Raw genomic sequence first — 92,232 nt, 5'->3', positions numbered from 1 at the left:
CCCCCGAGATCCTGCAGCGGTCGTTGACCTGGGATCAAGGTACGGAGATGGCGTTACACACCGCGATCACCGCAGCCACCGGGCTGCCGATCTACTTCGCCGACCCGCACAGCCCCTGGCAGCGCGGCAGCAACGAGAACACCAACGGCCTGCTGCGCCAGTACTTCCCCAAAGGAACCGACCTGTCATTCCACGGGCCCGGCATCCTGGCTAACGTGGCCGCCGAACTCAACGGCCGACCCCGCAAACGACACGGCTTCCGCAGCCCCGCCTACAAGCTCGACGAACTACTACGCTCAGAACCAACCGATCCCGCTGTTGCAGCCACCGGTTGAATCCGCCTCGTCGGCGGAGCTGCTGAGGGTTCTTTTCAGGGGCGGTTTTCGACGCTGGGCGGAAACGGGGCGCGCTTTTCAGGGGCGGTTTTCGACGCCGGGCAGAATTCAGGGGCCCTTTTCAGCGGCACCCGCCCGGGTGTCAGAACTGCAGGGCGATGGCCCGGACGATGGTGAACCCGAGTAACCCTAGGCTGAGGAGCATTCCCAGGACGCACAGGGTCCGGGCCAGTCGTGCCGCCGGGGAGGCGCGGCCGCGTCCGGCGAGGTACCAACCGGCAACACCGACGGGCAGGCCGAAGCCTCCGACGACGCTGAGCGGCACCGCCGCGATTCCGCAGGCCAGTGATGCCGTCGTGTAGCGCGTCGGGTCGGTTTCGGGCGGAGGGGGCTCGATCACGTGCAGGTCGCCGGAGGCCCGGATCATCGTCGACTCAAGGGCGGGGCCGGGGACCGTGTGCCCGGGGAGTTCCGAGTACGCCGTCGCCACGGGGAACCCGTGACCGTGTGAGGACGCCGGCGGAACGTGGCCCGTGTCGGCGGGCCGGGGTCGGGGTGGTGCCGGTGCGGTGCTCAGGCCGCCGGCCTCGGTCGGTGGCAAGGCCCCGCGGATACGCATCGTCCGGGTCTGCGTTGGGATCGGAGTACTCGCTCCCATCCGGGCTCGGGGCGGGGGAGCGGTACCGGCAAGCGGGGCGGGGAAGAAGCCGGTGGTGTCGACCGCATGCCGGAACTCGGCGGCGAACGCGCCGGCCGAGGGCGGTCGGTCCGCGGGGTTCTTGGCCAGCCCGTGGCGCACCGCCTCCGACACGGCCGGCGGGAGGCCGCGGCGCAGGGACGACACGTCGGGCGGGGGTGTCGTGAGGTGGTGATGGATCATCATCATCGGTGTGCGGGCGGTGAACGGTACTGTGCCCGTGAGCAATTCGAAAGTCGAACAGGCCAGCGAGTAGACATCGCTGCGTGCGTCGAGGGTTTCTGCCGAGAGCTGTTCGGGTGACGAGTAGGGGAAGGAACCGAGTACCAGGTTGGCCGAGGTCAGCGATGTACCCCCGTCGGTCTGGCGGGCGATCCCGAAGTCCGCCAATCGGATACGACGCTCCTCCGCGCCGCCGGGGTCGGATTCGGTTGCGCTGATGAGGATGTTCGCGGGTTTGACGTCGCGGTGCAGCAGCCCGTGGCGATGGGCATGGTCGAGGGCGGCGCCGATCGAGTCACTCACCGCCGCGACGTCGTCGAGCGGAAGACCTCCCGGGGACGCCTTGACGAGGGCCGCCGCATCGGTGCCGGCCACGTACTGCATCGAGATCCACAGCCGGCCGTCGACCTCGCCGCGGTCGTAGACGCTGACGATGCACGGATGGTCGAGCTGGGCGGCCAGGTCGGCCTCGCGGGTGAAGCGCGCCCGGAACGTCGGATCGTTCGACACGTGCTCGACGAGCACCTTGATGACATCGAGGCGGGGGAGCCGGGGGTGTTTCGCGAGGTAGACCTCCCCCATGCCGCCGGCGCCGATCTTGCGCACGATCGTGTACCCGGCGAATTCGGTACCCGCTGGCAGGCTCATCTGCGGACCCCCTGAGGTCTGGCGATGGAGCGATGAACGCCTCGGACGGCCTCAGCGTACGCCGGTTCGGCGCAGGTCACAGCCTCGTCTGTCGTCCCGCGGACCGCCGCGGCCGGAGGGGTCGGCCGGGACTGACGGGTGACACCTGTCACACAGTTGGCTCGGACCGCCGAGAGAGTCCTACCCTTGCTCTGCAACGTCTGGTACCCGTGCCGAGGCCGCCGTGGAGAGAACTCCGTCCACGCGGAATCCGGCGAAGGCGGGACTGGAACGAACCATGGAGGACAGCGGTGACCTCACCGACCGGTGATCCCGGCGTGCCGTTCGCACGGCCGACCGGAGGCGACGACGCCCACGGCAGCACTGCCGCGGACGCGTTCGGTGACCGCCCGTATCCGGTCCGGTCCGATCCCTTTCCCGGCACCTCCAATCTGCCTGCCCCCGCCCGCCTCACGGTCGGCATCGTGTCCGCCGGACGCGTGGGGACCGCACTCGGCGAGGCCCTCGAGAAGGCCGGCCACGTCGTCGGCGCGGTCGTCGCCCGGTCGCCTCAATCGCGGGCCCGAGCCGCCGCGCGCCTTCCCGATTCCGAGATCCTCGACCTCGACGCCGTCGTCGCCCGTTCGGAACTGCTGCTGGTCAGCGTCCCGGATGCCCAGCTGAGCGCGGTGGTCGACGAGATCGCGGCGTCGGGTGCGCTGCGTCCCGGCACGATCGTCGCCCACACGGCCGGCGCCCAGGGCGTGGACATCCTCGCGCCGGTCACCGCCCGCGGGGCCCTCGGACTGGCCCTGCATCCCGCGATGACGTTCGTCGGTTCCGCGGAGGACACCGCGCGGCTGACCAACTCCTGCTTCGCCATCACCGCCGCCGACCCGGTCGGCGAGGCCATCGCCTCGTCGCTCGTGCTGGAGATGGGCGGCGAACCGGTACGGATCGCCGAAACCGATCGCACCCTCTACCACGCGGCACTCGCCCACGGCGCCAACCACCTGATCGCGTTGATCGCCGACGCCGTGGCCGCGCTGAACGCCGCGATCGACCACTCCGGACGCGACGCCGCGACCGTCGACGGCAGTGGTGCGCGGCTCGCCGAACGGATCCTCACCCCGCTCGTGACCGCGTCGTTGAACAACGTGCTCGAACTCGGCCCGGCGGCGCTCACCGGCCCGGTGGCGCGCGGCGACGCCGAGGCCGTCCGACGACACCTCGCCGCACTCCGCGCCGTGCCCGGCGGGTCCGGCGATCACGGGATCGCCGAGGCATACCGGACCCTCGCCCGTCGCGCCGCCGAGCGCACCGACGCCCCGGCCGCGCTCCTCGACCTCCTGGAGGGTCGATGAGCACCGCCGAGCTCCAGACCACCGATCAGACACCACCGATCAAAGGAGATGCCGTGAGTGTCCCGTCCGACGAGAAGACGCCGACCTACAAGGCCGGTCAGATGACCGTGCACCGGGAACCGGCCACCCTGACCCGGGTGACCCGGGCGCTGCGCGCGGCGGGCAAGCGCGTGGTGCTGGTCCCGACGATGGGCGCCCTGCACGCCGGCCATCTGCAATTGGTGCGTGCGGCGAAGGCCAAGGGCAACACGGTGGTCGTCGTCTCGATCTTCGTCAACCCGCTGCAGTTCGGCGCCAACGAGGACCTCGACGCGTATCCGCGCACCCTCGACGCCGACCTCGCGCTGCTCGAGCCGCTCGGCGTCGAACTCGTCTTCGCACCCAACGCCGCGTCGATGTACCCCAACGGACAGCGGACGATGGTGCACCCCGGCGCAGCCGGCGGAATCCTCGACGGCATCTCGCGCCCGACGCATTTCGCCGGGATGCTGACGGTGGTCCTCAAACTGCTCAACATCGTCGGACCCAACGCCGCCTTCTTCGGTGAGAAGGATTATCAGCAGCTCGTGCTGATCAAGCAGATGGTCACCGACCTCGATCTCGACGTCGAGATCGTCGGCGTCCCGACCGTCCGCGAATCCGACGGGCTGGCGATGTCGTCGCGCAACCGCTACCTGACCCCCGAGCAGCGCGAGCTGGCCACGACGCTGTCGGCGGCGTTGGTCGCCGGTGCCCATTCCGCCGAGGGTGGACCGGATGCGATCGTCGCGGCGGCACAGGCCGTGCTCGACACCGTTCCCGAGATCGACGTCGAGTACCTCGCACTTCGCGGCCGCCAGCTGGAGGAGGCACCGGAGAAGGGCGCCGCCCGGCTGCTCGTCGCCGCACGCCTCGGAACGGCGCGTCTCATCGACAACGTCGGCGTGAACGTCGGCGGTCTCGCCGCACTCGAAGAAGAAATCGCCTGGAACAACGCCACCACCACGACAGAGGGACGATGACCATGCTGCGCACCATGATGACCTCGAAGATCCACCGCGCCACTGTGACCCAGGCGGATCTGCACTACGTCGGTTCGGTCACGATCGACCAGGATCTGCTCGATGCCGCGGGGCTGCTCGAGGGCGAACAGGTAACGATCGTCGACATCGACAACGGCGCCCGTCTGGTGACCTATGCGATCGCCGGTGAGCGGGGCAGCGGTGTCATCGGGATCAACGGCGCCGCAGCGCATCTCGTGCACCCCGGCGACCTCGTCATCATCATCGCCTACGGCATGCTGAACGAGGCCGAGTTGAAGGAGTACTCGCCGAACGTCGTCTTCGTCGACGACCACAACCGCATCCTCGAATCCGGCGACGACCCGGCCCACGCACCCGAGGGCTCGGGTCTGCTCGACCCGCGGCAGCTCGACGGCCCGGTCTTCGCCGACGCGACGGTCTGACGCCGGCGAACGACACGGAGCCCATCGATGCTGCTCACCGTCGACGTCGGCAACACCAACATCCACATCGGCGCGTATGCCGGGACGGGGGATCACGCACGGCTGGTGCGTGATTGGCGAATCCACACCGACCCGCACTACACCGCCGACGAACTCGCCTGGGTCTTCCGCGGCATGCTCGGCTCCGACATCGAGCAGGTCACCGGGGTCAGTGCCCTGTCGACGGTGCCGTCCTTGCTGCGCGAGCTGCGCGTCATGCTGCCCCGTTATTTCGGCGACGGACCGCACGTCCTGCTCGAACCCGGTGTGCGGACCGGTGTCCCGCTGTTGGTGGACAACCCCAAGGAGGTCGGCACCGACCGCGTCTCCAACTGCCTTGCCGCACATCACGAATACGGCGGACCCTGCATCGTCGTGGCCTTCGGTACCGCGACCGTCGTCGACGCCGTGTCGGCGAAGGGGGAATTCCTCGGCGGCGCCATCGCCCCCGGCGTGAACCTTGCGGTCGAGGCGCTCTCCGAGCACACCGTGACCGTGCGCAAGGTCGAGTTGATGCCGCCGCGCAGCGTGCTCGGCAAGAACACGGTCGAGGCCCTGCAGTCGGGCATCCTGTACGGGTTCGCCGGCCAGGTCGACGCCCTCGTCGACCGCGTCTGCGACACCGTGCCCGGCTTCGACGGCGACGACGTCACCGTGGTCGCCACCGGCTACCTCGCCCCGCTCATGTTCGACGAGTGCCGGTCCCTCACCGACCACCACCCGCACCTGACTCTAGAAGGACTGCGCCTCGTCCACGAGCGCTCGAAGGCGAGTCCACGGCGGGGCAAGTAGACCCCGGACCGCGCTGCCTCATACGTGGGTGCGCGGAGCGCAAGCGACGTGCTGCGTGATCCGAAAGGGCGCGACGCACCTAGCTCCGATGCCTGAGGTGCGAGGAGCGCAAGCGTCGTGCTGCGTGATCCGAAAGGGCGCGACGCACCTAGCTCCGATGCCTGAGGTGCGAGGAGCGCAAGCGACGAGCCACGAAGGCCTGGTGAGACGACGTCGCCGACCACTCAGCGCGGACCCCGCAACGCCCCTTTCGGTGTACGCCGCGATCCGTGCGATGAGTTCGTCGTCGTCCAGCCCGCTCCCGGCGAACTGATGGATCTGCGCGTCCAACGCGGGGAACATGGGGCGTAGGTCGGCTTCCGCCTCGTCGGGCATCCAACCGTCGGCGACGAGATACGCGACCAGCCTGGCGATCAGCCGGTCCGCCAATCCGGCATAGAGATCCCCGACGACGCCGGGGCTCGCCAGTTCGCGCAGTCGCCCGTGTGCCCGACCGTGACTCGAGTTCTCCGGCACGGCAACCGCGATCACCGCGCGCAGCACGACCGGCCAGTCGGTCGCCTCGACTGGATGCGCGTCGAGGACGGCGACCATCTGCGCCTCCGCCGCGGCGAGATGCCGGGCGGCGAGCTCGTCGAAGATCGCTTGCTTGTCGCCGAAGTACTGATAGATCGAACCGACCGAGACGCCCGCGGTCTCGGCGATCCCGTTGGTCGTCAGCGCTGCCCCCTCGGTGCCCAGAAGCTGAGTCGTCGCCTCCAGGATGACCTCGACGGTGAACGAAGAGCGTTGCTGCCGTGGTCTTTTCCGCATGTCCGAGGTCTCCGGTGAATGCGAGTTGTGCCGGGTTCGCGGGCGCTCGACGATGGATGTGTGACTTACGGATCGTACCTACGCTTCCTGCCCGAGCCATGGCGTTCTGCCGCCGCGGACATCGAGGCCACTTCGTCGTGGTGGAGGTGGCCGGCGAGCGACACGCGACCGTCGGGTCCGGTGGACGTCCACATCCTGCGCGCGATGCGGCCTGACGCGCCGCTGCGGGTGCTGCTGCTCCACGGCGGTGGTGGGCACGGCGAACTCGTGTGGCCACTGGGGGCCGTGCTCGCGGGGGAGGGGTACGACGTGCTGGCGCCGGACCTCCCGCAATACGGGCGGACGCGCGTCGCCGATCCTGGTCGCGTGCGATACCAGGACTGGATCGACCTGGTCGGTGATCTGATCGCGGCGGAGACCGAACGGGACCCGAGGCCGATCGTCGTGTTCGGTGCGAGCCTCGGCGGCATGCTCGGCTACGACGTCGCGGCCGGGGGTGCGCGCGTCGCCGCGGTCGTGGCCACCTGCCTTCTCGACCTCGCCGGTGATTCGGCTGCCCGACGAGCCGCATCCCACACGCCCGCGCTGATCCGCCTCCTCCCGCTCATGACGGCCGCATCGCGGATCGGGGTCTTCGCTCGACTGCGGTTCCCGATCAGGTGGGTCGCGCCGATGGCGCGGATCAGCAACGACCCTGCGGTCTCGCACGCCTGCATCGACGATCCGCGTGGGGCGGGTTCGAGTGTCTCGCTGGGGTTCCTGGCGGACCTGATGACCCACGAGGTGCCCGCGCCGGAGAACTACCGGGGTCCACGGGTGGTGCTGGTCCATCCGGCGGCCGATACCTGGACGCCGCCGGAGATCAGCATCCGCTTCGCACGACGGATCGCCGCGCGAACCGACATCCACCTGCTCACCGGTTGCGGGCACTTCCCGGTCGAACAGCCGGGCGTCGACGAGCTCGCCGGTCACCTGCGCGCCCTCGCGATCGACTTGGTGTCCGGGTCGGATTCACCGGAACGCGCGCAGTAGCCGCGTCGGATCGTGGTCGGCGTCGGTGCCGTCGGAGTCACGCAGCAGCGCGTCGAGCACCAGCCCGTCCAGTGCTGCGACGAGCTGCCGGGCGGCGACGAGCGGCATCCCGCGCCCGACGAGGCGCTCGACGAACCGGTCGCGACCGGCAACCATGCGTTCGCGCATGACCTCGTCGCGGGTGGCCAGCAGCATCAGCTCGTAGCGGGCACGAGTGCGGACACGGTCGACGCCCAGCCAGCGGGCGATCACCTCGAGGGTCGACTCGCCGTCGACCGGGACGTCGCGGGTGTAGACATGCTCGACGAGAGCGGCGAGAAAACCGTCCTGACCACCGAAATGGTGACGGATACTGCCGTGGGGGACTCCGGATGCGTCCTCGACCGCGCGCGCCGACGCCTGCCTGATCCCGATCGTCCCGATCAGCTCGAGCCCGGTGTCGAGCAGGGTCTCGCGCGTCGATCGTCCGGCTGATTTCTCCACGCGGAGAAGTCTATCTGCTAGCGTTCTTCTCCATGTGGAGAAGAACGTCATGAAGGCGGTTGTCGTCGGCGCCGGGATCGGGGGACTCTGCACTGCCGCCGGGCTGTCGTCGTCGGGCGCGGACGTCACGCTTCTCGAGCGGGCGTCCGAGGTCCGTGGGGGCGGGTCGGGGCTCAGTCTGTTCGGTAACGGACTCCGGGCGCTCGAATCGCTCGGACTCCGATCCGTGGTTCCCGACGCCCGAGAGGTTTCGCCCACGTTGAACGGAACCCGTCGTCCCGACGGTCGATGGCTGACCCGCTTCGACCCGGCGGCGATCGCCGACCTCCGCGTGGTGCGGCGCAGTGACCTCCACGAGGCGCTCCTCGGCCGGCTCGGATCGGGCGTCGAGGTCCGGACCGGAACCGGCGTGCGCGAGGTGCACGACAGGACCGTCCGACTCGACGACGACACCACGATCGACGGCTGCGACCTGATCGTCGGAGCCGACGGTCTGCGGAGTCGGGTGCGTCCCGCGGTCACCCTCGACCCCGGCGCGGCCTACGCCGGTTACGTCGCCTGGCGGGCCATCACGGCGCGGCCCGTCGACCTCGATGCGGCGGGCGAGACGATGGGCCGCGGCCAACGGTTCGGGATCGCGCCGTTGCCGGACGGACACGTCTACTGGTTCGCCGCGGTCAACTATGACAAGGGTGCTGATACGGGTGGTTTCGACGAAGTGCGACAACGCTTTTCGTCGTGGCATGCGCCCATCGGGGAGGTCCTCGACGCGACCGATCCGGCCGACGTCGGGGTGCTGCCCATCGAGCAACTCGCGCGCCCGCTGGCCGCCTTCGTGCGGGGGCGATGTGTCCTCGTCGGCGACGCCGCTCATGCGATGACCCCCAACCTCGGGCAGGGGGCGAACCAGGCGATGGAGGACGCGGCGACCCTCACCGCGCTGCTGCGTGGCGCAGGGCAGGACGTCGACGATGCTCTGCGCACCTACGACCGTCTGCGTCGGCGTCGTACTCAACGCATCGCGCGCCAGGCGTCGGCCGTCGGCAGAGTCGGTCAGTGGCAGTCGGCGCCCGCGGTCCGGTTGCGCGATCTGGCGATGCGGGCCGCCCCCGACGCGGTGCTCAACGGCCAGTTGCGACGCATTCAGGATTGGCAACCGCCCGTGCGGTGATCGCCACTCGAGTCTGGTCCGGCGCGCTGGGCTGTGGCATACTCGTCGCCGTGATCAAGAGCTGTCAGGAGTGTTGTCAGGGCTAGTACCGCATCTGCGGCTGCCCTACTTCGCGCTCCCCGCTCGTTTTCGATCACCTGAGGACTCCCTCTCATGACCGCTTCGGTTGCCACCCCTGTTCTGTCCAGCACCGTCTTCGCCGCGACCGCGCCGACCGTCGCCCCGACCCCGGCTGCGCCGCTGTCGCTGCAGGTCAGCGACTACAAGAAAGCCGTCGCCGAGGGCGCCACCCCGGTGGACGTCCGCTCCCATCGCCGCCGCCAGATCGACGGCGCTCTGTTCGGCGCACTGGCCATCGACGCCGTCGAGGTCCTCGACCGTCTCACCCCCGGCACCTCCGAGTCGCTGACCGCGGCTCGCACCGACTCCCGCTGGATTCTCGTCAGCGAGGACGGCCACGAGGCCGAGTGGCTGGCCTGGCATCTGCAGGCGCGGGGCGTCCATGGTGCGGTGTTCGTCGTCGGTGGGCACCGCCGGATGCGCCAGGCCAAGGTCAACGGCCGCATCCATCCGGACGAGCTCGCGATGATCTCCGCACACGAGAGCTGAGCCGGCCCGTGCGTCCCGGGCCGCCGTCCCTGTCATCGCTGTCACAGCAGGTGCGGCGAGTTGGGAGTCGGTGACCGGCCCCGATAGTGTGCGTGGGGTGAGTGACAGCCCGACCAGTGCCGCCTCCACCGCGGCCGAGAAGACCACGGACGCCGACGACCAGACTCCCGAACAGCTGCGAATCCGCCGCGAGAAGCGCGAGCGCATTCTGTCCGAGGGTCGCGAGGCGTACCCGGTCTCGATTCCGCGCACCCACTCTCTCGGCGAGATCCGCGCCGCCTACCCCGACCTCGAGGCCGGCACCGAGACCGGTCAGCACGTCGGTGTCTCCGGACGCGTGATCTTCCTGCGGAACAAGGGCAAGCTGTGCTTCGCGACCCTCCAGGAGGGCGACGGCACACAGCTCCAGGCGATGGTCAGCTTCAACGGCGTCGGCGAGGAAGCGCTGGGCCGCTGGAAGTCCGACGTCGACCTCGGTGACATCGTCTTCATCTCCGGTGAGGTCATCAGCTCCCGCACCGGCGAGCTGTCGGTGATGGCCGACGATTGGCAGATGGCGTCGAAGTCGTTGCGGCCGTTGCCGGTTGCCCACAAGGACATGAACGAGGAAACCCGGGTTCGCCAGCGCTACGTCGACCTCATCATGCGTCCGGAGGCCCGCGAGACCGCCCGCACCCGCATCAAGGTGATGGCCGAACTCCGTGCGGCACTGAGCCGTCGGGGATTCCTCGAGGTCGAGACCCCGATGCTCCAGACGCTGCACGGCGGCGCCGCGGCTCGTCCGTTCGTCACGCACTCCAACGCCTTCGACATGGATCTGTACCTGCGGATCGCGCCGGAGTTGTTCCTCAAGCGCTGCGTCGTCGGTGGCATCGAGCGTGTCTTCGAGATCAACCGCAACTTCCGCAACGAGGGCGCCGACTCCACTCACTCGCCCGAGTTCGCGATGCTGGAGACCTATCAGGCCTACGGCACCTACGACGACTCGGCGAAGATGATCCGCGAACTCGTGCAAGAGGTTTCGCAGGCCGCGCTGGGAACCCAGACCCCGACCATGCCCGACGGTTCGACCTACGACCTGTCCGGCGAGTGGACCTCCCTGGAGATGTACCCGTCGCTGTCGGAGGCGCTCGGCGAGGAGATCGTGCCCGCCGGCAATCCGAACGAGACCACCGTCGAGCAGCTGCTGGCGATCGCCGAGCGCGTCGGCCTGGAGATCCCCAAGGACAAGGGCTACGGGCATGGCAAGCTCGTCGAGGAGCTGTGGGAGCACATGGTCGGCGAGAAGCTGAACCAGCCAGTGTTCGTCCGCGACTTCCCGGTCGAGACCTCGCCGCTCGTGCGCTCGCACCGCTCGGTGACCGGCGTCGTCGAGAAGTGGGACCTCTACGTCCGCGGCTTCGAGCTGGCCACCGGGTACTCCGAGCTCGTCGACCCCGTCATCCAGCGCGAACGCTTCGTCGACCAGGCCCGCCTGGCCGCCGCCGGCGACGACGAGGCGATGGTCCTCGACGAGGAGTTCCTCGCCGCGATGGAGTACGGCATGCCGCCGACCACCGGTACCGGCATGGGCATCGACCGCCTCCTGATGGCCCTCACCGGCCTCGGTATCCGCGAGACCATCCTCTTCCCGCTGGTGAAGCCCCGCACCTAGCCGTTTTGGATTTCGTAGAAGTTATGGACGCTATATCCATGTAGCTTCTACGGATTGCGGGGTGGGGAACCGCGCAGGGTCGGCGTGCGTCTGATGATGCATGCCTCAGGACCTGCGCGCGATGATCGCGGCACATGACGGAGTCTTCGGTACGACGCACCTGCGCGAGTGTGGGATCACAGCGGATGGGGTGCGTCATCGGGTCGCGACGGGGGAGTGGGTTCGCGAGGCGCGTGGCGTGTTCCGCGTTGCCGACCGACTCGTCGACGACCGGATGACCGCGCGACTCGCCGTCCTACGGGCCGGGCCAGGCGCGGCACTCGCCAGCGGATCTGCGGCCTGGTGGCATGGCCTCATCGACGCGGCGCCCGAGTCGGTGACAGTGATCGCGCCCCGTGGACGCCATGGCGATCCCATCGAGGGAGCGAACGTCTGGCACCGGACGCTCGACACCCGAGACCTCACCGAGGTCGACGGCCTCACCGTGACGAGCTGCGAGCTCACGGTCCTCGACGCCGCGGTGGATGTGGGAGTCAAGGTGATGGACTCGGCACTGCTGAAGAAGCGGGTCAAGCTGGCCGACCTCGACGCCGTTCAGCGGCGCAACGCGGGGCGTCGTGGTTCACCGCGTGCCCGCGCCATGCTCGAGGCGATGTCGTCGGGTGCACGGTCGGAGGCCGAGCGCATCACCGTCCGCCTCCTCCGGTCGTCGGGCCTCTGCGGGTGGAAGACCAACGTGCCCGCTTGCGGGTACGTACTCGACATCGCTTTCGAGGCCGAACGTGTCGACATCGAGATCGACGGAATGGCCTTCCATAGCGATGCGAAGGCGTTCCAGCACGACCGGACCCGTCAGAACGTGCTCGTTGCCAACGGTTGGACCGTTCTGCGGTTCACGTGGCGCGACGTCACCACTCGGCCGAACTGGGTGCTCGCGCAGATCCGCACCGCCGTCCGCCTGCGATCGGTAGAAAACACAGGCGCATAGCGCGCATTATTTCTACGAAATCCGTCTAGGGGAGATTGCGCTTGAGGATCTTGCCCGAGGCGTTGCGCGGGAACTCGTCGACGAACACCACCGAGCGGGGCACCTTGAAATTGGCGAGGTGCTGCTTGGCGAAGGCGATGACCTTCTCCTCGTCGAGTTCGGCGTCCTTGCGGACGGTCAGGTAGGCGCGGCCGACCTCGCCGAGCCGATCATCGGGAACGCCGACCACGGCCGACTCGGTGACACCGTCGAGACGCGCGAGGGTCTGCTCGATCTCGGCGGGATAGACGTTGAATCCGCCGCAGATGTACATGTCCTTGAGGCGGTCGGTGATCTTGAGATTGCCGCGCTCGTCGATGGTCCCGATGTCGCCGGTGTGGAGCCAGCCGTCGGCGTCGATGGTCTCTGCGGTGGCCTCCGGGTTGTCGAGGTATCCGAGCATCACCATGTCGCCGCGGGCGAGGACCTCGCCGTTGTCGCCGAGCTTGATCTCCATGCCCTCGAACGCGCGCCCACACGTGTTGGCGACGGTCTCGTCGTCGTCATCGGGGGTGCACGTCGAGACGAAACCGCTGGCCTCGGTCAGTCCGTAGGCCGTGATCACGGTCTCGATGCCGAGTTCTGTCTGGAGTCGTTCGATGAGCACCACCGGAACGATCGACGCCCCGGTGACCACGAGTCGCAGGCTGGAGAGGTCGTAGTCGGAGCGCTTCGGGTCGTCGAGGATGGTCTGGAAGATGGTCGGGGCGCCGGGGAAGACCGTGGCGTGCTGGTCGGAGACGAGCTCCATCGCCTGCTGCGGCGAATACACCGCCAGCGGCAGCATGGTCACGCCGAACAGCACGCTCGGCAGGATGCCTGCCTTGTGTCCGAAGGTGTGGAAGTACGGGTTGACCATCAGATAGCGGTCGTCCGGGTTCAGGCCGCCGTTGGAACCCCAGGCGTGCGCGCCGGAAAGCGTCTGCCGGTGGGTGGCCATGACGCCTTTGGACTTTCCGGTGGTGCCGGAGGTGAACAGGATGTCGGAGAGATCATCGGGGGAGATCGCCTCGGCTCGACGATCCGCCTCTGTCAGCGCGTCAGCGGTCTCGCGCGTCAGGAAGTCGTCCCAGTCCACCGCGCCGTCGGGGGTCGGCGACCCGCCGGACAGCGGCACCCGGATCACCAGATCCGGCAGCTGGTCGCGATGGTCGCGCAGCAGCTCGGCCGCATGGTCGGCGCCCAGGAACTCACCCGACACGACGAGCCCGCGTGCGCCGGAGCGTTCGACGATCTCGATGGCCTCGCCCGCGGTGTAGCGGGTGTTCAGGGGGACCAGCGTCGCGCCGGCGTAGTGGACGCCGAGGGCGGCGATCGGCCAGTGGTAGCTGTTCGGCGACCAGATCGCCACGCGGTCGCCCGCCTCGATGCCGGAGGCGATGAGCGATGCGGCGAAGGTGCGCACCGCGTCGTGGATCTGCGACCACGTCAGTTCGAGCTGCCGATCTGTCGAAGGGGCCCACTGCCCGTCGACGATGGCGATACCGTCAGGCCAGCTGCGTGCTGCACGCTGCAACGCGGCCGGCGTCGTCGTCACGGAGAGAGTCCCTGTCCGGGAGGTCTGCGCCATGCGGCCCAACCTAGCACTTGCTTGGTGGGTTATGCTAGCGCCATGACCTCGATCAACCTTGCGGATCGTGGTGTCGACCTGGGTGAATGGGCCAAGTCGACGCCGAACGCCGCCGACGAGTTCGCCGCCGCGGTGCGGTCCTGGCTCGACGAGAACCTCGCGGGCGACTTCGCTCATCTGAAAGGGCGCGGCGGACCGGGTAGCGAGCACGAGTTCTTCGCCGCGCGGCTCGAATGGGATCGGCACCTCGCGAGTGCCGGCTGGACCTGCATCGGCTGGCCCACCGAATACGGCGGCCGAGGTGCGACGCTCGAACAGCGCATCATCTTCCACCGCGAGTACGCCCGCGCGAACGCGCCCGCCCGCGTGAACCACCTGGGCGAGGAGCTGCTCGGGCCGACGCTCATCGAGTACGGCACCGAGGAGCAGAAGAAGCGCTTCCTGCCGGGGATCGTCGACGTCACCGAACTGTGGTCGCAGGGCTACTCCGAGCCCGGCGCCGGCTCCGACCTCGCGGGCGTCTCGACCAGCGCCCGCATGGACGAGGGCAAGTGGATCATCAACGGGCAGAAGATCTGGACCTCGCTCGCCCACGTGGCGCAGTGGGTGTTCGTGATCGCGCGTACCGAGAAGGGGTCGGCGCGGCATGCCGGCCTCAGCTTCCTGCTGGTCCCGCTCGACCAGCCCGGCGTCACCGTGCGTCCCATCCAACAGCTCACCGGCACATCGGAATTCAACGAGGTCTTCTTCGACGACGCGGTGACCGACGCCGACCTGATAGTCGGCGAACCCGGCGACGGTTGGAAGGTCGCCATGGGTCTGCTGCAGTTCGAGCGCGGTGTGTCGACGCTGGGCCAGCAGGTCGGTTTCGCCCGCGAGCTCGAGAACCTGACCGAGGTGGCCCGCACAAACGGCGCGGTCGACGACCCCGAACTCGCCTCGCGTCTCGCGCGCGCCGACATCGGGCTGAAAGTGATGCGCGCACATGCACAGCGCACACTCGACGGCGACGTGACGAGTCAGGCAGGCGCCGCATCGGTGTCGAAGTTGTTGTGGGCCAACTGGCATCGCGACCTCGGTGAACTGGCGATGGACGTCGTCGGTGCGCCGACCCTGATCGGACCCGACGCGACCGCGGAGGGGCAGCCCAACGACATCGCCGACCCTGAACGCGTCGAACTCGACGAATGGCAACGGCTCTACCTCTTCACCCGCGCCGACACCATTTACGGCGGCTCGAACGAGGTGCAGCGCAACATCATCGCCGAGCGGGTGCTCGGCCTTCCCCGAGAGGCACGCTGAATGACCGCAACGGATGCAGGTACCCAAGTGATCTCACCGCTCGCCACCCCGCCCGCCGAAACCCCCGGCCACAACCTGTTGTTGGGCAAGAAGGTCGTGGTCACCGCGGCCGCCGGTACCGGTATCGGATTCGCCTCCGCGCGTCGTGCGCTCCTCGAAGGCGCCGACGTCCTCATCAGTGACTGGCACGAACGCCGTCTCGGTGAGGCGGCGGAGAAGCTGTCCGCGGAGTTCCCCGAGCGCACCGTCACCCAGCGCACCTGCAACGTGCAGGAGACCGCCGAGGTCGACGCCCTGATCGCCGACGCCGCAACCCAACTGGGCCGCATCGACGTCCTGGTCAACAACGCCGGGCTCGGCGGCGAGACCCCGGTCGCGGAGATGACCGACGAGGAGTGGGACCGCGTCCTCGACATCACGCTGACCGGCACCTTCCGCGCCACCCGCGCCGCGCTGCGGTACTTCGGCTCGGTCGAGCACGGCGGCGTGATCGTCAACAACGCCTCGGTTCTCGGCTGGCGCGCCCAGCGCGGACAGGCCCACTACGCCGCCGCGAAGGCCGGCGTCATGGCGCTGACCCGCTGCTCCGCACTCGAAGCCGCCGACGTGGGCGTGCGCATCAACGCGATCGCGCCGTCCATCGCCAAGCACCCCTTCCTCGCCAAGGTCACCAGCGACGATCTGCTCGACGAACTCGCCTCCCGCGAGGCGTACGGCCGCGCCGCCGAGGTGTGGGAGGTCGCCGCGACCGTCGCCATGCTCGCCAGCGACTACACCACCTACCTCACCGGCGAGGTCGTCTCGATCTCCAGCCAAAGGGCCTGAGTCCAGTCCCTGGACGGCGCCCGACCACGACTCACCCGAAACACCAAGGAGTACCGCTCATGTCCACACCGCAGGCCTACATCGTCGACGCGATCCGCACCCCGGTCGGCAAGCGCAACGGCTCGCTCGCCAAGACCCACCCCGCCGACCTCGGCGCCCACATCATCTCCGCGCTCGTCGAGCGCACCGGCATCGACCCGGCCGCCGTCGACGACGTCGTCTTCGGCTGCCTGGACACCATCGGCGGCCAGGCCGGAAACGTCGCGCGCACCGCATGGCTCGCCGCCGGTCTCCCGCTCGAGGTGCCGGGCACCACCGTCGACCGTCAGTGCGGGTCGAGCCAGCAGGCCATCCACTTCGCCGCACAGGGCGTCATGAGCGGCACGCAGGACATCGTCGTCGCCGGCGGTCTGCAGAACATGAGCGCCATCCCGATCTCGCAGGCCATGATCGCCGGCAAGGAATTCGGGTTCACCACCCCCACAGCCGAATCCAAGGGCTGGCAGGAGCGCTTCGGTGACGCGCAGGTCTCCCAGTTCATCGGCGCCGACATGATGGCCGAGAAGTGGGACATCAGCCGCGAGGACATGGAGCGCTGGGCGCTGCAGTCGCATGAGCGCGCCCGTGCCGCGATCGCCGCCGGCAAGTTCGACAAGGAGAACGTCGCATACGGCGACTGCGTCGTCGACGAATGCCCGCGCGAGACGTCGCTGGAGAAGATGGCCGGACTGCAGGTGCTCGCCGAGGGTTCGCGCCTCACCGCCGCGGTCGCCTCGCAGATCGCCGACGGCTCGTCCGCCACGCTCGTCGTCTCCGAGCGTGCACTCAAGGAACACAACCTCACCCCGCGCGCCCGCATCCACCACATGTCCGTCCGCGGCGACGACCCGGTGATGATGCTGTCCGCACCGATCCCGGCCACCAAGTACGCACTCGAGAAGACCGGCCTGTCCATCGACGACATCGACGTCGTCGAGATCAACGAGGCCTTCGCGCCGGTCGTGCTCGCCTGGCTCAAGGAGACCGGCGCCGACCCGGCCAAGGTCAACCCCAACGGCGGCGCCATCGCCCTCGGCCACCCGCTCGGAGCCACCGGCGCCAAGCTGTTCGCGACCCTGCTCAACGAACTCGAACGCACCGGCGGCCGCTACGGCCTCCAGACGATGTGTGAAGGCGGCGGGACCGCCAACGTCACGATCATCGAACGGCTCAGCTGACACACGCGTAAAACGTCGAGACCTCGCCCGAAGATCCCCCGGGCGAGGTCTCGACCTTTTGGCGTACCGGTCGTACCCTTCTGGCAACCGACGTGCCCACATGTACTTGTGATCTGGCGCATACTATGGTGTGGGACAAGCGGACGTTTTTGTTTCAATGTCCACCGTGCCGCAAGTCCGACCTGCAGCAAGAACTACCTGAGGGGATCTCGATGACCAAGCCTGCTGAGCACACCAGCACCGGGGCGCCGATCGCGAAGCGCGGCGTCTCGTCGGAAGACCACACACTGACCGAGTTGGTCGAGATCCAGCGAGCCGCGTTCCTCCGTGACGGCATTCCCGACGCCGACACCCGCATCGACCGGATCACCCGTCTGGCTGCGCTGCTGCTCGACCACTCCGACGAGATCGCCGCTGCGCTGACCGAGGACTACGGCTCACGTCCGCGCGAACTGTCGCTGGCCGCCGACGTCGCCGGCTGCATGATCGACCTCACGCACCAGCGTCGTGGCGTCAAGGAGTGGATGGGCGAGACCAAGTACGCCAAGGTCCAGGGACTCCTGGGCTACAAGCAGAGTGTCCGCCACGACCCGCTCGGCGTCGTCGGCATCATGGGCCCCTGGAACTTCCCGCTGCAGCTGACGATCGTCCCCGCCGGATCGGCCTTCGCCGCGGGTAACCGCGTGATCATGCGCCCGTCGTCGATCACCGCGAAGACCACCGACGTCATCGCCAAGTACGCGCCGGACTACTTCTCCATCGAGGAACTGGCCGTCGCCACCTCGAAGCACGGTTCGGGCTCGGACTTCGCGAAGCTGAAGGTCGACCACATGTTCTTCACCGGTTCGCCCGAGGTCGGTGCCTCGGTGGCCCAGGAGGCCGCCAAGAACCTGATCCCGGTCACCCTGGAGCTGGGTGGCAAGAACCCGGCGGTCGTCGACCTCGACGCCGACATCGACAAGGCCGCGAAGATGCTCGCCGACGCGCGCCTGGTCAACGGCGGCCAGGTGTGCCTGTGCCCCGACTACGTCTTCGTCCCGGAGGCCAAGCTCGGTGAGTTCACCGACAAGGTCATCGCACGCTGGACCGAGCACTTCCCGACGATCTACGACAACGACCAGTACACGGCGACGATCAACCAGAAGAACTTCGACCGCATCGTCGGCCTGATCGACGACGCCGTCGAGCTGGGTGCCGAGAAGCGTCAGGTCATCCCCGGCGGCGAGCCGCTGCCGAACGCCGAGCGTCGCAAGATCCCGCCGACGCTGCTCACCGGCGTCCAGGCCGGCATGAAGATCGAGGAGGACGAGGTCTTCGGTCCGGTGCTGACCGTGTACCCGTACCGCGAGCTGTCCGAGGTCATCAGCCACATCGCGTCGCACCCGCATCCGCTGACCATGTACTGGTGCGGCGATCGCAACGACCGCTTCGAGAAGCTGGCCGACAACACCCGCAGTGGTTCGATCAACGGCAACGACTTCGCCATCCACCTGTTCAGCGGCGACCTGCCGTTCGGCGGTGTCGGACGTTCCGGCATGGGCGGCTACCACGGCAAGACCGGCTTCGAGACCTTCAGCCACGCCCGCGCGGTCGCGTTCTCGACGCTGCCGATGACGGTCGCCGAGATGATGTCCCCGCCGTTCCTGGCCAAGGACTCGAAGATGACCGATCAGCAGCTCAAGCTGTTCAAGTTCTTCAACTCCCGCGCGATCAAGAAGGTGCGCAAGCGCCTGGGCGCGTGACACCGCCGCGCATGAGAAGCGCGTAGCATCTCCGCTTGGCCGGGTTCGTCTCACACGTTCCCGGCCAAGCGCTTGCTAGGGTGATGGGCAGACTCTCCAGGAGGATGCGTGTCCCCACGAGGCCAGACCAAAACCGAGGCGAAGACCGGCACCGACACCGCCGTTCGTTCGTCGCGCCGCGACGAGTTGCTCGCCACCGCCGGGCGGATGTTCGCCGAGAACGGCCTGCGTTCGACGACGGTCCGCGACATCGCCGACGCCGCGGGAATCCTGTCGGGCAGCCTCTATCACCACTTCGACTCGAAGGAGTCGATGGTCGACGAGATCCTGCGCCGCTTCCTCGACGACCTCTTCGCCCGCTACCGCGAGATCGCCGGCGCGGGGCTCTCCGCGAGCGAGACGCTCCGCGGGCTCGTCGTCGCGTCGTTCGAGTCCATCGACGCCGAACGCAATGCGGTCGCGATCTACCAGGACGAGGCCAAGCGGCTGTCGGGGCAGGAACGTTTCGATTACATCGGCGAGCTGAACGTCGAGTTCCGCCAGCTGTGGCATGCGGTCTTGCAGCGCGGTGTCGACGACGGTGAGTTCCGTCCGGATCTCGACGTCGAACTGGTCTATCGCTTCATGCGTGACACGGTGTGGGTGGCCGTGCGCTGGTACCGGCCGGGAGGTCCGATGACCGTGGACTCGATTGCCGACCAGTACCTGTCGATCGTCCTGGACGGCATCCTGCCCCGCTGACGGCAGAGAGTTAGGGTACCTTTCCCTACATCGGTCGGCGGCCGATAAGGTGCGGTCATGACAATTGGCGGAACACAAGTGGCCGCGCCTGCGCCGGCTCCGGAGTCCGGGGACGCACCCGACGATCCGAAGGCCGCGCGGATCAAGGCCCGCGCGGAAGCCAAGGCCAAGTCAACGGCTCTCGCGGATGTCCTGGCGCCGGTGAAGACGCGTACCGTTCTCGCCCAGTTCGTCCAGATCTTCGCCTCGGCCGCCACGGTGGTGCCCTTCATCGGCATCGTCGAACTCGGTCGCACGTTGCTGGCGCCTGGACCGACCGACACCGGCCGCGTGTGGCTGATCGTGTGGCTCGTCGTCGGCGGGCTCGCAGCGCGGGCCCTCTTCGCGTTCCTCGCGCTGGCGATCACCCACTTCGCGGACCTCGACCTCCAGGCGCAACTCCGAATCCGCATTGCCGACAAGCTCGGTCGGCTCCCGCTCGGATGGTTCAGCCGCACCAGCTCCGGCGCGGTGCGCAAATCGGTACAGAATGACGTCGCCGACCTGCACTATCTGGTCGCGCACGCCCAGGTCGAGGCGACCGCGGCGGTCCTGTCGCCGATCTTCGCGCTGATCTACTGCTTCATCCTCGACTGGCGCCTCGGTCTGCTGGCCATCGCGACGGTGCCGCTGTATGCCCTGACCTACTCCTACATGGCGCGAGATCTGACCGCCGAGATGGAGAAGATGGACTCCGGTGTGGCCCGGATCAGCGCCACCATCGTCGAGTTCATCGCCGGTGTCGCGGTGGTCAAGACGTTCGGGCAGACGGGAAAGGCGCACCGCCGCTTCATCGATGCCGCCGACGAGTTCAACGACGACTTCGCCGGATACATGGGTCCGATGTTGCGCGTGCAGGCGATCACCACGGTCCTCATCTCCGCCCCGCTGATCCTGCTGGTCAACCTCGGCGTCGGCTACTGGTTCGTCGACAAGGGCTGGGTCACCCCGATCGAACTGGTCGGTTCGACGCTGATCGCGATGATCCTGCCGACCGCGCTGCTCACCGTCTCGACGGCGGTCCACACCCGTCAGCAGGCCTCGGCCGCGGCATTGCGCATCGCCGACCTGCTCGCCGAACCCGAGCTGACCATCCCGGAGAACCCCCAGGTTCCCGCCGGTCACGACGTGCGAATCGAGAACGTGCACTTCACCTATCCGCCGCGTCTCGGAGTGCCGTCCGGGGTGAAGGCGCTCGACGGCGTCAGCGTCGAACTCGCCGAAGGCACCGTGACCGCGCTCGTCGGGCCGTCGGGCAGCGGCAAGTCGACGCTTGCGACCCTGCTGCCGCGTTTCGGCGATCCCGACTCCGGATCGGTGCGCATCGGCGGCGTCGACGTCCGCGACATCGCTCCCACCGAGCTCTACCGACACGTCGGCTTCGTGTTGCAGGACGTGCAGCTGCTGACGATGACGGTCCGCGACAACATCCGACTCGGCCGTCCCGAGGCCACCGAGGAACAGGTCCACGACGCCGCTCGTGCGGCCCAGATCCACGAGCGGATCCTGGAGCTGCCCGACGGTTACGACACCGTGGTCGGCGACGGTGCGCACTTCTCCGGCGGTGAGGCGCAGCGCGTCTCGATCGCCCGCGCCCTGCTCGCGGACACCCCGATCCTGGTTCTCGACGAGGCGACCGCCTTCGCCGACCCGGAGTCGGAGGCGCAGATCCAGCAGGCCATCGGTGCGCTGATGGTCGGGCGGACGGTCCTGGTCATCGCACACCGGCTCGGTTCGATCACCCACGCCGACAACATCGTCGTGCTCGATCGCGGGCACGTCGACGAACAGGGACGTCAGGAGGATCTGGTGGCCAACGGCGGTCTGTACGCGTCGATGTGGGCCAGTTACGAGGCCGGCACCTCCAGGCAGGACGAGAAGATCGCGCTCGGCGTGGTCGGAAGTGACGAGGTGGCGCGATGATCCGCGGTTTCTACACGATCCTGGGTTCCGAGCGCGCTCGGATGGTCGTCTTCCTGAGCTGGGTCGTCCTCTATGGCGTCGCCCAGGGTCTCGCGATGCTCACGCTCGTCCCGATCACCGAGAACCTCCTCGACGGTGACCTCTCGGCCGCCGCGAAGTGGTTGTGGCCCTTGGCCGTTCTGGTGCTGATCTGTGCGGTCAGCGCGTACATCCAGTCCCTCAAGGGCATGACGATGGCCCTGTACGCGATGCGCATGCTCCATCACCGGCTCGGCGACCACATGGTCACGCTGCCGCTCGGTTGGTTCACGCGCGAGCGTATCGGCGACGTCTCGCAGATCGCCGTCAAGGGAACGATGTTCGTCGGCAGCACCGGCGCGCACTACATCACGCCGGTCGTGGTGAACACGGTCAGCTCCGTGGTCGTCGTGCTGGGGATCTGCTTCTTCGACTGGCGGATCGGGTTGCTGATGGTCGCCGGGACACTGGTCCTGATGTATGTCGGCAAGCTGTCCAGTCAGTTCTTGTCGAAGGCGGAGCGCCGCAAGCGGGCCGAGGCCGTGAAGGTCAACAACCGGGTGCTGGAGTATGCGCGGTGCCAGGCGGTGCTGCGCGCCTTCGGTGCCGCCGACTCCGCGCACGTCCCGCTGGCCGAGGCGCTCGGTCAGCAAGCGCGCGTGGGCAAGTCGATGCTGTGGCGCTCCATCCTCGGCATCCTGCTCAACGGCCTGACGGTGCAGGTCGTGTTCAGCGCCGTCCTCGCCCTCGGTGCCTGGCTCGCGGTGGCCGGCCACATCGAGCCGGCCCTGCTGGTCGCCGTGTTCGGACTCGCCGCACGCTTCTTCGGACCGATCGGCGAACTCGCCGAACTCGGTTCGACGCTGCGCATGTCGACCGACGAGATCAACCGCATCACCGGTGTCCTCGACACCGACCGCATGCCCGTCCCGGATCAGCCGAAACCGATCACCGAGCCGGGCGCGGTCGAACTGTCGAAGGTCGCCTTCGGTTACGACAACGGCACCCCGGTGCTGCGGGACGTGTCCCTGCGGGCGCAGCCCGGAACGATGACCGCGCTCGTCGGGCCATCGGGTTCGGGCAAGTCGACCATCTTCCGTCTGATCGCCCGCTTCTACGACGTCGACGGCGGGTCGGTGAAGGTCGGCGGCACCGATGTCCGCGACCAGGAGACCGGTGCCCTGATGGGGCAGCTGTCGCAGGTCTTCCAGGACGTCTATCTCTTCGACGACACCCTGTGGGAGAACATCAAACTCGGCCGTCCCGACGCCACCGACGACGAGATCCGCGCGGCCGCCGAGACCGCCGGCGTCACCTCCATCGTCGACCGCCTGCCCGATGGCTGGCAGACCGTCGTCGGCGAGGGCGGCTCGGCACTGTCCGGCGGTGAGCGTCAACGGGTCTCGATCGCGCGTGCCCTGCTCAAGGACGCCCCGATCGTGCTCTTCGACGAGGCGACGTCCGCCCTCGACCCGGAGAACGAGTCGCACGTCGCCGAATCCATCCGGCGCCTCGCCGACCGCAGCACCGTGATCGTCATCGCGCACAAGCTGTCCACGGTCATCGCCGCCGACCAGATCGTCGTCCTCGACGACGAGGGCGGGGTCGACGACATCGGCACGCACGACGAACTCCTCGGCCGCGGCGGCCGGTACACCGAGTTCTGGAATCAGCGCACCGCCGCCGCAGGCTGGACGCTCACGCCGTCGTCATAACCCCTGCTTCCTGAAATCGAAGGAGCGGGTCCCACTGCTGGTGAAATCGAAGGAGTTGGTCCCACTGCTGCGTGAAATCGAAGGAGTGGGCCCCACTGCTGCGTGAAATCGAAGGAGCGGGTCCCACTGCTGCCTGAGGTGCGAGGAGCGTTAGCGACGAGCCACGAAGGCCTGGGTGAGATGACGTCGGCAGCCCTTCGTGGCTCGCTGCGCTCGCACCTCAGGGAGCGAGGGGGCCGCTGCGCTCGCACCTCAGGGAGCAAGGGGGGCGCTTCGCTCGCACCTCAGGGAGCAAGGGGGGCGCTTCGCTCGCACCTCAGGGAGCAAGGGGGCCGCTGCGCTCGCACCTCAGGGAGCAAGGGGCCTCGAAGGAGCGACCTTCACGACGCGCCGCCCCCACCCCGCGCCGACCACCGCCCGTCCTGGTGCGTGATCTCGATGGGGTAGTCGAAGCACTCGGTCACCAGTTCGGTGGTGAGGATGTCGTGGACCGGGCCCGCGGCGAGGATGCGGCCGCCGGTCACCAGCACGGCGTGCGTCGTCGTCTCGGGGAGTTCTTCGAGGTGATGGGTGACGAGGACGGTCGCGAGTTCGGGGTGTGTCCGGTGGAGTCGGTCTACGGTCTGCAGAAGGCGTTCTCGGGCGGCCACATCGAGGCCGGTCGACGGCTCGTCGAGCAACAGCAGCTGCGGGTCGGACAGCAGTGCGCGGGCGATCAGGGTCCGGCCGCGTTCGCCCTGCGACAGGTTCGTCCACGATGCCGACGCGAGTGCGCTCAGGCCGAGCATCTCGATCAGTTCGTCGGCGCGGGCGAGCGTCTCCGGCGCGGGCGTCCGATGATCCATCAGTTCGGTGGTGCCGGTCGCGCCCGTCAGCACGACCTCGCGGATCGACAGCGGCGACCGCAGCGGATGCCGTGGATTGACGTGACCGATGGACTCGCGCAACTTCCGGATCTCGACGCGGCCCAGCTGGTGGCCGAGGACGTGCACGGTGCCGTGAGTCGGGTGTTGTTCCGCGCCGCACAGACTCAGGATCGTCGATTTGCCCGCACCGTTCGGACCGATGAGCGCCCAGCGCTCGCCGGCCCGGATGGTGAGGCTGATGTCGCTGAGGATTGCGCGGGACTGCCGCACGAAGTCGACGGAGTCCAGGCGCAGCACATCGGGAGTCGTCACGGTCCGACGCTACCGAACCGCTCACGACTCCCTGAACGCAGAATGCGGGACGGGTGCCGCGATCCGGCACCCATCCCGCACTCTGTCGGGGGCGTGTCAGCCCAACGACCCGAGCGTCTTCAACCGCTCGTGGGCCTGCGTCATGATCGACTGGATCAGCTCGTCGCAGCTGGGCAGATCCTCGATCATGCCGACGACCTGACCCGAGGCGAGGACACCCGCGCGGGTGTCGCCCTCGACGAGACCGGCCTTCAGCAGCATCGGGGTGTTGCCGGCCATGATGACCTGCTGCCAGGTCCGTTCGCCCGACTTCTTCATCGTGCGACCGTCTTTGAGCATGGTCGTCCAACGCATGCCGGTCATCTGCTTGAACTCGTTGGCGTTTCGCGCCGCGGCGAACAGTGCCTTGACCGGGCTGCCGCTCTCGAGTGCCTCGACGAGCGGGGTGCGCAGCACGCGGTGGGGCATGCCGTCGACCTTCACCGAGACGACGGTGTCGTTCAGTCCGCGCTGCAGGTACTCCTGCTTGACCGAGTCGGGAACTGCGCTGTCGGACGTCAGCAGGAAGCGGGTTCCCATCGCGACGCCCTGGGCGCCGTAGGCGAGCGCCGCGGCCAGGCCGCGGCCGTCGAAGAAGCCGCCGGCTGCGACCACCGGCATGTCGATGTTCTTCGCTGCCAGCGCATCCAGCACCGAAGGCAGCAGCAGGGTGGTTGCGACCGGACCGGTGTGTCCGCCGCCCTCGCCGCCCTGCACGATGACGGCGTCGGCGCCCCACGAGGCGACCTTCACCGCATGCTTGGCCGCACCGATCGACGGGATCACGACGATCCCGTGGTCCTTGAGCTTCGCGATCAGCTCGGGCTTCGGGGCGAGCGCGAACGACGCGACCTTGACGCCCTCACGGATCAGTAGATCGATCCGCTCAGGAGCGTCGGTGGCATCGGCACGCATGTTGACGCCGAAGGGCTTGCTGGTCAGCGATTTCGTCTTGGCGATGGCCGCCTCGAGTTCGCCGTAGGTCATCGTCGCCGACGCCAGGATGCCGAGGCCGCCGGCGTTCGACGTCGCGGAGGTCAGCGATGGCCCGGACACCCAGCCCATGCCGGTCTGCACGATCGGGTACTCGATCCCGACGAGCTCGGTGAACGAGGTGGACAGACCGGCGGCCCTGGCCGCACTCATCGAACTTCCTTGTTGCGAACACCCTTGGGATCGAGCACGTCTCGGATGAGGCTCAGTTCCTCTGCGGTGGGTTGCCGCGTCTCCGGGGCGTCGGCGAGGCCTTCGATCTCGAAGCCGGTGTTCTCGGCGACCTCGTCGGCGGTGACCCCCGGATGCAGCGACAGCGCCCGCATCGTGTGATCCGCCCCGCCGAAGTCGAAGACGCCGAGGTTGGTGACCACCCGATGGATGTTGAGGTCGTCGAACGCGGGGTTGGCCGGGTCGACCTTGTCGAAACCGACGCCGGACACGATGTCGACCGACTCGCCGAAGACGCGGGCGGAGTGCCGTGCGACCCAGTAGCTGGTCGGATGGTTGATCGTGTTGCCGGGAGCCCCACGTACACCGAACATCTGGCGTGTCGGGTGCTGAAGCGGTCCGAACGCCGACAGGTTCTGATTGCCGTGACGGTCGATCTGGTTGGCGCCCATCACCACATGGCGACGACCCGACGCCACGACGTCGAACACCTTGCGGAACGGCATCCAACCCTCGATGGGGCCGGTCTTGCCGATCGGCGGGGTGTCGGCGAGGATCAGCGCCTCGCCGTCGGTGATCAGCAGGTCGGGCTCGGTCGTCAGACGTGCCAGGCGGGCGCCGAGCAGGGGGACGGGAGCCATCGGCGACGCCATGATCTCGCCAGCGCCGGCGAAGATGTCGGCGCACGAGATCACGCAGTACTCGGCCCTCGTGGCTTCGGCAGGGGCCTGGGTCTCGGCGGTGCTCATTGTCCGTCCTCCTTCTGCTCGTCCTGCCAGGCACTGACCTCGCGCTGGTAGGTCTCCTCGTCGACCTGGAGGAATCGGCGGGAGAACGTCTCCCACGTGTCGGGTTCCTTGGCACTGGCGACATAGAACTGCTGGAACTTCTCGTCGCGCCCGTACTCACCGGCAAAAGTGAAGTGAGCGCCGTTCGGTGTGTGCACCACCCGGTCGACGTTCATACGGTTCAGCAGAAGTCGCTGATGCGGAACGGTTTTCACCAGGACCTCGGTGGAGACGATCTGATCGGCCTCCAGGTAGCGGCGTTCGGCTGCCCCACAGTAGAGATCGTCGAAGTACGGGTCGACGCCGGTGTAGGCGGCGTTGCCGTGCGCGTCGGCCAGGTCGAGATGGACGAACGCGGCGTCGAGCTTCAATGCCGGCATCGCGACCAGCGTCTGGGTCCGCCCGTCGGCGTCCGGGTAGGGGGACTCGACGGTCTTGAGCTCGCCCTCCCAGAAGTTCAGGACATCGGAACCGAGCCCGGCCCGGATCGGGAGGAACGGCACACGGGCCGCGGCGGCCTCGAGGCCGCACTTGACCATGCCTTCGTCCATCTCACGCACCTCGATCTCGCCGTTGGTGCGCGCCTTGGCGAACCACGGGTCGTAGAAGGGGGCGGAATCCAGCGAGACGAAACCGTAGTAGGCACGGCGCACCTTGCCTGCGGCGCAGAGCAATCCGAGGTCGGGGCCGCCGTAGGTCACGACCGTGAGGTCCTTGACGTCCGAGCGGGCGATCGCGCGGACCAGTGCCATCGGCTTGCGGCGCGAACCCCAGCCGCCGATGCCGATGGTCATGCCGTCGCGGAGTTCCGCGACGACGTCATCGAGAGTGCTTGTCTTGTCGGTCGGCATCTCAGGCGTGTCCTCCGTTGTGAGAAGCGTTCGAGGTGAGTGGCTTTCCGGTCGAGACGAACGCGTCGCGATGCTCGTCGGCGACGCCGGCCAGGTTCAGCTCGAAGGTGAAGCCCTGTTCGAGGCGGTAGCTGGCCTTCACGTCGACCGGGTCGATGTGGTTGATGGCCTCCTTGGCCGCCCGGATGACCCGGGTGTCCTTGGCCGCGATGGCCTCGGCGACCTCGAGCGCGGCGTCGAGGAGCTCTTCGCGGGGCACGACGCGGTACACCGAACCGAAGTGCTCGAGCTGCTGGGCCGTCACGTTCTTCGCGGTGAAGTAGAGGGTGCGCATCATGTGTTGCGGCACCAGGCGCGCGAGATGTGTTGCTGCACCGAGTGCTCCGCGATCGACCTCCGGAAGGCCGAAGACCGCGTCGTCGGAGGCCACGATGACGTCGGCGTTGCCGACCAGGCCGATACCGCCGCCGACGCAGAAGCCGTTGACCGCGACGATCACCGGGACCGCACAGTCGTAGACGGCACCGAAGGCCGCCGCGCATCCGCGGTTGGCGCCGATCAGGGCGTCGAAGCCCTCGGTGGCCTGCATCTCCTTGATGTCGACGCCGGCGTTGAAGCCGCGTCCTTCGGCGCGCAACACCACGACATGCGTGGCCGGGTCGACGCCGGCTGCGGTGACCGCATCGGCGAGTTCGAACCACGCGGCCGATGGCAGCGCGTTGACCGGCGGGTAGTCGACCGTGATGGTCACGATGCCGGATTCGGTACGTGTCGTGGTGATCGGCACGCGTGCTCCTCTCGTGGCTGCGGTGTCAGCCTCGTGGGCTGCGCAAGCATTGAACCAAGCAAGTGCTTGGTTGTTTGGTAGGGTAGCACCCATGCAGACGCAGTCACAGGTCGAGCTGGGCCTGGTCGGGAAGGTTGTCCTGGTCACCGGTGGTGCACGAGGGGTCGGCGCGGGTATCACCCGGGTGCTGTCGGCGCTCGGCGCCCGGCCGGTGATCTGCGGTAGGAACGCGGACAACCTCGCCGACGACCTCCGCGACATCGACTTCTTCTCCTGCGACGTCCGCGACGCCGCCGCCGTCGAGACGATGATCGACGACATCGTCGGCCGCGCCGGCCGCATCGACGGGGTGGTCAACAACGCCGGTGGATCGCCCTTCGCGCTGGCCGCCGACGCCTCGGTCCGTTTCGCGAGCAAGATCGTCGACCTCAACCTCCTGGCGCCCCTCGCTGTGGCCAAGGCCGCGAACGCGGTCATGCAGTCGCAGCCGGACGGCGGCGCGATCGTCAATGTCTCGAGCGTCAGCGGGCACCGGCCGTCGCCGGGCACTTCGGCCTACGGTGCGGCGAAGGCCGGCCTCGACAACCTGATGACCTCGCTGGCCGTCGAATGGGCCCCGAAGGTGCGGGTCAACTCGGTCGTCGCCGGTCCCGTCGAGACCGAACAGTCGCACCTCCATTACGGAGATGACGCCGGGGTGGCGGCCGTCGGCGCCACCATTCCGCTCGGCCGGATGGCGACACCCGTCGACGTCGGGAACGCCGTCGCCTTCCTGCTCTCGCCGCTGGCCGGTTACATCAGCGGTTCGACGCTCACCGTGCACGGCGGTGGCGAGAAGCCGGCCTTCCTCGACGCCGCGACCGCCGGCAATGCCGTCTGATCCACCCGATCCACAAGTCTTTGCAGTTCAGAAAGGAAACACCTTGAGTAGCAAGCTGAATGAGGGCCGCGTCGTCATCGTGACCGGCGCCGGACAGGGTATCGGACGAGCCCACGCTCTCGCCTTCGCCGCCGACGGCGCCAAGGTCGTGGTCAACGACTATGCGGAGAACCTCGCTACCGAGGTCGTCGACGAGATCACCACGGCCGGTGGCGAGGCCGTCGCATCGGTGGGCGACGTGGCCGACTGGCAGAGCGGCGAGGCCATGGTGGCCACCGCTGTCGACACGTTCGGTCGGCTCGACGTTCTCGTCAACAACGCCGGTTTCGTCCGTGACCGCATGCTCGTGTCGCTCTCGGAAGACGAGTGGGACGCCGTCGTCCGCGTGCACCTCAAGGGGCACTTCGTCGGCCTGCGGCACGCCGCGGCCTACTGGCGTGCGGAGGCCAAGGCGGGACGCACCCCGCAGGCACGGATCATCAACACCAGTTCCGGTGCCGGACTGTACGGTTCGATCGGTCAAGGCAATTACGTCGCCGCGAAGGCGGGCATCTCCGCGCTCACCATCCAGGCGGCTGCCGAACTCGGCGGCTACGGCATCACCGTCAACGCGATCGCGCCGGCTGCCCGTACCGCGATGACCATGGGTGCCGGCGATGCGATGGCCGCACAGATGGCAGCTCCCGCCGACGGCTCGTTCGACGTGATGGACCCGGCGAACATCTCGCCGCTCGTGGTGTGGCTCGGCTCGCCCGAGTCGGCGTCGGTGAACGGTCGGGTCTTCGAGATCGAGGGCGGCAAGATCTCGGTGACCGACGGCTGGCAGCGAAGCGTCGAGCGGGACAAGGGATCTCGCTGGGAGGCCGCCGAGCTCGGTCCGGTGGTCGAGGAGATCCTGGCGAAGGCGCCGGTCCCCATGCCGGTCTACGGCGCGCGGTGACCTCGGCAGACAGAGATCAGCAGCGGGTCGCGGCGGCCCGGGCGTATGTCGACGCCCTGGTCAGCCACGACCCGTCGGCGGTGTCGTTGCATCCCGACTGCACCCGCGTCGAATTCGGCGTGCGGACCGGACGCAACGGACCGCACATCGCCCGCAGCCTCGCGAACGGTCCGCAGTTCCGCCTGATCCACCGGATCTCGGACTTCGCCGCGCAGGTCGACGGGCACAGCGTCACCACCCGGTACGTGGTGCACGTCCGGCCGCGGGCCCTGCGCCTCGGTGCTCCGGTGTCGGAGACCTTCGTCGTCGACGAGGAGAACCGGATCCGGGCGATTGTCGCGAGGTTCGGGCTGCCCCGGCCTCAATCCGTCTGAGCTGCAAGCAAAAAACGACCGAACCCACCACCCCGTGCGGGATGGTGGGTTCGTCGTCTGCGCTGGGACTAGGCGCCGGGTGCGCGCACGACCATCGGCACTCCGGGGAAGTACGCCGCCATCTCCGAGCGCGACTTGCGCAGGGCGGCGGTGCCGTAGCCGGATTTGCGGTACTGCGGGTGAATCCAGATGCGCAGGTCGACCTCGCCGTTCTTGAGCTCGCCGAAGACGAAACCCACCTTGGAGTCTCCCTCGACGGCAACGAGCCAGACGGCCTCCTCGGCGTCGACGCGGTCGGTGGCGGCGCTGATCTCGGCGGCTACGTCACCGGCCGGCGCACCCGAACCGTCGCCCGCGGTGCCGAGTTCGTCGGTGCGGGCCGCGAACAGTTCGGCGTCGGCCTGCGGGTCGAACGGACGCAGGTCGAGGGTGTCGCCGCTGCTGGCGGGACGCTCGGCCAGGGTGAAGGTGAGGGCGCTGTTGAGGTCGTCGAGCTCGGCCTGGTTCTTGCGGCGCTCGTCCTTGGTCAGCTGGTTCAGCTTCATGTCCAGGATCGCCTTGGCGCCCAGCTGCGACTTGCCGAGGAGCTCCGCGATGGCGGTGACGGCCTCGTCGTGATTCTCCGCGTCGACGATGGCGTCGAGGACCTCGTGTCGACGCTCCAGCGCGGTGAGCAGGGCGTCAGCGATGTCGCGGCGAGTGGTGGCCTGGTCAAGATCAGTCATGCTTCGATCCTAGGACACCCCCGGTGGGTCCGGGGGCCGGCCTCGCGGCTTCCTCACGCGCATCCGGCGCGTCAAGCTAGAACGTGTTCTACAGGCAATAACCGCCATTTTGGTGGTCCTTCTTTCCTGAAGCTGTAACACGTCCTAGTCTTGTGGCATGACGAACGAGGGTACGACGACCGCACCGACCGACTTCGATCACCTTCGCGGGGGTACGCACATGGGCGACCTGATGGTCGCCGCGCTCAAGCGCCACGCCGATCGCACGGTGCTGTCCCTGGGTGACACGGAGATGACTGGTGGCGAGATGGCCGCCGCGATCAGCCGCTACATCCAGGCCTTCGAGGGGTTGGGCGCGGGTACCGGCACCGCGGTCGGTCTGCTGGCGCTGAACCGCCCCGAGGTGCTCTTCGTCATCGGCGCCGGCCAGACACAGGGATGGCGGCGAACCGCGCTGCACCCGCTCGGATCGCTCGACGACCACGCCTACGTCCTCGCCGACGCCGGCGTCTCGACCCTCATCATCGATCCCGTGCCGATGTTCGTCGAACGCGCGGCCGCCCTGCTCGAACGCGTCCCCGGCCTGAAGCAGGTGCTGACCCTCGGTCCGGTGCCGGAACAGTTGTCGGCGCAGGCCCGTGACGTCATCGCCGAGGCGGAGAACTTCGAACCGAAGCCGCTCGTCGCCGCGCATCTGTCGCCCGACCACGTTGTCTCGATCACCTACACCGGTGGCACCACCGGAAAACCAAAGGGCGTCATCGGAACCGCGCGTGCGATGGCGACGATGACCCAGATCCAGCTCGCCGAGTGGGAGTGGCCGGAACACCCGCGGTTCCTGCTCTGCACGCCGCTGTCGCATGCGGGTGCGGCCTTCTTCATCCCGACCCTCATGAAGGGCGGGTCGATGGTGGTGCTGTCGAAGTTCGACCCGGCCGAGGTCCTCAAGACCATCGAGGAGCAGAAGATCACGGCGACGATGCTCGTGCCGTCGATGCTGTATGCGCTGATGGATCACCCGGACTCGCGGACGCGCGATCTCTCGTCGCTGGAAACCGTGTATTACGGTGCGTCGCCGATCAATCCGGTGCGTCTCGCCGAGGCGATCGAACGGTTCGGTCCGATCTTCGCCCAGTACTACGGACAGTCCGAGGCGCCGATGGTGATCAGCTACCTCGCCAAGGACGATCACCCGGGACCGGGGGAGGATCAGCGTCGCCTGAGCAGCTGCGGCCGGCCGTCGGCGTTCCTGCGCACGGCACTGCTCGGTCCCGACGACAAGCCCGTCCCCCAGGGCGAACCGGGCGAGATCTGTGTCGCCGGACCGCTTCTCGCCGGCGGTTACCTCGGTCTCCCAGAGCAGACGGCTGAGACCTTCCGCGACGGCTGGCTGCGCACCGGCGACGTCGCGCGGGAAGACGAGGACGGCTTCTGGTTCATCGTCGACCGCACCAAGGACATGATCGTCACCGGTGGATTCAACGTCTTCCCCCGCGAGGTCGAGGACGTCGTGGCCGAGCATCCGGCCGTCGGCCAGGTCGGCGTCATCGGTGTGCCGGATGAGAAGTGGGGTGAGGCGGTCACGGCGATCGTCGTGCTGCGTGCCGACGCGGACGCCGACGACGCTGCGAAGGAACGCATCACCGCCGAGATCCAGCAGACGGTCAAGGACCGCAAGGGTGCGGTGCAGTCTCCGAAGCGGGTCATCTTCGCCGACTCGTTGCCGCTGACCGCTCTGGGCAAGCCGGACAAGAAGGCGCTGCGGTCGCAGTATTGGGCCGACTCCGAACGCGGGGTCGGCTGACACCAGTCGTCGCTGAAAACCGCCGCTGAAAACCGCCCCTGAAAACCGCCCCTGAGAAGCGCACCTGGGAACCGCCCCCGAGAACCGCCCTCAGCAGCCGGGCCGTCGACATAGTGTCGTCGGACCGTCTGTAGAGGGTCGTTCTCAGGGGCGTTTTTCAGTGTTGGACAGGGCTGTTCGCGCCCGGTCGGACAGCGCTTCCCGGACCCACCCAGGTTCTTCAACGACGATGTCGTGGTCGAACAAAGTTGTCCACAGCGCGCGAACGGCGTGTCGGTGGTCGGCGAACCGGAGTTCGACGCGCCGTCGGGTTCCGCTGTCTGTCAGGGGCTTGGAGAATGCCGCGATCGACCGGATCTGCTCGACGGCATCGGCGGCGCACTCGATGACCACGTCGACCGGGTCGAAGGAAGACCGGAACGCTGCGCGTCGACGCTCCCAGATCTCGTTCAGATCCACGGCCTCGTCGCGCACCGCCGGCTCGTCGAGGACCTCGACCCCGCTCATCCGGGACAACCGGTACATGCGTTCATCCGTCCGGTCGTGCGGCCCGACACCGTGTGCGACGAGGTACCACGTGTCGCCGGCGATGATGAGTCCGACCGGATCGAGGATCCGCTCGCGTGCCTCGTCGGCGCCACGCGGGCGGTAGCGGGTGCGTATTCGTCTGCCCGCGAAGACCGCGAACTGCACCGGGTCGAGGGCGTCGAGATCCTCCGGCGCACGGACAAACCCCTCCGGGCGGACCAGAACCCGTTGAGCGGCTCGAACTGCGGTACCCCGGTAGGCCTCGGGCAGTGCCGCGGTGACCTTGCGCATCGCGCTGGCGAAGGCGGGGGAGTCGAGCCGGCCCGTTCCGGCCAGCAGCGACGTGGCCTCTTCGACGGTCAGTCCCGTGAGGTCGGTGCGATAACCCGGTACGAGCGAGAAGCCTCCGTGCCTGCCGCGCTCGGCGTACACCGGGACCCCGGACAGCGAGAGGGCCTCGATGTCGCGCAGCACGGTCCGCTCCGACACCTCGAGTTCGGCGGCGATCGTCGACGCGGTCACCCGATCGTGCTTCTTGAGCAGCATGAGGACCGCGATGAGGCGTTCGGCGCGCATGCCGAGAATCTTCTCTCACAAACATGACAGAAGGTGTCAGGTTTCCGGGTTTGACTGGTCTTATCAGTCATCGAGAGAGGAAAGACCATGAACGCACCGACCACCCCGCCGGATCCCCGCCCGGCCTTCGCAGCCGCCACCACCTGGGTCACCGGACTGCTCTCCGCGGTGACCGCCGAGCAGCTGGACGCGCCGACGCCGTGCGACGAGTTCGACGTCGGCACGCTGGGGGCTCATCTGCTTGCCACGGCACAACGAGCGGCCGCGCTACCCGAGGGGGTCGACGTACGCACCATGCCGTTCATCGCCGACCGTTTCGACGCGGAGGAGTACGCGGCAGTCGCGGCGCGGGCGATCGACCTCTGGTCCGATGACGCCATGCTCGCCAGGATGGTCCAGGTGCCGTGGGGTGAGGTGCCCGGCGCCGGCGCGCTGTGGGGTTACGTCAACGAAGCTCTCGTGCACGGATGGGATCTAGCGGTCGCGACCGGGCAACCGTCGGAAGCGGTGCCGGAAGCCGCCACCGCGACACTCGCCATCGTCCGTAGGTTCATCCGGTCCGAGATCCGCCAGGACCCGAACGTGCCCTTCGGCGTCGTCATCGAACCCCGCCCGGGCGCGGGACCCGTCGAGACCCTGGCGAACTGGTCTGGGCGCGAGTCCGCTGCATGGCTGCCCGCTGCGACTCGATGAACGCGACGCACCTTCTTGCTCTCTGAGGTGCGAAAGCGCCGTCGCCCCTTTGCTCCCTGAGGTGCGAGCGCAGCGAGCCACGAAGGGCCGGCGAACTATCTCGCCGGGCCTTCGTGGCTCGTCGCTTACGCTCCCTGCGCCTCAGGCAGCGGGGGGCGGTGTCGCTTCGCTCCTCGCGCCTCAGGCAGCGGGAGTGGTGTCGCTTTCGCTCCTCGCGCCTCAGGCGGCGGGAGTGGTGTCGCTTTCGCTCCTCGCGCCTCAGGCGGCGGGAGTGTGTCCCGTTCGTCGGATCAGGAAGCGGGACGGGGCTCGCAGATGACGACCGGGATCGTCCGGTCTGTCCATGCGACGTAGGTGTCGAAGTCTGCGTAGACGTCGACCAGTTCCGGCCACACCTCGGCGCGTTCGGTCTCGTTCGCGGTGCGCGCGACGAGGTCGAACGTCTCCTTGCCGAGCTGGATGGTGACGTCGGGGTTGTCGCGCAGGTTGAGGTACCAGGCAGGGTGTTTCGCCGAACCGCCCTGCGACGCGACGACGACGAACTGGTCGCCGCGACGGAGGTAGACGAGCGGCACCGTCCGGGGTTCACCCGACTTGCGTCCGATGGTGGTGAGCAGGAGCACCGGCGCGGGCTTTTTCAGTCCCGCGCCGACGCGCCAGGTGCCACCGATCCGGCCGCCGGTCGCCTTGTACAGGCGGGTGTTGATCCGTGAGCCGACCTTGATGAGGGTGCCGACGATCGGCGAATCGAGTTGTGCGGGCTTCTTGTCCGGGTCGAGGAGAGGCATCTCAGATGCGCTCGAGGATGGTGCCGGTGGCCATCGCGCCGCCCGCGCACATCGTGACGAGAGCGGTCTGACCGTCGCGACGCTCCAGCTCGTGCAGTGCGGTCGTGATGAGGCGGGAACCGGTGCTGCCCACGGGGTGTCCAAGGGCGATGGCGCCGCCGTTGACGTTGACGCGATCCATGTCGGCGTTGTGGACCTGGGCCCAGCTGAGCACGACCGAGGCGAAGGCCTCGTTGATCTCGACGATGTCGATGTCGGACAACGACATCCCCGACTTCGCCAGGACACGTTCGGTCGCCTGGACCGGGCCGTCGAGGTGGAAGTGGGGTTCGGAGCCGACGAGCGCCTGCGCCTTGATGCGGGCGCGCGGGGTCAGTCCGAGGGCGCGGGCCCTGGCCTCGTCCATGATCAGCACAGCAGCGGCGCCGTCGGAGATCTGCGACGACGTGCCGGCGGTGTGGATGCCGCCCTCGAGGACGGGCTTGAGTGCCGCCAGGGATTCGAGGGTGGTCTCACGCAGACCCTGGTCGCGGCTGACATCGATGATGTTGCCGGTGAGCTCGCCCTCCTTGGTCCGCTCGGGTGCCTTGAACGAGAGGATCTCGCGGTCGAACCGGCCCTCGTCCCAGGCCTGGCGGGCGAGGCGCTGGCTGCGCTCACCGAGTCCGTCGACGTCGGCGCGGGTGATCCCGCGACGCTTCGCGATGCGCTCGGCCGCCTCGAACTGGTTCGGCAGGTCCACGTTCCACGAATCGGCGTGGTACGGGCCGGCGCTGGTGCCGACGTTCGCGCCGAGCGGCACGGTGGTCATCGTCTCCACGCCGCAGGCGATGCCGACCTCGATGGCGTCCGAGGCGATGAGCCCGGCGATGAGGTGATTGGCCTGCTGGGCCGAGCCGCACTGGGCGTCGATCGTCGTGGCGCCGGTGTGCTCGGGGAGTCCGGCCGACAGCCAGGCCTTCCGGGAGACGTTGCCCGCCTGCGAGCCGGCCTGCGTGACGCAGCCGCCGATGACCTGCTCTACGAGTGCCGGGTCGATACCGGCCTTCTCGATGAGTCCACGCTGCGTGATGCCCAGCAACTCCTCTGCATGGAGGCCTGACAACCACCCGGCGCGCTTGCCGATCGGCGTGCGTACTGCTTCCACGATGACCGGAACGCCCATTTCCACTCCTTCGTTCACCCGGCGGAACCAGTTCCGTCGTCTGCGGGTAGACGGCGCTTCGACGGAGGTGTCGAGGCCGTGCATTCAAGCTAGAACATGTTCTATCTTTGCGTCCATGGGCAGTCTTCGAAGCCTGGTCGCCGCCACGTCTGGCTGCGATCCGACGCCGGTCTGACGCCCGCTGGAACGTGGTGGATGTTACTTGTTCCGAGAGCGAAGTCCCCAGGTGGGGCTGTATACCGCGGCCCAAAACTAGAACAAGTTCTCATCGGGGGCTGTCGCGTGTGTCACAATGTGGTCTAATGAGATTGAAACAGGTTCTAAATCTCCAGCGAGGTGGTGTGACGTGACCCAGGCCCAGAGTGCCCCGATCGGCAGTGAGCCGACCACGGCGGATTCTGCGCGCACGAGCCCTTCCGACGTCGTCGCGAAGTGCCCGTTCATGGAGCAGGAGGGTTGGGACTTCACCAACCCGGATCTGCTCGAGCAGGGAATCCCAGTGGAGGAGTTCGCGCAGCTCCGCAAGACCGCGCCGGTCTGGTGGAACGCCCAGGCGCCCGGTAAGGGTGGTGGTTTCCACGACGGCGGGTACTGGGTGATCTCCAAGCACGCCCACATCCGCGAGATCTCCAAGAACAACGATGACTGGGAGACCAACGCCAACGGCGTGATCATGCGCTTCGAGGACGACATGACCTCGGAGCAGATCGAGATCACCAAGGCGCTGCTGATCAACCACGATCCGCCGGAGCACACCCGTCTGCGCAAGCTGGTCTCCAAGCTGTTCACCCCTCGTGCGGTGCATTCGCTCGAGGAGAAGCTCGACGACGCCGCTCGCGAGATCGTTTCGCGCGCAGCGCAGAAGGGTTCCGGCGACTTCGTCAAGGACGTCGCCGTCGACCTGCCGCTGCTGGCCATCGCCGACCTCCTCGGTGTCCCCCAGGAGGACCGCGAGAAGCTGTTCGACTGGTCGAACTCGATGATGAACGCCGATGATCCGGACTACACGACGGATCCGCAGCAGGCCAACGCCGAGATCCTCGGCTACGGCTACCAGATGGCCGAGGAGAAGCGCCGCAACCCGGGTGATGACATCGTCACCAAGCTGGTGAACGCAGACATCGACGGACAGTCGCTCGATGAGACCGAGTTCGGCTTCTTCTTCATCCTGCTGACCGTCGCGGGCAACGAGACCACGCGTAACGCCATCAGCCACGGCATGAACGCCTTTCTCGATCATCCCGATCAGTGGGAGCTGTTCAAGAAGGAGCGGCCGGCGACCGCGGTCGACGAGATCGTCCGCTGGGCCACCCCGGTCAACGCCTTCCAGCGAACCGCCAAGCGCGACACGCAGATCGGCGGCGTCGACATCAAGAAGGGTGAGCGCGTCGGCCTGTTCTACGGCTCGGCCAACTACGACGAAGAGGTGTTCGAGGATCCGTTCTCGTTCAACATCCTCCGCGATCCGAACCCGCACGTCGGTTTCGGTGGCAACGGTGCGCACTTCTGCGTCGGCGCCAATCTCGCGCGTATGGAGATCAACCTGATGTTCAACGCGCTGGCCGACCTCGTCCCCGACATCACCAAGCTCGACGCACCGCGTCGTCTCCGCCACGGGTGGATCAACGGTGTCAAGGAACTCCGCGTCGACTACGGGACGAAGTGACCGCAGCTGAAGAGGCGCCCGCCTACCTGAACATCGACCGCGAGAACCATCCAGCGGTCGTGGCGGGGCGTCGTTCCCGAGAGTTCGTGGAGTCTCGCGACAAGCAGGCGTGGATCGACAACTTCGCGCCGGACGCGATCGTCCAGGATCCGGTGGGCCCCTCGATGTTCGACCCGGAGGGTGTCGGATTCCGGGGGTACGACCGCATCTCGGAGTTCTGGGACAAGTCGATCGCGGCGACCGAGAGCATCGAGTTTCGCTTCGACGAGGAGATCATCTGCGGGAACGAGGTCGCCTACATCGGCAGCATCGTCACCCACATCGCAGGTCACGTCTCCGAGGCGCGCGGCGTGTTCACCTATCACGCCGACTCCGAGGGCCGCCTCTCGGCGCTCCGGGCCTACTGGGAGGTCGAGAAGACGATCAACTCGGTGCGCAAGGCCTGACCTCGCGCAACGATCCGCCGCGGGCGGGACCGGTGACCACGTCACCTGTCCCGCCCGCGGTTTTTTCGTCCGATCCGTCGTTACAGCCGGCGGGGAGAGGCGGAAGATGAGTCGAGGGATCGTCGACACGAAAGGTGTGAGAACTCGGAGTCTGGCGCGATCGACCAGTTCGACGCGGTGTACCGCGAACACGTTGCGGGGGTCTGGCGCTACGTGCGTACCCGCGTGCCCGCAGACCCCGACGCCGACGACGTGACCGCGGAGGTGTTCGCGAAGGCGATCCGTTCGCGAGACGGCTTCGACGACCGGCGCGGCACGATCGGCGCATGGCTCATCGGGATTGCCCGGCACGTCGTCGCGGACTGGTGGGCACGCAACGCTCGAGAGGTCCCCGTGGCCGAGGTGGACGTCGACACCGACCGTCCGGCGGCCGCGGAGGATCCGGAGACGGCGATGCTGCGGGAGGCAGAAGCTGACGACGTCCGCAGCAGATTGTGGGTGCTCACCGCCAGGGAGCGTGAGGCGGTCACGCTTCGGTTTGCCACCGAGCTGACCTCCGAGGAGATCGGAGCGGCGATGGGGATCTCGGCGACCGCCGCCCGGATGTTGGTCTACCGGGGCGTGGCGAAGCTGAGGGAGGTGATGCCGCGGTGACGCCGCAGGAACCGTACGAGGACGAGGCGGCCTTCGATCCGGTCGAGGTCGCGGCCGCCGAGCGTCTCGACGAGGAGATCGCCGCCGTTCTGTCCGGTTCCGTCCGACCGGGATCGGCGGACTCCGACCTGGTCGCGATGGCGGGCGCGTTCCGGCGCGGGCCGTCGGTATCGACGTATGCCGCCGTGGAACGACGGGTGGCCGAGGCGAGACCGCGAAGAAGTCGATGGCGGTGGTCGCCGGCCCAGGTGGCCGCGGCGGTGCTCGGCACAGTGCTGGTCGTCCACGGGGTCGTCAACATGGTTGCCGGTGAATGGATCTCGACGTCGCTCGGTGAACCGCACAATCAGCACGCGATGATCGACGGGGGTCTCGCGTTCATCGCCATCGGTGCCGCGATCGCGGTGGCGTCGACGCGGCGGCGCTGGTTGCCGGTGGCGGTCATCGTCGGGGTGCCGCTCGGGTTGATCATGGGTGGTCGCGGCGTGCACGAGATCGGGGTGTTCGCGTGGGGCGCCGTGGCGCACGGGGCGGCGGGGCTGGCGGCGATCGTTCTGTTGGTCACATACTCGGTCGCGTGGCGTTACAGCCGCAGGCGAGGACGGGAAGAACCGGTATGAGATCACTACATCGAGTCCGGAACCACATGCGCGCGTTCGGGCAGGCGAAACGTCATCGCACCGACCTCGTCCGGCAGCTCGGGCGCCGTCCCTTGCTCGCCGGGGCGACCGTCGGGGTGGAGGGCGCGCTGTTGCTGTCCAACAAGGTGGACCCGAAACTCAAAGAGCTCGCCGAACTCAAGGCCGCCGGGATGGTGAGCTGCGAGTTCTGTCTCGACATCGGGTCGGCGCTGGCTGTGAGTTCCGGTGTCACCGAACAGCAGATGCGCGACCTGCCGCGGTATCAGACGTCGTCGGCCTACAGCGAGGTCGAGAAACTCGTCATCGCCTACGCGGAGGCGATGACCATGACCCCGGCGGTGGGTGACGACCTGGCGGACCTGCGTCAACGCCTCGGTGAGCACCTCACGGAGACGCAGATCGTCGAACTCGCGATGACCGTCGCCTGGGAGAACCAGCGGGCGCGACTCAACCAGTCGCTGGGCGTCCGCCCGACCGGGATGTCCGACGGCGCGGCCTGCGCTCTGCCCGAACGGGTTTCGTAGCATTCACGCGCATATGGCGCGCATGAATGCTACGAAACGCCGGTCAGTGGAGCGGCTTGTCGGCTCCGACGAGCCACATCGAGAAGTACTGTGAGCCACCGCCGTAGGCATGACCCAGGGCCTTGCGGGCTCCGTCGACCTGGTGGTCTCCGGCCTTGCCCATGACCTGGATCGCGGCTTCGGCGAAGCGGATCATGCCCGACGCGCCGATCGGATTCGACGACAGCACGCCGCCCGAGGCGTTGAGCGGGATGCGACCACCGATCTCGGTGTCGCCCGACTCGGTCAGCTTCCAGCCCTGGCCTTCGGCGGCGAACCCGAGGTTCTCCAGCCACATCGGTTCGAACCACGAGAACGGCACGTAGATCTCGGCGACGTCGATCTCGTCGAGCGGGTTGCTGATGCCACCCGCCTTCCACAGGGCGGCAGCAGCGTCGCGGCCGGCCTGCGGGCTCACCACGTTGCGGTGTGCGAAGGACAGCGGCTCGGTGCGCATCGCGGTGGCGTGAATCCAGGCGACCGGATTGCCGGCGGCGACCGCGTCGTCGGCGACCTGTTCGTCACCGATGACGACCGCACACGCGCCGTCCGACGACGGGCACGTCTCGTCGTAACGGATGGGGTCCCAGAGCATCTGCGAGCTCATGACCTTCTCGACACTCTGATCTGGCTGGTGCAGGTGCGCCAGCGGATTGAGTGCACCGTTGCGTCGGTCCTTTGCCGCGACCATCGCGCCGATGTGCTCGGGTGCGCCCGACTGGCGGATGTAGGAGCGCACGTGCGGGGCGAAGAAGCCGCCCGCGCCGGCGCCGACCGGCTTGGTGAACGGCACCGGGATCGACAGCGCCCACATCGCATTGGACTCGGACTGCTTCTCCCAGGCGACGGCGAGCACACGCTTGTGGACGCCCGCGAAGACGAGCGATGCGGCGACATTCGCCGTCGATCCGCCGACCGAGCCGGCGGTGTGCACGCGGATCAGACGCTTGCCCACCGCGCCGATGGCCTCGGCCATGGCGAGCTCGGGCATCATCGACCCCTCGAAGAGGTCGGGTGCCTTGCCGATGACGATCGCGTCGATGTCGTCGAGAGAGACCTTGGAGTCGATCAGTGCCGCGTCGATGGCCTCACGGACCATCCCGGCCATCGTGACGTCGGAACGCTTGGCGACATAACGGGTCTGGCCGGTACCGAGGACCGCCGCACGGTTCTTGTGTCCCATCAGTTCCCGCCTCCGGAGTTGTTCTGGGCGCTCAGGGTGACCACCATGTTCTGCTGCAGCAGCGGTCCGCTCGTCGCATGGGCGACGGCGGTTCCCGCGTTGCCGCTGAGGATTTCGTGCGCTGCGTAGCCGATGCGCTGCAGGCCGGCCGAGAACAGCGAGTTGCCGGCGAGCGCGCCGCCGGACGGGTTGATCCGCACCGAATCCGGGAGACCGAGGGCGTTGCGCACGATGATCTCCTGGTGGGAGTACGGCGCGTGGATCTCGGCGACGTCGACGGCGCGGTTCGCGTCGCCGAACGCGGTGTCGCCGGCGAGCTTCGTCGACGGCGAGACGGTGAGGTCCCGAGAACCGAAGTTCGGTGTGTCGATGCGATGGTCCCAACCGGTGACGAACGCCGGATTGGCGACCAGCTCACGGGCTTTGCGCTCACTCGCGATGACGACCGCGGCGGCCGCGTCGGTGTAGGGCGCGATGTCGTGGCGACGCAGCGGATTCGCGATGTAGTCACCCGCCAGCAGATCGTCGACCGATCCGCCGGAGGTGCGGGCGCCGACGGCAGCCATGTCGGCCTCGGTCCAGGTGCCGGCGTCGATGCCGGCACGTGCCTGCAGCGCGGCCAGCGACCGGGCGTCGGGGTGCAGCGGCGCGACCGTGTAGGGGTCGGTCTGCAGCGCGAGGGTCTGGTCGGTGTTGCCCGCGGACGCCTTGCCGAAGCCGTAGGCGAGCGCCAGGTCGACCTCGCCGGTGGCGATCTTGACCCAGGCCTCGTACAGCGCCCAGGCGCCGTCCATCTCGACGTGGGACTCGTTGATCGGCGGCATCGCACCGATCGAGTCGATCGCGGAGATGAACGAGAATGCACGTCCGGCAAGGTAATCCGACGATCCGCTGCACCAGAACTCGATGTCGGTCCGGTTGATGCCGAGCTCGGCGTAGAGCTTGTCGAAGCAGGGGATGAGCATCTCGACACCGTTGGTGGTGCCGTGGGTTCCCTCCACGTTGGGGCTGTGGGCGAACCCGATGATCGCGATGGGTGGCAGTGTCATCAGAGGTGGTCCTTGTAGGTCTCGTACTCGGCGTCGGGTTCACCGGTGGGGGCGAAGTGGCTGATGTTGCCGATCGAGTGCTCCCACTCGTCCTCGGGCAGCCAGACGGCCTTGACGCGCATACCCATTCGGACGTCGGCGGCCTCACAATCCAGGATGAGGTGCAGGAAGGGGATGTCGGCGCCGTCGAGAAGCACGTACGCCGCGACGTACGGCGGTTTGATCCGCTGACCCTGGAACGGCACGTTGACGATGCAGAATGTCGTCACGATGCCGGTGTGCGCGAGTTCGACTCGTTCGACGGCCGGCGACCCGTCGGCGGGGCTCACCCCGCGGGGCGGGAAGTAGACGCGGCCCTCGTCGACGCCCGAACCGATCCGGGTGCCGATGAGCTTGCCTGCCTTCAGTCCTTCGAGGTAGACCGACTCCTCCTCGTTGGCCGAGTGCGTGATCTCGGTGGTGATGGGAGTCGGGATGACGACGAGGCCGGTGTCGGCGCCCTTCGGTGCCTCGGCGGTGTTCTCCGGTGCGGCGTCGCCACTTTCGCCCGGTGCGAAGTAGGCGATGTCGTCGATACGGCCGATGCGTGCCGCGGAGAATACCGCGTGCACGCGCTGACCGGTCGAGATGTCCGACGGGGAGTCGACCGAAACCGCATGCAGCAGTGCGGTGTCCGCGCCGTCGAGTTTGATCAGCGCCCACGCGAACGGCTTGTCGAGCGGTTGACCCGGCACCGGGTCGTCGTGCCAGGTCCAGCTGGTGACGGTGCCGACAGTCGAGACCTCCACGATCTCCGTCGACTGCTGTCCGGTGACGGGATCGAATTCGACCGGCGGCACGGACACTTTGCCGTCACTGCCCTTCGACCCCACGATCCGGCCGTCGCGCAGTGCGAGCGCGAACTGGCTCAGCACCGGGCCCAGCGACCGGGTGTAGTCGAAGGAGTTGATCAGGGGAGCGGTCAGGATCGGGGACTTCGGCTCGGGCACCGTGGCAACGGGACTGGCGATGGGGTTGCCGGCGGCGGGAGACGTTACGCTCATGCTCACAACTTGAGTAGAACACGTTCTAGTATTGGACACAAGATGCATGTCAGGCCGTGAGAATCTGCACGGTCCGGTGAGAGGGGAGTGCGAGTGAAGCTCGGTCTGCAACTCGGTTATTGGGGTGCCGATCCGATCCCGAACGCGCCGGAGTTGATCGCGGTCGCGGAGGAATGCGGGTTCGACGCGGTGTTCACCGCGGAGTCCTGGGGGTCGGACGCGTACACGCCGTTGGCGTGGTGGGGCGCGGCGACATCGCGCATCCGGCTCGGTACGGCGGTGGCCCAGTTGTCGGCGCGTCCGCCGACATCGCTGGCCATGCATGCGCTGACCTTGGATCACCTCTCGAACGGCCGGCACATCGTCGGCCTCGGTGTATCCGGGCCTCAGGTGGTGGAGGGGTGGTACGGCGAACCGTTCGGAAAACCGTTGGCGCGCACCCGCGAATACGTCCAGGTGGTCCGCGACGTGCTCGCCCGCGCCGACAAGGTGACCAACGACGGGCCGCACTATCCGCTGCCGTATCCCGCCGACGCGCCCGGCGCCACCGGACTCGGCAAGCCACTCAAGCCGATCACCCATCCGCTCCGCGCCGACCTCCCGATCTGGCTCGGCGCCGAAGGTCCGAAGAATGTCGCGCAGACCGCCGAGATCGCCGACGGCTGGCTCGCCATCTTCTTCAGCCTCGGACTCGCCGACCAGTACAACTCCTGGCTCGACGAGGGTTTCGCCCGTCCGGGCGCCCGACGCAGTCGTGAGGACTTCGAGGTCGCCGCCACCGTGCAGGTCGTCATCACCGACGACGTGGCGTCGGCGATCGAACGGTACAGGCCGTCGACGGCGCTGTACGTCGGCGGAATGGGCGCCAAGGAGAAGAACTTTCACGCCGAGCTCTACAAGCGGATGGGCTACGGCGACGCAGTCGACGAGATCGTCAGCCTGTTCCTCAGCGGCAAGAAAGCCGAGGCGATGGCCGCCGTTCCCGACGAGATGGTCCGCGAGACGATGCTCGTCGGCACCGCCGACGAAGTCCGTGCACAGATCAAGGAGTGGGAGGCCGCGGGCGTCACGATGCTGATGGTCACCGCCCGCGACACCGACACGATCCGGCAGCTGGCGACGCTGGTGTAGCACTCGCTGCTCCCTTGGGCGTGGGACCTTTCCGCTCCCTGAGGTGCGGGCGACGGGTCCCTCCGCTCCCTGAGGTGCGGGCGACGGGTCCCCTCCGCTCCCTGAGGTGCGAGCGCAGCGAGCCACGAAGGGTTGGTGAGGTCACCGCACCAGGCCTTCGTGGCTCGTCACTTGCGCTCCTCGCACCTCAGGCAGCGGACCTGGGTGGGTCGCGCTCCTCGCACCTCAGGCAGCAGGGGGGCGTTACTCGTCGAGGCTGTCCATGATCTCCGCGAGCGTCTCGTCGGCAAGCGGGAACGGTTGGTAGATGGCGACATCCGTGGCGATGTCGTGCGAGCGTGCACGGATCGTGGCGGCCACGTCGCGGGGGCTGCCGTGGGCGGCGATGAGTTCGAGGAGTTCGTCGTCGACGAGTCCGACCATCTCGGCCCAGCGACCCTGCTTCGACAGCAGGTTGAGTTCGGTCTGCAGGTCGCCGTAGCCGTGCATCTCGAGGACCGGACGGTAGGCGGGCGTCGAGCCGTAGAACGACAACAGTCGCCTGGCCGCGCCGACCGAGGTCTCGAACTCCTCCTCAGTACGACCGGTGGCCACGATGATCTCCGGCACCACCGAGAAGTCCTCGCGACGGCGCCCCGACGTCGACAGTCCGGCGTCGACGCGCGGCAGGATCGATTCGCGGACGAACCGGTCGGTGGTGAACGGCATGACCAGCAGACCGTCGGCATGTTCGGCGACGGCGTGGGTCAACCGCGGTCCGAGGGCCCCGACGAAGATCGGCGGTACCCCGTGCGGGTTCGGTCCCGGGTTGAACATCGGCGTCATGAGCCGATGTCGGTAGAACTCGCCGTCGAATTCGAGGCGCGTGCCGTTTTGCCAGCAGTCGAAGATCGCGCGCAGTGCGGAGACGAACTCGACCATCCGGTCGACCGGACGCTCGAACGGCACCCCGAACCGCTTCTCGATCTGCGGGCGGATCTGGGTGCCGAGGCCGAGCGTGAACCGGCCGCCGCTGAGCAGCTGGAGATCGTTGGCCTGGTGGGCGACGGTGATCGGATTGCGCGGGAACGCGATCGCGACGTTGGTCATCAGCGCGACGTCGTCGACGCCGGCCGCACCGAACAGCGGACTGAAGACATCGTGCGGGCCGTCGAAGGTGAATACGCCGTCGATCCCGACGTCCCGGAGGGCCCGGGTGCGTTCGACCGCCTGCTGCGGGCCGAAGAGTGCGGTGTGGATTCTCACCGGGGGTCGGTGGCCCTCACTCGCCGGTGAACTCCGGTGTGCGCTTCTCGGCGAACGCACGGGGCCCGACCTTGGCGTCCTTCGACTTGAAGACCGAGACGCCGATCTTCGCGTCGAGCTCGAAGGCGTCGAGTTCATGCAGACCCTCGGTGTCACGGATGGTCTTGAGGATGCCCTGAACGGCGAGCGGGCCGTTGGCGGCGATCTTCTCGGCCAGCTCGAGCGCCTTGTCGAGGGCCTTGCCGTCCTCGACGACGTGGCCGATGAGGCCGTACTCGAGGGCCTCACGTGCGGTGACGTGGCGGCCGGTCAGCAGGATGTCGCAGGCGACGGTGTAAGGAATCTGACGGACGAGGCGGACCGCACTGCCACCCATCGGGTAGAGACCCCAACGTGCTTCGGAGACACCGAACTTCGCGCTCTCGCCGGCGATACGGATGTCGGTGCCCTGCAGGATCTCGGTACCGCCGGCGATGGCCGGGCCCTCGACCGCGGCGATCAGCGGCTTGGTCAGACGACGGCCCTTCAGCAGCGCCGGTAGCGACGCCGGGTTCCAGGCGCCGGAGTCGACGGTGTCGCCGGGGGCCTGCTTGTTCATGCTCTTGAGGTCGGCGCCGGCGCAGAAGTATCCGCCCGCGCCGGTGAGGATCGCGACCCGGATGTCGGGGTCGGAATCGACTTGATCCCAGGCCTCGGTCATGATCCGCATCATCTCGGTGGAGAGCGCGTTACGCGCCTCCGGACGGTTCATCGTGACGATGAGAATGTGTCCGCGCTTCTCGACGAGGCACTCGGGAGCCTTGTCGGTGACGGACTCGGTGGGGGTGGCTGTGGTCATCGCTGTCTCCCGGTCATATTCCGCACTTGCCCAGAACGATAACACGTTCTAATTTTGGAGCCATGGCCTATACGATCGCCGATCTCATCGAGCATGCCGTCGACCTGGTTCCCGAGCGCGTCGCGCTGGAATCCGGCGACCGCAGCCGGACATATGCGGAGCTCGAGGCGCGATCCAACGCGCTCGCCCACAAGCTCCGCGAGCTGGGTGTGCAGCCCGGCGACCGGGTGGGTCTGTACAGCAGAAACACCATCGAGTCGGTCGAGGCGATGATCGCGATCTTCAAGGCCCGGGCGGTCATGGTGAACGTGAACTACCGCTACGTCGAGGCCGAACTCGAGCACATCTTCACCGACTCCGGGATGAAGGTCCTGATCCACGAGCGCCGCTACTCGTCGCGCGTGTGCAACACGTTACCGAAATCGCCCTCCATCGAGTCCCGCATCGCCATCGAGGACGGGACGTCGGAGGACCTGTGCTGCGACGTGCACGGCGAGGCGATCCGCTATGAGGACGCCATTGCCGAGTCGTCGTCGGAACGCGACTTCGAGGAGCGGTCGAACGACGACCTGTACATGCTCTACACCGGCGGCACCACCGGGAAACCGAAGGGGGTCGTCTGGCGCCAGGAGGACGTGTGGCGCGTCCTTGGTGGTGGAATCGACTGGTACACCAGCGAACCCATCCCCGACGAGTGGCACCTCGCGAAGACCGGCGCCGAAGGTGGCCAGCTGGTCCGGTACCCGATCCCGCCGTTCATCCACGGCGGCTCGCAGTGGGCGATCTTCCAGTCGCTGTTCGCGGGCGGAAAAGCCGTGGTGTACCCCGAGTTCAGCGGATCGTCGGCCTGGGAGATCGTCGAACGCCACAAGGTCAACGTCGTGTTCATCACCGGAGATGCCATGGGTCGCCCCATGGTCGAGGCTCTCGGGCAGGGCAAGGAGTACGACCTGTCGAGTGTCGTGTCCATCGCCTCGTCCGCGTGTCTGTTCTCGCCGAGCGTGAAAGAGCAGTTCCTAGAACGATTCCCGAACGCGGTGATCGTCGACGCGATCGGCTCGTCGGAAACCGGCTTCGGTGGTCTGGGCATCGTCGCGAAGGGCACGCCGCACACCGGCGGCCCGCGCGTGAACGCCGACAGCGAGACCCACGTCCTCCGCGAGGACGGCACGCCGGTGGAACCGGGCAGCGGCGAGGTCGGGGTGTTGGCACGGTCCGGCCATGTGCCCCTGCGCTATCACAACGACCCGGAGAAGTCGGCGAAGACGTTCAAGGTCTTCAACGGCGTGCGTTACTCGCTGCCGGGCGACAACGCCGTGCTCGAGGCCGACGGCAGCATCACGATGCTCGGCCGCGGCTCGGTGTCGATCAACACCGGTGGCGAGAAGGTCTTCCCGGAGGAGGTCGAGGGCGCGCTCAAGGCGCATCCCGACGTTTTCGACACCGTCGTGGTCGGTGTGGCCGACGACCGCTGGGGTCAGCGCGTCGCCGCGGTGATCGCCGCCCGCGACGGAGCCCGACCCACCCTGGAGAGTCTCAACGACGTCGTCCGCAAGGAACTGGCCGGCTACAAGTGCCCGCGCAGTGTCTGGTTCGTCGACGAGATCAAGCGTTCGCCCGCTGGAAAACCCGATTACCGCTGGGGGGCGTCGGTCACCGCCGATCGACCCGCCGACGAAGCGCTGTAGAGCCAAAGGTGACAGAGGCGCTGTAGAGCGCCGGAAACGAGAAGAAACAGAATGCGTACAGAACTCGCCGACAAGTTCGGCATCGAGTACCCGATCTTCGGGTTCACCCCGAGTCAGGACGTCGCTGCGGCGATCAGCCGGGCCGGCGGACTCGGCGTGCTCGGCTGCGTGCGGTTCAACGAGGCCGAGGAACTCGACGAGGTCCTCGAGTGGATGCACGAGAACACCGACGGCAAGCCCTTCGGCGTCGACATCGTGATGCCCGCCAAGATCCCCACCGAGGGTTCGAAGGTCGACCTGGATTCGATGATCCCGCCGGAGCACCGCGCGTTCGTCGAGCGCACCCTCGACGACCTCGGTGTCCCGCCGCTGCCCGGTGAGGAACGCGTGAACTCGGGTGTGCTGGGCTGGCTGCACTCGGTGGCCCGCTCGCACGTCGACGTCGCGATGGAGCATCGTCGCAAGTACGGGCAGATCAAGCTGATCGCGAACGCCCTCGGCTCGCCGCCGTCAGACGTCATCCAGACCGCGCACGACAACGGCGTGCTCGTCGCGGCTCTTGCGGGCGCGAAAGACCATGCGCTGCACCATGTCGAGGCCGGTGTCGACATCGTCATCGCGCAGGGTTACGAGGGAGGCGGCCACACCGGCGAGGTCACCTCGATGATCCTGTGGCCCGAACTCGTCGACGCGGTCGGCGACTCCGCCCCGGTGCTCGCCGCCGGCGGCGTGGGCAGCGGCCGCCAGATCGCCGCCGCCATCGCGCTCGGCGCACAGGGTGTGTGGATGGGGACATACTGGCTGACCGCCGCGGAGTACAAGCTCGGCGTGCCCGAGGGTTCGGACAAGCCGTCGACCGTGCAGCAGGCACTGCTCAAGGCGACTTCGCGGGACACGGTGCGTCGTCGTATCTACTCTGGCAAGCCGGCCCGTCTGCTGAAGACCGCCTGGACCGACGCCTGGGACGCCGAGAACGCCCCCGAGCCACTGCCGATGCCGTTGCAGAACTTGCTCGTCGCGGAGGCGCACGCCCGCATCTCCGCGGCCGACAACCCCGACGTCGTCGCCATGCCGGCAGGCCAGATCGTCGGACGCTGCAACGCGATCACCCCGGTCGCCGACCTCATCGCCGACCTCGTCAGCGAGTACGAGGAGGCCGTCGGCCGGATGAACAAGACGCTACACAGCTGACCCGCTCCACAAACCCACCCCTTTTCGGCAAACCCAGCTCACGGGTGGTGATCCTGACGAAAAGGGGTGGGTTTTCTTGTGGACCAGCGCGCACGCCTAGTTCAAGAAGAAGACGCCTACTATTGCGAAGCCGGCGATGAAGACCAGGGCCCCGGTCGCGATGCCGGTGCACACCTGGCGCGTTCGTCCATGGGCGACCGTTCCGACTACGCCGATGACGAGGAGTAGAACGACGAGAACGAGTCCGAGCCCCCACAGCAGTGCGTAAGCGAGCATCGAAACGGCTAGTGCCGCAATCGCCGCGAACGGGGTTGCCGGGCCGAAAAAGCGTTTATCCATTTCGCTAGGCTCCTAAAGGAATCAGGACGATGCCGCTGACGCATGCGGCCATAGCGATTACCGCCGACCAACGGCGTGCAGAACTGCCGCCGATCAAGAGCAAGAACGCGACGACAAGAGCGGCGGCGACGACGACGGAACGGGTGACAGTAGCCGACGGGGGATCGAAGACATGGGGCGCAACGAAAATCGCGACCATGAGGATGGCCGCGTGATCGATTCTGCTCTCGAATCAGCTGGCCCTCGGGCCTGGCCTGTCCATTCCGCCGGGGTGAGGTTAAGGACTGGGTTCCCGGCGAGAGGTGCTTCCAGGTCGAGGCTCGCCTTAAGCGCGAATATCCCGTTCGCGATGGAGACGAGGTTCGAGGGCTTCCATGATGTGACTTCGTTGTAGCTAGGCGGCATCGCTAAAGTGGCGCCCTCGTTGAACGTCCATCAGGATTGGCAGCGGAACCGGGTGGTCCGTCGCAGGTCCGACACGTGCGGGGTACGCGACCGCGTCGCGGATGAGCTTCTCGCTACTCTGATCCGTTTCGACGGTGGTGTCTCGGCATGCCATCACCAGCTCTGCGAATGCCGATACAGCATTGGAGGCATTCGACAAGGAGCTTTGGATCTGACGATCACCGTGCTCAGCGATACCTGACATGTCGTCAGTCGCGCCTCGGAAAGAGTCAGCGAGTGTGCTGAACGTTTGGGTCATAAAGCTGGTTCCGAGGCGAGCATTGAGGCTGAGGTCGCCGATGCGGGTAGCACAACCGTGAATCTGGGTGGCGACCGAAACCAGCGACGGCGCCTCTACGATTAGTTCTGACATCATCTCCCCCCGGATGTTCCGGTCGAAGCTAGCACGCACAACGCAGTCCTGGCGTTTAGCCCTCGTCTATGTCGTTCACACACTAGCGGTGACCAATGGGTTCGCTGGGGAACGATCCACATGCAGCGGCAGGATCGCGGGCCGAGGCGTCCGATAGACCCACCCCTTTTCCGTAGACACGCCCCATCGACGTCGGGCGGGTTTACGGAAAAGGGGTGGGTTTGTGTCAGGGGCGATAGATGCGACCGTCACGCCGCCAGGTCGGCGGGGTGGGGTCGGCGGCCAGCAATCGCTTCACCGTCTTGAACGTGGCCGTCTCCGGGAGCGAGTCGACGATCCGCACGCGGTGCGGCCACTGCTTGGGACCGAGATCGTCCTGCGCGGAGAGGAACTCGGCGAAGTCGTCTGGGTGCAGGACGGAATCCGCGACGAGCACCGCCTCGATCTCGTCGCCGATCTCCACCGGGATACCGTGGACCGCAACTTGGCGAATCTCGGCATGGCGGAGCAGGATCCGCTCGATAGGGCCGGTGCCGAGGTTCTCACCGTCGACGCGGAGCCAGTCGCCGAGGCGCCCGGCGAAGTGCAGATAGCCGTCGTCATCGACCCAGGCGAGGTCGCCGGTGTGGTAGACACCGCCGCTCATGCGCTCGGCGGTGGCGTCGGGGTCGTTGTAATAGCCGGCGAACAAACCGGGGCCGGAGGTGTTCACGATCTCACCGATCACGCCGGGCGGCACGGGTTCTCCGGACTCGACGTCGACGACGGCCGTCGGTTCACGCAGGGGACCCAGCGCGTCGTGGGGAGTGTCCGGCGTGCGGGTGATGGCGACACCGCCCTCGGTGGAACCGAAACCGTCGACGACCCGGCAACCGAACCGCTCGGCGAAGCGCTGCCGGTCCACCGCCGACGCCTCGTTGCCGTACATGATCCGCAACGAACTCGACGCGTCGTCGGGATGCGGGTCGGTGGCGAGGATGTAGTTCAGCGGCTTGCCGACGTAGTTCGCGTAGGTCACGCCGTAGCGGTGGAGATCGGCGACGAAGCCGCGCGCAGAGAAGCTGCGGCGCAACGCGATCGACGCTCCGCCCGCGACCGCGACACTCCACCCGGCGATCATCGCGTTCGAGTGGAACATCGGCATCGACAGGTACACGACGTCGTCGGCGCCGATCTCGAAACGCTCGGCGAGCATCGGGCCGCTGACCGCGAAGGTGCGATGTGTGCAGCGCACGGCCTTCGGGTCGCCGGTGGTTCCCGACGTGAAGATCAGCATCAGCAGATCGTCTGGCGCGGCGTCCACGACCGGTGCTGCTGAACCGGACGCAACCGCGGCCGACCACTCCGGACCGTCGATGTCGACGGCACGGACGTCGCTGAGGTCGACGTCGGTCAGCAGTTCGCGGGTGTCGTTGCCGTACAGCACGATCTGGCAGTCGGCGCGTGCGACGTCGGCAGCGAGCGCGGTACCTCGCCGGGTGGTGTTCAATCCGACGAGGACGAAGCCATGCCGTGCCGCGGCGGCGAACAGTGCAGCGAATTCTGCTGTGTTGGAGAGCAGTACACCGACGTGCGGAGGCCGGTCGGATGACAGCCAGTCGAGCAGGACGCCGGCCCGGACCGCGGCGTCATGTAGGTGCCGCGCCCAGGGTGTGAACGACTCCTCGAAGTGCACACCACGATCGGTCACCTCGGACAGGTCGGCCAGCAGGCCGGCGACCGTGGACCGCTGGGTCACGGTGCCCGGAACGCTCACGCCGGGGTGGCGGCCAACTCGGTGCCGATGGCGCGCACCGACGCGGTCGCCGAACCGTAGGCGAACTCGTTGTGCTTGGCGCGCAGGAAATACCGATGAACCGGATGGCTGGTGTCGAGGCCGACGCCGCCGTGGACGTGCACCGTCGTGTGCGCGACCCGATGGCCGGCCTCGGCGGCCCAGAACTTGGCGGTGGCGATCGCGTTGTGGATCTCGGCGGCATTGTCCGAGTTGGCCAGTAGCCAGGCCGCCTGCGTGGTGGTCAGGGCGAGACCCTGGGCATCGATGTACCCGTCGGCCAGACGCTGGGCGACGGCCTGGAACGAGCCGATGGCACGCCCGAACTGCTCACGCTCGCGGGCGTATTCGGCGGTCAGCTCCAGCGCGCGTTCGACGACGCCCGTCTGCTCGGCGCTGCACGCCAGCGTGGCCCGGACGCGCAGCGCGTCGGCCACGTCCGAACCCGCCAGCACGTCGTCGGAATCGACCGGCACGTCGTCGAATTCGACCTCCGCAGTAGGGATCAATCCGGTCGCCGGGGTGGCGGTGATCCGGATGCCGTCCGCGCTGGTGGGAACCGCCACCACGACGATGCCGTCGGGTCCGGTTGCGTTGACCAGCAACAGATCAGCGGCCTCGGCGTAGGGCACATTCATCTTGACACCGGACAGGCGCGAACCGTCGGAAGAGAGCTTGGTGATGGGGGAGTCGGCCGGCGAACCCAGGTCCTCCTCGATGGCCACCGACACGACGAGATCGCCCGCGGCGGCGGAGGCCAGCACCCGGTCGCGAAGACCGGACGAGCCGTGCGCGGCGATCACGGGCAGCGCCGCCACCGCGTGCTGACCGAACGGCACCCGCGCCAGCACGCGACCGAGTTCGGTTGCGACGAGGGTGTTCTCGATGACGCTCAGGTCGCCACCGGCATCGCCGACGGCCTCCGACGACAGTTCGAGCCCCAGCAAGCCGGCGGTGCCGAGTTGCTGCCAGAGGTCCGAGTCGATCGGCGCGCGGCCGGCTTCGAGGTCGGCGACGCGTTCGGGCGTGCTGACGGAGGTGGCGATGTCGCGGGCCAGGCCGCGGACGTCGTCACCGGATTCGGGAAGGGAGAAGTCCATGGTTGCGTCTCCATGTTCAGGGTCTGAGGGGTGTCGATACGCCGTGTGCTCGCTGCGCTCGCTCCGGGCTACTCAACCAGCGAGCGGAAGGGATCAGCGACGCTGGTGCGGCAGGCCGAGGGCGAGCATGGCGATGATGTCGCGCTGGATCTCATTGGTGCCGCCACCGAAGGTGAGGATCAGCGAGGTGCGCTGGAAGCGTTCGAGGCGACCGTTGATGTGCGCGCCGGGGCTGCCGGCACGCAGCGTCGCGGCCGGGCCGACGACCTCCATGAGCAGGCGGTAGGCCTCGGTGGCGAACTCGGTGCCGTACACCTTGGTGGCCGAGGCGTCGGCCGGCGACGGTGCGCCGCCGGAGCTGGCCGCCGAGGCGATCTTCCAGTTGATGAGCTTGAGGAACTCGACCTTCGCGTGCACCCGGGCCAGGTTCTGCTGGACCCACGGGGCGTCGATGACGCGCTGACCGTCGCCGGTCTTGGTCTGCTGGGCCCAGGCGATCGTCTCGCGCAGGGCGGTCTGGATCGGCGCGGCGCTGCACAGGGCGACCCGCTCGTTGTTGAGCTGGTTGGTGACCAGCGGCCAGCCGCCGCCGACCTCGCCGACCACCGAGGACGTCGGTACCCGCACGTCCTGGTAGTAGGTGGCGCTGGTGTCGACGCCGGACATCGTGTGCACCGGCGTGTAGCTGAAGCCCTCGGCGGTGGTCGGCACGATGAGCACCGAGATGCCCTTGTGCTTTTTGCCGCCTTCCTGCAGCGTCGACGGATCGGTGCGGCAGGCGAGCCAGATGTAGTCGGCGTAGGGGACCAGGCTGGTCCACATCTTCTGGCCGTTGATCACGTAGTCGTCGCCGTCGAGGACCGCGGTGGTGCGCAGTGCGGCGAGATCGGTACCGGCGCCCGGCTCGGAGTAGCCGATGGAGAAGTGCAACTTACCTGCGGCGATGCGCGGCAGGAAGAAGGACTTCTGCTCGTCGGTGCCGTAGTGCATGATCGTCGGCGCCACGGAGTTGATGGTGAGGAACGGGACCGGCGCACCAGCGATGGCGGCCTCGTCGGTGAAGATCAGCTGATCCATCATCGAACGGTTCTGACCGCCGAACTCGGTGGGCCAGCCCAAGGCGAGCCAACCGTCGGCGCCCATCTGTTCGACGACGTCGCGGTAGGCGTCGCCCTCACCGAGTTCGCCACCGTCACCGCCGGACAGGGCGGCCCGGCGGTCCTCGGTCATCAGGTTCGAGAAGTACGCGCGGAGCTCCCGCCGGAGCTCGGACTGTTGATCGGTATAGGCGATTCGCATCGAAACTCCATGGGTCTGTGGCTAGCGTCCGGACCCCGCTTGTGGTCAAGTTATGGGGGTAAGGCTCGTCTAGTTTCTGAAACACGTTCTAACCTGTTCTGGCAGCCCCGTCAACAGGCGACGAGCCGGTGAGGAGAAGGTTCTGATGCGTATCAAGGCAGATTTCGACCTTTGCGAGTCCAATGCCATCTGTGTGGGGATGGCACCGGACTTCTTCGACCTGGACGATGACGATTACCTGGTCATTCTCCAAGAAGAGATCCCTGCGGACCGTGTCGAGGAACTGCGACAGGTGGCGGCCAACTGTCCCAAGTCCGCACTCTCGGTCGAGGAGGACTGACTGAGCTGAACTCCCGTTCGGTTCCATCCGACCGGGAATCATGCTAGAACAGGTTCTAGTTTCAGCTCAGGAGGAATGTCGGGTGGGTAACTCGTTGGACGGGCGCGTCGCGGTCGTCACCGGTGCAGGTGCAGGTCTCGGTCGGGCGGAGGCCATCGGCCTCGCCGCGGAAGGTGCCACGGTCGTGGTGAATGACCTTCCGGCAGCGCTTGATTCGAGCGATGTCATCGACACGATCACGTCGGCCGGCGGCCGCGCGATCGCCGTCGGAGGTGACATCAGCGATTCGTCCACCGCGAGTGCCATCATGGCCGCGGCGACCGAACAGCTCGGTTCGCTCGACATCGTCGTGAACAACGCGGGCGTGGTCCGCGACAAGATGCTGTTCAACATGACCGACGACGAGTGGGATCTGGTCATCCGCGTTCACCTGCGTGGCCACTTCCTGCTCAACCGCAATGCGGCGTCGCACTGGCGTGCGGCGTCGAAGGCCGCTGGTGGACCGGTCTACGGCCGGATCATCAACACCTCCTCGGAGGCCGGGCTGCTCGGCCCCGAGGGGCAGGCCAACTACGGTGCCGCCAAGGCCGGCATCACCGCGCTCACGCTGTCCGCATCGCGAGCACTCAAGCGTTACGGCGTCCGCGCCAACGCGATCTGCCCGCGTGCGCGGACCGCGATGACCGCGGACGTCTTCGGAGACGCGCCCACCGACGGCGTCGATCCGCTCGATCCAGCACATGTGGTCCGGCTCGTGAGCTACCTCGCCGGACCCGAGGCCGACGGCGTCACCGGTCAGGTGTTCGTCGTGTACGGCCCCAAGGTCACCCTCATGGCGGCACCCACGGTCGACGAGGTGTTCACCGCCGACGGCGATGCCTGGGACTCCGACGACTTGGCCAAGACCCTCACGGGCTTCTTCGCCGATCGCGATCCCGGACGCACTTTCTCGGCAAGCGCTCTGGTCAACTGAGCGTTTCGTCGGGATTCTGCGTGATAGGTTTCGCGATGGTTCGAGGGTGAAGGGGGTCCGCTGGTGCTGAGTAAACTGGCCACGCCCCTCGGGGGGATCGGCGACTTCGTGGCGCTCGGCGTCGAATCGGCGCGTGAGTTGTTCCATCGTCCGTTCCAGTGGCGGGAAACAGTAGAACAATCGTGGGCGATTGCCCGTGTCTCGATGGTGCCGACGCTGCTCGTCGCCATCCCGTTCACGGTGCTCGTCAGCTTCACGCTGAACATCCTGCTGCGCGAGATCGGCGCGCAGGATCTGTCCGGCGCCGGCGCGGCCCTGGGCACCATCACCCAGATCGGCCCGATCGTGACGGTGCTGATCGTGGCGGGAGCGGGTGCCACCGCGATCTGCGCCGACCTCGGCGCCCGCACCATCCGCGAAGAGATCGACGCGATGAAGGTGCTCGGCATCAACCCGATCCACCGGCTCGTCGTGCCGCGCATCGTGGCGTCGACCTGCGTCGCGCTGCTGCTGAACAGCCTGGTCTGCACCATCGGTATCGGCGGCGGCTTCATCTTCTCCGTCTATCTGCAGGACGTGAACCCGGGCGCCTTCGTGGCCAACCTGACGTTGCTCACCGGCTTCGGTGAGCTGATGATCTCCATGGTCAAGGCAGCCTTGTTCGGCCTCTTCGCCGGCATGGTCGGCTGCTACCAGGGGCTCAACGTCAAGGGCGGCGCGAAGGGTGTGGGCGACGCCGTCAACGAGACCGTCGTGTACTCGTTCATGGCGCTGTTCGTCGTCAACGTCGTCGTCACCGCGGTCGGACTCAAAGCGACGGCGGGCTGAGCGATGGTACTTCCTTTCACAACACGCTTCCGGACCGCGCGCGTCGCGGTGAAACGAGCCGGCGAGGACTGGGACCAGATCGGCGACCAGGCACTGTTCTATTGGGACAGCGTCGTGTCGATCCCCCGTGCGATCAAGCACTACAAGAAGGAGACGCTGCGGCTCATCGCCGAGATTTCCATGGGCACCGGCGCGCTCGCCATGATCGGCGGCACCGTCGTGGTCGTCGGCTTCCTGACGCTGTTCACCGGCGGCACCATCGCCGTCCAGGGCTACAGTTCGCTGGCCAACATCGGTGTCGAGGCGCTCACCGGCTTCTTCTCGGCCTTCATCAACGTGCGCATCGCGGTGCCGGTCATCTCCGGAATCGCCCTCGCGGCGACCATCGGCGCCGGTGCCACCGCGCAGCTCGGCGCCATGCGGGTGTCGGAGGAGATCGACGCCCTCGAGACGATGGCCATCTCCTCGATCCCGTACCTGGTCAGCACCCGCATCATCGCCGGCCTGATCGCGATCATCCCGCTGTACGCGCTGGCCTCGCTCGCCTCGTTCCTCGCGAGCCGCTCGGCGACGGTGTTCCTCTACGGACAGTCACCGGGTGTGTACGACCATTACTTCGACACCTTCCTGATCCCGTCGGACATCCTGTGGTCCTTCGTGCAGGCGATCTGTATGGCGGTGGCGGTCATGCTCATCCACACCTACTACGGCTACAACGCCTCCGGCGGTCCCGTCGGCGTCGGCGTCGCGGTGGGCAACGCGGTGCGTGCCTCGCTGGTCGTGGTCGTCGTCATCACCCTCCTCACCTCCCTCGCCATCTACGGCGCGGACGGCAAGTTCAACCTGGCGGGCTGAACCATGAGCAGAAAACAAGAACGGACACGGACCACCCGTCGCCTGGCGGCAGTCGCCATGGTCGCGGTTCTGCTGTTCCTGATCATCGGCGCCAGCGCATCGTTCCTCGGCGCGTTCAAGGGCACCCAGCAGGTCACGCTGGTCGCACCCCGCGCCGGTCTGGTGATGAACCCCGACGCCAAGGTCAAACTGCGCGGGGTCGAGGTCGGACGCGTCGGCAAGATCACCGAGCAGGGCGGCAACGCGATCCTCACCCTCGACATAGCGAACGATTCGATGTCGAAGATCCCGGGCAACGTGGTCGCCGACATCAAGTCCAACACCATCTTCGGCGCCAAGGCCGTCAACTTCTACGTGCCGGGTGAAGCCGAGGGCGAGCTCACCGCGGGTGCGGAGATCCCGGCCGACCGCGTGGTCGTCGAACTCAACACCGTCTTCCAGCAGCTGGTCTCGGTGCTCGCCGACCTGCAGCCGGAGAAGCTCAACGCCACGCTCGGCGCGGTCGACACCGCGTTGTCGGGGCAAGGGGAGGACATCGGTGTGGCCCTCGAGCAGCTGACGACGCTGCTGGGCAAGACCAATCCGCACCTGCCGGCGCTGAACCGGTTGTTCCGTGAGGGCGCCACCGTCACCAACGTCTACGCGGACGCGATGCCCGACCTGATGCGCACCGTCGACAACTTCACCGCTGTGGGGAACACGCTGGTGGACAACACGTCCAACCTCGACGCGCTGCTGATCAACGCGACCGGGATGGCCAACACCATCGACGGAGTCATCGCACCGAGCAAGAAGACGCTCATCGGTGCGCTGTCGGACCTCAATCCGATCGCCGCGCTGCTCGGTTACAACTCTCCGGGCATCAAGTGCTTCCTCACCTCCGGGGCCATTGCCGGCGAGGTCGCCAAACCGTTCATGGGCGGACGCAACGGCATGCTCATGCTCGACGCAGGCCTGCTGCCGGGCAAGGACCCCTACGCCTACCCGTACGACCTGCCCAAGGTCGCGGCCGAGGGACCGCCCACCTGCGCGGGTGGCCTCTCCGACCCGGGAACCACCGAGCATGCGCCGTTCTACGTCAGCGACAACGCACCGCAGCCCTACCAACCCAGGACCAAGCCGAAGGTGAACTCGAAGAAGCTGTTCCAGATCCTGTTCGGGGAGCCGCCCCGTGGATAACCGCGCACGCGCTTTCCGCGCAACCCTCATCAAGCTGGGCGCGTTCACCGTGGTGATGATCCTGGTGTTCGTCGCGCTGGTCGTGGTCTTCAGCCGCTACCGGTCCGGGGCGTCGAATGAGTTCTCGGCAGTCTTCACCAGTGCGTCGGCGATGAAGTCGGGCAGCAAGGTCAAGATCGCCGGCGTCGAGGTCGGAGCCGTCGGCGACGTCGAGCTCAACCGCGACAACGAGGCCGTGATCACGTTCTCCGTCGACGAGCAGTACCCGCTTCCGAAATCCGTTCGGGCACTGATCCGTTACGAGAATCTCACCGGCGACCGGTACCTCGAACTGCAGCAGGGGACCGGGGACACCTCGACCTTCCTCGGCGACGGTGCGCAGATCCCGGTCACCCAGACCGAACCGGCTCTCGACCTCGACAAGCTCGTCGGTGGTTTCAAGCCGCTGTTCCGGACGCTCAACGCCGACGACGTCAACGCGCTCACCAGCTCGCTGATCGCGGTGTTCCAGGGACAGGGCGGGGCACTGAACACCCTGCTGTCCAACACCGCGTCGTTCACCGATGCACTCGCCGACCGGGATCAGCTGATCGGCGACGTCATCGACAACCTGAACACCACCCTCGCGACGCTCGACGGCGATCGTGCGGGACTCGACACCAGCGTCGACCTGCTGCAGCAGCTGGTGACCGGCCTGGCCGAGCAGAAGGGCACGATCGGCAACGCCCTCACGCAGACGTCTCGGGTCACCAACGGTCTCTCGGATCTGCTGTCGACGACCCGTCCGACACTGCAGTCGATGGTCACCAACACCGGCCGCGTGTCGGAGGAGTTGCTGGCGGCCGAGCCGTTCGTCCGCAACCTGATCTCGCGCCTTCCGGAGGACTACAAGGTCCTGTCGAACCTCGGTTCCTACGGCGCCTGGCTGCAGATCTACTTCTGCCGCCTGCGAATCCTGCTCCCCGCACCCGGAGGCCAGACGATTCTCTACACCTCGAACAACGTCATGGGTGACACCACCCGCGCAGGCGGAAGGTGTGACGGATCATGAGTCTTCCCTTCGGCGGCATGTTCTCGAGCCGCAGAACCGAATCCGAACAGGCCGACATCGCGCGCGAGGAGAAGCACGGCGGACGCAGCCGCGCGCAGGTGGGCATCATCGGCATCGTGGTCGTCGCCATGGTCGTCATCACCGCGATGCAGATGGACAAGCTGCCGTACCTGGCACCCATCAGCACCTACAGCGCCTACTTCGACGACGCCGGCGGACTCGCCAAGGGCGACATCGTCGTGGTCTCAGGTGTGCAGGTCGGCACGATCGAGGGCATCGAACTCGCCGGCACCGACCAGGGCACCAAGGTGAAGGTGTCCTTCCGGATGGACGACACCGTCGAGATGGGTGACGAGACACAGGCCGCCATCCGCACCGAGACGGTGCTGGGTCGTCGCAACCTGACGGTCATCCCGCACGGCGGCGAACGCATCAAGCCGGGCGGATCGATCACGCTGGGCAACACCATCGCGCCGTACTCACTGCAGGACGCGCTCGAAGGTGCCACGGACACGATCTCCGGCACCGACACCGATCAGCTCAACACCGCACTCAAGACCCTGACGGTCACCTTCTCCGAGACCCCGGATCAGGTGCAGGGCGCGGTCAACGGTGTTGCGCGCCTGTCGAAGGCCGTCGCCGACCGCGACGCCGAACTGCGGGCGCTGCTGGCCAAGGCCAACCAGGTCAGCAAGATCGTCGGGGACCGCAATGACCAGATCAACCGCCTGCTCATCGATGCCAACGCCCTCGTCGGCGAGATCGAGATGCGCCGGTACGCACTGAATCAGCTGATCAAGGGGATCGGCGACGTCACCACGCAGCTGCGCGGCTTCATCGCCGAGAACAACGAACAGCTGACTCCGGTGCTGGAGAAGTTCGACCGGGTGGCCACGATCCTCACCGACAACGAGAAGAACCTGAAGGAGACGATCGACCGTCTCGGCCCGTTCGCCAACACTCTCGGCGAGGCCGTCGCGTCCGGTCCGAACTTCGATTCGCTGGTGGGCCTCAACAGCTTCGGCGACTACACCGCGATCTTCCTCAACGCGCTGCGCGGCCGGTACCCGCAGCTGTGGCAGTCGCTGATGTACTCGGGCTTCCCGCTGATCCCCGACTACTACAAGCTGGGACCGCCGGACAACACCGACACCCCGCGCGGCCCGCTGCCGACCCCGACCTATCCCAAGCCGGTACCGACCACGAGAGGAGGACGGTGACCATGACCATCGGACGTAAAGTTCTGCTCGGCGTGCTCGCCGTCGTGCTCGCGATCGCCCTCGTGGTGGTCGGGTGGACGGTCTTCCTGAAGTCGACGACCAACACGTTCACCGCCTACTTCGGCTCGGTCGCCAGCCTCTACGAAGGTGACCCGGTGCGGGTGCTCGGCGTGAACGTCGGCAGCGTCTCGAAGATCACCCCGCGGGAGAACGACGTCAAAGTCGAACTGCGCGTGGACAACAGCATCGACATCCCGGAGGACGCGAAGGCGGTCATCGTCGCGCAGAGTCTGGTGTCGGGACGTTTCGTTCAGCTCACCCCGGTCTACTCCGGTGGCGCAGTGATGCCCGACGGTTACGACATCCCGATGGACCGCACCGCCGTCCCGATGGAGTGGGACGACATCAAGGCCCAGCTCACCAAGCTCACCGAGGCCATCGGTCCGGAGGGGCCCGACCAGGGCACCGCGGCCAAGGCGGTCAACGTCTTCGACGAGAACCTCGAGGGCAACGGCGCCGCGATCAACCAGTCGATCAAGGAGGTCTCCGACGTCATCGGTACCCTCGCGGCCGGACGCGGCGATCTGTTCTCGACGATCCAGAGCCTGCAGAAGCTGACCGATGCGCTGTCGGGCAGCCATGAGCAGCTCGTGCAGTTCAACGGCCGGCTCGCCTCGGTCAGTTCGGTTCTCGCCGACAACACCACCGAGCTCGATGCGGCGCTGAAGGGTCTGGACTCGGCGATGACCGACGTCCAGGTCTTCATCGACACCAACTCCGACGCGCTCTCGTCGTCGGTCGAGCGGCTCGCGGCGTCCACCAAGATCGTCGCGGACAAGAACGAGCAGGTCGCAGGCGTCCTGCACTCCGCGCCCAACCAGCTCGCGAACTTCTACAACATCTACAACCCGCTGTCCGGGTCGCTGTCGGGTGTGTTCGGTCTCGCCAACGGCACCAACCTGATCACGCTGCTGTGCGGGTCGATGGACTCCACCAAACGCCCGGGGACGTCGAAGGAGGACATCGACAAGTGCGTCGAGATCCTCGCGCCGGTGCTGTCGTCGATCTCGATGAACTACCCGCCGTTCCTGTCGAATCCGGTGCAGGGCGCCAACGCGCTGCCGAGCCAGTTGCAATACCAGAATGCCGACGTGAAGGCCCGCGCACAGGCCGGAGTGCGGCGCATCGACAACGAGACGCGGCGCGACAACGCCGGTTCGCCGCTCGGGAACCTGCTGGTGCCGTTCGGGGGAGACCGATGAAGTCGTCACGCCTACGCGGCGGACTGGCCGCAGGGGCGGTGGCGCTCACGACGCTGCTCGCCGGATGTTCGTTCGACGGGCCGAATTCGCTACCCGTGCCGGGCGCTGCCGGGACCGGAGGTGGCTCGTACGAGATCACCGCGCTCATCCCGTCGGCCGCCGGCCTGGTCAACAACGCGCCGGTCCTCATCGACGACTCGACCGTCGGCAGCATCGGCGACATCGAGGTGCAGGACTGGAACGCGCTGGTCACCATCCGGCTGAACAAGGGAGTGATCATCCCGCGCGGATCGCACGTCATGGTCGGCATGACCAGCGTGCTGGGTTCGACGCACCTCGAGATCGTCCAGCCCGCCGAGCCGGAGGGCGGACGCCTGGAAGCGGGCGACGAGATCCCGCTGACCAAGTGTCCCGAGCAGTCCAACATCGTCAGCGACCCGAAGGTGCCCTCGGTGCCCGACATCAATGCGGCACAACAGGTTGCGGCCTGCACCTACCCCAGTACCGAACAGGTACTCAGCGCGTTGTCGGTGGTGCTCAACGGCGGCGGCCTGTCGCAGGTCGGCGACATCGTGCACGAGATGAGCGAGGTCTTCGGCGGCCGCGAGGACCAGATCAAGAAACTGATCCCGCGGCTGAACACCCTCGTCGCCGATCTGGATGCGCAGAAGGGCAACATCATCCGCGCGACCGAGGGGCTGGATCGCCTGTCCCGCACCATGAACGAGCAGAAGGACACCATCGAACGCGCGCTCGACGCCAGCCCGCAGATCCTGCAGCTGCTGGTCGACCAGCGTCAGCAGTTCCTCGACACCCTCGCATCGGTGTCGAAGCTGTCGAAGACGGCCAACGACATCCTCGACGCCAACTCCGAGGACATCGTCACGATCGTCGAGGGCATCGAACCCGCCCTCGACCAGCTGCAGGCCTCGGGCCCGGCGATGACGCAGTCGTTGAACATCCTTCTGACCTTCCCGTTCTACGAACCGACCGTCCGGAAGATCGTCAAGGGTGACTTCGTGAACTCCGACCTGACCCTCGACCTCACGGTTGACCGTCTGAGCGAGACCATGTTCGCCAGCCTCGGCGTCACCGGACCCGAGGGCGTGTTCGGCAAGCCGGCCGGGGCGGCCGCCCGCGGACTGAACCCGTTCACGGCCCCGCTGATCCCCGGTGGCGAGAAGCTCCCGGACACCGCGGAACCGGTTCCGGCGAACCTCATCCCGCCGGTGCAGGTGCCCTCGCCCACGGCTCCGCCGACGGTGCCCTCCGATCAGGAAGGTGGCCGCTGATGAAGATCACCAGATTCGTCCGTATGCAGCTGATGATCTTCGCGATCGTCACCGTGGTCGCGATGGTCGTGATGGCTCTGTTCTACATCCGCATCCCGTCGATGTTCGGCGTCGGCAGCTACCGGGTGCAGCTGAACATGGAGACCAGCGGCGGGCTGTACCAGAACGCCAACGTCAGCTACCGCGGCGTCTACGTCGGCAAGGTCGACTCGGTCAAGCTCACCGACGACGGCGTGCAGGCCACGCTCGTCATCGACAACGGCACCGACATCCCTGCGTCGGCGAAGGCATCGGTACGCAGCGTCTCCGCGATCGGCGAGCAGTTCGTCGAGTTCACCCCGAACCCGGACCCGCCCGCCGACGCCCCGACCGGCTACCTGCACAACAACTCCGAGGTCACCGTCTCCGAGGTGCCGGTGGAGATCTCGACCATGCTCGACCAGGCCGATGCGCTCCTCAAGGAGATCGGCGACACCAAGCTCCGGTCGCTCGTCGACGAGGCCTTCGTCGCGTTCAACGGCACCGGTGAGTCGCTCCAGCGGCTGCTCGACTCGATGACCCTGTTCATCGGCGAGGCCAACAAGAACACCGACACCACCATCCAGCTCGTCGAACAGGGTGCACCTCTGCTGGCCACACAGTCCCGTACGGCCGACGACATCCGTGCCTGGACACGCAACGTCACCGCGTTCACCGACCAACTCCGGGCGAACCGGCCCGAGATCGGCGACATCCTCAGCAAGGGTCCGTCGACGACGTCGAAAGCCCAGGAGCTGTTCGAATCGCTCGGTGGGTCGTACCCACTGCTGGTGTCGAACCTGGGCACGATCGCCCACACCCAGGTGGTCTACCTGCCGAACTGGAAACAGATCCTGGTGCTGTACCCGCGTCTGGTCAATTCGCTGATCACCGCTCTGAACACCGGCACCAACAACTTCGGGCCGAACGTGAACTTCTCCCTGGGCTTCCAGGACCGGCCGGTGTGCAACATCGGCTTCCTGCCCAAGGAGGAGTGGCGGTGGCCGTCCGAACAGACCGCTCGCGAGCTGCCCCCGGGCATGCTGTGCCGCGTCCCGCAGAACTCCAACATCGCCGTGCGCGGCGCCCGCAACTACCCCTGTGCCGAGTTCCCCGGCCGCCGTGCGCCCACGCCGGCGGAATGCCGGACCGGGTACAAGCCGAACCCCGGCTCGGTGGATCCCTTCCAGAACGGCCTGCCGTTCGGCCTGAAATGGGAGCCCGCGTCCTCCGGTACCGTGACACCGGGCACACCGAAGGACTTCGAGGCAGAGCCTGCGGTGTACGCCACGACATACGATCCGGAGTCGGGCAACTTCATCGGACCCGACGGCAAGACGTACAACGCCGGCACGGGGCGTGAAGGGCAGGGACAGAGCAGTACATGGCAGACGATGATCAGCGGGACGGTCAGTCCGTGACCCCTGAGGGCACCGGCACCACCACCCCGGTCACCAGGAACCCGACCGACACCACACCGAACCGCACCGGCTCCACCGACCGTCGGACGGCCAAGCGTCCGGTCCGATCGGCACCCATCCGCCGCGGCCGCTCGGGGGGAAAGAAGCCGGCAGAGCGCTCAGCGGCAACCCCGGTGACCGAGACGGCCGTCGAGGACACGGCCACACCGGATGCAGCCGCTCCGGATGCCGTGGAGACCCCGGCCGACCGGAACGCGGAGACCGCGACCGGTGCGGTGTCGCTCACGAAGCCGGACGCCGGGGAGGAGATCGCCCCCGATCCGTCAGAGGTCGAGAAAACCGTCAGCTACCGGGAGCGGCGTCGCAACCGACTGGCGTCGAAGACCCCGGAGAAGACGGGCAAGGGCAAGGTCCGCTACCGCGGCTCGGGCCGGCGTTCGTCGCGGACCGTGGTCGGCGTCGTCGTCGGGATCGTGCTCATCGCCGTCTGTGCGGTGGCCTCGGTGGTGTTCGCCCTCGGCATCGCCCGGCAGGACCAGCAGAACGACCTGCGTGCCGAGTACTCGGCATTCGCCTCGCAGGTGCTGATCAACCTGACGAGCATGAACCCCGACACCGTAGACCAGACACTGAAATCGGTGCAGGACGACACCTCCGGCAAGGTCAAGCAGGAGGTCCAGAACAACATCCAGCAGGTCGCCTCGCTCGTCCGCGACGGGAAGCTCGAGACCAAGTCGATCATCCTCAGCTCAGCGGTCACCAAGTCCGAACCCGACGAGGGATCGGTGATCATGGTGTTCGGCTGGCATCAGCAGTCGCTCGACGGCCAGACTCCCGCCCAGGACAAGGTGTTCCGCTGGCGCGTCGACATGACCCGCATCAACGGTGAGCTGAAGATGACCGACTTCGAGTGGGTGGCGTGATGGCCGACAAGAAGCCCGGAACCGACAAGGGACGCCTCGGACTGATCGTTCTCGCGGTGCTCGTCGTGGCGGCCGTCGCAGCCACCGCCTTCCTCGGCTACCGGTACACCGAGGGCCGTTCGGTCGAGGATGCGCGTGAGTCCTCTCTCGCCGCCGCCCGCGACTACGCGAACACCATGTTCGGGTACAACGCCGAGAACGTCAGCGACCACATCGACCAGTCCATGAGCGTGCTGACCGGCCCGGCCAAACCCGAGTACACCAAGCTGATCACCGAGAACAACCTCGCCGCGGAGGTCCGCAAGCAGCAGGTCGTGTCCGAGGTGACCATCCAGGATGCCGGCGTGGTCACCAACACCGCGGACACCTCGAAGGTGCTGATCTTCATGAACCAGTCGGTCACCCGCGGTCAGAAGGAACTCGTCAGCATCAACCCGTCACGGCTGACCTTCAACATGGAACGTCAGGGCGACCGCTGGATGATCAACCACATCGAGGTCATCACCGACGACACCTTCCGCTCCAAGCTCGAGGTCGTCGAGTCCCTGCCCCCGGACGCCAAGCCGTTGCCCGGGCAGTCACCGGCCCCTTCCCAGGCGCCGTCCGCACCGCCCGCGGCTCCGGCCCCCGGATCGGGCGCACCCGCGGTTCCCGTGCCCTGACACTCCTCCGAAATCCCGTTGCGGGACGCCGGAATCGGGCGTACTTTCGCGGGTACACAGGGAAGGAGGTGGTCTGATAGTGATTTCTCATCGGACATGTGAGGTGACCATCCGTTAGCAGCTGACCGTGTGGCATTCGTGTCGCCGGAGGTGGATCCCCGCCTCGTCAGCGCCGACGAATACCAGGTGGTCACCCGGCCCCCGCATCCCGACCCGGTCCGGTCGGCACGAGGCTCGTATGAGCGATGCGGGGGCCGTTCCATGTCCGGGCATCGTGTCCGGACATTGTCGTTCGGGTGGTGGACTACTCGAGAGTTCGGGGTGCGGGCGTTATGAACCGGAGCAGTCCGGCGATGTACCTGTCACGAATACCTGCCACAGGGGACACCCGCCCGAGGAGAGAACGATGGTCGCCACGAACGCAGTCCGCGAACAGTCGGTCGGTCCTGGTCTCGGAGGTGCTGTCGCCGACGACGCCGCTGCTCGCGACGGCCGGTGGGACGATCTGTACTGGGGTCCCGGCGATCCCGACTTCGGAACCACGACGCCGCCCCGCTTCACCTTTGCCGACCCCCACGAGGCCGGACTCTTCCATGCCGACGACGAACACGTGTCCATCCACAACCGGGGTGCCGGCCCCGCGGCCGCGCTGATCTTCTTCGTCGACGGCCGCGTCGAGCTCCGGCGTCTCGGACCCGGCGAGATGATCATCCTGCCCGACGAGGATTCGTTCACCTACGTGCAGGCGCCTCGACGCGCCGACGGTCGTCCGGTGGTCTATGGCGGGGTGTGGGTCGAGCAGGGGAAGGCGAGGCCGGTGACCATCCCTATCCCGACCGAGCGGGAGTTCCTCGCTCAGCGTTACCTGACCCCGTGGAGCACGGATTGGGTCGGCGGACTCGCCGGCTGCCGCCTACGGGACCCGGCGGAGGATCGGATCTCATACCAATACCGTTCCGGTGGAACGACTTTCACTGTTCGCAATGCCGGCGACAGCTGGGTTGCGGTCGTTCATCGGGCCGGGACGGAGTACAGCGTCGTCGAATGTGGTCCGCGTGAGCGGGTCGACTTCCCGGTCTCCCCGCACTCAGCGCAGAGCGACGTGTTCTCGGTGGTGGGACAACGGCAGACCGGTTCGCCCGGACGTGGCCCCTACGTCTCGGCGTCGGGAACCGTGCACCCCGGATGGGCGGGTCGCCCCGGAGCCGCCACGGCATACGGATCGGTTGTGGTCATGCTCGGATCGCTGGTGTACAGCGCGCTACCGAAGCGCAACCTGTACGTGGCGTTCTCGGATCGCCGACGCGGCTGCAGCCGGGTGCATCGCTGAGCGACGCCCGGAGCGCGCGTCGAGAAGAGTGCGGCCGGGCTCAGCCGACGTGGCGTCGTAGTTTGGCCGACAGTCGGGGGAAGAGGTCACCGTCGGTGCCGACCCGTTCTTCGACGTAGGCGAGGTCGCCGTCGGGAACCAGCCCGTAGAGACGCTTGGCGCCGCCCGCGCGACGGCCGGACTGGGACTTGATGACGACGTCGGTCGCCAGTTCCCACGAGGTCTGGTTGAGGGGTGTGCCGTAGAAGAGCTCCACCGATCCCTCGGCGTGGGCGAGAAGCAACTCGATGGTGTCGTCCTCACCGATGCGCCAGAAACCGGATTCGCGGAGGTCGGGACGCTCGAAGGCGGCGTCGTCGTCGATGACCCACGAGCGCGACTCCCAGGTGAGGAAGTTCTGCCCGTCGTGCGAAACGACGATCTGTTGCGCGAAGTGGTAGTCGGTGTCGGTTTCGGCGTCGTGGCCTTCGCCCTCGCCGCGCCAGACGCCGACGAGTGGCAGCAGAGCCAGCAGGCCGGGATGGAGATCGGCGCCGAGGCGGAGGTTGGCGGTGTCCGCGGGCAGCGGGAGATCGTCCCACGTGGGGATGTTGCGCTCACGACTGCCGGACTCGACGGCACGTGCCTCGGCCTGGTTGATCGCCTCGTCGCCCGACCGATGGGTGCCACCGCCGGCTACGACGCCGTCGCCAGAGGGCACACCGTCGCCCGAGGGGGCGGCGCCGACTGGTTCGTCGCCGGCGTCACCGGCTCCCGGGTGGGACGTCACGACTCGTCGGTGACCAGGCGGTAGAGGGTGTAGACACCAAACCAGGTGATCAGCACGGCGGCCAGGATCAGCAGGATTTCGAAGAAAAGGACCACGAGGCAAATTCTAACCCGGGGATGTCCGGGAGGTTCAGGGGGTCTCCCTTCGAGACGCTTCGCTCCTCAGGGAACGGGACGGTGCTCCAGCAGGCGCTCCTGGGGGAACGGGACGGTGCTCCAGCAGGCGCTCCTGGGGGAACGGGACGGTGCTCCAGCAGGCGCTCCTCAGGGACCGGATGTCTGGGCATTCACCCGATTTTCGGCCCCGGAAATGACGAAACCCGGTCACCGCAGCGCGGTGACCGGGTCGCGTCGTGAGGTCTCAGACGCCCACGACTAGGACTGCATCACTTGGAGACGACGATGTCCTGCTCGTGGATGCCGGGACCCTCCGGGCTGATCGACGCATCGCCGTTGCCCACAGAAGACAGGGCGCGAACCGTCCAGGTTCCGGGAGCGGCGAAGAATCGGAAGTCGCCGGTGGGCGAGGCGACGACCTCGGCGGTGAATTCACCGGTCGAGTCGAGGAGACGCACGAAGGCGCCGGCAACGGGGTTACCCGAGCCGTCGGTGACCTGTCCGGTGAGGACGGTCTCCTTCTCCACGTCGACGCCCGCAGGCAGCTTCTGTCCCTGCTTGGGTGCAGCACACATAGTTATTACTTTCCTTCTCCGAGTTCGATCGGCGCACCGACCAGCGAGCCGTACTCGACCCAGCTTCCGTCGTAGTTCTTGACGTTCTTCTTGCCCAGCAGCTCGGTCAGCACGAACCAGGTGTGGCTCGAGCGCTCGCCGATGCGGCAGTACGCGATGGTCTCGCGGCTGTCGTCGAATCCCTTGTCCGCGTACAGAGCGGTGAGCTCCTCGTCGGACTTGAAGGTGCCGTCCTCGTTGGCGGTGGTCGACCACGGGATGTTGATCGCACCGGGGACGTGGCCGCGCTGCTGCGCCTGCTCCTGGGGGAGGTGAGCCGGCGCGAGGATCTTGCCGGAGAACTCGTCAGGGCTGCGCACGTCGACCAGGTTCTTGGTGCCGATGGCGTCGATGACCTCGTCGCGGAAGGCGCGGATGCTGAGGTCGGGCGAGGAGGCCTTGTACTCGGTGGCCGGACGGGTGACCGCATCCGAGGACAGCGGACGGCCGTCGAGCTCCCACTTCTTGCGGCCGCCGTCGATCAGCTTGACGTCGTTGTGGCCGTACAGCTTGAAGTACCAGTAGGCGTAGGCAGCGAACCAGTTGTTGTTGCCGCCGTAGAGGATCACGGTGTCGTCGTTGGAGACGCCACGCTCGGACAGCAGCTTGGAGAAGCGGTCGGCGTCGACGAAGTCGCGACGGATGCCGTCCTGCAGATCCTGCTTCCAGTCGAGCTTGATCGCGCCCGGGATGTGGCCGCCATCGTAAGCCGAGGTGTCTTCGTCGACCTCGATGAAGACAGTGTTGTCGGCGTTGAGGTTCTGCTCAGCCCACTCGGTGCTGACCAGGACGTCGGAACGTGCCATGTCTGGTTCCTTTCGGATGGATAACTGGTGGTGGATGGATCTGGTGATGCGTAACAGCGGCGAGGCGCGGACAAACGCCCGCGGCTCTGTCTGTGATGAACGAGGAGGCGCATGGAGAAGACACTCAGGCCTCGGGAGAAACGCACCCCGTCGTCATCGGCGGTGCGCATGGCGCGGCTGCGGGGCAGCGCTTGTCATGGCACACCGTCAGCGGTGCGTGCGACAGCAACAATCGGCGACACGACAGAAGTCGATCGCCCGGCGACGTGTGAGCATGTACTCACGGCGCTGTTGCATGCCAACGAGGGTACAACAGTGCCGAACAGAGTCCGAAACCCCGGGTGGATTGCACTCTGACCTGCGAGAAAAGGCTGCGAACGGAATGTGCGCGAGTCTGGTCGCGGCGTCGGGTCAGAACCGGTCCGGACGCACGTCGGTGACGCCCGATTCGGACACCAGCTGGACGTCACCGCCGAAGCTCTCCGCGCGCTGGGCGACGAGCCCCCAGGCCATCGGGAGTCGGGGGAGGACCATGCTGAACCGGTCGAGCACGGCCGCGCGCATGTCCTCGCCGACATCGGCGTCCACGTGACGTTCGGGTCCGCTGTAGAAGTCGGTGGCCCGGATCTGCAGCGCACCGTTGGTCACCGAGAGGTCGACCGCGACGCTGACTCGAACCTTCGGACCGGTGTATGCCGACGCGGACGGCGGATCGTCGGCGTCGAGGCCGTCGTCGGGCGGCAGTGCCACCGTCCCGGTGAAGACGACCCCCTCCGACCGTGAGACGACCCCGTCCTGGGGGCCACCGCTGCCGGCCTTCCCGTCGGGGCCGGGCGTGCTGACGGTCAGGTCGGTGATGCGCAGATACCGCGCGAGGGTGACCGCATCGAGGCGGGTGTAGGCCGAGATCGAGTCGGTGTGCAGAACATCACTCGCGGAGAAATCGCCTCGTTCGGGACCCCGGAATCGGCCGAGTACGGCGCCCAGTTCGCCGCGACAGACGCCGCGTACGGGTTCACAACCCGGGAGTTCGACGCCGCGGGCGGCGATCGTCACACCCGAGTAGTCGCCCGTGCCGGCCTGGGTGAGGAACGGGAACCCGGCGAGGGTCACCTCGGGATCGGATGGGACGCGCGGTGATTCGGCGAGGGCCACCGACAACCGGTGTTCGCCGCGGATGGCCGCGCCGACGTCGACGAGCAGGATTGCCGCCGCCGCGACCACGACGATCACCGCCGCGATGACGAGGACTTTCCGGATGCCCGGCATGCTCGGAAGACCACCCTCTCCATCGTGTGCACCGACGGCTTCGACTCGCCTTGTTAACAGCGGTGTGCGTCGGTGGCGCTATTCTGTCACCTATCTCGCACACGTTGGTAAGGCAGCGTAAACAATCTTCGACGATGTGCGCGGAGGCGTTCACAGCGTGGTGAGCGGATTGGTTGGTCCGGAACCGAACGAGATCGGAGTGCTAGGTGGATCTCTTGTTGTTGACGGCCGATCCCAATCCGGAATCGGTCTTGCCGTCGCTGTCGCTCCTCGCCCACAACGTGCGAGTCGCCCCGACGGAGGTCTCCTCACTCATGGAGGCGGGCAACGCAGATGTGGCCCTCGTCGACGCCCGCGCCGACCTGGCGGCAGCACGAGGACTGTGCCGTCTGCTGGGTAGCACCGGTTCGTCGGTGCCGGTGGCGGCTGTGCTGACCGAGGGTGGCTTGGTCGCGGTCAATGCCGACTGGGGCATCGACGAATTCCTGCTCCCGGGGACGGGTCCGGCAGAGCTCGACGCGCGGTTGCGATTGCTGGTCGTGCGCACCCGGGGGGTGGCCGCCGAGGAGACCTCGGGCAAGGTCACCCTGGGGGAACTGGTCATCGACGAGGGGACGTACACCGCGCGACTGCGTGGGCGTCCCCTCGATCTGACTTACAAGGAATTCGAACTGCTGAAGTACTTGGCGCAGAACGCAGGTCGCGTGTTCACGCGCGCCCAGCTGCTCCAGGAGGTGTGGGGCTACGACTTCTTCGGCGGCACGCGCACGGTCGACGTGCACGTCCGTCGACTCCGCGCCAAGCTCGGGAGCGAACACGAATCACTGATCGGTACGGTCCGCAACGTCGGATACAAGGCAGTGCGGCCCACACGCGGCCGGACGGCTCAGCCCGACACCGGGGATGCCTCGGAAGACGGTGTGCCGGATGTCGATCCGGCCGATTTCGACGACACGATCGACGGTCCCGGTCCCTTCGACGAGGAGTTCAGTGCCAGCGCCGGAAGCTGACGATGTCCAGGTACGACGAGGGGCCGCTCCGGCGGAGGTGATCGCCGAGGCGCATCGCCTGGTGCGGGCCGCGACAGTCGCCGACGGCGTCGCTCCACTCTCCGACGAGGCGGTGAAAGCGATTGACGCCGATGCGGATTCGCCGATCATCCAGGTGTGGTCGACGGGGGCGTACGCCAACATCGTCCCCGGTCGGGACGGCGAACCGTCGATGATCGAGGCGGTCGTCGACCCGGAGCAGCGGCGCCAGGGCAAGGGCCGTCGGCTGCTCGAGGCCGCGTTCGCCGAGGCGCGACAGGGCGGCCTCGACGCCCGTGTGTGGGCGCATGGCGACCTTCCCGGAGCGGTGGCGCTCGCGTCGGCGATGGGACTGCAGAAGCGTCGTGAACTGCTGCAACTGCGGCGACCGGTCGGGGAAGGGCACGAACTCCCCGAGCTCGCAATCGATCCGGGGCTCACGCTCCGGACCTACGACGGATCGGCGGACGACGCGGAGATCCTGCGCGTCAACAACGCCGCCTTCGACTGGCATCCCGAACAGGGCGGCTGGGAGCTCGATCAGATCACCGAGCGGGTCGCCGCCGACTGGTTCGACCCCGAAGGCCTCTTCCTGGCCTTCGACACCGAGAACCCCACGAGGCTTCTCGGGTTCCACTGGACCAAACTGCACGACGCCGAACTCGGTGAGGTGTACATCGTCGGGGTCGATCCGCAGGCCCAGGGACGCGGGCTCGGCAAGCTGCTGACGCTCGCCGGACTCCACCACCTCGCACGGCGCGGCGTCGCCGAGATCAACCTCTACGTCGAGGGTGACAACACGGCGGCGCTGCGGACGTACGAACGCCTCGGCTTCACCAGGTTCGCCGTCGACGTCGCCTACGGCTGAGTCCCCTCGGCCGGTCGTCGCGAGCCCGACGTGCCGGGTTCACCTTCCGTTCATCTTCTGTCGGGGATCAGGCCATCCGACGCGCCTACCTTTCTGTATCGGACACTCCGGACACCCGGGCCTCGGGACGGAGAACGACACGGAAAGGCAACACCTGCGGTGAGAATCAAGCGGAACGGCGCTCTGGCGGCGGTGTCGGCGATCGCGGCATTGACCCTGGTGACGGCGTGCGGTGGGGGAGACACTCCGACGGTGAGTGGCGAGGGTTCGACGGCCCAGCAGAAGGCCATGGAACACTTCGGCCAGATCCTTTCCGACGATGACGACATCGTCCTCGACTACACCGGCAGCGGCTCCGGTGATGGCATCAAGAAGTTCATCGCCGGCGACGTCGACTTCGCGGGTTCCGACTCGGCGCTCAAAGCCGACGAGGTCACCGCGGCCAAGGAACGCTGCAACGGCAACGACCCCTGGCACCTACCGCTCGTGGTCGGCCCGGTCGCGATCGCCTATCACCTCGACGGCGTCGACGATCTCGAACTCGATCCGAGCGTCATCGCCAAGATCTTCAACGGCAAGATCACCAAGTGGAACGATCCGGCGATCGCCGCGCTCAACCCGGGTGCACAGCTGCCGGCCGCCGACATCGTGCCGGTCTACCGCTCCGACAGCTCGGGCACCACGGACAACTTCCAGCGCTTCCTGCAGAATTCGGCGCCGAACGACTGGCCGTACGAACACAGCAAGGAGTTCGCCCCCAAGGACGTCGGCTCCGGCGCGTCGAAGTCGACCGGCGTCGGCGACACCGTCAAGAAGACACCGGGTGCGATCAGCTACGTGGAGTGGGGCTTCGCCACCGAGAACGACCTCGGCGTCGCCGACATCGACTTCGGTGCGGGCCCGGTCGAGCTGAACGCAGCGAGCGCAGGCAAAGCCCTCGACGCGCTGGCGTTCAAGGACCCCGAGAGCAAAGACCTCATCGTCGACACCGATGCGCTCTTCGCGTCGAAGGCCCCGGGCGCCTACCCGCTGCTGCTGACCCCGTACTCGATCGTCTGCTCGGCCGGCTACTCCGACGAGTCGACCAGCACCACGTTGAAGGATGCGTTCACCAAGATCCTCGACGACGGTCAGACCGGCCTCGAGGAGATCGGCTACGTGCCGGTACCGCAGAGCTTCAAGGCCAGGTTGCAGGGCACCGTCGACGCGCTCGCCGGTAGCGGCAACGCCTGACGTGACACAACAGAACAGCGCTCGCGGGGCCGCCAGGGTTTGCGGCCCCGCGTTCGCGGTTGACACACTGACACGACTCTTCGCGTGTCGCACGGATTGTGAGCGGTGGACCGGGAAGTGGCCCCAATGACCAGAGCGGAAGCACGAGAAGGACGCATGACGTCGCTGAGCAACGAGGGTGGCGCGGTCCCGCCGGGTTTCGACGGGACGAGCCTCCCCGAGGCATCGCCCGACGGTTCGTCACCGGGCAGCCTGCACTCCGCGGCCCGCCACCGCGTGGCCGACCAGATCTTCCGCAACCTGGCCGTCGGCTCAGGATTCGTCGTATCGCTCGTCATCGGGCTGATCGCCCTGTTCCTCGTCGCGCAGGCCGTGCCGTCGCTGCTGAAGAACGAGGAGAACTTCTTCACCTACACCGGTGACTGGATCACCAGTGGCAACCAGCTCGCCTTCGGCATCCCGCAGCTGTTCTACGCGACGGTCGTCGTCTCGGTCATCGCACTCCTCATCGCGATGCCGGTGGCCCTCGGGATCTCGATCTTCCTCACCGAGTACGCGCCCAAGCGTCTCGTCGGACCCATCACCTACACCGTCGACCTGCTCGCCGCGGTGCCCTCGATCGTCTACGGTCTCTGGGGCATCCTGGTGTTGGGGCCGGCGCTGGTACCGGTCAACGAGTGGGTCGTCGGGCACCTCGGTTTCCTGCCGTTCTTCCAGCAGCCCACCCAGGTCGCGAACATGTCCACCGGCGGCACGCTGCTCACCGCGGGCATCGTGCTCGCCGTCATGATCCTGCCGATCATCACCGCGGTCACCCGCGAGGTCTTCATGCAGACCCCGAAGGGACACCGAGAGGCGGCGCTCGCCCTGGGCGCCACGAAATTCGAGGTCGTCAAACTCGCGGTGCTGCCCTTCGGCTTCTCCGGCTACATCTCCGGTTCGATGCTCGGCCTGGGCCGCGCGCTCGGCGAGACGATGGCGCTGCTGCTGATCATCTCCACTGCCGGACCGATGAACTTCAACCTGATGGAGAGCGGTGAGACCTTCGCGACCAAGATCGCGAACAACGCCGCCGAGTTCGACTCGCCGGCCAAGACCGGCGCCTACATCTCCGCAGGCCTGACCCTCTTCGTCCTGACCTTCATCGTCAACGCCGCCGCTCGTGCGGTCGTCGCCGGAAAGAAGTGAGCATGACTGTCACCACCCCGTCGCCCACGGCCGACCCGGTCAAGAAGCCGTCGGGCTTCACCCCGCTGGCGAAGCGTCGACGCGTCGCCGATCACGTGGTCCGGATCGCGGTCATCGCCGCACTCCTCGTCGCGCTGGTGCCGCTTGTGTGGCTGGTCGCCACCCTGGTCATCCGCGGCATCGAACCGCTGCTCGACATCGACTGGTGGACGTTGCCGGAACGCAAGGGCGGCGCCGCCAACGCCATCGTCGGCACACTGATCCAGACCGCGCTGGCCGCCGTCATCTCGATCCCGCTCGGTATCTTCGTCGCGATCTACCTCGTCGAATACGCCGCCAAGAAGTCGGTGCTCGCCCGCGTCACCACCTTCATGGTCGACATCCTCTCCGGCGTCCCGTCGATCGTCGCGGCACTGTTCGTCTACGCGGTCTGGCGCACCACGCTCGGGTTCCCCCGGTCGGGTTTCGTCGTGGCGATCGCGCTGGTGCTGCTGATGGTCCCGCTGGTGGTCCGGGCGACCGAGGAGATGCTCAAGATCGTCCCGCAGGACCTGCGTGAGGCGTCCTACGCGCTGGGCATCCCGAAGTGGAAGACCATCGTGAAGATCGTGCTGCCGACGGCACTATCCGGCATCGTGACCGGCGTGATGCTGGCCATCGCGCGTGTGATGGGGGAATCGGCGCCCGTGCTCATCCTGGTCGGTTCTACCCGCGCGATGAACTGGAATCCCTTCGACGGCAATCAGCAGTCGCTGCCCCTGATGATGGTGCAGCAGTACAACAACGGGCCAGGCGCCTTCGACGAGGTCTGGGGTGCGGCCCTCTGCCTGGTCGTCCTCGTGGCCATCGTCTACTTCGGGGCCAAGGTCGTGTCGAAGATCTTCGCGCCCAAGACCTCCTGAAACATCTCTGTAGAAACGGAACAGTCATGGCAAAGCGCCTCGACATCAAAGACCTGAACATCTACTACGGCGACTTCCATGCGGTGAAGGACGTGACCCTCGAGGTGCCGCCGCGCTGCATCACCGCCTTCATCGGACCGTCGGGCTGCGGTAAGTCGACGGTGCTGCGGACCCTGAACCGAATGCACGAGGTCACCCCGGGTGCGTACGCGGAGGGCAGCGTACTGCTCGACGGTGAGGACATCTACGGACGCAACGTCGACCCGGTCAGTGTGCGCGCCACGATCGGCATGGTGTTCCAGCGGCCCAACCCGTTCCCGACGATGTCGATCAAGGACAACGTCGTCGCCGGCCTGCGCCTGCAGGGCGTGCGCAACCGGGCCGAACTCGACGAGGTCGCCGAGCGCAGCCTGCGCGGCGCGAACCTGTGGGACGAGGTCAAGGATCGCCTCGACAAGCCGGGCGGCGGCCTCTCCGGCGGCCAGCAGCAGCGGCTGTGCATCGCGCGGGCGATCGCCGTCTCACCGGACGTGCTGCTGATGGACGAGCCGTGCTCGGCGCTCGACCCGATCTCGACGCTGGCGATCGAGGACCTGATGGGAGAGCTCAAGAAGGAGTACACGATCGTCATCGTGACCCACAACATGCAGCAGGCCGCCCGCGTGAGCGACCAGACCGCCTTCTTCAACCTGGAGGGCGTCGGTCAGCCCGGGCAGCTCGTGGAGATCAGCGACACCGAGACGATGTTCTCGAATCCGACGAAGAAGGAAACCGAGGACTACATCTCGGGTCGGTTCGGCTAGAGCCGCGGTGACAACTCCGACAGGGTCCTTCCCACGATGGGAGGGGCCCTGTTCGCGTCACATGTTGATGAGAAGGATGACGAGTAGAGCGGCGAGCGAGGCGATGACACCGAGGTAGGTGATGATCTGCCGGCGGTGAGCGGCTGCCGCCGCGTCCTCGTCGGTCATCGCATTGAAGTCGGGTTCGATCGGCTGATGCTGGCCCATGCCCGCCACCATAACGGGGACATGTGGAGGTGCGAAATCGTTCCGTGCCGCTGACGGCTCTCGATGTTCGCTGTCGTGAAGAGCGGCCGCGTTCAGTTCGTCGAACTGAATTATCCGCCCCTCGAGATGTGTGCCCTGGCTCGCCCTGGGGAGGCGAGCGAGGAAGATCACCCGATGTTCTGGAACTGTTCGGGCGTCTTGCCGGTGGCGGTGAACACCACCCGACGACCGATCAGCACGGCGTGATCGGCGAAGCGTTCGTAGTAGCGGCCGAGCAGTGTCACATCGACCGCGGCGGCGACCCCGTGTTGCCATTCGCGGTCCATCAGAACGGTGAACAGGTGGCGGTGGAGGTCGTCCATCGCGTCGTCGTCCTCCTGTAGGCGCAGCGCGGCCTGGGGATCGCGGGTCTCGAGGACCTCGTGAGCGCTCTTCGCGAGGGTGACCGCGAGCCGGCCCATCTCGGCGAAGTAGCCGTTGACCTCCTCGGGGAGGGCCTTCGCCGGATGGCGTCGACGGGCGACTTTCGCGACGTGGAGAGCGAGCGCGCCCATCCGGTCGGCGTCGGCGACGATCTGGAAACCGCTGACGACGCCGCGGAGGTCACCGGCGACCGGTGCCTGAAGTGCGAGAAGGGCGAAGGACTGTTCTTCGGCGCGGGCCGACAACCGTGTCATCCGCTCGGCGTCCCCGATGACCTCTTCGGCAACGGCGAGGTCGGCCTGCAGCAGTGCCTGGGTGGCGCGCGACATCGCGGTCCCCGCGAGTTCACACATCTCACCCAGGACGTTGGTCAGCGCCTCGAGTTGCTCTTGGTAGGCGGTACGCATGTGCCCAGCTTACGTCGGGGATCGGTCCGTTCCGCCCACGACCGATGAACGCAGCATGAACGTCCGGTGCAGAGACTCCGACGTCGCTCGTCCGGACCGGCCGGACTAGGTACAGGTGGTGTCGCCCGCGTTGGTGACGGCCAGGTCGTTGGGCAGGTCACCGGTGTTCTCGGCCGGCGCGAGCTGCTCGACGTTCACCGTGGCCCCGGCATCGGGCACCGATCCCAGGTCACCGGTGAAGTCGGACCCGAGGATGAGTTCGACACCCGACTTGACCGTCCGGTCGAGCTGGATCTCGGCGCCGGGGAACATCGCGGCCAGTGTGGCGGCCGCGTTCTGCTGTCCCGGGCCGTACCGAACGACGGTGTCGTCCCGGTTCTCCGACGCATCGGCGACGCCGCGGACGTCGAAGCCGTACGGGGTCAGCTGCTCGGAGACCTCCGCGGCCAGGCCGGTGGTGGAGGTGCCGTTGAGCACGCGGACACCGACGTTGCCGGGGTTCTGCGCGGTGGCGTTGACCCGTCCCGGGGTCTCGGTCGAGTTCCGCGAACTCGGGGCCCGTGAGGGTGCCTTCGACGTCGGCTCCTTCTTCTCGGCCTTCTTCTCACCGGGCAGCGGGAGGTCGTCGATGATCGCGTTGAAGATCGCGTCGATGTCGTCGGTGCGCGGGATCTCGTTGTTCTGACCGTCCTCGGAGGTACCGGAGGTGGGGATGGTCAGGAAGGAGACGCGGCCGGCCTCGATGCCCTGCATCGACTCGGCGAGCTGGATCAGCGACTGGGTGTCCACACCGTCGACGTAGCTGTACTCGATGAAGGTGTTGACGATGCTGTTGAGCTTGTTCGGGTTGGACAACACGTTGCCCGACAGCGTCGACCGCAGCAGCGACGACATGAACAACTGCTGGCGCTTGATGCGGCCGTAGTCGCCGTTGCCCTCAGACGCGATGTTGCGGGCACGGACGTAGTTCAGTGCGCGGCGGCCGGTCAGCTTCTGCTTGCCGGGCTTACGGAGGATGTGGCCGATCTCGTAGTCGTAGAGCGGCGCTGTGGAACAGACCTCGACGCCGCCGATCGCGCGGACGACCTTCTCGAAACCGTAGAAGTCCATGCCGATGAAGTGGTTGATGTTGAGACCGCTCATCTGGGTGATCACACGGACGAGGCACTGCGGGCCGCCGTAGAAGTAGACGCTGTTGAGCTTGACCCCGTCTTCGGCGGGTAGCTCGGCGCCGTATTCACCGGTCTCGTTGTCCCAGGAGTTGCACGCGGGGCGATCGACCTGGAGGTCGCGGGGGAAGGACACCGCGACGACGCGCTCGCGGTTGGCCGGCACGTTGACCAGGATGACGGTGTCCGAGCGCGCACCCTCGGCGTCGGCGACGGTACCCGCGCCGACCTTGGAGTTGTTGCCGCCGCGGGTGTCGGTGCCGACGATCAGGTAGGTCTCGTCACCGTGCTGGGCGTCTTTGTTGCGGATGTTCTTGTCTTCGGCGTCGACGGCGGTGACGTTGCGCCAGTTGCCGTTCCATGACTGCAGGTAGTTCCAGACGAAGCCGGTGCCGACCAGGGCGGTCACACATGCGATGGTCACCAGGATGCGCCCGGTGGCAGTGGTCTTGCGGAGGAGGGAGCCGCGCGGATCATCGCCGCGGCCGGGATGACGCCGGGGACCCTGACGGAGTTGCAGCGGACCGGTCAGGTCGGGGGTGCGCTCGAGCGGTGCGCGCGGCGGACTCGGGGCCACCGGCGGCACCATGGCGTCCTGGGCGCGCGACTCCTCGATGGCCCGCTTCGCGGTGGCCTGGTCCGACAGGTCGGGCGCGGGAGCGTCGGGTTTGTCACCGATGGTGGGGATCTTCTGCGTGACGTCGTTGCCGAAGTGGTGGATCTCGGTGGGACGATCGTCTGCCGCGGGTTGCCCCTGATCGCTGCGCCCGAGCGGAGGCCGCGGGGGCCGCACCTGGTCGGATTGCGCCGGATCGAAGCGGCGCGACCGGCCGCGGGTCGTCGGCGGGATGTTCGTGGGCCGACCGGCCGGGGGTGCCTGGTCGGTGGTGTCGGCGCGGAAGCGTCCGCGGCGCGGGGCGTCTGCCGGAGGTGTCCGCGGTTCCTCCGCGTTCATCTGCTCCATGAGCTCGCGGACGGTCAGGCGCGTCCGCCCACGTACGAAGCGGTCACTCGCACGCGGTTCCCGCAGACTCGGGTGTGCACCCGAGTCTGGGTTCTGGGCGCGGGGATCCACCGGAGGACGGCGGTCGTTGCCATCGTCCGGGCGTCCGGCACGACGGCCACGACGAGACCTGTTGGCCTCGTCGCCCGCCTCCGGTTCGTCCGGTCCCGATGTCCAACGACTCAATGCACGTTCCTCATGCCCCGAGGTCTACAAAGCGCCAACCGCGCGTCGGGGCTGGTCGACGCGGTGCGCAAGCACGTAGGGACCCGGCAGGCCGGGACCTTCGCGCCATACTACTGATCGCACCTGAGAAGCGGCCTCAGCCAGCGGTGCGTTGTGACGGTTTTCGCAGAATGTGTCAGCCGCCGGAGTGCATGATCTCCGCGCCGGCGGGCACGACGTCCTCGTCGGGATCGTCGAGCCAGCCGTCGGGCAGTGCAACCTTCGCCGGCGAACCCTGGCGGCCGCGCGGACCGTGGCCGTCGCTGGGGAACGGCGCGTCGGCAGGCAGCTCGGACAGCAGTTCGCGTAGCTCGTCGACGCTGCCGACGAGTGCCATCCGCCGCCGGATCTCCGAGCCGGCCGGGAATCCCCGTAGGTACCACGCCACATGCTTGCGGATCTCGCGGCAGCCCTTCATCTCACCGTGGTGGTCGACGAGGAGCTGGCAGTGCCGGACCATGATCTCGGCGACCTCGCCCAGGTTCGGGGGAGTGGGGGCGTCGAAACCGTTGAGCTCCGCGGCGAGCTCGGCGAACAGCCACGGACGTCCGAGGCAGCCGCGGCCGACGACGACGCCGTCGCAGCCGGTCCGGTCCATCATCGCCACGGCGTCGGCGGGTTCGAAGATGTCGCCGTTACCCAGGACAGGAACCGAGGTGACGTGCTCCTTCAGGCGCGCGATCTCGTCCCAGTCGGCCTCGCCGGAGTACCGCTGCGACGCGGTCCGGGCGTGCAGGGCGACCGCCGCGGCACCCTCCTCGGCGGCGATGCGACCGGCGTCGAGGTGTGTGCGGTGGTCGTCGTCGATGCCGATGCGGAACTTGACGGTGACCGGGATGTCGGTGCCCTCGGTCGCCCGGACGGCGGCCGCGACGATCTTGCGGAACAGAGTCCGCTTGTAGGGGATGGCCGAGCCACCGCCCTTGCGCGTCACCTTGGGTACTGGGCAGCCGAAGTTCATGTCGATGTGGTCGGCGAGGTTCTCGTCGACGATCATCTTCGCGGCCTGGTACGTGTACTCCGGATCGACGGTGTAGAGCTGCATCGATCGCGGGTTCTCATCGGGCCCGAAGGTGGTCATGTGCATCGTGACCGGGTGGCGTTCGACGAGCGCGCGGGCGGTCACCATCTCGCAGACGTACAGGCCGGAGACGGTGCCGGTACGGGCGAGCTCGAGTTCGCGGCACAGCGTGCGGAACGCGACATTGGTGACGCCGGCCATCGGGGCGAGCACGACGGGGCTCGCCAGTTCGATGGAGCCGATGCGCAACTTGGCGGACGCCCCGGAACGACGTTCCGCAGACGACGCAGAACCGGCGCCTTCGCAGGTCGAAGGCGCCGGGCTGGTGGAGAGGGTCGTGCTCAGGATGCCTGCTGCTCCCGCTTCTTGGCCTCGCGGGCGAGCGAACGATCGCGCATCTCCTCGAAGCGGATGGTGTCCTTCTCGAGCTGCTCGAGGAAGGCGGCCAGCTCCTCGCGGACCTTCTCGCCCTCGGCGGTGAAGTCGTCGCGCTCGAAGACGTTCCACTTGCGCAGAACCGGCATGACGACCTCTTCGAGGTGCTGGCGGAGGTCGTAGATGCCGTGCTTGGCCATCAGCACACCGTGGCGACGGAAGTTGGGCATACCGGCGCCGGGCATCTGGAAGTTGGTGACGATGTCGGTGACCGCGCGCAGCGTCTGGTCGGGGGCGATGTCGAAGCCCGCGCCGCAGATGTTGCGGTAGAAGATCATGTGCAGGTTCTCGTCGGCCGCGATGCGCTGCAGCATCTTGTCGGCGATCGGGTCGTTGCAGGCCTTGCCGGTGTTGCGGTGGCTGACGCGGGTCGCGAGCTCCTGGAAGGTCACGTACGCGACCGAGTGGAGGAGGCCCAGCTCGTCGGCGTGCTCCTCGAGCTCGTCGACGCGGCCGGCGGCCGCCAGCATCGGGTCGTAGCCGTTGGTCATGTGGATCATCCGGGCCTCTTCGAGGGCGACCGGATCGACACCGCGGGTCACGACGAGGTAGTCGCGCATGACGATGCCGTGGCGGTTCTCCTCGGCGGTCCAGCGACCGACCCAGTGGCCCCAGGCGGAGTCCATCGAGAAGTTGTCGGCGATGACCCGGTGGTACGAGGGCAGGTTGTCCTCGGTCAGCAGGTTGGTGATCATCGCGGCCTTGGCGACCTCGTCGAGCTGCGACTGCTCGGGGTCGTAGTCGACACCACCGAGGGCGGCGAAGTTGCGGCCCTCGTCCCACGGGACGTAGTCGTGCGGGTTCCAGTCCTTGGCGATCTTCAGGTGACGGTTGACGTTGTCCTCGGCAACCGGGGCGAGCTCCTTGAGGAGCTCGAGTTGCGTCAGCTCGCGTGCCATATAGATGTCCTCCGAAACGGTGTCCGCGTATGTCGTCGTACGTGTGTCGTCTTGTCAGCCTCGCGGCGGTGCCACGAGTGTGATCGCGACGTCGTCGTGGGCGGGTCGCGCCCACCCGGGCGGACCTTGGGTGGTCTCGGACACGCGGCCGCGCAGCCCTACCCCCACTGGTCAAAGCTCTAGCCTACGGCACTCGGGACCACGTCCCAAGTCCGTCTGGAATGCTGTCGTGTCCTGACGGTGCCGACGTTACGACCCTGCCCGGTGGTGTCGGTCACGGTCGTCGTGGCCGGCCACCCGGCGGTCGCGTCGCAGGTGGGCGGGGGTCCCTGCCGGGGTCAGTCCGTGCTGCGGGGCCGGGCGAAGAAGGCGCCCGTGGTCGTCATCCACTTCTCCGCGGCCTCGTCGAGGTTGCCGAATTCGCGGGCCTTCTCACACCACGTCATCGCCGCCCGGCCGAACTCCATCGGGTTGTAGACGTCCTCCTCCTTGCTCCACAGGCCGTCGCCGGCATAGGTGAGGATGGTGATGTTCGTGGCGGTGATCAGGCTCTGATCGCCGGGGTCGCGCATCGGGTTGTCGACCTCGCAGATGACCCGGCTCGTCGGGGCGTCGACGACGTGCCACAGCGAGGGGAACGACGTCATGTGGCTGCCGGGGAAGGCCGTCATGGTGCGCCAGGCCCAGGCCCGGATCTCCTCGCGGCCGCGCATCGTCCCCAGTGCGTGCTCGACGAAGTCGGCGTCCTCGGTGAACATGTCGGCGTAGCGGTCCCAGTCCCCGCTGACCGCGACCTCGGCGACCGTGCGCTGGAAGCCGGCGAACGCCTCGTTCAGTTCGTCGACGCTGAACGTCCCGGTGGTGTCGGTGACTTTCTCGGTGGATTTCATCGACGCCGATCCTAGGGTTGCGACGATGTCCTCCGGCCGCGTTTCGCGACACTCGGTAGCATTCGGTGCCTACGCATCCGCCCGAAGGCTCGGGTGCAAGGGGTATCGGTGAGGACGTCATGTACCAGGTAGGGGACCTGATCGCGGGGTACCGCGTCCTTGACGTGCTCGGACGGGGCGGCATGGGTGACGTCTACAAGGCGGCCCATCCCCGGCTCCCGCGGTCGGACGCGCTCAAGGTCCTGCGGTCGGGGCACGCCACCGATCCGGTCTTCCGCGCCCGGTTCGAGCGCGAGGCCGACATCGTCGCGCCGCTACACCATCCCAACGTCGTCACCGTCTACGACCGCGGGGTCTTCGACGGGCAGCTCTGGATCGCGATGGAGTACGTGCCCGGTATCGACGTGGCGCGAATGCTCGCGGCGGACTCGCCCCTCGACCCCCGGTTGGCGTGCACGATCGTCACCGGCGTGGCGGCCGGGCTCGACGCCGCCCACCGTCGCGGGATCATGCACCGCGACATCAAACCGGCCAACATCCTCGTCACCCCCGGGGTCGGGGGCGGTCCCGGCAACACCGGGTCCCTGCCGCCGGAGGCGGTGAAGGTCACCGACTTCGGCATCGCGCAGGTGCTCGACGAGGTCACGAACCTGACCGGCACCGGCATCACGATCGGGACGATGCACTACGCGTCGCCCGAACAGATCGAGGGCCGTCGCGTCGACGCCCGCAGCGACATCTACTCCCTCGGGGCGACCGCCTACGAACTGCTGACCGGCGCACCGCCTTTCGACTCCCCGTCGCTGCACGGCCTGATGACCGCGCACATGTACCACGACCCGCCGGCAGCGACCAGTCGCAACGGGGCGTTGCCGACCGCTGTCGACGCGGTGCTCGCACGGGCGATGGCCAAGAACCCCGACGATCGGTTCCCGACCGCCGGTGAGTTCGCCGACGCCCTACGCGATGCCTTCGACACCCGCCAGACCCTCGTCGGGCCGGGCCCGCAGCCGAATCCCGGTGGCCATCAGTCTCCTTCGCCGACTGCTTCCGCGGTGCCGGCCACGGGATACCCGGCATCGTCTGCGGCGCATGATCAACCGACCGATCCGACGACCCGTGCGCGACCGGGACTCCCGCCGATGGTCTCGGCGGAGACCCTGCACGGGTGGTCGCCCGCGCCGGCCGCGGAACCGGCCCGGCCCGTCCGACGGAGTGCTGCGACGGTGGTCGCGATCGGGGCGGCGCTGGCGCTGATCGCCGGAATCCTCGGCGCCGGAGCCGCATTCGTGAGTACGTCGGCGGGCAATCTGGAGACCCCCAATCCGCCCGATGCCGAGGTGACGACGACCGCCGTCGAACTGTCCTGGGATCATGTCGACGATGCGACGAGTTACGTCGTCACCCAGAACGACGAGGTGATCTACTCCGGTCCCGACACGACCTTCACCGCACCGCGTCCCATACCGGGGACCTACACCTATCAGGTCGCCGCGCAGGACGAGGACGGCCGGACCTCTGAGTTCTCCCGCAACTCCGAGGCCGTCGACGTGTTCATGACGTGGGGCGAACTGCAACCCATCGCCGATCTGTACCACGACCTGGTCCCGGCATCGCCGTTGAGCACCAACGGTTTCGACGGTATGCGGTGCTGGGGCGAGGACGGCGACCTCGCGTTCAAGTCCTCCAAGCGCACCGTCTGGTGTACCCGCTACCTCGACGACGAGGGCAACGACGCCGACTACCAGGTGATCGTCGACGTGTACGACACCCCCGAGGAGGCGCGGGCCGCGGCAGACGTGACCGCGTACAACCTGCGCGGGACCGGTTACACGACGGCCCAGGGCCACACCGGGACGCTGTATCTCTCGGACAAGCAGCGCGATCAGGGGCAGGCCATCCTCGCCCACGACACCGGTGACCGTGCGAAATCCGTTGTGTGGGTCGTGGTTCCCGGAAAACCGGCCGCCGCTGCGGCCGATCTGCTGAAGAGGCTGCCGATCTGATGGCACAACCGGTCACCACCCAACCCGCGGGCCCACCCACGACCCCGCCCCGCACGTCGACCGCCCGGTCGTGGACCATCGCGGTGATCGTGGTCGCCGTGCTGCTGGTGGCGGTCGGCTCGTTCTACGCCGTACGCGCGTTCACCAGCGTCGCCGTGCCGGACACTCCTACCGGCCTGACACTCGACGCCGGGACGGGACGCCTGGTCGCGACCTGGGAACCGGTTCCGGGCGCGACGGGTTATCAGCTCGTCCGCGACGACGGGTTCGTCGTGTACCGCGGTACCGACACCGAGGTCGTCGACGCCGCGGTGCCCGTGGGCGAGCACACCTACCGGGTGGCCGCCCTGGACGGTGATGCCGTCTCGCCGCCGAGCCCGCCGCAGTCCGTGCGCACCGGCGCGAGCTGGGGTGTCTACGCGCCGCTCGTCGCGCAGTTCCCCGAACTCCTCCCGCAGACACCGGACACCGCCGCGAAGTGGAACAACGCCGAGTGCGTCCGCCGATACGCCGGCGGTCGCGACGAGGTCGGACCGTCGGAGACCGGAAACGGCAAGGTGCGCACCGTGTTCGTGGTGCGCTGTGCCGCGGGAGCCGTCGACCGGCCGTTCGGCGTGTTCTGGTTCGCCTCCAAGGACGCGCTCAACGCCGAGTACTCGCGCTCGTCGGCGACCTCGCGGCCGGTGCGGTGGAAGCACGGCACCGGCCTCATCGACGAGAACGGTCGTGGCGTCTTCAAGATCACCGACGACCCGGCGCGGGAACTCGCGATGATCGTGGTGTTGCAGACCCCTGCCCAGGACGTCCTCGAGATGGTTGATTCGATGCCGATCTGAGTCCTGGCCAGGGGGCCGGTGACAACCTGGTCAAGCGACCGAGACGAACACCCATCCCGAGTCTCCCGCGTGCGGCATGATGGCGTGGGGGCTCGAGAGGCCGAGAACGAAAGGCTGGTGCCATGCAGCGGTTGAGTGGTTTGGATGCGTCGTTTCTCTACCTGGAGACCCGCAGCCAGCTGATGCACGTCATCGGTCTCGTGGAGATCGATCCGAGCACGATGCCGGGCGGGTACGACTTCGCCAAGCTGCGCACGGAGATGCAACGTCGCGTCGCCGCGATCCCGGCTTTCCGTCGCAAGCTCGACAACTCCGTTTTCAACATCGACCACCCGGTGTGGATCGAGGACGAGGACTTCGACATCGAGCGGCACGTCCATCGGGTGGCCGTGCCGGCGCCGGGCGGCGCCGGTGAGGTCGCCGAACTGTGCGGTCATCTCGCCGGTCAGACCCTCGACCGGGGTAAGCCACTGTGGGAACTGTGGATCATCGAGGGCCTGTCCAACGGTCGCATCTGCGCGATGCTGCGGATGCACCACGCCAGCACGGACGGTGTCACCAGCGCCGAGATGCTCGCCAGGATGTGTTCGCTCACACCGGAACCGCCCGAACTCGACGCAGAAAAGGTCCGCGAGACGGCGGGCCCGCCGTCGCGTGCCACCATCGCCGCGACCGGTGCGATCAACTACTTCGTCCAGCGCCCGCTTGCGATGGCCAAACTGCTGCCGAGAACGGTCAGCGTCCCCGTCGGCTGGCTGCGGCGCGCGCAGCAGCAATCGGCCATGCCCGCGCCCTTCATGGCGCCGCGGACCCGGTTCAACTCGGCGATCACGCCCCACCGCAGCATCGCCCTGAGCCAGTTGTCCCTCGACGACGTCAAGCGGGTGAAGAACCACTTCGGGGTGAAGATCAACGACGTCGTGCTCGCGCTGGTCGGCGGCGCGATGCGCACCTACCTCCTCGAGCACGACGAACTGCCGGAGAAGCCGCTCGTCGGGATGGTGCCGGTGTCGGTGCACGATGCCGACGAGTCCGACCTGGTCGTGGAGGGGACCAACAAGGTGACGGGCATGTTCACCCTGCTGTCCACCGACGTCGACGACCCGGTGATCCGCCTCGAGAAGCAGGCGGAGTTCAGCCGGAAGTCGAAGGAACACCACGCCGAGATCGACGCCAACATCCTGCGCTCCTGGGCACAGTTCGCACCGGGGACCACCCTGTCCACGGTGATGAAGGTGTACGGCGAACGGAAACTGGCGTCGGCGCATCCGCCGATCTTCAACGTCCTAGTGTCGAATGTCGCGGGCCCCGACTTCCCGCTGTACTTCCTGGGTTGCCGGGTCACCGCGGTCTACCCCCTCGGCCCGATCTTCCACGGACTCGGCTTGAACATCACGGTGTTCTCCGCGGACGGGAACCTCAACATCGGCATCCTGGCGTGCACCGATCAGACGCCCGACCCGTGGGAGATCGCCAACGCCTTCGACGATCAGCTCAAGCAGCTGCTCGCCGCCTGCGACTGAGGTCCTGTCTACGCGCCGCCGCCCGCGAGCTGGTCGAGCCAGACCCGTGCCGACGAGTCGGACGGCGAGCGCCAGTCGCCGCGGGGCGACAGTGAACCGCCCGAACCGATCTTGGGGCCGTTGGGCATCGCGGTGCGCTTGAACTGGTTGCCCATGAAGCGCTTCAGGAAGATGCCGAGCCAGTGCTCGATGGTCGCGGTGTCGTATTCGTTGCGCTTGTCGTCGGCGAGCAGCTCCGACCACGGCCCGCGGGAGCGGTCACCCCACGCCTGACGGGCGAGGTAGGCGACCTTGGTCGGCCGGTACCCGAATCGGGTGACGTAGTAGAGAAAGAAGTCGTGCAGCTCGTAGGGTCCGACGGTGTCCTCGGTGGACTGGATCTTGCCGTCGTCGCCGGCCGGGACGAGCTCGGGGGAGATGACGTCGTCGAGGATCTCGGCGAGCACCTCGGTGGTCTCCGCCGAGTGGTGGCTGTTGCTGATCATCCACCGGATCAGGTGCTGGATCAGGGTTTTCGGCACCGAGCCGTTGACGTTGTAGTGCGACATCTGGTCGCCGACGCCGTAGGTGCACCAGCCGAGCGCGAGTTCGGACAGGTCGCCGGTGCCGAGGACGATGGCGCCGTGGTGGTTCGCCAGCCGGAAGAGGTGCGAGGTGCGCTCGCCGGCCTGCACGTTCTCGAACGTGACGTCGTAGACCTTTTCGCCACGGGAGTAGGGGTGGTCGAGGTCGGCGAGCATCTGCTCGCAGGAGGGCCGGATGTCGATCTCCTGGCCGCTCACGCCGAGTGAGTTCATCAGCACGTGCGATCGGCGCAGCGTCGCGCCGCCGGTGGCGAAGCCGGGCATCGTGTAACCCAGGATGTTGGTGCGGGGCAGTCCGAGTCGGTCGAAGGTGTCGACCGCGACGAGCAGGGCCAGGGTCGAGTCGAGGCCGCCGGAGACCCCGATGACGATCTTGTCGATGCCGGTCGAACGGAGGCGCTGGGCGAGTCCCTGCACCTGGATGTGGCGGACCTCGGCACACCGTTCGTCGAGATCGACGGAATCGGCGGGGACATAGGGAAACCGGGGCACCACGCGGCGCAACACATCGTCGTCACCGCTCAGCTCGCCGAAAGAGAAACCGATGCGGCGCAACGACTTCAGTCGATCGGAGTAGTCGCCGGCCTGGTCGCGCAAGCTGATCATCCGCATGCGTTCCTGCCGGATGCGGTCGAGGTCGATGTCGGCGGAGATCACCTGATCGGTGGTCGCGAACTGTTCGCTCCGGGCGAGCAAGGATCCGTTCTCGGTGATGAGAGCGTCACCGTCCCAGGCGAGATCGGTGGTCGACTCGCCGTAACCCGCCGCAACGTAGACGTGCGCGGAGATGGTGCGTGCGGAATGGCCGGTGCACAGGTTCTTCCGGTAGGACTCCTTGCCGACGGTGACCGGGCTGCCGGAGAGATTGGCCAGCACGGTCGCGCCGCCGAGTGCGGCCCAGGTGCTCGGCGGGATCGCCACCCAACCGTCCTCGCAGATCTCCACGTGCAATGCGAAACCCGGCAGATCGGCGGCCTCGAAGATCAGATCGGCCCCGAACGGGACCTCCTCGCCGTCGATGGTCACGGTGTCGGGCACCGCGTCGCGGGCGGCGGAGAAGAACCGCTGCTCGTAGAACTCGCGGTAATTCGGCAGATACGACTTCGGGACGACGCCCAGCACCGCACCGTCGCGGATCACGGCGGCGCAGTTGAACAGTCCGTCGCCGACGATCATCGGCAGGCCGACGACCACCAGCGGTCGTAGACCCCGGCTGGCCGAGATGATCTCGCTGAGGGCGACGCGGCAGCCGTCGATCAGCGCATCCTGGTGGAACAGGTCGTCGATGCTGTAGCCGCACAGCCCGAGTTCGGGGAAGACCACGAGCGCGGCGCCGTCGTCGGCGGCCTGCCGCATCAGCTCGATGGTGCGTGCGGCATTCGCGGCGGGTTCGGCGATCGTGAGGACGGGCACCGCACCCGCGACCCGAACGAAGCCGTTTGCGTAGACAGACACGTCGACAACAGTAAACGGCCCGGTGTCCGGCGAGCGCGTTGTCTGTCGTCAGGCCCGCCACCAGGTGTCGTCGAGTTCGACCGGCGTCGTGCGCTTGTGGCGATTACGGTGCCAGGCGGCCTCGATCTTCTCCGCCGCCTCGGTCGGTACCTCGCGGCCCTCGAGGTAGTCGTCGATGTGCTCGTAGGTCAGGCCCAGCTCGTCCTCGTCGGTCTGCCCCGCCTTCTCGTCGAGCAGGTCGGCGGTCGGGACCTTCTCCCACAGTTGTTGCGGCGCACCGAGGTGGCGCAGCAGCGACCGGCCCTGGCGCTTGTTCAGGCCCGACAGCGGCAGGATGTCCGCGGCACCGTCGCCGTACTTGGTGAAGAAACCGGTGACGTTCTCGGCGGCATGGTCGGCGCCGATGACCAGCAGCCCGCGGTCGCCGGCCACGGCGTACTGCGCGACCATGCGGTGGCGGGCCTTCGCGTTGCCCTTGGTGAAGTCGGTGAGAGCGGCGCCGGTCGCCGCGGAGATCTCGTCGTTGAGTGCGTCGACGCCGGGCGCCACGTTGACCGTGAAGACCTCGTCGGCCGCGACGAATTCGGCGGCGGCCGCGGCGTCGTCCTCGTCGTGCTGCACCCGGTAGGGCAGACGCATGCCGACGAACACCCCCTCCCCGCCGTCGGCCCGGACCCGCTCCACCGCGATCTGGGCCAGGCGCCCGGCGAGGGTCGAGTCGACGCCGCCGGAGAGTCCGAGCACGTAGCCCGCGGCCCCGATCGTGCTCAGGTAGTCGGCGAGGAACTGCACCCGGCGCTCGACCTCCTCGGCGGGATCGATCGAGGGTTTGACCCCCAGGGCGTCGATGA

At 67.4% G+C, this 92,232-nt stretch carries 87 protein-coding genes (1 of these 87 running past the window's edge); 53 read left to right on the top strand and 34 right to left on the bottom strand.

The annotated features are described in order from the left end of the window. The coding region (locus GONAM_RS08090; RefSeq protein ID WP_006865789.1) for an IS30 family transposase at positions 1–335 on the top strand (335 nt) is incomplete at its 5' end. A 142-nt stretch (positions 336–477) separates the two neighbouring features. Here the strand turns inward: GONAM_RS08090 and GONAM_RS08085 are convergent. Beyond that, a complete protein-coding gene (locus GONAM_RS08085) occupies positions 478–1,902 on the bottom strand; it encodes a serine/threonine-protein kinase (protein ID WP_006866269.1) in 1,425 nt (474 codons plus the stop codon). Between the two features lie 290 nt (positions 1,903–2,192). On the opposite strand from GONAM_RS08085, the gene GONAM_RS08080 reads away from it, so the two are divergent. From GONAM_RS08080 to GONAM_RS08065, 4 genes are read left to right on the top strand one after another with little or no spacing between them, the layout of a single operon-like run. Further along, positions 2,193–3,245, top strand: a complete 1,053-nt coding sequence (locus GONAM_RS08080) for a Rossmann-like and DUF2520 domain-containing protein (protein WP_006866268.1) — start codon at positions 2,193–2,195, stop codon at positions 3,243–3,245. Then, a complete protein-coding gene (gene panC, locus GONAM_RS08075) occupies positions 3,242–4,246 on the top strand; it encodes a pantoate--beta-alanine ligase (RefSeq protein WP_006866267.1) in 1,005 nt (334 codons plus the stop codon). The genes GONAM_RS08080 and panC overlap by 4 nt, the downstream gene beginning before the upstream one ends. A gap of 2 nt (positions 4,247–4,248) precedes the next feature. Next, positions 4,249–4,689: an aspartate 1-decarboxylase gene (gene panD, locus GONAM_RS08070; RefSeq protein WP_040535733.1), complete on the top strand. Its 441-nt coding sequence runs from the start codon at positions 4,249–4,251 to the stop codon at positions 4,687–4,689. 27 nt (positions 4,690–4,716) lie between these two features. Then, positions 4,717–5,520: a type III pantothenate kinase gene (locus GONAM_RS08065; protein ID WP_006866265.1), complete on the top strand. Its 804-nt coding sequence runs from the start codon at positions 4,717–4,719 to the stop codon at positions 5,518–5,520. An 18-nt stretch (positions 5,521–5,538) separates the two neighbouring features. Here the strand turns inward: GONAM_RS08065 and GONAM_RS08060 are convergent, their stop codons facing one another. Continuing rightward, a complete protein-coding gene (locus tag GONAM_RS08060) occupies positions 5,539–6,333 on the bottom strand; it encodes a TetR/AcrR family transcriptional regulator (RefSeq protein WP_006866264.1) in 795 nt (264 codons plus the stop codon). A gap of 60 nt (positions 6,334–6,393) precedes the next feature. On the opposite strand from GONAM_RS08060, the gene GONAM_RS08055 reads away from it, so the two are divergent. After that, positions 6,394–7,365, top strand: a complete 972-nt coding sequence (locus GONAM_RS08055) for an alpha/beta hydrolase (protein ID WP_040535730.1) — start codon at positions 6,394–6,396, stop codon at positions 7,363–7,365. Here the strand turns inward: GONAM_RS08055 and GONAM_RS08050 are convergent. Then, positions 7,345–7,848, bottom strand: coding sequence for a TetR/AcrR family transcriptional regulator (locus tag GONAM_RS08050; protein ID WP_006866262.1), 504 nt, complete (start codon positions 7,846–7,848; stop codon positions 7,345–7,347). The two genes, GONAM_RS08055 and GONAM_RS08050, sit on opposite strands and share 21 nt — an antisense overlap. 49 nt (positions 7,849–7,897) lie before the next feature. On the opposite strand from GONAM_RS08050, the gene GONAM_RS08045 reads away from it, so the two are divergent. The 4 genes from GONAM_RS08045 (at position 7,898) to GONAM_RS08030 (ending at position 12,270) form a co-directional block, all read left to right on the top strand. After that, positions 7,898–9,019, top strand: coding sequence for an FAD-dependent monooxygenase (locus GONAM_RS08045; RefSeq protein ID WP_006866261.1), 1,122 nt, complete (start codon positions 7,898–7,900; stop codon positions 9,017–9,019). Positions 9,020–9,172: 153 nt separating this feature from the next. Further along, the gene (locus GONAM_RS08040; RefSeq protein ID WP_006866260.1) at positions 9,173–9,628 is read left to right on the top strand and encodes a hypothetical protein; all 456 of its coding nucleotides are present in this window, start codon (positions 9,173–9,175) and stop codon (positions 9,626–9,628) included. A gap of 70 nt (positions 9,629–9,698) precedes the next feature. Continuing rightward, positions 9,699–11,282 (top strand): lysine--tRNA ligase, encoded by a 1,584-nt coding sequence (lysS, locus tag GONAM_RS08035; RefSeq protein ID WP_006866259.1) that lies wholly within the window; start codon positions 9,699–9,701, stop codon positions 11,280–11,282. Positions 11,283–11,382: 100 nt separating this feature from the next. Beyond that, positions 11,383–12,270 (top strand): type IV toxin-antitoxin system AbiEi family antitoxin domain-containing protein, encoded by an 888-nt coding sequence (locus GONAM_RS08030; RefSeq protein ID WP_006866258.1) that lies wholly within the window; start codon positions 11,383–11,385, stop codon positions 12,268–12,270. 25 nt (positions 12,271–12,295) lie between these two features. Here GONAM_RS08030 and GONAM_RS08025 read toward each other — a convergent pair whose 3' ends face one another. Continuing rightward, positions 12,296–13,879: a FadD3 family acyl-CoA ligase gene (locus GONAM_RS08025; RefSeq protein WP_006866257.1), complete on the bottom strand. Its 1,584-nt coding sequence runs from the start codon at positions 13,877–13,879 to the stop codon at positions 12,296–12,298. A 42-nt stretch (positions 13,880–13,921) separates the two neighbouring features. On the opposite strand from GONAM_RS08025, the gene GONAM_RS08020 reads away from it, so the two are divergent. From GONAM_RS08020 to GONAM_RS07990, 7 genes are all read left to right on the top strand, one after another. Further along, positions 13,922–15,181, top strand: a complete 1,260-nt coding sequence (locus tag GONAM_RS08020) for an acyl-CoA dehydrogenase family protein (protein WP_006866256.1) — start codon at positions 13,922–13,924, stop codon at positions 15,179–15,181. Next, positions 15,182–16,006 carry an SDR family oxidoreductase gene (locus tag GONAM_RS08015; protein WP_006866255.1) on the top strand — a complete coding sequence of 275 codons (825 nt, stop codon included), beginning with the start codon at positions 15,182–15,184 and terminating at the stop codon, positions 16,004–16,006. It begins immediately after the preceding gene. Between the two features lie 59 nt (positions 16,007–16,065). Beyond that, the gene (locus tag GONAM_RS08010) at positions 16,066–17,223 is read left to right on the top strand and encodes an acetyl-CoA C-acetyltransferase (protein ID WP_006866254.1); all 1,158 of its coding nucleotides are present in this window, start codon (positions 16,066–16,068) and stop codon (positions 17,221–17,223) included. Positions 17,224–17,435: 212 nt separating this feature from the next. Further along, on the top strand, positions 17,436–18,965 hold the full coding sequence (locus GONAM_RS08005) for an aldehyde dehydrogenase family protein (protein WP_006866253.1): 1,530 nt from the start codon (positions 17,436–17,438) through the stop codon (positions 18,963–18,965). A 108-nt stretch (positions 18,966–19,073) separates the two neighbouring features. Beyond that, a complete protein-coding gene (locus tag GONAM_RS08000) occupies positions 19,074–19,706 on the top strand; it encodes a TetR/AcrR family transcriptional regulator (RefSeq protein ID WP_006866252.1) in 633 nt (210 codons plus the stop codon). Positions 19,707–19,763: 57 nt separating this feature from the next. Then, on the top strand, positions 19,764–21,668 hold the full coding sequence (locus GONAM_RS07995) for an ABC transporter ATP-binding protein (protein ID WP_006866251.1): 1,905 nt from the start codon (positions 19,764–19,766) through the stop codon (positions 21,666–21,668). Next, a complete protein-coding gene (locus tag GONAM_RS07990; protein WP_006866250.1) occupies positions 21,665–23,401 on the top strand; it encodes an ABC transporter ATP-binding protein in 1,737 nt (578 codons plus the stop codon). The genes GONAM_RS07995 and GONAM_RS07990 overlap by 4 nt, the downstream gene beginning before the upstream one ends. A gap of 380 nt (positions 23,402–23,781) precedes the next feature. Here GONAM_RS07990 and GONAM_RS07985 read toward each other — a convergent pair whose 3' ends face one another. From GONAM_RS07985 to echA20, 5 genes are all read right to left on the bottom strand, one after another. Beyond that, positions 23,782–24,579, bottom strand: coding sequence for an ABC transporter ATP-binding protein (locus tag GONAM_RS07985; protein WP_006866249.1), 798 nt, complete (start codon positions 24,577–24,579; stop codon positions 23,782–23,784). Between the two features lie 96 nt (positions 24,580–24,675). Next, positions 24,676–25,764 (bottom strand): NAD(P)H-dependent flavin oxidoreductase, encoded by a 1,089-nt coding sequence (locus GONAM_RS07980; protein ID WP_006866248.1) that lies wholly within the window; start codon positions 25,762–25,764, stop codon positions 24,676–24,678. Next, positions 25,761–26,531 (bottom strand): CoA-transferase subunit beta, encoded by a 771-nt coding sequence (locus tag GONAM_RS07975; RefSeq protein WP_006866247.1) that lies wholly within the window; start codon positions 26,529–26,531, stop codon positions 25,761–25,763. Before GONAM_RS07975 ends, GONAM_RS07980 begins: the two co-directional genes overlap by 4 nt. Further along, positions 26,528–27,421 (bottom strand): CoA transferase subunit A, encoded by an 894-nt coding sequence (locus GONAM_RS07970; RefSeq protein WP_006866246.1) that lies wholly within the window; start codon positions 27,419–27,421, stop codon positions 26,528–26,530. Before GONAM_RS07970 ends, GONAM_RS07975 begins: the two co-directional genes overlap by 4 nt. 1 nt (position 27,422) lies before the next feature. Next, a complete protein-coding gene (gene echA20 / locus GONAM_RS07965) occupies positions 27,423–28,208 on the bottom strand; it encodes a (7aS)-7a-methyl-1,5-dioxo-2,3,5,6,7,7a-hexahydro-1H-indene-carboxyl-CoA hydrolase (RefSeq protein WP_006866245.1) in 786 nt (261 codons plus the stop codon). 91 nt (positions 28,209–28,299) lie between these two features. Between echA20 and GONAM_RS07960 the strand changes: the two genes are divergently transcribed. The 3 genes from GONAM_RS07960 to GONAM_RS07950 are packed head-to-tail and all read left to right on the top strand — an operon-like array spanning position 28,300 to position 30,402. Next, the gene (locus GONAM_RS07960) at positions 28,300–29,088 is read left to right on the top strand and encodes an SDR family oxidoreductase (protein WP_006866244.1); all 789 of its coding nucleotides are present in this window, start codon (positions 28,300–28,302) and stop codon (positions 29,086–29,088) included. A gap of 43 nt (positions 29,089–29,131) precedes the next feature. After that, positions 29,132–30,028 carry an SDR family oxidoreductase gene (locus tag GONAM_RS07955; RefSeq protein WP_006866243.1) on the top strand — a complete coding sequence of 299 codons (897 nt, stop codon included), beginning with the start codon at positions 29,132–29,134 and terminating at the stop codon, positions 30,026–30,028. Then, positions 30,025–30,402, top strand: coding sequence for a DUF8021 domain-containing protein (locus tag GONAM_RS07950; protein WP_006866242.1), 378 nt, complete (start codon positions 30,025–30,027; stop codon positions 30,400–30,402). Before GONAM_RS07955 ends, GONAM_RS07950 begins: the two co-directional genes overlap by 4 nt. 68 nt (positions 30,403–30,470) lie before the next feature. On the opposite strand, the gene GONAM_RS07945 is transcribed toward GONAM_RS07950, so the two are convergent. Then, positions 30,471–31,127, bottom strand: coding sequence for a GNAT family N-acetyltransferase (locus tag GONAM_RS07945; protein ID WP_006866241.1), 657 nt, complete (start codon positions 31,125–31,127; stop codon positions 30,471–30,473). 157 nt (positions 31,128–31,284) lie between these two features. On the opposite strand from GONAM_RS07945, the gene fadD8 reads away from it, so the two are divergent. Next, positions 31,285–32,931 (top strand): fatty-acid--CoA ligase FadD8, encoded by a 1,647-nt coding sequence (fadD8, locus tag GONAM_RS07940; protein WP_040535727.1) that lies wholly within the window; start codon positions 31,285–31,287, stop codon positions 32,929–32,931. A 144-nt stretch (positions 32,932–33,075) separates the two neighbouring features. Here the strand turns inward: fadD8 and GONAM_RS07935 are convergent, their stop codons facing one another. Then, positions 33,076–34,035 carry a helix-turn-helix transcriptional regulator gene (locus tag GONAM_RS07935; RefSeq protein WP_006866239.1) on the bottom strand — a complete coding sequence of 320 codons (960 nt, stop codon included), beginning with the start codon at positions 34,033–34,035 and terminating at the stop codon, positions 33,076–33,078. Positions 34,036–34,122: 87 nt separating this feature from the next. Between GONAM_RS07935 and GONAM_RS07930 the strand changes: the two genes are divergently transcribed. Next, positions 34,123–34,728: a TIGR03086 family metal-binding protein gene (locus GONAM_RS07930; RefSeq protein WP_006866238.1), complete on the top strand. Its 606-nt coding sequence runs from the start codon at positions 34,123–34,125 to the stop codon at positions 34,726–34,728. A gap of 290 nt (positions 34,729–35,018) precedes the next feature. On the opposite strand, the gene GONAM_RS07925 is transcribed toward GONAM_RS07930, so the two are convergent. Both GONAM_RS07925 and GONAM_RS07920 read right to left on the bottom strand, forming a co-directional pair. Next, a complete protein-coding gene (locus tag GONAM_RS07925) occupies positions 35,019–35,516 on the bottom strand; it encodes a nitroreductase family deazaflavin-dependent oxidoreductase (protein WP_006866237.1) in 498 nt (165 codons plus the stop codon). 1 nt (position 35,517) lies between these two features. Then, complete coding sequence (locus GONAM_RS07920; RefSeq protein WP_006866236.1) at positions 35,518–36,681, bottom strand: steroid 3-ketoacyl-CoA thiolase; 1,164 nt, start codon at positions 36,679–36,681, stop codon at positions 35,518–35,520. 346 nt (positions 36,682–37,027) lie between these two features. Between GONAM_RS07920 and GONAM_RS07915 the strand changes: the two genes are divergently transcribed. From GONAM_RS07915 to GONAM_RS07895, 5 genes are all read left to right on the top strand, one after another. Continuing rightward, the gene (locus tag GONAM_RS07915; RefSeq protein ID WP_006866235.1) at positions 37,028–38,347 is read left to right on the top strand and encodes a cytochrome P450; all 1,320 of its coding nucleotides are present in this window, start codon (positions 37,028–37,030) and stop codon (positions 38,345–38,347) included. Beyond that, positions 38,344–38,793 carry a nuclear transport factor 2 family protein gene (locus tag GONAM_RS07910; protein ID WP_005197741.1) on the top strand — a complete coding sequence of 150 codons (450 nt, stop codon included), beginning with the start codon at positions 38,344–38,346 and terminating at the stop codon, positions 38,791–38,793. Before GONAM_RS07915 ends, GONAM_RS07910 begins: the two co-directional genes overlap by 4 nt. 177 nt (positions 38,794–38,970) lie before the next feature. Further along, positions 38,971–39,447 carry an RNA polymerase sigma factor gene (locus tag GONAM_RS07905; RefSeq protein ID WP_006866234.1) on the top strand — a complete coding sequence of 159 codons (477 nt, stop codon included), beginning with the start codon at positions 38,971–38,973 and terminating at the stop codon, positions 39,445–39,447. Next, positions 39,444–40,067 carry a hypothetical protein gene (locus tag GONAM_RS07900; RefSeq protein ID WP_006866233.1) on the top strand — a complete coding sequence of 208 codons (624 nt, stop codon included), beginning with the start codon at positions 39,444–39,446 and terminating at the stop codon, positions 40,065–40,067. The genes GONAM_RS07905 and GONAM_RS07900 overlap by 4 nt, the downstream gene beginning before the upstream one ends. Further along, positions 40,064–40,612, top strand: a complete 549-nt coding sequence (locus tag GONAM_RS07895; protein ID WP_040535723.1) for a carboxymuconolactone decarboxylase family protein — start codon at positions 40,064–40,066, stop codon at positions 40,610–40,612. Before GONAM_RS07900 ends, GONAM_RS07895 begins: the two co-directional genes overlap by 4 nt. Positions 40,613–40,655: 43 nt before the next feature. On the opposite strand, the gene GONAM_RS07890 is transcribed toward GONAM_RS07895, so the two are convergent. Genes GONAM_RS07890 through GONAM_RS07880 form a run of 3 tightly spaced genes read right to left on the bottom strand, consistent with a single transcriptional unit; the run spans position 40,656 to position 43,926 of the window. Further along, positions 40,656–41,834: a thiolase family protein gene (locus tag GONAM_RS07890; RefSeq protein WP_006866231.1), complete on the bottom strand. Its 1,179-nt coding sequence runs from the start codon at positions 41,832–41,834 to the stop codon at positions 40,656–40,658. Further along, positions 41,834–42,883 (bottom strand): thiolase family protein, encoded by a 1,050-nt coding sequence (locus GONAM_RS07885; protein WP_006866230.1) that lies wholly within the window; start codon positions 42,881–42,883, stop codon positions 41,834–41,836. Before GONAM_RS07885 ends, GONAM_RS07890 begins: the two co-directional genes overlap by 1 nt. Continuing rightward, on the bottom strand, positions 42,883–43,926 hold the full coding sequence (locus GONAM_RS07880; protein ID WP_006866229.1) for a Zn-ribbon domain-containing OB-fold protein: 1,044 nt from the start codon (positions 43,924–43,926) through the stop codon (positions 42,883–42,885). The genes GONAM_RS07885 and GONAM_RS07880 overlap by 1 nt, the downstream gene beginning before the upstream one ends. Positions 43,927–44,019: 93 nt before the next feature. Between GONAM_RS07880 and GONAM_RS07875 the strand changes: the two genes are divergently transcribed. Further along, positions 44,020–45,057 carry an LLM class F420-dependent oxidoreductase gene (locus tag GONAM_RS07875; RefSeq protein ID WP_006866228.1) on the top strand — a complete coding sequence of 346 codons (1,038 nt, stop codon included), beginning with the start codon at positions 44,020–44,022 and terminating at the stop codon, positions 45,055–45,057. A 243-nt stretch (positions 45,058–45,300) separates the two neighbouring features. Here the strand turns inward: GONAM_RS07875 and GONAM_RS07870 are convergent, their stop codons facing one another. Both GONAM_RS07870 and GONAM_RS07865 read right to left on the bottom strand, forming a co-directional pair. Beyond that, complete coding sequence (locus GONAM_RS07870; RefSeq protein WP_006866227.1) at positions 45,301–46,302, bottom strand: TIGR03617 family F420-dependent LLM class oxidoreductase; 1,002 nt, start codon at positions 46,300–46,302, stop codon at positions 45,301–45,303. Between the two features lie 16 nt (positions 46,303–46,318). Then, positions 46,319–47,140, bottom strand: a complete 822-nt coding sequence (locus GONAM_RS07865; RefSeq protein ID WP_006866226.1) for a crotonase/enoyl-CoA hydratase family protein — start codon at positions 47,138–47,140, stop codon at positions 46,319–46,321. A 62-nt stretch (positions 47,141–47,202) separates the two neighbouring features. On the opposite strand from GONAM_RS07865, the gene GONAM_RS07860 reads away from it, so the two are divergent. Continuing rightward, positions 47,203–48,828, top strand: a complete 1,626-nt coding sequence (locus tag GONAM_RS07860) for an acyl-CoA synthetase (RefSeq protein ID WP_006866225.1) — start codon at positions 47,203–47,205, stop codon at positions 48,826–48,828. 51 nt (positions 48,829–48,879) lie between these two features. Continuing rightward, a complete protein-coding gene (locus tag GONAM_RS07855; RefSeq protein ID WP_006866224.1) occupies positions 48,880–50,019 on the top strand; it encodes an NAD(P)H-dependent flavin oxidoreductase in 1,140 nt (379 codons plus the stop codon). A 96-nt stretch (positions 50,020–50,115) separates the two neighbouring features. Here the strand turns inward: GONAM_RS07855 and GONAM_RS07850 are convergent, their stop codons facing one another. Beyond that, positions 50,116–50,358, bottom strand: coding sequence for a hypothetical protein (locus GONAM_RS07850; RefSeq protein WP_006866223.1), 243 nt, complete (start codon positions 50,356–50,358; stop codon positions 50,116–50,118). Positions 50,359–50,387: 29 nt separating this feature from the next. Between GONAM_RS07850 and GONAM_RS22625 the strand changes: the two genes are divergently transcribed. Next, positions 50,388–50,573 (top strand): hypothetical protein, encoded by a 186-nt coding sequence (locus GONAM_RS22625; RefSeq protein WP_006866222.1) that lies wholly within the window; start codon positions 50,388–50,390, stop codon positions 50,571–50,573. A gap of 828 nt (positions 50,574–51,401) precedes the next feature. On the opposite strand, the gene GONAM_RS07835 is transcribed toward GONAM_RS22625, so the two are convergent. The 3 genes from GONAM_RS07835 to GONAM_RS07825 all read right to left on the bottom strand — a co-directional run bounded on the left by GONAM_RS07835 (position 51,402) and on the right by GONAM_RS07825 (position 55,348). After that, on the bottom strand, positions 51,402–52,931 hold the full coding sequence (locus GONAM_RS07835) for an AMP-binding protein (protein ID WP_006866220.1): 1,530 nt from the start codon (positions 52,929–52,931) through the stop codon (positions 51,402–51,404). Next, entirely contained in the window at positions 52,928–54,049 is a 1,122-nt protein-coding gene (locus GONAM_RS07830; protein ID WP_006866219.1) for an acyl-CoA dehydrogenase family protein, read from the bottom strand. Before GONAM_RS07830 ends, GONAM_RS07835 begins: the two co-directional genes overlap by 4 nt. A 93-nt stretch (positions 54,050–54,142) precedes the next feature. Then, positions 54,143–55,348, bottom strand: coding sequence for an acyl-CoA dehydrogenase family protein (locus GONAM_RS07825; protein WP_006866218.1), 1,206 nt, complete (start codon positions 55,346–55,348; stop codon positions 54,143–54,145). Positions 55,349–55,493: 145 nt separating this feature from the next. Between GONAM_RS07825 and GONAM_RS07820 the strand changes: the two genes are divergently transcribed. From GONAM_RS07820 to GONAM_RS07760, 13 genes are all read left to right on the top strand, one after another. After that, positions 55,494–55,688, top strand: a complete 195-nt coding sequence (locus tag GONAM_RS07820) for a ferredoxin (protein WP_006866217.1) — start codon at positions 55,494–55,496, stop codon at positions 55,686–55,688. A gap of 82 nt (positions 55,689–55,770) precedes the next feature. Next, complete coding sequence (locus GONAM_RS07815) at positions 55,771–56,661, top strand: 3-oxoacyl-ACP reductase (protein WP_006866216.1); 891 nt, start codon at positions 55,771–55,773, stop codon at positions 56,659–56,661. A 63-nt stretch (positions 56,662–56,724) separates the two neighbouring features. Further along, positions 56,725–57,489, top strand: a complete 765-nt coding sequence (locus GONAM_RS07810; protein WP_005201556.1) for an MlaE family ABC transporter permease — start codon at positions 56,725–56,727, stop codon at positions 57,487–57,489. 3 nt (positions 57,490–57,492) lie between these two features. Next, a complete protein-coding gene (locus tag GONAM_RS07805; RefSeq protein WP_004022039.1) occupies positions 57,493–58,344 on the top strand; it encodes an MlaE family ABC transporter permease in 852 nt (283 codons plus the stop codon). A 57-nt stretch (positions 58,345–58,401) separates the two neighbouring features. Then, positions 58,402–59,523 carry an MCE family protein gene (locus tag GONAM_RS07800; RefSeq protein WP_006866215.1) on the top strand — a complete coding sequence of 374 codons (1,122 nt, stop codon included), beginning with the start codon at positions 58,402–58,404 and terminating at the stop codon, positions 59,521–59,523. Further along, positions 59,516–60,574: an MCE family protein gene (locus GONAM_RS07795; RefSeq protein ID WP_006866214.1), complete on the top strand. Its 1,059-nt coding sequence runs from the start codon at positions 59,516–59,518 to the stop codon at positions 60,572–60,574. The genes GONAM_RS07800 and GONAM_RS07795 overlap by 8 nt, the downstream gene beginning before the upstream one ends. After that, on the top strand, positions 60,571–61,794 hold the full coding sequence (locus GONAM_RS07790; protein ID WP_006866213.1) for an MCE family protein: 1,224 nt from the start codon (positions 60,571–60,573) through the stop codon (positions 61,792–61,794). The genes GONAM_RS07795 and GONAM_RS07790 overlap by 4 nt, the downstream gene beginning before the upstream one ends. Before the next feature lie 2 nt (positions 61,795–61,796). Further along, positions 61,797–63,056: an MCE family protein gene (locus GONAM_RS07785; protein WP_006866212.1), complete on the top strand. Its 1,260-nt coding sequence runs from the start codon at positions 61,797–61,799 to the stop codon at positions 63,054–63,056. Then, on the top strand, positions 63,053–64,348 hold the full coding sequence (locus GONAM_RS07780) for an MCE family protein (RefSeq protein WP_006866211.1): 1,296 nt from the start codon (positions 63,053–63,055) through the stop codon (positions 64,346–64,348). The genes GONAM_RS07785 and GONAM_RS07780 overlap by 4 nt, the downstream gene beginning before the upstream one ends. After that, the gene (locus GONAM_RS07775; protein ID WP_006866210.1) at positions 64,348–65,787 is read left to right on the top strand and encodes an MCE family protein; all 1,440 of its coding nucleotides are present in this window, start codon (positions 64,348–64,350) and stop codon (positions 65,785–65,787) included. The genes GONAM_RS07780 and GONAM_RS07775 overlap by 1 nt, the downstream gene beginning before the upstream one ends. Then, positions 65,784–66,710 (top strand): Rv1363c family protein, encoded by a 927-nt coding sequence (locus GONAM_RS07770; RefSeq protein ID WP_006866209.1) that lies wholly within the window; start codon positions 65,784–65,786, stop codon positions 66,708–66,710. Before GONAM_RS07775 ends, GONAM_RS07770 begins: the two co-directional genes overlap by 4 nt. Next, positions 66,710–67,372, top strand: coding sequence for a hypothetical protein (locus GONAM_RS07765; RefSeq protein ID WP_006866208.1), 663 nt, complete (start codon positions 66,710–66,712; stop codon positions 67,370–67,372). Before GONAM_RS07770 ends, GONAM_RS07765 begins: the two co-directional genes overlap by 1 nt. Before the next feature lie 406 nt (positions 67,373–67,778). Next, on the top strand, positions 67,779–68,702 hold the full coding sequence (locus tag GONAM_RS07760; protein WP_006866207.1) for a hypothetical protein: 924 nt from the start codon (positions 67,779–67,781) through the stop codon (positions 68,700–68,702). Between the two features lie 40 nt (positions 68,703–68,742). Here GONAM_RS07760 and GONAM_RS07755 read toward each other — a convergent pair whose 3' ends face one another. The 4 genes from GONAM_RS07755 to GONAM_RS07735 all read right to left on the bottom strand — a co-directional run bounded on the left by GONAM_RS07755 (position 68,743) and on the right by GONAM_RS07735 (position 72,276). Continuing rightward, positions 68,743–69,471 (bottom strand): heme-binding beta-barrel domain-containing protein, encoded by a 729-nt coding sequence (locus GONAM_RS07755; protein WP_040535717.1) that lies wholly within the window; start codon positions 69,469–69,471, stop codon positions 68,743–68,745. A gap of 385 nt (positions 69,472–69,856) precedes the next feature. Beyond that, positions 69,857–70,162 (bottom strand): DUF1416 domain-containing protein, encoded by a 306-nt coding sequence (locus tag GONAM_RS07745; RefSeq protein ID WP_006866205.1) that lies wholly within the window; start codon positions 70,160–70,162, stop codon positions 69,857–69,859. A 5-nt stretch (positions 70,163–70,167) separates the two neighbouring features. Then, positions 70,168–71,007: a sulfurtransferase gene (locus GONAM_RS07740; protein WP_006866204.1), complete on the bottom strand. Its 840-nt coding sequence runs from the start codon at positions 71,005–71,007 to the stop codon at positions 70,168–70,170. A gap of 411 nt (positions 71,008–71,418) precedes the next feature. Then, positions 71,419–72,276 carry an LmeA family phospholipid-binding protein gene (locus tag GONAM_RS07735; protein ID WP_006866203.1) on the bottom strand — a complete coding sequence of 286 codons (858 nt, stop codon included), beginning with the start codon at positions 72,274–72,276 and terminating at the stop codon, positions 71,419–71,421. Between the two features lie 206 nt (positions 72,277–72,482). Here GONAM_RS07735 and GONAM_RS07730 point away from each other — a divergent pair, with 206 nt between their 5' ends. The 6 genes from GONAM_RS07730 (at position 72,483) to pstB (ending at position 78,298) form a co-directional block, all read left to right on the top strand. Further along, positions 72,483–73,286: a winged helix-turn-helix domain-containing protein gene (locus GONAM_RS07730; RefSeq protein ID WP_006866202.1), complete on the top strand. Its 804-nt coding sequence runs from the start codon at positions 72,483–72,485 to the stop codon at positions 73,284–73,286. Continuing rightward, a complete protein-coding gene (gene mshD, locus GONAM_RS07725) occupies positions 73,267–74,172 on the top strand; it encodes a mycothiol synthase (RefSeq protein ID WP_040535710.1) in 906 nt (301 codons plus the stop codon). The genes GONAM_RS07730 and mshD overlap by 20 nt, the downstream gene beginning before the upstream one ends. 159 nt (positions 74,173–74,331) lie before the next feature. Then, positions 74,332–75,405, top strand: coding sequence for a phosphate ABC transporter substrate-binding protein PstS (pstS, locus tag GONAM_RS07720; RefSeq protein ID WP_006866200.1), 1,074 nt, complete (start codon positions 74,332–74,334; stop codon positions 75,403–75,405). A gap of 156 nt (positions 75,406–75,561) precedes the next feature. Then, positions 75,562–76,593: a phosphate ABC transporter permease subunit PstC gene (pstC, locus tag GONAM_RS07715; protein ID WP_006866199.1), complete on the top strand. Its 1,032-nt coding sequence runs from the start codon at positions 75,562–75,564 to the stop codon at positions 76,591–76,593. Between the two features lie 2 nt (positions 76,594–76,595). Next, positions 76,596–77,495, top strand: a complete 900-nt coding sequence (gene pstA / locus GONAM_RS07710) for a phosphate ABC transporter permease PstA (protein ID WP_006866198.1) — start codon at positions 76,596–76,598, stop codon at positions 77,493–77,495. Between the two features lie 26 nt (positions 77,496–77,521). Then, entirely contained in the window at positions 77,522–78,298 is a 777-nt protein-coding gene (pstB, locus tag GONAM_RS07705) for a phosphate ABC transporter ATP-binding protein PstB (protein ID WP_040535707.1), read from the top strand. Between the two features lie 57 nt (positions 78,299–78,355). Here pstB and GONAM_RS22750 read toward each other — a convergent pair whose 3' ends face one another. The 6 genes from GONAM_RS22750 to GONAM_RS07680 all read right to left on the bottom strand — a co-directional run bounded on the left by GONAM_RS22750 (position 78,356) and on the right by GONAM_RS07680 (position 84,977). Continuing rightward, positions 78,356–78,505 (bottom strand): hypothetical protein, encoded by a 150-nt coding sequence (locus tag GONAM_RS22750; protein WP_164905310.1) that lies wholly within the window; start codon positions 78,503–78,505, stop codon positions 78,356–78,358. Between the two features lie 167 nt (positions 78,506–78,672). After that, positions 78,673–79,335 (bottom strand): phosphate signaling complex protein PhoU, encoded by a 663-nt coding sequence (phoU, locus tag GONAM_RS07700; protein WP_006866195.1) that lies wholly within the window; start codon positions 79,333–79,335, stop codon positions 78,673–78,675. Positions 79,336–79,440: 105 nt separating this feature from the next. Next, positions 79,441–81,693, bottom strand: a complete 2,253-nt coding sequence (locus GONAM_RS07695) for an LCP family protein (protein WP_040535705.1) — start codon at positions 81,691–81,693, stop codon at positions 79,441–79,443. Between the two features lie 175 nt (positions 81,694–81,868). Then, a complete protein-coding gene (gene dusB, locus GONAM_RS07690; RefSeq protein ID WP_006866193.1) occupies positions 81,869–83,002 on the bottom strand; it encodes a tRNA dihydrouridine synthase DusB in 1,134 nt (377 codons plus the stop codon). A gap of 92 nt (positions 83,003–83,094) precedes the next feature. Then, on the bottom strand, positions 83,095–84,087 hold the full coding sequence (locus GONAM_RS07685; RefSeq protein ID WP_006866192.1) for an acyl-ACP desaturase: 993 nt from the start codon (positions 84,085–84,087) through the stop codon (positions 83,095–83,097). A 338-nt stretch (positions 84,088–84,425) separates the two neighbouring features. Beyond that, positions 84,426–84,977 (bottom strand): nuclear transport factor 2 family protein, encoded by a 552-nt coding sequence (locus tag GONAM_RS07680; protein ID WP_006866191.1) that lies wholly within the window; start codon positions 84,975–84,977, stop codon positions 84,426–84,428. Positions 84,978–85,096: 119 nt separating this feature from the next. Here GONAM_RS07680 and GONAM_RS07675 point away from each other — a divergent pair, with 119 nt between their 5' ends. From GONAM_RS07675 to GONAM_RS07665, 3 genes are all read left to right on the top strand, one after another. Further along, positions 85,097–86,983 (top strand): protein kinase domain-containing protein, encoded by a 1,887-nt coding sequence (locus GONAM_RS07675; RefSeq protein ID WP_006866190.1) that lies wholly within the window; start codon positions 85,097–85,099, stop codon positions 86,981–86,983. Continuing rightward, the gene (locus GONAM_RS07670) at positions 86,983–87,819 is read left to right on the top strand and encodes a hypothetical protein (protein WP_006866189.1); all 837 of its coding nucleotides are present in this window, start codon (positions 86,983–86,985) and stop codon (positions 87,817–87,819) included. The genes GONAM_RS07675 and GONAM_RS07670 overlap by 1 nt, the downstream gene beginning before the upstream one ends. A gap of 122 nt (positions 87,820–87,941) precedes the next feature. Beyond that, positions 87,942–89,342: a WS/DGAT/MGAT family O-acyltransferase gene (locus tag GONAM_RS07665; protein ID WP_006866188.1), complete on the top strand. Its 1,401-nt coding sequence runs from the start codon at positions 87,942–87,944 to the stop codon at positions 89,340–89,342. Positions 89,343–89,350: 8 nt separating this feature from the next. Here the strand turns inward: GONAM_RS07665 and GONAM_RS07660 are convergent, their stop codons facing one another. Further along, positions 89,351–91,381, bottom strand: a complete 2,031-nt coding sequence (locus GONAM_RS07660; protein ID WP_006866187.1) for an NAD(+) synthase — start codon at positions 91,379–91,381, stop codon at positions 89,351–89,353. Between the two features lie 48 nt (positions 91,382–91,429). Further along, positions 91,430–92,232 carry the 3' portion of an NAD(+) synthase gene (nadE, locus tag GONAM_RS07655; protein ID WP_006866186.1) on the bottom strand. The gene runs 22 nt beyond the window's last position, so only the last 803 of its 825 coding nucleotides appear in the window; the start codon falls outside the window, past its right edge; its stop codon occupies positions 91,430–91,432.

The sequence above is a fragment of the Gordonia namibiensis NBRC 108229 genome (genome assembly GCF_000298235.1).
Taxonomy (GTDB): Bacteria; Actinomycetota; Actinomycetes; order Mycobacteriales; family Mycobacteriaceae; genus Gordonia; species Gordonia namibiensis.
This window is presented reverse-complemented; position numbering and strand designations above follow the sequence as displayed.

Coding starts and splice junctions, on each gene's coding strand:
- GONAM_RS08085 (WP_006866269.1), bottom strand. CDS start 1,902: ATGAGCCTGCCAGCGGGTACCGAATTCGCCGGGTACACGATCGTGCGC.
- panC (WP_006866267.1), top strand. CDS start 3,242: ATGAGCACCGCCGAGCTCCAGACCACCGATCAGACACCACCGATCAAA.
- panD (WP_040535733.1), top strand. CDS start 4,249: ATGCTGCGCACCATGATGACCTCGAAGATCCACCGCGCCACTGTGACC.
- GONAM_RS08065 (WP_006866265.1), top strand. CDS start 4,717: ATGCTGCTCACCGTCGACGTCGGCAACACCAACATCCACATCGGCGCG.
- GONAM_RS08060 (WP_006866264.1), bottom strand. CDS start 6,333: ATGCGGAAAAGACCACGGCAGCAACGCTCTTCGTTCACCGTCGAGGTC.
- GONAM_RS08045 (WP_006866261.1), top strand. CDS start 7,898: ATGAAGGCGGTTGTCGTCGGCGCCGGGATCGGGGGACTCTGCACTGCC.
- GONAM_RS08040 (WP_006866260.1), top strand. CDS start 9,173: ATGACCGCTTCGGTTGCCACCCCTGTTCTGTCCAGCACCGTCTTCGCC.
- GONAM_RS08030 (WP_006866258.1), top strand. CDS start 11,383: ATGCCTCAGGACCTGCGCGCGATGATCGCGGCACATGACGGAGTCTTC.
- GONAM_RS08025 (WP_006866257.1), bottom strand. CDS start 13,879: ATGGCGCAGACCTCCCGGACAGGGACTCTCTCCGTGACGACGACGCCG.
- GONAM_RS08020 (WP_006866256.1), top strand. CDS start 13,922: ATGACCTCGATCAACCTTGCGGATCGTGGTGTCGACCTGGGTGAATGG.
- GONAM_RS08015 (WP_006866255.1), top strand. CDS start 15,182: ATGACCGCAACGGATGCAGGTACCCAAGTGATCTCACCGCTCGCCACC.
- GONAM_RS08010 (WP_006866254.1), top strand. CDS start 16,066: ATGTCCACACCGCAGGCCTACATCGTCGACGCGATCCGCACCCCGGTC.
- GONAM_RS08005 (WP_006866253.1), top strand. CDS start 17,436: ATGACCAAGCCTGCTGAGCACACCAGCACCGGGGCGCCGATCGCGAAG.
- GONAM_RS07995 (WP_006866251.1), top strand. CDS start 19,764: ATGACAATTGGCGGAACACAAGTGGCCGCGCCTGCGCCGGCTCCGGAG.
- GONAM_RS07990 (WP_006866250.1), top strand. CDS start 21,665: ATGATCCGCGGTTTCTACACGATCCTGGGTTCCGAGCGCGCTCGGATG.
- GONAM_RS07980 (WP_006866248.1), bottom strand. CDS start 25,764: ATGAGTGCGGCCAGGGCCGCCGGTCTGTCCACCTCGTTCACCGAGCTC.
- GONAM_RS07975 (WP_006866247.1), bottom strand. CDS start 26,531: ATGAGCACCGCCGAGACCCAGGCCCCTGCCGAAGCCACGAGGGCCGAG.
- GONAM_RS07970 (WP_006866246.1), bottom strand. CDS start 27,421: ATGCCGACCGACAAGACAAGCACTCTCGATGACGTCGTCGCGGAACTC.
- GONAM_RS07960 (WP_006866244.1), top strand. CDS start 28,300: ATGCAGACGCAGTCACAGGTCGAGCTGGGCCTGGTCGGGAAGGTTGTC.
- GONAM_RS07945 (WP_006866241.1), bottom strand. CDS start 31,127: ATGACTGATCTTGACCAGGCCACCACTCGCCGCGACATCGCTGACGCC.
- fadD8 (WP_040535727.1), top strand. CDS start 31,285: ATGACGAACGAGGGTACGACGACCGCACCGACCGACTTCGATCACCTT.
- GONAM_RS07935 (WP_006866239.1), bottom strand. CDS start 34,035: ATGCGCGCCGAACGCCTCATCGCGGTCCTCATGCTGCTCAAGAAGCAC.
- GONAM_RS07930 (WP_006866238.1), top strand. CDS start 34,123: ATGAACGCACCGACCACCCCGCCGGATCCCCGCCCGGCCTTCGCAGCC.
- GONAM_RS07925 (WP_006866237.1), bottom strand. CDS start 35,516: ATGCCTCTCCTCGACCCGGACAAGAAGCCCGCACAACTCGATTCGCCG.
- GONAM_RS07920 (WP_006866236.1), bottom strand. CDS start 36,681: ATGGGCGTTCCGGTCATCGTGGAAGCAGTACGCACGCCGATCGGCAAG.
- GONAM_RS07895 (WP_040535723.1), top strand. CDS start 40,064: ATGAGATCACTACATCGAGTCCGGAACCACATGCGCGCGTTCGGGCAG.
- GONAM_RS07890 (WP_006866231.1), bottom strand. CDS start 41,834: ATGGGACACAAGAACCGTGCGGCGGTCCTCGGTACCGGCCAGACCCGT.
- GONAM_RS07885 (WP_006866230.1), bottom strand. CDS start 42,883: ATGACACTGCCACCCATCGCGATCATCGGGTTCGCCCACAGCCCCAAC.
- GONAM_RS07880 (WP_006866229.1), bottom strand. CDS start 43,926: ATGAGCGTAACGTCTCCCGCCGCCGGCAACCCCATCGCCAGTCCCGTT.
- GONAM_RS07865 (WP_006866226.1), bottom strand. CDS start 47,140: ATGACCACAGCCACCCCCACCGAGTCCGTCACCGACAAGGCTCCCGAG.
- GONAM_RS07860 (WP_006866225.1), top strand. CDS start 47,203: ATGGCCTATACGATCGCCGATCTCATCGAGCATGCCGTCGACCTGGTT.
- GONAM_RS07855 (WP_006866224.1), top strand. CDS start 48,880: ATGCGTACAGAACTCGCCGACAAGTTCGGCATCGAGTACCCGATCTTC.
- GONAM_RS07850 (WP_006866223.1), bottom strand. CDS start 50,358: ATGGATAAACGCTTTTTCGGCCCGGCAACCCCGTTCGCGGCGATTGCG.
- GONAM_RS22625 (WP_006866222.1), top strand. CDS start 50,388: ATGCCGCTGACGCATGCGGCCATAGCGATTACCGCCGACCAACGGCGT.
- GONAM_RS07830 (WP_006866219.1), bottom strand. CDS start 54,049: ATGGACTTCTCCCTTCCCGAATCCGGTGACGACGTCCGCGGCCTGGCC.
- GONAM_RS07825 (WP_006866218.1), bottom strand. CDS start 55,348: ATGCGAATCGCCTATACCGATCAACAGTCCGAGCTCCGGCGGGAGCTC.
- GONAM_RS07820 (WP_006866217.1), top strand. CDS start 55,494: ATGCGTATCAAGGCAGATTTCGACCTTTGCGAGTCCAATGCCATCTGT.
- GONAM_RS07805 (WP_004022039.1), top strand. CDS start 57,493: ATGGTACTTCCTTTCACAACACGCTTCCGGACCGCGCGCGTCGCGGTG.
- GONAM_RS07800 (WP_006866215.1), top strand. CDS start 58,402: ATGGTCGCGGTTCTGCTGTTCCTGATCATCGGCGCCAGCGCATCGTTC.
- GONAM_RS07790 (WP_006866213.1), top strand. CDS start 60,571: ATGAGTCTTCCCTTCGGCGGCATGTTCTCGAGCCGCAGAACCGAATCC.
- GONAM_RS07785 (WP_006866212.1), top strand. CDS start 61,797: ATGACCATCGGACGTAAAGTTCTGCTCGGCGTGCTCGCCGTCGTGCTC.
- GONAM_RS07780 (WP_006866211.1), top strand. CDS start 63,053: ATGAAGTCGTCACGCCTACGCGGCGGACTGGCCGCAGGGGCGGTGGCG.
- GONAM_RS07775 (WP_006866210.1), top strand. CDS start 64,348: ATGAAGATCACCAGATTCGTCCGTATGCAGCTGATGATCTTCGCGATC.
- GONAM_RS07765 (WP_006866208.1), top strand. CDS start 66,710: ATGGCCGACAAGAAGCCCGGAACCGACAAGGGACGCCTCGGACTGATC.
- GONAM_RS07760 (WP_006866207.1), top strand. CDS start 67,779: ATGGTCGCCACGAACGCAGTCCGCGAACAGTCGGTCGGTCCTGGTCTC.
- GONAM_RS07745 (WP_006866205.1), bottom strand. CDS start 70,162: ATGTGTGCTGCACCCAAGCAGGGACAGAAGCTGCCTGCGGGCGTCGAC.
- GONAM_RS07740 (WP_006866204.1), bottom strand. CDS start 71,007: ATGGCACGTTCCGACGTCCTGGTCAGCACCGAGTGGGCTGAGCAGAAC.
- GONAM_RS07735 (WP_006866203.1), bottom strand. CDS start 72,276: ATGCCGGGCATCCGGAAAGTCCTCGTCATCGCGGCGGTGATCGTCGTG.
- pstC (WP_006866199.1), top strand. CDS start 75,562: ATGACGTCGCTGAGCAACGAGGGTGGCGCGGTCCCGCCGGGTTTCGAC.
- pstA (WP_006866198.1), top strand. CDS start 76,596: ATGACTGTCACCACCCCGTCGCCCACGGCCGACCCGGTCAAGAAGCCG.
- pstB (WP_040535707.1), top strand. CDS start 77,522: ATGGCAAAGCGCCTCGACATCAAAGACCTGAACATCTACTACGGCGAC.
- GONAM_RS22750 (WP_164905310.1), bottom strand. CDS start 78,505: ATGGGCCAGCATCAGCCGATCGAACCCGACTTCAATGCGATGACCGAC.
- phoU (WP_006866195.1), bottom strand. CDS start 79,335: ATGCGTACCGCCTACCAAGAGCAACTCGAGGCGCTGACCAACGTCCTG.
- GONAM_RS07685 (WP_006866192.1), bottom strand. CDS start 84,087: ATGGCACGCGAGCTGACGCAACTCGAGCTCCTCAAGGAGCTCGCCCCG.
- GONAM_RS07680 (WP_006866191.1), bottom strand. CDS start 84,977: ATGAAATCCACCGAGAAAGTCACCGACACCACCGGGACGTTCAGCGTC.
- GONAM_RS07675 (WP_006866190.1), top strand. CDS start 85,097: ATGTACCAGGTAGGGGACCTGATCGCGGGGTACCGCGTCCTTGACGTG.
- GONAM_RS07670 (WP_006866189.1), top strand. CDS start 86,983: ATGGCACAACCGGTCACCACCCAACCCGCGGGCCCACCCACGACCCCG.
- GONAM_RS07665 (WP_006866188.1), top strand. CDS start 87,942: ATGCAGCGGTTGAGTGGTTTGGATGCGTCGTTTCTCTACCTGGAGACC.